The organism is Corynebacterium sp. 20-84 (assembly GCF_053479455.1).
In genome coordinates, this window is the sequence record NZ_JBRBCB010000005.1 from 1 (window position 1) to 115343 (window position 115343).

General features: G+C 62.5%; 103 protein-coding genes, 2 tRNA genes and 4 pseudogenes (1 of these 109 running past the window's edge). 71 read left to right on the plus strand and 38 right to left on the minus strand.

Annotated features, from left to right (window positions below; genetic code table 11):
* The 3 genes and pseudogenes from ACUY2Y_RS04740 to ACUY2Y_RS04750 form a co-directional block, all read right to left on the minus strand.
* A pseudogene (locus tag ACUY2Y_RS04740) lies at window positions 1–94 on the minus strand (terminase gpP N-terminus-related DNA-binding protein); the annotation flags it as partial.
* 42 nt (window positions 95–136) lie between these two features.
* A pseudogene (locus ACUY2Y_RS04745) lies at window positions 137–325 on the minus strand (IS1249 family transposase); the annotation flags it as partial.
* Window positions 326–448: 123 nt separating this feature from the next.
* Window positions 449–760, minus strand: coding sequence for a transposase family protein (locus ACUY2Y_RS04750; protein WP_007000757.1), 312 nt, complete (start codon window positions 758–760; stop codon window positions 449–451).
* A 232-nt stretch (window positions 761–992) separates the two neighbouring features.
* On the opposite strand from ACUY2Y_RS04750, the gene ACUY2Y_RS04755 reads away from it, so the two are divergent.
* The 9 genes from ACUY2Y_RS04755 (at window position 993) to ACUY2Y_RS04795 (ending at window position 8202) form a co-directional block, all read left to right on the plus strand.
* Window positions 993–1391: an SHOCT domain-containing protein gene (locus tag ACUY2Y_RS04755; protein WP_448325028.1), complete on the plus strand. Its 399-nt coding sequence runs from the start codon at window positions 993–995 to the stop codon at window positions 1389–1391.
* A 127-nt stretch (window positions 1392–1518) separates the two neighbouring features.
* Window positions 1519–2052, plus strand: a complete 534-nt coding sequence (locus tag ACUY2Y_RS04760) for an LURP-one-related/scramblase family protein (RefSeq protein WP_448325167.1) — start codon at window positions 1519–1521, stop codon at window positions 2050–2052.
* 89 nt (window positions 2053–2141) lie between these two features.
* Entirely contained in the window at window positions 2142–3200 is a 1059-nt protein-coding gene (locus tag ACUY2Y_RS04765; RefSeq protein WP_448325029.1) for an ABC transporter substrate-binding protein, read from the plus strand.
* A gap of 162 nt (window positions 3201–3362) precedes the next feature.
* A complete protein-coding gene (locus ACUY2Y_RS04770) occupies window positions 3363–4886 on the plus strand; it encodes an ABC transporter permease (protein ID WP_448325168.1) in 1524 nt (507 codons plus the stop codon).
* Entirely contained in the window at window positions 4886–5941 is a 1056-nt protein-coding gene (locus tag ACUY2Y_RS04775) for an ABC transporter ATP-binding protein (RefSeq protein ID WP_448325169.1), read from the plus strand. The genes ACUY2Y_RS04770 and ACUY2Y_RS04775 overlap by 1 nt, the downstream gene beginning before the upstream one ends.
* Before the next feature lie 74 nt (window positions 5942–6015).
* Window positions 6016–6088: transfer RNA gene (locus ACUY2Y_RS04780), tRNA-Glu, on the plus strand.
* Window positions 6089–6267: 179 nt separating this feature from the next.
* On the plus strand, window positions 6268–6837 hold the full coding sequence (locus ACUY2Y_RS04785) for a DUF6230 family protein (protein WP_448325030.1): 570 nt from the start codon (window positions 6268–6270) through the stop codon (window positions 6835–6837).
* On the plus strand, window positions 6827–7387 hold the full coding sequence (locus ACUY2Y_RS04790; RefSeq protein WP_448325031.1) for a DUF6114 domain-containing protein: 561 nt from the start codon (window positions 6827–6829) through the stop codon (window positions 7385–7387). Before ACUY2Y_RS04785 ends, ACUY2Y_RS04790 begins: the two co-directional genes overlap by 11 nt.
* 179 nt (window positions 7388–7566) lie before the next feature.
* The gene (locus ACUY2Y_RS04795; protein WP_448325032.1) at window positions 7567–8202 is read left to right on the plus strand and encodes a hypothetical protein; all 636 of its coding nucleotides are present in this window, start codon (window positions 7567–7569) and stop codon (window positions 8200–8202) included.
* Here the strand turns inward: ACUY2Y_RS04795 and ACUY2Y_RS04800 are convergent.
* Both ACUY2Y_RS04800 and ACUY2Y_RS04805 read right to left on the minus strand, forming a co-directional pair.
* A complete protein-coding gene (locus ACUY2Y_RS04800) occupies window positions 8192–8533 on the minus strand; it encodes a carboxymuconolactone decarboxylase family protein (protein ID WP_246874864.1) in 342 nt (113 codons plus the stop codon). The two genes, ACUY2Y_RS04795 and ACUY2Y_RS04800, sit on opposite strands and share 11 nt — an antisense overlap.
* Window positions 8523–9116 (minus strand): hypothetical protein, encoded by a 594-nt coding sequence (locus ACUY2Y_RS04805; RefSeq protein ID WP_448325033.1) that lies wholly within the window; start codon window positions 9114–9116, stop codon window positions 8523–8525. Before ACUY2Y_RS04805 ends, ACUY2Y_RS04800 begins: the two co-directional genes overlap by 11 nt.
* Window positions 9117–9235: 119 nt before the next feature.
* On the opposite strand from ACUY2Y_RS04805, the gene ACUY2Y_RS04810 reads away from it, so the two are divergent.
* Window positions 9236–10213, plus strand: coding sequence for a pyridoxal-phosphate dependent enzyme (locus ACUY2Y_RS04810; RefSeq protein WP_448325034.1), 978 nt, complete (start codon window positions 9236–9238; stop codon window positions 10211–10213).
* Window positions 10210–12981, plus strand: coding sequence for an FAD/NAD(P)-binding protein (locus ACUY2Y_RS04815; RefSeq protein ID WP_448325035.1), 2772 nt, complete (start codon window positions 10210–10212; stop codon window positions 12979–12981). Before ACUY2Y_RS04810 ends, ACUY2Y_RS04815 begins: the two co-directional genes overlap by 4 nt.
* A gap of 55 nt (window positions 12982–13036) precedes the next feature.
* Here ACUY2Y_RS04815 and ACUY2Y_RS04820 read toward each other — a convergent pair whose 3' ends face one another.
* Complete coding sequence (locus tag ACUY2Y_RS04820) at window positions 13037–13762, minus strand: IclR family transcriptional regulator (protein ID WP_448325036.1); 726 nt, start codon at window positions 13760–13762, stop codon at window positions 13037–13039.
* A gap of 146 nt (window positions 13763–13908) precedes the next feature.
* On the opposite strand from ACUY2Y_RS04820, the gene leuC reads away from it, so the two are divergent.
* From leuC to ACUY2Y_RS04835, 3 genes are all read left to right on the plus strand, one after another.
* Window positions 13909–15336, plus strand: coding sequence for a 3-isopropylmalate dehydratase large subunit (gene leuC, locus ACUY2Y_RS04825; RefSeq protein WP_448325037.1), 1428 nt, complete (start codon window positions 13909–13911; stop codon window positions 15334–15336).
* Between the two features lie 9 nt (window positions 15337–15345).
* Window positions 15346–15939, plus strand: a complete 594-nt coding sequence (leuD, locus tag ACUY2Y_RS04830) for a 3-isopropylmalate dehydratase small subunit (protein WP_448325038.1) — start codon at window positions 15346–15348, stop codon at window positions 15937–15939.
* An 87-nt stretch (window positions 15940–16026) separates the two neighbouring features.
* The gene (locus ACUY2Y_RS04835) at window positions 16027–16977 is read left to right on the plus strand and encodes a DUF418 domain-containing protein (RefSeq protein ID WP_448325039.1); all 951 of its coding nucleotides are present in this window, start codon (window positions 16027–16029) and stop codon (window positions 16975–16977) included.
* Between the two features lie 3 nt (window positions 16978–16980).
* On the opposite strand, the pseudogene ACUY2Y_RS04840 reads toward ACUY2Y_RS04835, so the two are convergent.
* A pseudogene (locus tag ACUY2Y_RS04840) lies at window positions 16981–17693 on the minus strand (histidine phosphatase family protein); the annotation flags it as partial.
* A 2-nt stretch (window positions 17694–17695) separates the two neighbouring features.
* Here ACUY2Y_RS04840 and ACUY2Y_RS04845 point away from each other — a divergent pair.
* Window positions 17696–17803 (plus strand): annotated as a pseudogene (locus tag ACUY2Y_RS04845) (3-isopropylmalate dehydratase small subunit); the annotation flags it as partial.
* Between the two features lies 1 nt (window position 17804).
* Here ACUY2Y_RS04845 and ACUY2Y_RS04850 read toward each other — a convergent pair.
* On the minus strand, window positions 17805–18812 hold the full coding sequence (locus tag ACUY2Y_RS04850; protein WP_448325040.1) for an NUDIX hydrolase: 1008 nt from the start codon (window positions 18810–18812) through the stop codon (window positions 17805–17807).
* Between the two features lie 160 nt (window positions 18813–18972).
* On the opposite strand from ACUY2Y_RS04850, the gene ACUY2Y_RS04855 reads away from it, so the two are divergent.
* On the plus strand, window positions 18973–19971 hold the full coding sequence (locus ACUY2Y_RS04855) for an NAD(P)H-dependent glycerol-3-phosphate dehydrogenase (RefSeq protein ID WP_448325041.1): 999 nt from the start codon (window positions 18973–18975) through the stop codon (window positions 19969–19971).
* Between the two features lie 20 nt (window positions 19972–19991).
* Window positions 19992–21056 carry a D-alanine--D-alanine ligase family protein gene (locus tag ACUY2Y_RS04860; RefSeq protein WP_448325042.1) on the plus strand — a complete coding sequence of 355 codons (1065 nt, stop codon included), beginning with the start codon at window positions 19992–19994 and terminating at the stop codon, window positions 21054–21056.
* On the opposite strand, the gene ACUY2Y_RS04865 is transcribed toward ACUY2Y_RS04860, so the two are convergent.
* Complete coding sequence (locus tag ACUY2Y_RS04865; protein WP_448325043.1) at window positions 21028–22014, minus strand: DUF3515 domain-containing protein; 987 nt, start codon at window positions 22012–22014, stop codon at window positions 21028–21030. The genes ACUY2Y_RS04860 and ACUY2Y_RS04865 overlap by 29 nt on opposite strands.
* A 78-nt stretch (window positions 22015–22092) precedes the next feature.
* Between ACUY2Y_RS04865 and ACUY2Y_RS04870 the strand changes: the two genes are divergently transcribed.
* From ACUY2Y_RS04870 to ACUY2Y_RS04900, 7 genes are read left to right on the plus strand one after another with little or no spacing between them, the layout of a single operon-like run.
* Entirely contained in the window at window positions 22093–23073 is a 981-nt protein-coding gene (locus ACUY2Y_RS04870) for a thiamine-phosphate kinase (protein ID WP_448325044.1), read from the plus strand.
* Entirely contained in the window at window positions 23070–23714 is a 645-nt protein-coding gene (locus ACUY2Y_RS04875) for a uracil-DNA glycosylase (protein WP_448325045.1), read from the plus strand. The genes ACUY2Y_RS04870 and ACUY2Y_RS04875 overlap by 4 nt, the downstream gene beginning before the upstream one ends.
* A gap of 11 nt (window positions 23715–23725) precedes the next feature.
* Window positions 23726–25330: a DAK2 domain-containing protein gene (locus ACUY2Y_RS04880; RefSeq protein ID WP_448325046.1), complete on the plus strand. Its 1605-nt coding sequence runs from the start codon at window positions 23726–23728 to the stop codon at window positions 25328–25330.
* Between the two features lie 3 nt (window positions 25331–25333).
* Complete coding sequence (locus ACUY2Y_RS04885) at window positions 25334–27463, plus strand: ATP-dependent DNA helicase RecG (RefSeq protein ID WP_448325047.1); 2130 nt, start codon at window positions 25334–25336, stop codon at window positions 27461–27463.
* Between the two features lie 26 nt (window positions 27464–27489).
* Window positions 27490–28071 (plus strand): RsmD family RNA methyltransferase, encoded by a 582-nt coding sequence (locus tag ACUY2Y_RS04890; protein WP_448325048.1) that lies wholly within the window; start codon window positions 27490–27492, stop codon window positions 28069–28071.
* A 27-nt stretch (window positions 28072–28098) separates the two neighbouring features.
* Window positions 28099–28578 carry a pantetheine-phosphate adenylyltransferase gene (coaD, locus tag ACUY2Y_RS04895; RefSeq protein ID WP_210572142.1) on the plus strand — a complete coding sequence of 160 codons (480 nt, stop codon included), beginning with the start codon at window positions 28099–28101 and terminating at the stop codon, window positions 28576–28578.
* Window positions 28575–29330, plus strand: coding sequence for a TSUP family transporter (locus ACUY2Y_RS04900; protein WP_448325049.1), 756 nt, complete (start codon window positions 28575–28577; stop codon window positions 29328–29330). Before coaD ends, ACUY2Y_RS04900 begins: the two co-directional genes overlap by 4 nt.
* A 32-nt stretch (window positions 29331–29362) precedes the next feature.
* On the opposite strand, the gene ACUY2Y_RS04905 is transcribed toward ACUY2Y_RS04900, so the two are convergent.
* The 4 genes from ACUY2Y_RS04905 to ACUY2Y_RS04920 form a co-directional block, all read right to left on the minus strand.
* Window positions 29363–30115, minus strand: coding sequence for an amino acid ABC transporter ATP-binding protein (locus tag ACUY2Y_RS04905; RefSeq protein WP_448325170.1), 753 nt, complete (start codon window positions 30113–30115; stop codon window positions 29363–29365).
* Window positions 30116–30156: 41 nt separating this feature from the next.
* The gene (locus ACUY2Y_RS04910; protein ID WP_448325050.1) at window positions 30157–31095 is read right to left on the minus strand and encodes an amino acid ABC transporter permease; all 939 of its coding nucleotides are present in this window, start codon (window positions 31093–31095) and stop codon (window positions 30157–30159) included.
* 2 nt (window positions 31096–31097) lie between these two features.
* A complete protein-coding gene (locus tag ACUY2Y_RS04915; protein ID WP_448325051.1) occupies window positions 31098–31997 on the minus strand; it encodes an ABC transporter substrate-binding protein in 900 nt (299 codons plus the stop codon).
* Window positions 31998–32099: 102 nt separating this feature from the next.
* A complete protein-coding gene (locus tag ACUY2Y_RS04920) occupies window positions 32100–32489 on the minus strand; it encodes a hypothetical protein (RefSeq protein WP_448325052.1) in 390 nt (129 codons plus the stop codon).
* A 235-nt stretch (window positions 32490–32724) separates the two neighbouring features.
* Between ACUY2Y_RS04920 and ACUY2Y_RS04925 the strand changes: the two genes are divergently transcribed.
* Window positions 32725–33678: a cutinase family protein gene (locus tag ACUY2Y_RS04925; RefSeq protein WP_448325053.1), complete on the plus strand. Its 954-nt coding sequence runs from the start codon at window positions 32725–32727 to the stop codon at window positions 33676–33678.
* Between the two features lie 14 nt (window positions 33679–33692).
* Here ACUY2Y_RS04925 and crtI read toward each other — a convergent pair whose 3' ends face one another.
* Both crtI and ACUY2Y_RS04935 read right to left on the minus strand, forming a co-directional pair.
* On the minus strand, window positions 33693–35270 hold the full coding sequence (crtI, locus tag ACUY2Y_RS04930; RefSeq protein WP_448325054.1) for a phytoene desaturase family protein: 1578 nt from the start codon (window positions 35268–35270) through the stop codon (window positions 33693–33695).
* A complete protein-coding gene (locus tag ACUY2Y_RS04935) occupies window positions 35267–36100 on the minus strand; it encodes a phytoene/squalene synthase family protein (RefSeq protein ID WP_448325171.1) in 834 nt (277 codons plus the stop codon). Before ACUY2Y_RS04935 ends, crtI begins: the two co-directional genes overlap by 4 nt.
* Window positions 36101–36330: 230 nt before the next feature.
* On the opposite strand from ACUY2Y_RS04935, the gene ACUY2Y_RS04940 reads away from it, so the two are divergent.
* Window positions 36331–37887, plus strand: a complete 1557-nt coding sequence (locus ACUY2Y_RS04940) for an alanine/glycine:cation symporter family protein (RefSeq protein WP_448325055.1) — start codon at window positions 36331–36333, stop codon at window positions 37885–37887.
* A gap of 96 nt (window positions 37888–37983) precedes the next feature.
* Here the strand turns inward: ACUY2Y_RS04940 and ACUY2Y_RS04945 are convergent, their stop codons facing one another.
* The 4 genes from ACUY2Y_RS04945 to ACUY2Y_RS04960 form a co-directional block, all read right to left on the minus strand.
* The gene (locus tag ACUY2Y_RS04945; protein ID WP_448325056.1) at window positions 37984–38487 is read right to left on the minus strand and encodes a hypothetical protein; all 504 of its coding nucleotides are present in this window, start codon (window positions 38485–38487) and stop codon (window positions 37984–37986) included.
* Entirely contained in the window at window positions 38487–38684 is a 198-nt protein-coding gene (locus ACUY2Y_RS04950) for a helix-turn-helix transcriptional regulator (protein WP_448325057.1), read from the minus strand. The genes ACUY2Y_RS04945 and ACUY2Y_RS04950 overlap by 1 nt, the downstream gene beginning before the upstream one ends.
* A 215-nt stretch (window positions 38685–38899) precedes the next feature.
* Window positions 38900–40096, minus strand: coding sequence for an MFS transporter (locus ACUY2Y_RS04955; protein ID WP_448325058.1), 1197 nt, complete (start codon window positions 40094–40096; stop codon window positions 38900–38902).
* On the minus strand, window positions 40089–40559 hold the full coding sequence (locus tag ACUY2Y_RS04960; protein WP_448325059.1) for a MarR family winged helix-turn-helix transcriptional regulator: 471 nt from the start codon (window positions 40557–40559) through the stop codon (window positions 40089–40091). Before ACUY2Y_RS04960 ends, ACUY2Y_RS04955 begins: the two co-directional genes overlap by 8 nt.
* A gap of 123 nt (window positions 40560–40682) precedes the next feature.
* On the opposite strand from ACUY2Y_RS04960, the gene kdpF reads away from it, so the two are divergent.
* The 6 genes from kdpF to ACUY2Y_RS04990 are packed head-to-tail and all read left to right on the plus strand — an operon-like array spanning window position 40683 to window position 48275.
* Window positions 40683–40769 carry a K(+)-transporting ATPase subunit F gene (kdpF, locus tag ACUY2Y_RS04965; protein ID WP_367117271.1) on the plus strand — a complete coding sequence of 29 codons (87 nt, stop codon included), beginning with the start codon at window positions 40683–40685 and terminating at the stop codon, window positions 40767–40769.
* A gap of 7 nt (window positions 40770–40776) precedes the next feature.
* Window positions 40777–42414, plus strand: coding sequence for a potassium-transporting ATPase subunit KdpA (gene kdpA / locus ACUY2Y_RS04970; protein WP_448325060.1), 1638 nt, complete (start codon window positions 40777–40779; stop codon window positions 42412–42414).
* On the plus strand, window positions 42411–44507 hold the full coding sequence (gene kdpB, locus ACUY2Y_RS04975) for a potassium-transporting ATPase subunit KdpB (protein ID WP_296147497.1): 2097 nt from the start codon (window positions 42411–42413) through the stop codon (window positions 44505–44507). Before kdpA ends, kdpB begins: the two co-directional genes overlap by 4 nt.
* A gap of 5 nt (window positions 44508–44512) precedes the next feature.
* Window positions 44513–45076 (plus strand): potassium-transporting ATPase subunit KdpC, encoded by a 564-nt coding sequence (gene kdpC, locus ACUY2Y_RS04980; RefSeq protein ID WP_448325061.1) that lies wholly within the window; start codon window positions 44513–44515, stop codon window positions 45074–45076.
* Between the two features lie 4 nt (window positions 45077–45080).
* On the plus strand, window positions 45081–47588 hold the full coding sequence (locus ACUY2Y_RS04985; protein WP_448325062.1) for an ATP-binding protein: 2508 nt from the start codon (window positions 45081–45083) through the stop codon (window positions 47586–47588).
* A gap of 9 nt (window positions 47589–47597) precedes the next feature.
* Window positions 47598–48275 carry a response regulator gene (locus ACUY2Y_RS04990; RefSeq protein WP_448325063.1) on the plus strand — a complete coding sequence of 226 codons (678 nt, stop codon included), beginning with the start codon at window positions 47598–47600 and terminating at the stop codon, window positions 48273–48275.
* A 68-nt stretch (window positions 48276–48343) separates the two neighbouring features.
* Here the strand turns inward: ACUY2Y_RS04990 and ACUY2Y_RS04995 are convergent.
* Window positions 48344–48417, minus strand: a tRNA-Leu gene (locus tag ACUY2Y_RS04995).
* 146 nt (window positions 48418–48563) lie between these two features.
* Here ACUY2Y_RS04995 and polA point away from each other — a divergent pair.
* Window positions 48564–51182 (plus strand): DNA polymerase I, encoded by a 2619-nt coding sequence (gene polA, locus ACUY2Y_RS05000; protein ID WP_448325172.1) that lies wholly within the window; start codon window positions 48564–48566, stop codon window positions 51180–51182.
* 62 nt (window positions 51183–51244) lie between these two features.
* On the opposite strand, the gene ACUY2Y_RS05005 is transcribed toward polA, so the two are convergent.
* Entirely contained in the window at window positions 51245–52528 is a 1284-nt protein-coding gene (locus ACUY2Y_RS05005; RefSeq protein WP_448325064.1) for a YkvI family membrane protein, read from the minus strand.
* A gap of 359 nt (window positions 52529–52887) precedes the next feature.
* Here ACUY2Y_RS05005 and rpsA point away from each other — a divergent pair, with 359 nt between their 5' ends.
* Complete coding sequence (rpsA, locus tag ACUY2Y_RS05010) at window positions 52888–54360, plus strand: 30S ribosomal protein S1 (protein ID WP_448325065.1); 1473 nt, start codon at window positions 52888–52890, stop codon at window positions 54358–54360.
* A gap of 134 nt (window positions 54361–54494) precedes the next feature.
* The gene (locus ACUY2Y_RS05015) at window positions 54495–55562 is read left to right on the plus strand and encodes an HNH endonuclease signature motif containing protein (RefSeq protein ID WP_448325066.1); all 1068 of its coding nucleotides are present in this window, start codon (window positions 54495–54497) and stop codon (window positions 55560–55562) included.
* Between the two features lie 46 nt (window positions 55563–55608).
* On the opposite strand, the gene ACUY2Y_RS05020 is transcribed toward ACUY2Y_RS05015, so the two are convergent.
* The 4 genes from ACUY2Y_RS05020 to ACUY2Y_RS05035 form a co-directional block, all read right to left on the minus strand.
* A complete protein-coding gene (locus ACUY2Y_RS05020; protein WP_448325067.1) occupies window positions 55609–56733 on the minus strand; it encodes a trimeric intracellular cation channel family protein in 1125 nt (374 codons plus the stop codon).
* Between the two features lie 59 nt (window positions 56734–56792).
* Window positions 56793–57146 (minus strand): DUF4259 domain-containing protein, encoded by a 354-nt coding sequence (locus ACUY2Y_RS05025; RefSeq protein WP_210572279.1) that lies wholly within the window; start codon window positions 57144–57146, stop codon window positions 56793–56795.
* Window positions 57147–57222: 76 nt separating this feature from the next.
* Window positions 57223–57816: a dephospho-CoA kinase gene (gene coaE / locus ACUY2Y_RS05030; RefSeq protein WP_259900126.1), complete on the minus strand. Its 594-nt coding sequence runs from the start codon at window positions 57814–57816 to the stop codon at window positions 57223–57225.
* Window positions 57817–57818: 2 nt separating this feature from the next.
* Window positions 57819–59555: a choline/carnitine O-acyltransferase gene (locus tag ACUY2Y_RS05035; RefSeq protein ID WP_448325068.1), complete on the minus strand. Its 1737-nt coding sequence runs from the start codon at window positions 59553–59555 to the stop codon at window positions 57819–57821.
* Window positions 59556–59795: 240 nt separating this feature from the next.
* On the opposite strand from ACUY2Y_RS05035, the gene ACUY2Y_RS05040 reads away from it, so the two are divergent.
* Window positions 59796–60302, plus strand: a complete 507-nt coding sequence (locus ACUY2Y_RS05040; protein WP_448325069.1) for a DUF6301 family protein — start codon at window positions 59796–59798, stop codon at window positions 60300–60302.
* Window positions 60303–60463: 161 nt separating this feature from the next.
* Here the strand turns inward: ACUY2Y_RS05040 and ACUY2Y_RS05045 are convergent, their stop codons facing one another.
* From ACUY2Y_RS05045 to ACUY2Y_RS05065, 5 genes are read right to left on the minus strand one after another with little or no spacing between them, the layout of a single operon-like run.
* Window positions 60464–62191, minus strand: coding sequence for an ABC transporter ATP-binding protein (locus ACUY2Y_RS05045; RefSeq protein ID WP_448325070.1), 1728 nt, complete (start codon window positions 62189–62191; stop codon window positions 60464–60466).
* Window positions 62188–63273, minus strand: coding sequence for an ABC transporter permease (locus tag ACUY2Y_RS05050; RefSeq protein WP_448325071.1), 1086 nt, complete (start codon window positions 63271–63273; stop codon window positions 62188–62190). Before ACUY2Y_RS05050 ends, ACUY2Y_RS05045 begins: the two co-directional genes overlap by 4 nt.
* On the minus strand, window positions 63273–64220 hold the full coding sequence (locus tag ACUY2Y_RS05055) for an ABC transporter permease (RefSeq protein WP_448325072.1): 948 nt from the start codon (window positions 64218–64220) through the stop codon (window positions 63273–63275). The genes ACUY2Y_RS05050 and ACUY2Y_RS05055 overlap by 1 nt, the downstream gene beginning before the upstream one ends.
* A 3-nt stretch (window positions 64221–64223) precedes the next feature.
* The gene (locus ACUY2Y_RS05060; RefSeq protein WP_448325073.1) at window positions 64224–65780 is read right to left on the minus strand and encodes an ABC transporter substrate-binding protein; all 1557 of its coding nucleotides are present in this window, start codon (window positions 65778–65780) and stop codon (window positions 64224–64226) included.
* Window positions 65781–65782: 2 nt separating this feature from the next.
* Window positions 65783–66622 (minus strand): TetR family transcriptional regulator C-terminal domain-containing protein, encoded by an 840-nt coding sequence (locus ACUY2Y_RS05065; protein WP_448325074.1) that lies wholly within the window; start codon window positions 66620–66622, stop codon window positions 65783–65785.
* A 120-nt stretch (window positions 66623–66742) separates the two neighbouring features.
* Between ACUY2Y_RS05065 and uvrB the strand changes: the two genes are divergently transcribed.
* Together uvrB and ACUY2Y_RS05075 are read left to right on the plus strand one after the other, a co-directional pair.
* Window positions 66743–68839: an excinuclease ABC subunit UvrB gene (uvrB, locus tag ACUY2Y_RS05070; protein WP_448325075.1), complete on the plus strand. Its 2097-nt coding sequence runs from the start codon at window positions 66743–66745 to the stop codon at window positions 68837–68839.
* A gap of 82 nt (window positions 68840–68921) precedes the next feature.
* Window positions 68922–69365 (plus strand): universal stress protein, encoded by a 444-nt coding sequence (locus ACUY2Y_RS05075; protein ID WP_448325076.1) that lies wholly within the window; start codon window positions 68922–68924, stop codon window positions 69363–69365.
* A 56-nt stretch (window positions 69366–69421) separates the two neighbouring features.
* Here ACUY2Y_RS05075 and ACUY2Y_RS05080 read toward each other — a convergent pair whose 3' ends face one another.
* The 3 genes from ACUY2Y_RS05080 to ACUY2Y_RS05090 all read right to left on the minus strand — a co-directional run bounded on the left by ACUY2Y_RS05080 (window position 69422) and on the right by ACUY2Y_RS05090 (window position 73530).
* Window positions 69422–71614: a HelD family protein gene (locus ACUY2Y_RS05080; protein ID WP_448325077.1), complete on the minus strand. Its 2193-nt coding sequence runs from the start codon at window positions 71612–71614 to the stop codon at window positions 69422–69424.
* 120 nt (window positions 71615–71734) lie between these two features.
* Window positions 71735–72850, minus strand: coding sequence for a DoxX family protein (locus ACUY2Y_RS05085; protein WP_448325078.1), 1116 nt, complete (start codon window positions 72848–72850; stop codon window positions 71735–71737).
* A gap of 80 nt (window positions 72851–72930) precedes the next feature.
* A complete protein-coding gene (locus ACUY2Y_RS05090; RefSeq protein ID WP_246874840.1) occupies window positions 72931–73530 on the minus strand; it encodes an MBL fold metallo-hydrolase in 600 nt (199 codons plus the stop codon).
* Window positions 73531–73598: 68 nt separating this feature from the next.
* Here ACUY2Y_RS05090 and uvrA point away from each other — a divergent pair, with 68 nt between their 5' ends.
* Entirely contained in the window at window positions 73599–76457 is a 2859-nt protein-coding gene (gene uvrA, locus ACUY2Y_RS05095) for an excinuclease ABC subunit UvrA (protein ID WP_448325079.1), read from the plus strand.
* A gap of 24 nt (window positions 76458–76481) precedes the next feature.
* On the opposite strand, the gene ACUY2Y_RS05100 is transcribed toward uvrA, so the two are convergent.
* A complete protein-coding gene (locus tag ACUY2Y_RS05100; protein WP_448325080.1) occupies window positions 76482–78527 on the minus strand; it encodes a DUF2339 domain-containing protein in 2046 nt (681 codons plus the stop codon).
* Between the two features lie 1322 nt (window positions 78528–79849).
* Between ACUY2Y_RS05100 and infC the strand changes: the two genes are divergently transcribed.
* The 6 genes from infC to ACUY2Y_RS05130 all read left to right on the plus strand — a co-directional run bounded on the left by infC (window position 79850) and on the right by ACUY2Y_RS05130 (window position 83552).
* Complete coding sequence (infC, locus tag ACUY2Y_RS05105) at window positions 79850–80428, plus strand: translation initiation factor IF-3 (protein ID WP_210572271.1); 579 nt, start codon at window positions 79850–79852, stop codon at window positions 80426–80428.
* A 51-nt stretch (window positions 80429–80479) separates the two neighbouring features.
* The gene (rpmI, locus tag ACUY2Y_RS05110; RefSeq protein WP_259900108.1) at window positions 80480–80674 is read left to right on the plus strand and encodes a 50S ribosomal protein L35; all 195 of its coding nucleotides are present in this window, start codon (window positions 80480–80482) and stop codon (window positions 80672–80674) included.
* Between the two features lie 59 nt (window positions 80675–80733).
* Entirely contained in the window at window positions 80734–81117 is a 384-nt protein-coding gene (gene rplT, locus ACUY2Y_RS05115) for a 50S ribosomal protein L20 (protein WP_087117856.1), read from the plus strand.
* Between the two features lie 152 nt (window positions 81118–81269).
* Window positions 81270–81890 carry a DJ-1/PfpI family protein gene (locus ACUY2Y_RS05120; protein ID WP_448325173.1) on the plus strand — a complete coding sequence of 207 codons (621 nt, stop codon included), beginning with the start codon at window positions 81270–81272 and terminating at the stop codon, window positions 81888–81890.
* Window positions 81871–82320, plus strand: a complete 450-nt coding sequence (locus ACUY2Y_RS05125) for a MarR family winged helix-turn-helix transcriptional regulator (protein WP_448325081.1) — start codon at window positions 81871–81873, stop codon at window positions 82318–82320. The genes ACUY2Y_RS05120 and ACUY2Y_RS05125 overlap by 20 nt, the downstream gene beginning before the upstream one ends.
* 152 nt (window positions 82321–82472) lie before the next feature.
* Complete coding sequence (locus ACUY2Y_RS05130; protein ID WP_448325082.1) at window positions 82473–83552, plus strand: hypothetical protein; 1080 nt, start codon at window positions 82473–82475, stop codon at window positions 83550–83552.
* 91 nt (window positions 83553–83643) lie between these two features.
* Here ACUY2Y_RS05130 and ACUY2Y_RS05135 read toward each other — a convergent pair whose 3' ends face one another.
* The 4 genes from ACUY2Y_RS05135 to ACUY2Y_RS05150 form a co-directional block, all read right to left on the minus strand.
* Window positions 83644–85143 (minus strand): hypothetical protein, encoded by a 1500-nt coding sequence (locus ACUY2Y_RS05135; RefSeq protein WP_448325083.1) that lies wholly within the window; start codon window positions 85141–85143, stop codon window positions 83644–83646.
* A gap of 255 nt (window positions 85144–85398) precedes the next feature.
* Window positions 85399–86067: a response regulator gene (locus ACUY2Y_RS05140; protein ID WP_448325084.1), complete on the minus strand. Its 669-nt coding sequence runs from the start codon at window positions 86065–86067 to the stop codon at window positions 85399–85401.
* Between the two features lie 41 nt (window positions 86068–86108).
* Window positions 86109–86339 (minus strand): hypothetical protein, encoded by a 231-nt coding sequence (locus ACUY2Y_RS05145; RefSeq protein WP_210572056.1) that lies wholly within the window; start codon window positions 86337–86339, stop codon window positions 86109–86111.
* A gap of 147 nt (window positions 86340–86486) precedes the next feature.
* The gene (locus tag ACUY2Y_RS05150) at window positions 86487–87653 is read right to left on the minus strand and encodes a sensor histidine kinase (protein ID WP_448325085.1); all 1167 of its coding nucleotides are present in this window, start codon (window positions 87651–87653) and stop codon (window positions 86487–86489) included.
* 50 nt (window positions 87654–87703) lie between these two features.
* Here ACUY2Y_RS05150 and ACUY2Y_RS05155 point away from each other — a divergent pair, with 50 nt between their 5' ends.
* The 26 genes from ACUY2Y_RS05155 to ACUY2Y_RS05280 form a co-directional block, all read left to right on the plus strand.
* Entirely contained in the window at window positions 87704–88525 is an 822-nt protein-coding gene (locus tag ACUY2Y_RS05155) for a TrmH family RNA methyltransferase (protein WP_448325086.1), read from the plus strand.
* 312 nt (window positions 88526–88837) lie between these two features.
* Complete coding sequence (pheS, locus tag ACUY2Y_RS05160; RefSeq protein WP_448325087.1) at window positions 88838–89902, plus strand: phenylalanine--tRNA ligase subunit alpha; 1065 nt, start codon at window positions 88838–88840, stop codon at window positions 89900–89902.
* Between the two features lie 27 nt (window positions 89903–89929).
* Window positions 89930–92464 (plus strand): phenylalanine--tRNA ligase subunit beta, encoded by a 2535-nt coding sequence (pheT, locus tag ACUY2Y_RS05165; RefSeq protein WP_448325088.1) that lies wholly within the window; start codon window positions 89930–89932, stop codon window positions 92462–92464.
* A gap of 55 nt (window positions 92465–92519) precedes the next feature.
* Window positions 92520–93563, plus strand: a complete 1044-nt coding sequence (gene argC / locus ACUY2Y_RS05170; protein ID WP_448325089.1) for an N-acetyl-gamma-glutamyl-phosphate reductase — start codon at window positions 92520–92522, stop codon at window positions 93561–93563.
* 52 nt (window positions 93564–93615) lie between these two features.
* Entirely contained in the window at window positions 93616–94776 is a 1161-nt protein-coding gene (gene argJ, locus ACUY2Y_RS05175; protein WP_448325090.1) for a bifunctional glutamate N-acetyltransferase/amino-acid acetyltransferase ArgJ, read from the plus strand.
* A gap of 16 nt (window positions 94777–94792) precedes the next feature.
* The gene (gene argB, locus ACUY2Y_RS05180) at window positions 94793–95725 is read left to right on the plus strand and encodes an acetylglutamate kinase (protein WP_259900096.1); all 933 of its coding nucleotides are present in this window, start codon (window positions 94793–94795) and stop codon (window positions 95723–95725) included.
* Window positions 95722–96918, plus strand: coding sequence for an acetylornithine transaminase (locus tag ACUY2Y_RS05185; RefSeq protein ID WP_448325091.1), 1197 nt, complete (start codon window positions 95722–95724; stop codon window positions 96916–96918). Before argB ends, ACUY2Y_RS05185 begins: the two co-directional genes overlap by 4 nt.
* The gene (locus tag ACUY2Y_RS05190) at window positions 96915–97421 is read left to right on the plus strand and encodes an arginine repressor (protein WP_210572034.1); all 507 of its coding nucleotides are present in this window, start codon (window positions 96915–96917) and stop codon (window positions 97419–97421) included. Before ACUY2Y_RS05185 ends, ACUY2Y_RS05190 begins: the two co-directional genes overlap by 4 nt.
* A 76-nt stretch (window positions 97422–97497) precedes the next feature.
* A complete protein-coding gene (locus ACUY2Y_RS05195) occupies window positions 97498–98718 on the plus strand; it encodes an argininosuccinate synthase (protein WP_448325092.1) in 1221 nt (406 codons plus the stop codon).
* Window positions 98719–98720: 2 nt separating this feature from the next.
* Window positions 98721–100157 (plus strand): argininosuccinate lyase, encoded by a 1437-nt coding sequence (gene argH, locus ACUY2Y_RS05200; RefSeq protein WP_448325093.1) that lies wholly within the window; start codon window positions 98721–98723, stop codon window positions 100155–100157.
* A gap of 50 nt (window positions 100158–100207) precedes the next feature.
* On the plus strand, window positions 100208–101392 hold the full coding sequence (locus ACUY2Y_RS05205) for a hypothetical protein (protein WP_448325094.1): 1185 nt from the start codon (window positions 100208–100210) through the stop codon (window positions 101390–101392).
* Complete coding sequence (locus ACUY2Y_RS05210) at window positions 101389–102981, plus strand: VWA domain-containing protein (RefSeq protein ID WP_448325095.1); 1593 nt, start codon at window positions 101389–101391, stop codon at window positions 102979–102981. Before ACUY2Y_RS05205 ends, ACUY2Y_RS05210 begins: the two co-directional genes overlap by 4 nt.
* A gap of 76 nt (window positions 102982–103057) precedes the next feature.
* Window positions 103058–103612 carry a hypothetical protein gene (locus ACUY2Y_RS05215; protein ID WP_448325096.1) on the plus strand — a complete coding sequence of 185 codons (555 nt, stop codon included), beginning with the start codon at window positions 103058–103060 and terminating at the stop codon, window positions 103610–103612.
* Window positions 103613–103632: 20 nt separating this feature from the next.
* Complete coding sequence (locus ACUY2Y_RS05220) at window positions 103633–103824, plus strand: Trm112 family protein (RefSeq protein WP_448325097.1); 192 nt, start codon at window positions 103633–103635, stop codon at window positions 103822–103824.
* A 72-nt stretch (window positions 103825–103896) separates the two neighbouring features.
* The gene (tyrS, locus tag ACUY2Y_RS05225) at window positions 103897–105171 is read left to right on the plus strand and encodes a tyrosine--tRNA ligase (protein WP_448325098.1); all 1275 of its coding nucleotides are present in this window, start codon (window positions 103897–103899) and stop codon (window positions 105169–105171) included.
* Window positions 105172–105207: 36 nt separating this feature from the next.
* Complete coding sequence (locus ACUY2Y_RS05230) at window positions 105208–106089, plus strand: tetratricopeptide repeat protein (protein ID WP_448325099.1); 882 nt, start codon at window positions 105208–105210, stop codon at window positions 106087–106089.
* A 25-nt stretch (window positions 106090–106114) separates the two neighbouring features.
* Window positions 106115–107119 (plus strand): HAD-IIA family hydrolase, encoded by a 1005-nt coding sequence (locus tag ACUY2Y_RS05235; protein WP_448325100.1) that lies wholly within the window; start codon window positions 106115–106117, stop codon window positions 107117–107119.
* Window positions 107116–107346, plus strand: coding sequence for a hypothetical protein (locus ACUY2Y_RS05240; RefSeq protein WP_448325101.1), 231 nt, complete (start codon window positions 107116–107118; stop codon window positions 107344–107346). The genes ACUY2Y_RS05235 and ACUY2Y_RS05240 overlap by 4 nt, the downstream gene beginning before the upstream one ends.
* A gap of 3 nt (window positions 107347–107349) precedes the next feature.
* The gene (locus ACUY2Y_RS05245; protein WP_448325102.1) at window positions 107350–108177 is read left to right on the plus strand and encodes a TlyA family RNA methyltransferase; all 828 of its coding nucleotides are present in this window, start codon (window positions 107350–107352) and stop codon (window positions 108175–108177) included.
* The gene (locus ACUY2Y_RS05250) at window positions 108177–109190 is read left to right on the plus strand and encodes an NAD kinase (protein ID WP_448325103.1); all 1014 of its coding nucleotides are present in this window, start codon (window positions 108177–108179) and stop codon (window positions 109188–109190) included. Before ACUY2Y_RS05245 ends, ACUY2Y_RS05250 begins: the two co-directional genes overlap by 1 nt.
* A gap of 35 nt (window positions 109191–109225) precedes the next feature.
* Complete coding sequence (recN, locus tag ACUY2Y_RS05255; protein ID WP_448325104.1) at window positions 109226–110953, plus strand: DNA repair protein RecN; 1728 nt, start codon at window positions 109226–109228, stop codon at window positions 110951–110953.
* 91 nt (window positions 110954–111044) lie between these two features.
* A complete protein-coding gene (gene steA, locus ACUY2Y_RS05260) occupies window positions 111045–112373 on the plus strand; it encodes a putative cytokinetic ring protein SteA (RefSeq protein ID WP_448325105.1) in 1329 nt (442 codons plus the stop codon).
* Between the two features lie 21 nt (window positions 112374–112394).
* On the plus strand, window positions 112395–113396 hold the full coding sequence (locus ACUY2Y_RS05265) for a copper transporter (protein WP_448325106.1): 1002 nt from the start codon (window positions 112395–112397) through the stop codon (window positions 113394–113396).
* A 22-nt stretch (window positions 113397–113418) separates the two neighbouring features.
* A complete protein-coding gene (locus tag ACUY2Y_RS05270) occupies window positions 113419–114099 on the plus strand; it encodes an NUDIX domain-containing protein (RefSeq protein WP_448325107.1) in 681 nt (226 codons plus the stop codon).
* A gap of 12 nt (window positions 114100–114111) precedes the next feature.
* Window positions 114112–115017, plus strand: a complete 906-nt coding sequence (gene xerD / locus ACUY2Y_RS05275; RefSeq protein WP_448325108.1) for a site-specific tyrosine recombinase XerD — start codon at window positions 114112–114114, stop codon at window positions 115015–115017.
* A 108-nt stretch (window positions 115018–115125) separates the two neighbouring features.
* Window positions 115126–115343: the beginning of a ParA family protein gene (locus ACUY2Y_RS05280; protein ID WP_210571991.1), read on the plus strand. 652 nt of this gene lie beyond the right edge of the window; only the first 218 of its 870 coding nucleotides appear in the window; its start codon is at window positions 115126–115128; the stop codon falls past the right edge of the window.

Below are 115343 nucleotides of genomic sequence, written 5' to 3' on the forward strand. Positions count from 1 at the left end.
AACCAAGTTCACGGACGGTCTTGGTCACAGATTGAGTGCGTTTGTAAACCTGGAGAGCTCTGCGTCGCTGCTCCTTGGTGTATGAGCGGTTCATAATGGAATCCTCCAAGATTCCGTCCGCATCCCCCTTTGCTTGCTATTTCATGGGGCCTTTTCTGATTCCTATCGAGTGGTTGTATTCGGTTGGGATAGCGTTGTCGTAGAAGGCTGGTCGTCCTGTTTCTTGGTCGGCTTTGTTGTGGTCTTCTTCGACAAGGTCGTTGACTTTGGCGAGTTGGTCTTGTCCGAAATTGCACTGCCTGGCGATCGTGAGTGGATCGTCAGGTCCGTCTAAGAGTCTCACGCGGGTGCAACGGTGAGGGGTGTAGAGAACGCACGGTGGGCGGTTGCGAATAAGTGACCACGCTGGCAGCCGAGAGGTACGAGCGATGAAAGATCAGCTCGAGCATTAGCGAACGTACTGACGTCGCTTTATTAGGTGTACTGACCGGGTACGTTGCGGGCACGCCGGTTCGGCGCACCGCCACAGCCGCTTGCGCCACACCAGCAGCACCGGCCGCCCCGCCGAGGGGATGTCACGCACCAGATGCTCACGCCGGCCGCGGGCCACCGCGACCACCCCGCACCGCGGGCACCCGGTCACCGACTCGGAGGTCTCCACCAACAGCTCCAGCTCACCGCCGTACTCACCGGCGGCAAGCACCACCAACCCCGAGATGCCGAGCATCGCAGCGGGCAGGACGGTAGCCTCAACACTCACCTGGGACTCCTCTCGATCCGTTGCTTGGTCGCTACGAATCGTGGAGTCCCAGGTCCGTCTTCACCAGCCCAACCCGGTCAGCGCGTCGCAACCCGGCTACCACGCTTGGTGAGGAAGATCTGCTAACGTGGTTCGGCGACGGCCCGGGCACGTCCTTGTTCCTAACCGTCGTGCGCTGGGGTCCGCGTGGACCGCTCGGCCAGCGTCCATCCAGTCAGGAGGCAGTCAGCAGATGTTCGACGACAACGGCTCATTCCTACTCGCCATGTTCGAGTTCTTCATCTTCTTCGCATGGTTCATGTCCCTGTGGTGGATCTTCGGAGATCTCTTCCGTAGCAAGGACCTCGGCGGCTTCGCGAAGGCGCTGTGGGTGGTGTTCATCGTCGCGCTGCCGTTCATCGGAATGCTCGCGTACCTGCTTGTTCGAGGTCGGGGGATGACCGACCGCGCGGTCGAGGCGCGCCAGGAGCTCCAGCAGCGGCAGGAGGAGTACATCAAGTCCGTCGCCGGCGGCTCCGCCGGATCGAGCCCGACCGATGAGATCGCCTCGGCGAAGGCCCTTCTCGACTCGGGAGCGATTACCCAGCAGGAGTTCGACCAGATCAAGGCAAGGGCGCTCTCCTCGGTCTGACCCTGGTCCGCTCACTCGCCAGCCGCAGCGTCGCGGTCCGAGGGCGAAGAAGTACCGTTCTAATGACAACACCCCGCAGGGAAACCTGCGGGGTTATTTTTGACCCTTAACCCCGAACGAACTTGTTATCTCTCAGTCCAAGGCGATCGGCCGCGACGAATTCACCATTTCCGACTCACGGGGCACACAACTCGGCCTCGCGCGACAGACACTGAAACTCAGTGATTTCTTCAAAGCATCCCGCGGGGTCGAAGTATTCGATCCGGCAGGTGCACCAGTGTTGGCGATCGAGGATCCGGTGAATTTCATCCGCGACCAGTACAGCGTGCACCGCGTCGACCCCCAGACCGGAGGCGACGCTGTACTCGCGCACATCACCAAGCGCTTCTCCTGGATCGGTGCGAAATACGACGTGGATATCGCGGGCTACCCGCAGGTGGAAATCAAAGGAGAGCCCTTCCAACTCAACTACGCGCTGACGAGCGAGGGGCGCACAATCGCTCGCGTGGACGCGGAATTCTCCGGCATGGGCAGGGCGCTGATGGGCAAGACCACATACCGCGTCGTATTCGAACCGGGGCTCGACGAGAACGTCCACGCTGCCGTCATCGGCATCGCTATCGCGCTGGATATGCGCAGAGAGAAGATGCGCGACAGCTAGGTGCGAGATACGTCACTTGGCAAGCGGGGTGGGGCGGTCAGTGCTACGGTGAGCGCCGTCTGAGAACTATCTGAGAGGACGACACTGTCATGCGCATTTCCCGTAAGCCCCTGTCCCTGATCGCCGTGTGCGGCGCCGCAGCAATCGCTCTGGCTGGCTGCTCCGAGCCGAGCACCGATGATGCTGCCGCTGGCGGCAACGGCGACAGCACCGCAGAGAAGTCCGGCGAGAAGACCGTCATCACCGTCTACACCTCCGAGCCGGAGGAGAAGGTCGATGAGATCAACCAGGCGTTCACGAAGGCGAATCCGGATGTCGAGGTCGAGGTCTACCGCGCGGGCACTGGCGATCTGAAGGCGCGTATCGACGCGGAGAAGTCCTCCGGCAAGGTCGAGGGCGACATCATCTGGGCTGCTGATGCACCGACCTTCGAAGGCTTCAAGTCCGAGGACCTGCTGGCCAAATTCGACGATGTGAAGACGGACGGCGTGCTCGAGGAGGTCGTCGACACTGACGGCTTTTATGTGGGCACCCGCCTCATCCCGACGGTCATCGCGTACAACACCGATGTCATCGACCAGGCTGACGCACCGGCCTCCTGGGCGGACCTGACGGACGAGAAATTCATGGACAAGATCGTCATGCCGGACCCGGCTGTCTCCGGCGCCGCGGCATTCAACGCGACCGTGTGGATGAACAACGAGAAGCTCGGCGAGACCTGGGTGAGCGACCTGGGCAAGAATAAGCCGATGATCGCGGCCTCCAACGGCCCGACCTCCCAGGAGATCGCCGGCGGCGGCCACCCGGTCGGCGTCGTCGTGGACTACCTGGTACGCGACCTGGCGGCCAAGGGTTCTCCGATCAAGGAGGTCTACGCCACCGAGGGCTCCCCGTACATCACCGAGCCGATCGCCGTGTTCAAGGACTCGGAGAAGAAGGAAGCAGCCCAGCGCTACATCAACTTCATCCTGTCGGAGGAAGCGCAGAAGATCGCTGTCGAGCAGAACTACCTGCCGGTAATCGACTCCGTGGGCACCCCGGGCGACGCACCGAAGCTCGAGGAGATCGAGCTCATGACTGTCGATGATGAGACTCTGTCGAACGAGCGCGAGCGTTCCGTCGAGTTCTTCCAGAACGCAGTCAAGTAAATCAGCGGGAAGACCATCCCAGGCCTTCCCGTAACCCTGTCACGGTCACTCAAACGGACGAGTCGAAACATAGTGGGCACACGTTTTTCTTCCGGCGGCGTCGCTTTCGCACGGCTGGGCATCTGGCTGCTGGCGGCAGCGATCTTCATCGCGCCGCTGGCAATGGTCATCTCACTCGCGCTCGGTGGCAACCAGTTTCCGGTCTTGGTGGAGCAGGGCCTAGCCACGGCGACGTGGAATTCGGTGTATACGACATTGGCGTCGTCGATAAGCGCTGTGCTTGTTGGAACTGCTGTCGCGGTCCTGCTGGAACGAACCGATATTGCGGGCGCGGGCACGCTGCGGCTGTTTCTGCTTTCGCCGCTGCTCGTGCCGCCGTTCGTCGGCGCGATCTCGTGGCTGCAGCTCTTCGGGCGTAATCAAGGGCTCAACGCGGTGTTCGGGCGCCCGCTGTGGGACATGTACGGCGCCGACGGCATCATTTTCCTGATGATGCTGCACTCGTACCCGCTGGTGTACGTGATCGTGGCGGCGGCGCTGCGGTCGATTCCTTCCGATCTGGAGCTCGCCGCGCGCGTCGGCGGCGCCGGCACGTGGACGGTGCTGCGCACGGTGACGATTCCTCTGTTGGGCCCGGCGCTGTTGAGTTCGTTCACGCTGACGGCGGTGGCGAACCTTGCAGATTTCGGTATTCCGTCGATTATCGGTTCGCCCGTGCGCTTCGAGACGCTGGCCACGATGGTCTACCGTTTCATGGAATCCGGCACGGTGAGCAATCCGCTGCAGGTGGTGTCCACCGTGGGTGCCGTGCTCATGCTGCTGGGCATCGGCGCCGTCGTGGCCGACTACCTGGTGTCCAGGCGAGCGTCGTCGACGGTGAGCGGCGGCGGGACGATGAAGCTCTCGCTCGGCAACGCGAAGTGGCCGGTGACTGTGGTGACGTGGATCATCGCCTTGGCGATCACCCTGGGGCCCGTGCTGGGGTTGGCGCGTCGCGCGTTCCTGCCTGCCCCGGGCGTGCCGCTGACGTGGGAGACGATCTCCCTGGACAATTTCTCGCGCACGCTGGCGAATCCGCGCGTGCAGGAAGGCTTCATCAACTCGGTGACCCTGGCCGCCGGAGCAGCGCTGCTGTGCGCGCTCTTCGGCTGGGCGATCGGGCTGTTGGTCACCCGCACCCAGGCGCGGTCGAATACGGCGCTGAGCTTGGTCACCCTGTTGCCGTCGGCGCTGCCCGGATTGATTATCGGCGTCGGCTGGGTGATCGTGTCGCGCTACACGGACATGTACAACACCCGCTGGGTGATTCTCTTCGCCTATGTCTGCGCGTTCACTTCCATGGTGCTCCAAGCCGTGCGCGCGCCGTTGCGGAAGGTTCCAGCGGCGGTGGAGGAGGCCGCGCAGGTCTCCGGTGCGGGCCGGCTCCGTGCGATATGGGACACCTCCGGCCGGATGGCGTTGCCCGCGGTCGCCTCCGGCGCTGTGCTTGTCGCAGTGACAGCCGTGCGCGAGCTGACCATCTCGATCCTGCTCGTCGCCCCCGGCACGACCACGATCGGCGTGCAGCTGTTCAATCTGCAGCAGTCCGGCAATTACAACCAAGCGTCCGCACTCGCGCTCATGTTCGTGGCGATCGGCATCGCCGCCCTCGCGCTGACTGTGCGCAATCCCGCTAAGGAGTCATGATGAGCGACATCGGTATCGATCACCTCGGCGTCACATTCCCGGACGGCACGCGCGGCCTCGACGACATCACGCTGCACATTCCCAGCGGTGAATTCGTCGCGCTCGTCGGGCCGTCCGGCTCGGGAAAGACGACGCTTCTGCGCACCATCGCGGGCTTCATCGACCCGTCCGAGGGCACCATCGCGTTAGGCGGTGAGGACGTCTCGGTAACACCGCCGGAGAAGCGTCACATGGGCATGGTCTTTCAGCAGCACGCTGTCTGGCCGCACATGAGCGTCGCGGACAACGTCGCGTACCCGCTGCGCCGCGCGGGTGTGAAGCGTAGCGAGGTCGCCAGCCGCGTGGAGCGCACACTCGAGACCGTCGGCCTCGCGGGGTACGGAAAGCGCAAGCCGTCGACGTTGTCGGGCGGCCAACGCCAGCGCGTGGCGCTCGCCCGCGCGATTGTCGCGGAACCGCGCGTTTTGCTTCTCGACGAAGCCCTCTCCGCTCTCGACGAACCCCTGCGCGATGCGCTGCGCCGCGAGATCGTCTCGCTGACCCGCAACAATGAGCTGACCACGGTGCACGTCACGCACGACCGGAAAGAAGCCATCGCGATCGCCGACCGCATCGCGGTGCTGCGCGACGGAACACTCGAGCAATTCGACACCCCGCACGCCGTGGTCACCCAGCCCGCAAGCGCATGGGTGGCATCGTTCATCTCCGACGCCACGCTTCTCGACGGCACGGTGCGCGGGGGAGAGGTGGTCGTCGATAAGCCGGCTCTGACGTGGAAGCGTGGCGAGGTGGGCGCCATGAGCGATGCAGGAATGCTTGACGACGGCGCGGCGGTCACCGTCGCTGTCCTTCCCGATGCAGTCAACGTCGTGTCCGCCGCTGAAGGCGATGTGGAGGCGACCGTGACATCCGTGCTGTTCGAGGTGAGCAGCTATTCGGTGAATCTCGAGGCTGGTGGCGTGGAGTTTCGCGCCCGCATGGCGGCTGATCCGAAGCCGGAGGTCGGCGATACCGTTGGCCTGCGCATCACCACTCCGTTGGTGTACCAGAAATAGATGTTTTGACCAGCCGATTTGGTTCTTTTCCGACTGTCCTTTACATTTATCAAGTCGCAATCAACAGCGGACGCGCCCCGTTCGTCTAGCGGCCTAGGACGTCGCCCTCTCACGGCGGTAACACGGGTTCAAATCCCGTACGGGGTACAAAGAAATACTGAAATAGTCCGGCACCACGCAGTCTTCACTGCTCAGTGGTGCCGGACTTTTTGGGTTTTCGGTCGGAAATCGGGAAACACCGAAGAATAGTGAGACGGATCACGTTTAGAAGAGTAGTTTGTGAGTCCTAAGGAACTATTTCGTCGATGTGACCGAGAGGTGCTCCAGTGGGCCACACCAAAAAACTCCGATTCGCCGCCATCGCGGGCGTAGGGCTCTTAGTCTTAGCCGGGGAGGGCGTCGCCATGGCGCAAAGCGGTGTCACAGCCGGTTTGGCGTTGTCGAATGTGATCTTCACCCAGCAAGTCGGTGGCATTGAAGCGGAAGATTTCAGCCTCTTCGTCGACCGTGAGTCGATGGAGGACGGCGACTTGGCCGTCTCACGTCTAAAGCTCAAGGAAGCGACGATCACGGACCTGTGTATGTCGGCCCCGATCAAGTTGCCGGGGTTGGGCGACCGCCGCTTCCAGATGACGGTGGATGGGCCGAACACGAAGGCGACGAACCTTCTTATCGGTGCGAAAGACCTGAGCGGCACCATGACGATGACCAACCCCCAGATCGGTGTCGACGCGCGGCAACTGTCGGATGATGCTGAACCGGGTGCATTCGGCATCTCGATGTCGAACTTGGACGCGACTGATCAACTGATTCACGCGACGTCTATTTCGGCTGATTCGCTGACCGCGGCCAATGGCAAGATCGGCGTGGTCAAGGAAGGTGAAAATGCCTGCTAACGAGCGAGAAACGCGAAAGTCTTTCGGACAGTGGCGGAAGGAACGTCCCTTCGGTGCCGGTCTACTGATGATTCTCGGCGGCATCGTCATTCTCACTCCGGCCTACCTGTCGTTCGAGGTTTCCAATATTCAGATTCAGGTCAGCACCATCTCCGGTGTCTCGACGCTGCTGATCGGCGTCCTCCTGATCACCTGCGGCGTGATGACGTGGTCGAAGGGCGACTCACGGATTCTCACCGGCATTACCGCGATGATTCTCGCGTTGGTGGCATTGCCGACGTCGAATCTCGGAGGCTTTCTTCTCGGCACACTGCTCGCTCTGTTCGGCGGGGCGTGGGTTCTGTCGTGGGCGCCCGACGCGCAGCCTGCGAAGGAATCCCTGAATGATGAGCCGGAAGGGGAGTCTTTCGAATCTGCTCGCTCCGACGACGACGAGGAATTCGGCGTTTACGAAGACCTCGACCAGGAGCCGCAGGCGGAGTCGGAATCGGTGGACGTTGTAGAAACGGGGCCGGGGTCGATGAAGGAGGGGGCATGGGATCGCGGCTGACACATAAGCTGGGCGCGATTTTTCTTACCACAGCTCTTGCAGCCGGTGTCTCAGTCGCCGCACCGTGGATAGCTGCAGCGCAATTCCCGCCGCTGCCTGAGGTGCCCGGCGTGCCGGGCCTCCCGGCACCGCCCCAGCTGCCCCCGCCGGAGATACCCGGGGTGCCTGGGCTGCCTCCTGTGCCTGGTGGACATGAACCGGGACACGGGGCAGGTGCCAAGCCGCCGGAGATTCCCGCCGGGCTTGAACTTCCTCCGCAGTTGCAGGGCAAAGACGTCGTGCCAAGGAAAATCGGCGGTTTCGATTTCGAACGGCCCGGTCCGATTCCAGGGATGCGCACGCCCACGGGAGAGACGTTCACGGTGCAGTCGGATTCCACGCGGCTCTTGGGGAACGTGAAGATGTCGTATGTCCAGATCGACACGGCGCAAGGGACTAAGCCTGCGATCCGGATCGATGCGGACCGGGTTGAGCTCGATAACCTCCGCGTGCGGTTCCCAGGTTCCGCCGCCGGGGTGGAAGACATCTGGCAGCGCACCGGGCCGGGCAAGATCACGACGTTGAATGGGAACTTCCACATCATCGTGGCGAAGATGACCATCACCTCGGAAATCGCCGGAGTCAGGCTCCCCATTCCGATTACGATCGATGCCTCGTGGGCTCCAGAAGATGTGCGCGAGCAGCTTGCCGCGGCCGGTGCCGGATTGCCCGATGAGCTGTCGGACAAGATGGCGGTCGTCGATGGGACGATGGAGACCTATTTCATCTCCGCCAACGACCTGGTTGCTCAAGATGGGATGAGCATCAAGCCTTAGGCCCGAGTTCGTCTTCGAGCACCTGCTGCGCCACCTTCATCGCGGACAGGGCAGCGGGGGCGCCGCAGTAGCCGGAGGAGTGGATGATCGCCTCCGTGATCTCTTCGCGGGTGAGCCCGTTGGCCAGTGCTCCGCGGATGTGTCCGCGCAATTCCTCCGTGGCGCGCAAAGCGACCAGCATGCCGATATTGAGCAAGCTGCGGTCCCGGCGGCTCAGCCCGTCACGTGTCCATACCGAGCCCCACACGGTCGCTGTGATGTGCTCCTGGAGCTCCTCGCCGTCGGTCCCGGCGGAACGGTTTAGTGCCGCGTCGACGAAGTCATCGCCCATGACCTCGCGGCGGATCTGGATGCCGGCGTCGTAGCGGCCATCGGCCGGGGCATTGCGGTTGTCCGAGGTCGTGGCGGTTTGCTTCTCGTTCCTCCATGTCGAGATACTGCGCGTACTTGTGGGGCCTCTCCAACCGGAAGCGTTCTGCTTCGGTGCTGTCGACGGAGAGGTACCGAAGGTGTGATTCCTCCACGAGTACCGATGTTCCGGACGGCAGGAGCCAGCGTGCCGCAAACTTTCCCGTGTCGAGCTTGATGGGGTCCGGCGCTGTCCCCAAGGTGTCCTGAACGAGGCTGATGACGTGTCGGATACGTGCTGCTCCTGCTCCTTGGGATGTGTCGACATCCAAGGCCCAGCGTGTGTGCATTGCGTTGATAGTCAAGGTCCATGCTTCACCGCCCACGACTGAAGCTGGCATGTCCCCGTACTTCATCGACAGGTCATCGACGATGATCCATCCCAGAGACGCCAAGTGGCGTTGGGTGGCGTCTGAACCCTGCGCCCAGTCCAGGTCGGCTCCGATGGAGCAGAACTCTTGAATCAGTGCATCAGGCAACAGCTTGCGCATGACATCTCGGCTCATGATCCAGGTTCTCCTTATGTATACCCAACGAATGGTGTTCTGGTGATGGACCCGCTTCTGGGTGTTGCTTCTGTCATGCCGGCAAGCCTAGCCCCCACTATTCGCATAAGATCTGCTTTATGGCTAAGACAGGGTGCGGCATACTCGATGCGATCGGCACGACCCCGCTAGTTCGGCTGGGAAGCTTCGGTGAAACTCACAGTGGCGATGCACGGGCACGCGTGTGGGGGAAACTTGAGTCGTTCAATCCAGGCGGTAGCGCGAAAGACCGTACTGCGCATGCTCTCGTGCGTGCGGCCGAGCAGAAAGGTCTTCTCAAGCCCGGCATGAGAGTCGTGGAGTCGAGCTCCGGAAACCTGGGGGTCGCGCTCGCGCGCGAGGCTGCCGTCGGCGGGTGGGAATTCCACTGTGTGGTCGATCAGCGCACGAATTCCTCCACGCTGGCGATGATCACCGCGCTCGGGGGCATCCTTCACCCAGTCGTCGAGCCTGACCCTGAGACGGGGGACTGGCTCGTGGCCCGACGGAAACGTGTTGCTGAACTCAAAGACGAGCTCGGGGCGCTGAATCTGGACCAATACTCCAACACGGCCGCATTCGATGCTCACGATGGAGGGACGATGGCGGAAATCGTCGATAAGCTCGGGCGGGCTCCCGATGTGCTCGTCGCAGCGGTGAGCACAACGGGAACGATCGGCGGTTGTATGCGGCATATCCGCACACACGGGTATGACACATCAGTGGTGGCGGTCGACGCTGAAGGATCGGTGCTTTTCGGCGGTGAACGCGGGCCCCGATTGCTTCCCGGATACGGGGCCGGGGTGACACCAGATCTTTCGCGGGACGTCCATCCCGACCGTGTGATCCGCGTGCGAGCTTCAGAAGCCGTGCGGGCAGCCCGCAAACTAGCAGGCTCGTCCGGATTCGTTCCAGGAGCATCCGGGGGAGCTGTCGCCCACGCAGTCGAAAAACTTGTGGGGGAGGGCGTATCAGGCGATGTCGTGGCGATCTTTCACGACGATGGCCGCGCTTACCTCGATACGGTGTACAACGACGAGTGGGTGGCAGAAAACCTAGGAAGCGAGGCGCTGCAGTGAAGGTAGCGATCATCGGTGCAGGCCCCCGGGGCCTGTGGGCGGCTGAGTCACTGATGGAGCGTGCACGGCAACGCGGCGGTGCGATCGATCTGACTGTTTACAGCGACGTGCCCTTGTCCCACGCTTCTGCTCCTGGCGCATTTGCTCAAGATCTTCCCGCGCAGTGGATACTCAACGCGCCGAAAGGCATCGTTGAGACGCAGCTTGGAGCGGTCGATCCTCTCGACGACTATGCAGGGGATTTCCCGCCAAGGCGCATTGTCGGCACGCTCCTCGAAGACTCCTGGAACGCATTGGCCGAGCACGCGCCACGGCGCAGCACCGTGAGCTTTCGTCTCGAGCGAGTCGAATCGGTGCGCCCGGACGGGGACGGTGTCGAGGTGCAAGGGCATTTCTATGACGAGGTGCTCATCGCGACCGGCCATGCGCACGATTGGCCAGGTTCGCTTACGCACGAGGAGATAGGAGACCTTCGCGTCATCGCGCCGGCCTACCCGGCCACCAATCTCGATCAGGTTGGGGAGGAAGATGTCGCACTCGTGCGCGGTGCAGCACTGACCTTCATTGACATTGTCCGCTACGCCAAGGCGGCAACGTTCTACCCGGTGACGCGCTCGGGCCGGTTCATGGAAGTGAAGGCGTATCTCGATTCACAGAAAGAGCGTGAGGCGCGCCCATATATCGAGAGCGCAGCCGAGGCGATCGCTCACTGTACTGACCTTGACGAATTGAAACAGATACTCGCGGAGTGCTCGGCGCAGCTCGCACGGATCGCCGGTGGTGACGCGGCTATGGCGGATATTCACGCGGTGCTGGATGGCACCGATTTCACGGGAGATCCCGTCGCAGAACTGCGTGAGTCACTGGCCGCGGCGAAGGGCGATCGGCCGTGGACGGCGGCCCTGGCTGTCGCGCTCGCGTTCAGGGACACATACGACAGCTTGATTGAGCGCGCTTCATTCGGCGGCCGCGAGTCTCTCGGCGGAGCCGAGTTCCACGCATTCACCCGGACGATGGAGCGGGTGGCTTTCGGCCCGCCGGTGAGCTCGGCGCAGGAGGTGCTCTCGCTCATTGACAGCGGCAGGATCCGGTGCGACGCGATGTCGCGGGGCAGCGAGGATCTTCGGACCGTGGCTGCTGATGTCGGTGCCACAGTCGTCATCGATGCAGTGCTTGCCCCGCCCGGGGTCGTGGAGGGAACGTTGGTCGGCAATCTCGTCGAGCAGGGCATCGGGCACCGCTACGCCGGCACGAATGCACTGCATGTCGGCCGCGACGGAACGCTTGACGGCCAGCGGCATATTGCTGCCGCGGGACGAATGAACGAGGGGTTGATTCTCGGGCACGACACGCTGCGGCGCAGTGAGCACGACGTGGTGGAGAAGTGGGCCGACCGTGTCAGTGCGGTAGCGCTGGATAATGCCGGTCGAGTGCACGGCATGCCCCCGTTGGAGGCGACCACATTCGAGTGGTCGGAGAAGCTGCTTAGCGACGAAGACGCGTGCGCGAGTCTGCTGGACCGTTTCGGCAGTCCCGTCAACGTGCTGAATGCGGGGCCGATGAGGTCGAATATCGATGAGCTCGTGGGAGCAGGCGCAGCCGCGGGGGTGGAGACGAAGGTGTTCTATGCGCGGAAGGCCAATAAGGCGCTTCTTTTCGCTGACACCGTCCGCGACACTGGAAACGGCGTTGATGTAGCCAGCGAGAACGAGCTGCGGCAGGTTCTCGAACGCGGTATGCCCGGTGACCGCATCATCTTGTCCGCCGCCATCAAACCCGACCGGTTGCTGCAATTAGCCGTCGACAACGGAGTCGTCATTTCCGTTGATAACCGCGATGAGTACGACCGCGTTGAGCAGCTAGCTTGCGCGGCGGGTTCTGTTGCACGGGTAGCACCCCGACTCGCACCTGATCCGGACGCAATGCCGCCGACTCGTTTCGGCGAAAGGCTTAAAGCGTGGGCATCGTATCTCAAACACAAATCAGTGCATGTGGATGTCGTCGGTGTGCATGCGCACCTGCACGGATACGCGGCGGCAGACAGGCAGGCAGCGCTGCGGGAATGCATGACACTGTGCGACCGTCTACGGGAGTCCGGTCACTTGCCGGAATTCATCGACATTGGCGGCGGCGTGCCAATGAGCTATCTCGCTCATGAGGAGCAGTGGCACGACTACCAGCACGCGATCGAGCAGCAGCGCGATGGCTACGCGACGCCGTTTGCATGGAAGTCTGATCCGTTACGAAACACCTATCCGTACTGGCAGAACCCGACGCGAGGGGAGTGGTTGACGGAGGTGCTCTCCGACGGGATTGCGCAGGGCCTGCGTGAGCGTGGGCTGCGGCTTCATTTGGAACCGGGGCGTTCGCTTCTCGACGGATGCGGTGTCATTCTCACCCGCGTGGCTTTCACCAAGACCCGCTCTGACGGCCTGCCGCTCGTGGGTGTGGAGATGAACCGAACCCAGTGCCGGACCACCTCCGATGATTTCCTCATTGATCCAGTGCTGGTGAAGCGGAACAAGGGAAAAGACGATGGACGCGAGCCAGTGGAGGCCTTTCTTGTCGGCGCTTACTGCATCGAGGACGAAGTGATTCTCCGGCGGAAAATCCGTTTTCCGGAAGGCGTCGCGCCGGGTGACATCATCGCCATTCCGAATACAGCCGGGTACTTCATGCACATCCTGGAGAGTGCGTCCCACCAGATTCCGCTTGCTAAGAATGTGGTGTGGCCTGAAGCGGAACTCGACGCGATTGACGCAAATTAGTCCCCACTGAGGTGGATAAGTGGGGGTGCATGTGCTCTGGACAGACCTAGATCACCTAGATCGCTTTCATGAGCTTCTTGGCGGCGGCGAGGAGTTCCTTGCCCCACTTGTCGGCGGGGGAGGGTTTGAGGCGCTCGACGGGGCCGGAGACGGAGAGGACAGCGAGGACAGCTCCGTTTTTACCGAGGATGGGGGTGGACACACTGGCCAGGCCTACTTCGCGCTCGGCGACGGATTCAGCGAGCCCGGTGGATCGCACAGTGACCATTTCTTCGTCGGGGAAGGGGGCGTCGACAAGCTTGTGCGCGGCGAAGATCTTCGCGGCGGATCCGCGGTCGAGGGGGAGCTGGGAGCCGACGGGCACGGTGTGCGTCAGGCCGCTCGGCGGTTCGATTGCTGCGACGCAGGTGCGGGACGATCCGGTGAGTTCATAGAGCTGCACGGATTCGTTGGTGGCATGTACAAGGTCGGCCATGACCGGTTTGGCGGCATCGATGATCTGCGACGGGGCAGAGGCCGCGTAGCGGGCGAGCGCTGGGCCGATTGTCCACGCGCCGGAGTCGGTGCGGACGAGAACTTGGTGAATTTCCAGGGCCGTGGCGAGGCGGTGCGTCGTCGCGCGGGGCAGGCCGGTGTCGGCGCTGAGTTGGGAGAGGGTCTTCTCGCCGGCCGCGATCGCGTCGATAATCGCGATTGAGCGGTCGAGAACCTTGATTCCCGAGCTGTTTTCCGTTGAATTCTCCACTGAATCTCCCTCAATAATTCCCACGGCGTGGATCATAACATCTCACTATATGGTCCCTGGGGTGTTTGAGAACTTCGCGAGGTTGCGTGCGGGAGGGAGCTGCCGTGTATTAGAGTGTCTCATTAAATGGAAACGTCTATCCCGCAATATGGAATGTTGCTGGGTGTCTGAGAGGAGAGACTATGGCGGAACAGTCACAGCCGTTGACGCTGGCGGAGAAAGTTTGGCGCGACCATGTGATCACGAAGGGTGAGAACGGCGACCCGGACCTGATCTACATTGACTTCCAGCTCCTCCACGAGGTGACCTCCCCGCAGGCATTCGACGGGCTGCGTATGGCGGGCCGCACCATCCGCCGCCCGCAGCAGCACCTGGCCACCGAAGATCACAATGTCCCCACCGTGGGCATCAAGTCGGGCAACCTGCTCGAGATCGAGGAGCTGACGTCCCGCACCCAGGTGTCCACTCTGCGCAAGAACTGCGAGGAATTCGGTGTGCGCCTGCACTCCATGGGCGATGTGAAGCAGGGCATCGTGCACACCGTCGGTCCGCAGCTGGGCATTACGCAGCCGGGCATGACCATCGTGTGCGGCGATTCGCACACCTCCACCCACGGCGCATTCGGCTCCATTGGCATGGGCATCGGCACCTCCGAGGTCGAGCACGTCATGGCCACCCAGACGCTGCCGCTCAAGCCGTTCAAGACCATGGCCGTGGAAGTTTCCGGCGAGCTGCAGCCGGGCGTGACGGCCAAGGACCTGATCCTCGCGATTATCGCCAAGATCGGCACCAACGGCGGCGCCGGCCACATCATCGAATACCGCGGTGAGGCCATCGAGAAGCTCTCCATGGAAGCGCGCATGACCATCTGCAATATGTCCATCGAAGGCGGCGCGCGCGCCGGTATGGTCGCGCCCGACGAGAAGACCTTCGAGTACGTCAAAGGCCGTGAATTCGCGCCGAAGGGCAAAGACTGGGACGACGCTGTCGCGTACTGGAAGACCTTGCCGACGGACGAGGGGGCGGAATTCGACACCGTCGTCGAGATCGACGGCTCCGCGCTGACGCCGTTTGTTACTTGGGGCACGAATCCCGGCCAGGGCCTGCCGCTGGCGGAGTCCGTGCCGGACCCGGAATCCTTCGGCGACGACACGCTCAAGGCGGCAGCGGAAAAGGCACTGACATACATGGATCTCAAGCCGGGCACGCTTCTGCGCGACATCAAGATCGACACTGTCTTCCTGGGGTCGTGCACCAACGCCCGCATCGAGGATCTGCGCGCGGCAGCCGATGTGGTCAAGGGCAAGACCATTCACCCGGAGACCCGCATGATGGTCGTTCCCTCCTCCGCCATGGTGAAGCAGCAGGCTGAGGAAGAGGGCCTGGACCAGATCTTCCGTGACTTCGGTGCGGACTGGCGCACCGCCGGCTGCTCCATGTGCTTGGGCATGAACCCGGACCAGCTGAAGCCGGGGGAGCGCAGTGCATCGACGTCGAACCGCAATTTTGAGGGCCGCCAGGGCCCCGGCGGTCGCACCCACCTTGTCTCCCCGCTTGTCGCAGCGGCAACCGCAATCACCGGCCACCTGTCGTCCCCGGCAGACCTCTAAGGAGCAATCATGGAAAACTTCACTACCCACACCGGCGTTGGTGTTCCGCTGACCCGCTCCAACGTGGACACCGACCAGATTATCCCGGCCGTGTACTTGAAACGCGTGTCCCGCACCGGTTTCGAGGACGGCTTGTTTTCCAACTGGCGCACCAACGAACCGGATTTTGTGCTGAACCAGGAGGCGTATAAGGATGGCTCAGTGCTCTTCGCCGGACCGGACTTCGGCACCGGCTCCTCGCGCGAGCACGCCGTGTGGGCGCTGATGGACTACGGCTTCAAGGCCGTGTTCAGCCCGCGCTTCGCCGACATCTTCCGCGGTAACACCTCCAAAGCAGGCCTTCTCGCCGGCCAAATGACTGAATCCGACATCGAGCTGATCTGGAAGCAGCTCGAGCAAAACCCCGGTACGGTGGTCACGGTGTCCCTCGAGGACCGGACCGTGACGGTGGGGGAGAACACCTTCACCTTCGAAATCGACGACTACATCCGCTGGCGTCTCATGGAAGGCCTCGACGACATCGGCCTGACCCTGCGTGATGAGGGCGCGATCGAGGACTTCGAAGCAAAGCGGCCCGCGTACAAGCCAGCTATCGACGTCTAGAAAGGCCAGAGAATGAACGAAACGCCAAGCGCGAGAATGCTCTCGCTCGATGTTATTCGCGGTATCGCACTGTGCGGGATTGCTTTCGTGAACTTTCAACAACAATGGCTCCTCTATCCAGGGCCGGACGGGGATAAAGGGGCGTTCTGGGCGCTAGAGCTCCTTGCTCACCAGCGCTTCTTCTCAGCGTTCACATTTCTCTTCGGGATTGGATTCGCACTGATCGTCGATGGGGCTCGCCGACGCGGGATGATGGCGCAGTCCGTCATGTGGCGGCGGCTGCTGCCTCTTTTTCTGCTCGGAATCGTGCACCAGATCCTCCACCCCGGGGAGGCGCTGCTGTACTACTCAGCCTTCGGCTTTGTGTTCTTGTACCCGCTCACTTTCGTCTCCGATTTGAAACTCAGACGCACATTGGCCACCGTCGGAGGGATTGCGCTGACTTTGCTCGGGGCGCCGTTCGGAGGAATCGCACTCATTCCCGGTTTGCTCTTGCTCGGATTCGCATTCGCTATGTGGGGGCTACCGCAGGCCTTGGACGAGAACCCGAAACCGGCGGCGATGGCACTGCTGGTTCTGGTTCCGCTGACGCTGGGAATGAGCTACCTCCAGTACCGGAGTCTTGGAACGGTCGCATATAGCCACGTTGCTGCAGCGACTGGCCTGATCTGCACAGCCATGTGGATGGCACTGGTGTATGTCCTGCTGCGCACGCCCCTGCGGTCCGCGCTCGGAGCGATGTTCGCGTCGCTGGGCCGGACGGCTCTGACGAACTACATTCTGGCGACGTTGGTGATCATCGGAAGCGGCCTGCTGTTGGGATATCCACGCGAAGATGCGGAAGCAACGAACGAAGACTTTTACACAGCTTTCGCGGTCGCCGCAGTGATGCTCGTCATCCAAGCTGTGCTCAGCTGGCTGTGGCTGCGTCGCTTCGGCCAGGGGCCGTTGGAGAAAGGCTGGCGCTACCTCACCTGGGAAGCGTTCGGCGGGCCGAAGAAACTGCAGCAAGCCGAGGCAGCGCACCCAGACGCTTAATTTCTACCGCACCGGCAGGGCTGTCGGCATGTAGTCGGCGCCGGTCAGCTCGCCGTTGTTGAAGGACAGCACCCACACGCAGCCCTTCTTGCAGTTGATCTCACCGTCGATCGGCAGGCGGCCGTTCTCTGAGAGCCACTGGATCATGTTGGGCATCACGTCGCCCTGGGCTACGACGACGCTCGTGCCGCCTTGATCGATGACTTCCTGGAAGGCCTGCTTGGCACCGGCCGGGTCTGACTGCCACGCGTTATCACCGAAACGCAGGTCGACGTCGACAGGCATGTTCAACTCGTCGGCAAGCGGCGCGATGGTCTGCTGGCAGTGGTCCGGAAGCGAACTGTAAGTGCGCTCCGGGTGGAAGGCAGCGAGCATTGGAACGAGCATCTCCGACTGGCGGCGGCCCTTCTTGTCCAGGGGGGGCGTTTGTTGTCGTCGCCTGACCACTTCTCGCGGTCGTGCGCCTTCGCCTGGCGCACATAAAGGATGCGGCTCGTCGCCGGGAGGCTGAAGCGCTTCTCCGCTTTCGTCAGAACCTGGCGGTCGAGGTCGTAGGACATGATTTCTTTGGCATCGTCGAAGGTGAGCCAGCGGATCTCGTCGACCTCGTCGTTCGGCTCGAACTCGCCGCCGAGAACCCGAGCGATCCAGTAGTAGACCACCTTCGTGCTGTCCATGACGGGGTACACCGTCATGGACAGCAGCTTGCCCAGGCGTCCGCCGGCGTCTCATGGAAGGCCTCGACGATATTGGGCTGACAATGCGCGACGAGAGAGCTATCGAGCGCTACGAGGATGCACGGCCGGCGTTCAAGCCGGCGGTGTGATCTAGCGGACCGGCAGCGCCGAGGGCAGATAGTCGGCGCCGGTGAGCCGGCCCTCGTTGAAGGACAAGACCCAGACGGAGCCCTTCTTCGCCTTGATGTCGCCGTCGATGGGCAGACGGCCGGTGGCAGACAGCCACGCGACCATATTGGGGATGATGTCGCCCTGGGCGCACACGACGCTCACGCCGCCCTGATCGATGATGTCGGTGATCGCCTTTTGCGCACCGACCATATCGGACAACCACGCCTCATCGCCGAAACACTCATCCACCTCGACGGGCAGATTCAGTTCGTCGGCAAGCGGGGCGACCGTGGCCTGGCAGCGATCCGGAACCGCGGAATAAATGCGGTCTGGGTGGAACGGCGCGAGCATGGGCACGAGCATCTCCGACTGGCGGCGGCCCTTCTTATCCAACGGCCGGAGGTTATCGTCGCCGGACCATTTCTCGCGCTCATGCGCCCGGGCATGGCGCACGTACAGAATGCGGGCGGTGGCGGGCACACCGAAGCGCTTCTCCGCCTTTGCCAAGACCTGGCGGTCGAGGTCATAGGACATGAGATCCTTGGCCTCTGCCATCGACAGCCACCGGATCTCGTCGACCTCTTCATTGGCCTCGAACTCGCCGCCGGTGACCTCGCCTGTCCAGTAATAAACGACCTTGGTGGTGTCTTTGACCGGGTAGATGGTCTTGCCGAGCAGTTTGCCCAAGCGAATGTCGTAGCCGGTCTCTTCCTTGATTTCCCGGACGGCGGTGGTCACTAGGGACTCGCCCGGGTCGGCCTTGCCTTTGGCGAGCGACCAGTCGTCATAACGCGGGCGGTGAATGCACGCGACCTCGATCGTGCTGGGATCGTCGAGCTTTCCGCGCCACAGGACCGCACCTGCGGCGAGTGTGGTGCGCTTGAATTCCTCGTCCGGTTTAGCCGGAATCCCCTGGTGGCGGCCAGTGAGGAACATCTCTCCCTTGAGGTCTTTATCCTCTTCGTGCATATGTGACTTCTTGCCCATGGTGGCCATTGTCCCGCATCTGGTGCGGGTGCGCATAACCCTGAATTCGGTTTCGTGGTGCTTTACACTGTGACGAGCACAAATCCGTTCGGGCCCGAAACACGTGCCGGGGCCGTGCGGACGACTAACGAGAGTAAGTGAAAAGAAAGGCGGCGCGCGCATGGTCAAGGTCGCAGTCTTGGGTGCAGGTTCGTGGGGCACGTCGTTGGCGAAAGTCTTCGCTGACGCCGGCAATTCCGTGAGCCTGTGGGCACGCCGTACGGAATTGGCTAACGCGATCCAGGAGACGCGGATCAACGCAGACTACCTGGACGGGATCGTGCTGCCGGAGGCCATCGAAGCGACCGACGACGCCGCAGCCGCCATCGAGAACGCGCAGATCGTCGTGCCCGCGGTGCCGAGCCAGACGATGCGCGAGAACCTTGCTAACTGGGCGCCGCACATTCCGAGCGAATCGACTGTGGTGTCCATCTCCAAAGGCATCGAAGCGGGCACCTATAAGCGCATGAGTGAGGTCATCGCGGAAGTGACCGGCATCGATCCGTCCCGCATCGCGGTGCTGACCGGACCTAATCTCGCCCGTGAAGTCGCCGACGAGCAGCCCGCCGCCACCGTCATTGCCTGCTCGGACCTGAACCGGGCAAAGCTCGTCCAGGCCGCCTGCGCCACGACTTATGTGCGCCCGTACACCAACACCGATGTGGTCGGCTGCGAGATCGGTGGCGCGTGCAAGAACGTGATCGCTCTTGCGTGCGGAATGGCCGCCGGCAAGGAAATGGGGGAGAACACCCAAGCCACCTTGATCACCCGTGGGCTTGCGGAGATCACCCGTCTCGGCATCCAGCTCGGCGCGGACCAGCGCACATTCGCCGGTTTGGCAGGTCTGGGCGACCTGGTTGCTACCTGCGGTTCGAAGCTGTCGCGCAACCGCACCTTCGGTGAGCGTCTCGGCCGCGGCATGACCCTGGATGAGGCGCGCAAGGCCACCAACGGCCAGGTCGCGGAGGGCGTGACCAGCTCGCAGAGTATCTACGAGCTTGCCCTTGACAATGGCGTGGACATGCCGCTGACGGAAGCGGTGTTCTCGGTCTGCCACAAGGATCTGCGCGTCGACGACATGATTGCCGCGCTGATGGGCCGTTCCAAGAAATCCGAATAACGGCTTGTAGTGTGGTCACCATGATCACACTCGCCGTCATTTACGGTGGAATGTCCTCCGAACATTCCATTTCCTGCATTTCCGCCGGCGCCATCATGGCGGAACTTCCCCGTGAGAAGTACGAGATCTTCCCGGTGGGGATCACCAAAGACGGCACGTGGGTAGCAGGCTCAACCGACCCGGTCGGGGATTCGACACTGCCCACCGTCGACGGCGGACGCGAGGTCGCCCTATCTGTGAACCCCACGCGCCGCGGCGAGTTCTACGACCCCAATACCGGTGAAGTTCTGGCCACCGTTGATGCGGTCTTCCCGGTGCTGCACGGCACCTACGGCGAGGACGGAACGATCCAGGGATTGCTCGACCTCGCTGGCGTGCCGTATGTCGGCCCGGGCGTGTTGTCGTCGGCGTGCTCCATGGACAAGGAGTTCACCAAGACCATCGCGCGTTCTGCCGGGGTGCCGGTCACGCGGGAATTCATTCTTCATGACGGCGTTGACACCGCAGCAGTCGATGACGGGGTGCGCGAGTACCTCGGCCTGCCGGTCTTTGTGAAGCCGGCGCGAGGAGGCTCCTCGATCGGCATCACCAAAGTCACGGCCTGGGAGGACCTCGATCGCGCGGTGAATGCTGCGCGCGAGTACGACACCAAAGTCATCATCGAAGCCGAGCTGATCGGCGACGAGGTGGAGGTGGGCGTGCTGGAGCGCCCCGACGGCGAGCTCGTCGCCTCCCCGCCGGCGAAGCTCAACGGCACGGCCGACTCGGACGAGGGCTTCTACGGCTTCGAGACCAAATACCTCGACAACGTTGTCACCGCGACCATTCCCGCGGGCTACGACGAGGAGCTCAACGAACAGCTCGCCGACCTTGCGCTCACCACATTCCGCGCACTGAGCTGTCAGGGCCTCGCCCGCGTCGACTTCTTCGTCACCGAATCTGGGCCGATGCTCAACGAGGTCAACACCATGCCGGGCTTCACGTCGATCTCGATGTACCCGCAGGTCTTCCTCGCCGCCGGCATGACGTACGGCGATCTGTTGGAAACGCTGATCGCTACTGCGCTGGAACGGTCTGCGAAATAGCGTCCGAGAGGTTCGTCAGCGCGCCATCACCCGCACCCACAGGGACGGACACGGCGATCTCAGCAGCGCGCCCCAGCGCGTACAGCACAGTCGCCTGCGAGGCGGCATTGCTGCTGGTCTCTTCGAACCACGGCACATCGTTGACCTGCGTCAACTGTGCGCCAGCTTCGTAGCTCGGCGGCGGGGCGACACCGCACTTCAGCACCACAGGCTCCAGCCCGTCAGCGCCCCACGCGGCAGCATTTTCCCCGAGCCCGTCCACGCCAGAGACATCGAGACGCGTATAGCCGCCAGCGAGATCAGCGGGTAACGCGGCCACCAACTCACGGCAGACATCGCCAGAGCCATCGCTTATCGACGCCTCCAGCTCCGCCAACGGCGCCTTCCCCGGCGCGGGATCTGCCTGAGGCAGGGCACTGAGATCTATATCCTCCACCGGCGAGCCTGATTCAGCGGGGTTATCGGCAGTGACCGCAACAACGGGGGAGCGGTCCACGGTGAACCACGTGGTCAGATTCGACTCTGGTGTCGGATCACTGACCTTCATCCATTCCACGCCCTGGATCTGTTCGGTGGAGGTGAGTTCAGTGAACTGCACGGGGGCATCGATGCCGCAACGCAGTGTCACGCGGTCGGTCGAAGACGTCTGCCATGCTGCCGCGCCGGCTGGAACGGGGTCAGCCAATGTCGCCCGCCGGTGGCCGGCGACTTCGTCTGGAAGAGATTCGATCAGGGCGGCGCACTCGGGTGAGTCAGCGTCGGGCGACGGTAACTCCGTCAAGGCCACCGGCTGGTTGTTAAGCTGCTTGAGGTACAGCTTGGAGCCGATCAGCACACCGGCGACGAGTAGCAGAGCAAGCCCGAGGCTGAGAAGGATGAGCGGGCGCCGCATGACTGTGTCGGTGTCCTGGTCGCTGTGGTCGGCGGGGAGTTCCGTGGTCGTCCTGCTGGTGGTCATAGCGGCTCATTGTATTAGGGCGTTCCGCGGCTGGAACGTCGCATCGCAGCACCAACGAAGGAAAGGCGCTCATCGACCGTGATTCAGACTGGTTTTCCATCGGGCGGACCTACGCTCGGGGATGTCGGGGAGCGTGCCGTGATTCAGTCCATCGTGGACGTGACACCGTCGTCGATCAACGGTGACGATGCGGCGGTGCTGCACAGATCCTCGCCTAACTCGCGGGTTGTGGCCACCACCGACATGCTCGTGGAGGGGCGTCACTTTCGGTGGGATGTGACCACGCCACGGCAGGTCGGCCGTAAGGCGATTGTGCAGAATTTCGCGGACATCGAGGCGATGGGCGCACGACCGCTCGCGGCGCTGTTGTCCCTTTCAGCCCCGAAGGATTTGCCCGTCGCAGTGGTGACCGATCTCGCCCGTGGGATTGGCGATGAGGTGGGCAAATACGCTGCGGAGCTCGTCGGCGGCGATGTCACCTCGGGCGACAGCTTGGTCCTGTCCGTCACCGCGATCGGTTCGCTGGGCGGCAACCGCTGGGCCCTGACCTTGGACGGCGCGCGTGCAGGCCAAAAACTCGTTTCCCACGGAAAGATCGGCTACTCAGCAGCCGGTTTGGCGCTGCTCGAGTCCGGCCGCGACATCCCAGAGGAATTCGCCCCGCTCGTTGAGGCATATCAGGCCCCAGAGATCGCGCCCGGCAGCGGGGTGATTGCCCGCTCCGCTGGCGCGACGAGCATGACTGATAATTCCGACGGTCTGCTTCATGACCTAAAGCTTCTGGCGGCGCGGTCCGGCGTGAATATAGATATCGATTCCTCCACGATCGCCCCGGACGAGCTGTTGGTCAACGCCGGCGAATTCCTTGACTGCGACCCGTGGAAGTGGGTCTACGAGGGCGGGGAGGACCACACCTTGCTGGGAACGATCAGCGGTGATGCCCCAGTCGGCTTCCGCACCATCGGCACCACGTCGAAGCCCGGCTCTGATGATGAGGTCGCAGTGACAGTTGACGGCGAGACCCCGGAGTACGGCGGGGGTTGGGAGAGCTTCGCATGAGTCTGCCGGTCCATCCGTCGTGGGCGGAGCCGCTCGCCCCAGTCGAAGACGATATCCACCAGCTGGGCGACTTCCTCCGCGCCCAGCCCGCGTACCTGCCAGCGGGCAACGATATTCTCCGCGCTTTCCAGGACCCGTTCGATGACGTGCGCGTGCTCATCGTCGGCCAGGACCCGTACCCGACACCGGGTCACCCGATGGGTTTGAGCTTTTCGACGCAACCAGGCGTCGCCCCGCCCCGCTCGCTCGTGAATATATACGCTGAATTGAAGGATGATCTGGGCATCCCGCCGCGCTCCGATGGCGATTTGTCGTCGTGGGCCGGCCAGGGCATCTTGCTGTTGAACCGCGTGCTCACCGTCGCACCCGGTCAGCCCGGTTCCCACCGCGGCAAAGGGTGGGAAAAGGTCACTGAGACGGCGATCCGCGCTCTCGCCGAACGCGATGCACCGCTGGTGGCCATTTTGTGGGGCCGTGACGCGCAGACAGCGAAGCGTTTCTTGGGCGAGACTCCCTGCATCGAATCCGCACACCCGTCGCCGTTGTCGGCACGCCGGGGTTTCTTCGGCTCCCGCCCGTTCTCCCGCGCTAATGAAGCGCTGCGGGCGCAGGGCGCGGACGGTGTGGACTGGGCACTGTAAAGTTAGGCCCCATGACTAATCCTGCGGTGATCGATGGTGCCCAACTGCTGTCGTGGGCGCGCCGTACCGTGCAGGTATTGAAAGTCCACCGCGAGGAAATCAACAGGCTCAATGTCTTTCCGGTGCCGGATTCGGACACTGGCTCGAATATGGCACACACGATGTCGGCGGCCCTCGAGAACGCCGAAACAGTGGGGTCCCCGGCGAGTTGCGCCGATATCGCATCGGCCTTGGCAGTAGGAAGCATCAAGGGGGCACGCGGCAATTCCGGAGTCGTGCTCTCCCAGGTTCTGCGCGGCGTTGCCCAGGCAGCAGCTGAGGGCGACTTAGACGCCGCGAGCGTGGCCGACGCGTTGAGCAACGCCGTTGTTTACGTCGAGCGTGCCATCACTGATCCGGTAGAAGGCACCATCGTGACTGTGCTGCGCAAGGCAGCTACCGCCGCACAGGAAGCGTTGAGCGGGGCGGCCGGCGAGTCTCCGCTGGATGCGGTCACTTCCGCCGCCGTCACCGCGGCAGAGGAAGCATTGGAGCAGACTCCGTCGCAGCTCGCTGAACTGCGGGACGCGGGTGTCGTTGACGCTGGCGGCCGCGGGTTGGTTTTGTTGCTCACCGCCTTGCGCGATGAAGTCGCAGGGCGCGCTGCCTATATACCGGCTTCTTCCAGCCTCGCATCGGTGACGGCCTCTGCAGCGTCCTCTGCGATGGATTCTGGGACGGACTCTGCGGCGGAGGGCGAAAATGAATCGGGCGAATCGCACGGGCACGCCGGCTGGCTTGAGGTCATGTTCTTCTTCACCGGCCCCGTCGACGAGCTGGAAAACGCTCTGGCGGGCATGGGAACGAGCCTCGTCATCGCCCGCGCTACTGACACCGAGGCACAGATCCACATTCATTCGCTCAATGCCGGGGCGGTCATCGAGCGTGCTTACGAACTCGGCGCGGTGTCGGATCTGCGCTTAGAAGTTTTGCCGGATGCGCTTCCTGCCAGTGATTCCCCGGCCTCCGCGCGCATCATCGTCGCCATGACTCCGGAGGGGTCCATTGCGGAACTCTATCGCCAGGCAGGGGCCGTCCCCGTCACATCTGAAGGCGGCTTGAGCGAGGCGATCACAGAGGCGATTGCGGCTGCTGATGCTCGCGAGCTCGTCGTGCTGCCCAATGGTCATGCAGGGCCAGACGAGCTAAAGCAGATCGCGGAGGCTGTGAAATCAGAGGGTGCGCAGGCCGCTATTTTGTCCACCATGAGCCTCGTCGGCGGGATCGCGGCGCTGGCTGTCCACGATCCGCGCCTACCGCTTGAAGCAGCAGCCGCACAGATGGATGAAGCGGCAGCGGACATGCGCGCCGCTGACATCGTGCGTACCGCTGGCGGGAACATCACGGTGGTCGCACCAGTCGACGAGGTGCTGGCGGAGGAAGAAACGGTACAACGCGCCGTCGATAAGGCATGCCGCGCAATGCTCGACGCAGGCGGGGAGCTGGTCACGCTGCTGCTCGATTCTGATGCTGCTGAGGAGCTGGACCCCGACGCGCTTGCGGAGGCCCTCGATGCGGAAGTGCTCGTGTACCCGGCGGATGGTTTGGGCACCATCGGCCAAATCGGGGTGGAATAAGAAGTGCTGGGGATCAACTACACCACGCCGCTGAACCTGATCATCCCAACGCGTCCCGCCCGCGCGATCGCGAAAGCTTTCGGCATTGAGACAGCCGAAGGGCTCCTCGAGCACTACCCGCGCAAATATCTGCGCTACGGCAATGGCAGCGCGCTCGAGGGCGCTCTTCCTGATGACCGCATCACATTCATCGGCACGGTCATGTCCACGCGCACTATTCGCGGTAAGAAACCGATCTTCAAAGTGGAGATCTCCGACGGGTACGACACCATTTCCGCAACATTCTTCAGCGCGCGCTACGCACCGCGTGCGTTGTATGGCGGTGTCCGCGCGATGTTCACCGGCAAGCTGAGCTATTTCAACGGGCAGCCGCAGCTGCAGCACCCGGACTTCCTCATTCTCGACGCACCTAAATTCAAGGGAGGAAGCAGGGAGCGGCCGCAACCAAAAGGCGGGGCGACGGGCTCGATGAAGCAGCTTTCTGTCTTCGGCGACCCGGACGAGATTCTCTCCGGCCGCGAATGGCTGCCCGTGTACAAAGCCACGAAGAACCTCTCCACGTGGACGATCATGGGCGCGGTCAACGCAGTGCTCGACACATTGCCGCCCGTGGAGGAACCACTCGGCTTCACACCGGACGGGTTCATTTCTCTGGACGACGCGATCCGCCAGATCCACAACCCGACGTCCGACGGGCCGGACGCAGCCCGCGAACGGCTCAAATACAACGAGGCATTGCGCGTTGCGCTCATCATGGCGCTGCGCCGCGTGGATGCCAGTCACCGCACGGCGACGGCACTGCCGCGCGTGGACGGGGCGTCGCAAAGCCAAATGCTCTCTAACCTCCCGTTCGCGTTCACCGACGGCCAAGAGCGCGTCTTCAGCGAGATCTCTGCCGATATGGACAGCACCACGCCCATGAGCCGCCTGCTGCAGGGCGAGGTCGGCTCCGGCAAGACCATCGTGGCGCTCGCCGCCATGCTCCAAGCCGTGGACAACGGCATGCAGTGCGCGCTGCTCGCGCCGACAGAAGTGCTCACGCTCCAGCACGAGAAATCACTGCGCAAAACTCTCATGCGCACGGGCGTCCACGCTCGCGTAGTGGCGCTGACCGGCTCGATGTCGACCGTTCAAAAACAGGAAGCACTGCTCGCCATCATGAACGGCGACGCTGACATCGTCGTCGGAACTCACGCGATCATTCAGGACAGCGTGGACTTCTTCAAGCTCGGTTTCGTCGTCGTCGACGAGCAACACCGCTTCGGCGTCGAGCAGCGCGACCGACTGCGCGACAAAGCGGGGGAGAGCACACCGCACCTGCTGGTCATGACGGCGACGCCGATTCCGCGCACCATCGCCATCACCGTCTTCGGCGACCTTGCTGTGTCCACGCTGCGCGAGTTGCCCGGCGGCCGCAAGCCGATTCAGTCGTCGATCGTGCCCGAGTTCATGGACACGTGGATCGAGCGTGCGTGGCAGAAAATCAAGGAGGAGGTCGCCGCCGGGCACCAGGCGTACATCGTGTGTCCGCGTATCGACGGCCCCGGCGGTGTCCTCGAAATCGCCCATCTGCTTGGGCGGACACACTTCAGAGGCTTGAATATCGGCGTTCTCCACGGACGGATGAAAGGCGAGGACAAAGACGATGTCATGTCGGCCTTCGCCGCTGGCGAGATCGACGTGCTGGTCTCCACCACAGTCATCGAGGTCGGCGTCGATGTGCCGAATGCGACCGTGATGATGGTGCGCGAATCGGAGCACTTCGGCGTATCGCAGTTGCACCAGCTCCGTGGTCGCGTGGGCCGTGGCGGGCACCAGTCGTTGTGTCTGTTCCACACCTTTGCCGAGGCAGAGACTCCGCAATTCGAGCGCGTCCGGCAGATCGCAGCGATCTCCGACGGCTTCCAGCTCGCCGAACTCGACCTGCAAAACCGCCAGGAAGGCGATGTCCTGGGCACACATCAGTCCGGCAACGAACGTCAGTTGAAATTGCTCAACCTCGTTGAGGATTACGAGATCATTCAGCGCGCCTACGATGACGCGGAAGCCGTCGTCGCCAGCGATCCGGAGCTGGCCCGCGCTGTCGCCGACAACGAAATCCTCGAAGAATTCGAGTACCTGGAGAAGAGCTAAGGGGCCTGCGCGTTAAAGTTGAGCCCATGAGCCGAATCATTTCGGGCGAGGCCCGCGGACGCACAATCAAAGTTCCCCCGGAGGGAACGCGGCCCACATCTGACCGCGCACGGGAAGGACTGTTCTCTTCGCTACAGGTCCGTTTCGGTTTCGCGGGGCAGCGGGTGCTCGATTTATTCGCCGGTTCCGGTGCGCTCGGGCTCGAGGCCGCATCCCGCGGTGCCGACGAGGTCGTGCTCGTGGAATCCAACCCGAATGCAGTCGACATCATCCGCCACAACATGAATGTCGTGGGGCACCCGCATGTGACGGTCGAGCAGGCGAAGGTCTCCGACTACGTTCCGCGTGCCCCGCGGGAGCACTTCAGCATGGTGCTCGCAGACCCGCCGTACGACTTGCCGGACGGCGCGGTCGCCGAAATGCTGGACGCCCTGATCCCTCTTCTCGCCGATGAAGCAGCAGTGGTGATTGAACGCCACCGTGAAAGCCCGGAGACGAACTGGCCCCGTGGCTTCACCCCGACTGGCCAGAAGCTGAAGAAACGACTGTACGGTATAGCTCGTATGGACATGGCGACGTTCAGCCGTGCAGAACTAGACGATAACTAGACACGTACTCAACGAGAAAGAACAACGATGACGAAAGCGGTCTGCCCCGGTTCCTTCGACCCGGTGACCAACGGCCACCTAGACATTTTCACTCGCGCCGCGCGCAGCTTCGACGAGGTGATCGTGCTCGTCACCGCGAATCCGAATAAGCAGACTGGATTGTTCTCCATCGAGGAACGCATGAATTTCATCCGCGAAGTCACCGCAGATTTCCCCAATGTCTCGGTGGACACCTGGGGCGGTCTGCTCGTTGACTACACCACCGCGCATAAGGTCGGTGCGCTGGTCAAAGGTCTGCGATCCTCACTGGATTATGACTACGAGCTGCCCATGGCACAGATGAACCGCCACCTGTCTGGCGTGGACACGTTCTTCCTCATGACCGATGAGAAATACGGCTACATCTCGTCGTCGCTGTGCAAGGAAGTCGCCAAATACGGCGGCGATGTTTCCGGTCTCGTTCCCGACTGCGTGGTCGAGGCCATGAACGCCAAGTACAAAGGATGAGCGCGGGACTGACTGTCCTCGCTGTTTTCCTGTCCGTCGGAATCGGTGCGTGCTTCCAGCGCATCGCCGGTATGGGTGTCGGGCTCCTCGCCGGCCCGGTGCTTTCCCTGATTCTCGGACCCGTCGAGGGCATTCTCGTGGTCAACGTTCTCGCAGCCACGAATGCGTTGATCACGAGCGTGAACATGCGCGCCGACATTGACTGGCGCAAATTCTGGCTGATCGCCCCGGCACTGATTTTCGGTGCGGTTCCCGGAGCGCTTCTGATCCGCGCTGTGGAACCTGATGTGGTGCTCGTGCTGGTCGGCGCGCTGCTTCTTTTGGCTCTTGCACTCGTGACTTTCGGCAGGCGGTTCGTCCCTGAGCCACACGGTCCCGTACCGGCGGTGATCTCGGGTGTGATCGGCGGATTCATGAACACTCTCGCTGGCATCGCCGGACCAGCGATCACGGTCTATGCGCAGGCGGCGCGGTGGGAGCAGCGGGTCTATGCTGCAACGCTGCAGCCGATTTTCTTCGTGAGCGGGATCATCTCGTTCACCATCAAAGAATTTTCCGGCGCTGCCGACCTCGCTGGAGTGAATGCCTGGATCTGGGGCGCCGGCGCACTTGGCATGGTGCTCGGCATCGTCACCGGAGTGAAGCTGGTTCCCCGGATCTCCCGAAGTGCCGCCCATCGCATCGCACTGCTGCTCGCAGCCCTTGGCGGCGCGACCGCGCTGGTGCGCGGCACCGCTGGTCTGCTCGGGTAGGACGACGTCGCTGCTTGGCTTTCCTGTGCGATCTAGAAGATCGAGGACAGGAATTCTTTGGTGCGCTCGTGCTGCGGGTTATCCAGCACCTGCTGCGGCGATCCCTTTTCCACGATCGTGCCTTCCGACATGAACGCCACAGTATCGGCGACCTCGTGGGCGAACGCCATCTCATGGGTGACCACGATCATGGTCATGCCACTGGCAGCGAGATCCTTCATCACACGGAGCACCTCACCGACAAGTTCGGGGTCGAGGGCGGAGGTGGGTTCGTCGAAAAGCATGAGCTTTGGATCCATCGCGACCGCGCGCGCAATAGCGACGCGCTGCTGCTGGCCGCCGGAAAGCTGCACGGGAAAGGCATCTGCCTTGTGCGCGAGGCCGACCTGCTCGAGGAGCTCCATGGCCTTCTTCTTCGCGTCCTCAGGTTTTTCGCCCTTGACGTGGATCGGTGCCTCAATGATGTTCTCTACAACGGTCCGGTGCCCGAAGAGATTGAAGGACTGGAAGACCATTCCGATCTCGCGGCGCTGCAGGGCGGCATCTTTCTCGGAAATCTCGTGCAGCACGCCGTCTTTTTCGCGGTAGCCGATCAAATCGCCGTCGACGTAGAGACGGCCGGCAGTGACTTTTTCTAAGTGGTTCACGCAGCGCAAAAACGTGGACTTGCCGGAGCCGGACGGGCCGATCAGGCACGTGACTTCACCGGGCTGGACCTCGAGATCGATGCCTTTGAGCACGTCCAAGGAGCCGAAAGACTTCCACACGTCGACCGCCTGGACCATCGGGGTGCCGGAAGTGGGGGAGCTAGCAGTAGCAGCCATGGTTAACGGTTCCTTTCCACGACGGTGACGTTGTTCGGGGCCTTGCCTTCGGCATCAGTCAGTGCAGCCAGTTGGCGGGCGGTCAGTTCGCGGGTGACGCCGCGATCGAAGTAGCGCTCCAAGTAGAACTGGGCGACCATCAGAATCGACGTGATCACCAAGTACCAAGTGGCCGCGACAAGCAGCATCGGAACCGGCTCGAACAGTGCGGCGGCGATGTCCTGCGAACGGCCGTAGAGCTCCAAGGAGTAGGGGATAGCGACGACGAGGGAGGACGTCTTCAGCAGGGAGATGAACTCGTTGCCCGTCGGCGGAATGATGATGCGCATTGCCTGCGGCAGCACGGTGCGGCGCATGGTCAGGCTCCAACCCATGCCCAGGGCCTTGGACGCCTCGATCTGGCCTTCCGGCACAGAGTTGATGCCGGAGCGGACGATCTCCGCCATGTAGCCCGCCTCGTTCAACCCCAGCCCGATGACGGCGAGCGCGAATGCCGAGGAAGTCAGGGCTTCGAGGGACACTTCCGTGAAACCGAGGTTGACCGACTGGTAGATCGCGCCGAGCAAGCCCCAGAAGACCAACTGCACATAAATCGGGGTGCCGCGGAAGACCCACAGGTACAGCCACGCGATGGACTTGAATACCGGGTTCGGTGACATGCGCATCACGGCGAGGATCACACCGAGCACGACACCGATGATCATGGACAGCACGGTGATGGCCAGGGTGTGGCCGGCGGCGATCAGAATCCGGGTGTCGAAGAGGTACGTCCAGTACGTGCTCCAGCCGTAGGCTTCACGACGTGCCGCGTCGAAAACGAACAGCGCGAACAGCACGAGTAGGACCGCGGCGGCGACCCAGCGGCCTGGGTGGCGCAGGGGCTTTGCTTCGATCCGCTCGGGTTTCCGTCGCGATGACCGCTTCGTTATCGGGGTGCTCATTCTCACTGCCCTCCTACAGGCTGTTCGTTGATCTGCGCCTGCTCCAGCGAGCCTGTCTCCACGCCCCACTGGGCGAGAATGCGTTGGTATTCGCCAGTGTCGATGAGGTGCTGCATGGCAGCGGCCATCGCCGGTCCCAAGGGGGAATTCTTCGGCACGGCGAAGCCGTACGGCGCTGCGTCGAACATGTCGCCGACCAATTCCATCTTGCCGTCCGAACGGTTCACAGCCCACGCCGTGACAGGGGAATCGGCGCTCAAAGCATCAGCGCGGCCGACGAGAGCGGCAAGCGCCGCGTTGTCCGACGTGTCATACGACAGGATCGTCATCGGATTGCCTTCTTCTTCGCACTTTTCCGCCTTAGGGCGGACATCGTCTGTCTCGGAGACAGTCGTGCGCTGGACCGCGACGGTCAGGCCGCACGGATGTGCAGGATCCACATCCGCTCCAGGCTGCGCCGCCCACTGAATGCCGGCGTAGAGGAAATTGACGAAGTCGAAGTTCTCCCGACGTTCCTCCGAATCAGTGAAGCCCGACATTCCCGCATCCAGCGTTCCAGCCTGAACAGCGGGAAGAATCATGGCAAAGTCTTGCTCCTGCGGGGCGAATTCGAGCCCCATGACGCTTGCGACGGCGCGACCGAGATCCATTTCCATTCCGATGAGGTTGCCCTGGGAGTCTTTGAACTCAAACGGCGCGAATGGGGGATTGGCGCCGGCGGTGAGACGACCGGAAGCCTGAATATCTTCCGGCACCATCGCCGCGATCTCGGGAACCGCGGCGGGGGTGATCTCCTCCCATCCTTCGGGGTTCCCGCCCTCGGCATTGGTCACGCAGCCAGCGAGCATAGCCACGGGGAGGAGGCTGGCGCACACGGCAGCGGTCTTGGCACGGGTGAACATAGCGGAAAGCATACTATGCTCAGTAGTGAAAAATTAAAAAAGGCCGTGCGGATGTGCGCGGCCCTTCACGGCGATGAGCCGTCGGTATCTTCCAAGCGTTGGTTATCGCGGCATATTCGCCATGACCATCTGGATGGCCTGGCCGATGACGGTCACGCCCGCGGCGATGATGACGTAGTTGATGATCGTGCGGGTCACGCCCTGGGAGCTGGTCTCCAGGTTGCTGTTGAACATCTGCTTGTAGGGCTCGAAGATCATCTTCATGAACCCCTTGAAGCCGGAACCTTCCGGAATGGAGGAGGACTCGTTCGGGTCAAAGGCCTTTTCGATGCCGCGGCCAACGGCGCCGGTATCGGCCTTCGCGCGGTCACCAGCGGCGCCGGCTGTAGCAGCGAAGTTGGTCTGTGCGGTAGCGGTAGCCGGAGCAATGGCCGGGACAGCCGCGATGGTGAGGGAAGCAGCGATGATGGAGGAAGCAATCTTTTTACGCATGGCGGTGAGTGTACCTGGGTTTACTGTTGTGTGGAATTCGCGTGAACGGCGCCTTATCAGCGGATAAGACCACCTGAGAGCCCCCAGCCCCGCGCGCGTCTGTGCGCTGCGGTATGTCAGGGTGTAGTTAGTGTAGGGATTCAAAATGTCTTAAGATAAGCGACGCTTACACAGGAAAATTTACGAGCGCTCTTATTCGCTCTTTCCGTCTTTTCAATTCAAGGAGCTGTCCTCCATGTGGAAGAAATTCGTCGCCGCGGCTGCCGCGGCTGCCGCGGCTGTCGGTCTCGTTGCTGCGTGCGCGACGCCTGCCCAGGCGCAGGACCTGCGTTCCTTGATTGAGTCTCCGAATGTGAATAAGTGTTCCGACGAGTTCTTGATCACTATTCCGGGCGGCGGCAACACTGCGTCGTTCCTGCCGGAGAAGGCGCCGATCGGGCCGAAGGTGACGGAGGTGGCCACCCGCGTTCACGGTGCGACCCGCGGCAAGATCCAGCCCGTCTGGATCACTTATGCGGCCAGCCCTTTCACGCTGTACAGCTACAACGATTCGTCGAATAAGGGCTACTGGGAGGCCTCCGGAACGATGCGCCGTCTCGCGCGCATGTGCCCGAAGGCGACATTCAGCATCACCGGCTATTCCGAGGGCGCAGATATCGGTGCCAAGCTGATCAACAATATCGGCCACGGCCGCGGTCCGGTGCCGGCGAAGAAGGTCAACTCCGCCGTGTTGATCTCCAACCCGCACCTCGCCGACAACGGCGGCGCCTTTGCAGCAGGAGCGACGCGCGATGACCGCGGTGCGCTCGAAGAGCTGAAGGGCGGCTATGGCGAGCTCGGCTCGCGCGTGCTCGATGTGTGCCGGAAGGACGATCCGATCTGCTCGCTTCCGGCTGAGTGGCGCAACCACGTCAATCCGTTCCTGCGCATGGCGGCGTTGCGCGGCCAGGTGCCGATGACGGAGTTCGCTGCCATCGTGGCCAAGCGGTCGCCGACGACGCTCCCGCTGCTGTTCAGCGTATACAACCACACCCAGTACGGCGGCCGGATGCTCGAAGACGGCGCGCAGTGGATCACTTCGCGCAGGGCACCGATCCGCGAGGACCGTCCGCAGCCGCGTGCTGAGCATCCGGCGCAGGAGCAGGCTCCGGCCCCCGCGCCGGCACCAGCCCCGCGTCCGGGACGCTAAGACAACCCCCGCGCCTAGATATCTTCGGGCAGCGGGCCCGAGGACATGTCACCGCGGAGCCGCTTGATCACGTTCTCCGCCGAGATGAGGCACATCGGAACGCCAACGCCGGGCAGCGTTGTCGCGCCGGCATACAGCAGGTTGTCGACTTTCCGCGAGGCGTTGCGCCCGCGCAGAAACGCTGACTGCTTCAAGGTGTGAGCGGGGCCGATCGCACCGCCTGACCAGGAGTGGTAGCGCTCCGCGAAATCTGCCGGGCCGAGAGTCCGGCGTACGCAGATGCGCGCTTCGAGATCGGGGATTGCGCACCATTCGGCAATTTGCGCGATGGCCGCGTCCGCGATGGCGTCGACGCGCGGGCTGGCTTTTTCGCGGTACGCATCGCCGTGCCCGAGGTCGGGCGCCGAAGGCGTCGGGATGAGTACGAAGAGGTTCTCGGACCCCGCGGGCGCGGTCGAGGGATCGGTAGCGGAGGGCTTGGACACGTAGATCGACTGCGAGGCATCGAGCGGACGCGCGGCATGCGGCCCGTCGAAGACCGCGTCGAAATCGACGTTCCAATTCTTGCTGAACAGCAGGTTGTGGTGCGCGAGTTCGGGCAGTTCGCCGTCGACGCCGCACATCAGCAATACACAGCTCAAACCTGGGTTCCGGGCCGCGAAATAACGTTCGTCATACGTGCGCTGGCTGCGCGGAAGCAAACGAGTCTCGGTAAATTTCAGGTCGGCGGTAGACACAACGAGATCAGCGGCGAGCTCCTCGGCAGTGCCGTCGGACCGTCGTACGCTCACGCCAGTTGCGCGTCGCCCGTCGACATGAATCGCTGTCGCTTCCGTGGAGAGCTGGATATCGGCTCCGTATTCGCAGGCCAGAGACTCGAGCGCGCGCATCACCGCAGCGAAGCCGCCCAGCGGGTATTTCACGCCCTGCACCAAATCGGTGTGGCTGAGCAGGTGGTACAGCGCCGGTGTGCGCGCGGGATGCGACGACAAGAACACAGCCGGGTACGCGAGCATCTGCCGCAAACGCACATCAGCAAATTGCTTATCGACGAACCCTTCCAGCCCTTCCCCCAACAGCCTCACCAGCTTCCTGTAGTTGCTGCGGATTTCCGGCGCCACGAATCCGCCCGGGTGAGAAAACGTGGTGTAGAGGAAGTATTTGAGGGCGAGCTGATACGTCTCACCGGCGCTGGCGAGGTAGTCCCGGAGCTTCTCGCCAGCACCGGGCTCGATGGACTCGAACAGGGAGATGGTGTCGGCGGGGGAGGACGGGACGTCGATAAGCTCCTGCTTTTCTGGAAACAGGCGGTAGGCAGGGGAGAGATCTACGAGCTCGAGCATGTCGCTCGTGCGTTTGCCGAATAACGCGAAGAAATGGTCGAACGCGTCCGGCATGAGGTACCACGACGGGCCGGTGTCGAAGCGGAATCCGTCGACGGTGAGTTCGCCGGAGCGCCCGCCGATCTCGTCGATGCGGTCGATGACCGTCACATCGATTCCCTCGCGGCCGAGCAGCGCGGCAGTTGCGAGTCCCGCTGCTCCCGCCCCGATCACGAGCGCGGTTCGCGGATTAGCTGGTGTCGTGCTCATCGCCACTTTCTTCCCACCGCTTGTGCGGCAGCTTGAACAGTGAGCAGAGCCTTGCGGTGCGCAGGCACGCTCACGCGGGTCGTGGTCAGCTCGCGGGCCGGCATCGCGTCGAGCATGTCGGTGAGCTCAGCGAAGAGATTCGCAGCTGCGAGCACCGCGGCGCGTACCGCGACGGGCAGCATGCCGATCGCATCTGATGCTGCAGCCAGGTCCGAGCGGATCTCGGCGACGATGGCTGCCTTTGCCGCGTCGTCGATGCGGCCGAAAGACTGGAAATAGGACCGGCCCAAATCGTGCGTGTCCTCAGCGAGATCACGCAGGAAATTGACCTTTTGGAACGCGGCGCCGAGCCGTCGCGCACCGTCTTCCATCTTCGCGCGCTGGTCGGGCGTGACTTGCCGGTCCGCGAGAAAGACATCCAGGCACAACAAACCGATGACCTCCGCCGAGCCGTACACATAACTGTCCAATTCCGCTTGCGAGTAGCGGGTCGTGTCCAGATCGCGCCTCATGGAAGCAAAGAATGCTTCGATGTGCTCGTCGTTAAAGCCGCAGCGTCGTGCGGTGAGCGCATAAGCGTGCAGGATCGGGTCGGTGTGGAAGCATTCGCGCGGCGCGGCCAGGACCTGCTTTTCGTACTCGTTGAGCATGACCCGCACGTTGTCAACGCCTGCTTGCCGTGCCGTTCCGTCGACGATCTCGTCGGCGATGCGCACGACCGCGTATAGGTTGCGGATATCGCGGCGCTCCCGCGCAGGCAGCAAACGGCTGGCCAGACTGAAACTCGTGGAGTATTCGCCGATGACTTCTCCGGCGGCGGCATGACTCATCTCGTCGTACCGCCGCAGCCAGCTCGTTGTCCGCGGTGCCACGGTATTCAACCCTAGCCCGCGCATCATCAGAGCCCGTCACGAGGGGAGCGGTGGGCGTCAGCAGAGGCCCGAACGCTTTGCATAGATTTCATGTAACTGCAAAGAAAAATTCTCAAAACGGAAAAGTTGGAGTCCTCCCAGGGATATATTCAAAAGATCAAATTCGCCTGAGCACGGAGGCCCATGCCATGGAAGAGATCATTAACAGCGTCAACACCGCGATCTGGTCGAACTGGCTCGTGTTCTTGTGCCTCGGCGCCGGAGTGTACTTCTCGTGCGTAACGCTTTTCCTCCAGGTGCGGTGTTTCCCGGACATGATCCGGCAGCTGAAGTCGGGTGAGGATTCTGCGGCCGGCATTTCGTCGTTCCAGTCGCTGATGATCTCGCTGGCGGGACGCGTCGGCGTCGGCAATATCGGCGGCGTGGCCACTGCGATCGCGTTCGGCGGCCCGGGCGCAGTCTTCTGGATGTGGATCGTGGCCTTCTTAGGCTCGGCGACCTCCTATGTCGAGTGCTGCCTGGCCCAGATCTATAAGGAGAAAGACCAGGACACTGGCGAATACCGCGGTGGCCCGGCATATTACATCGAGAAGGCGTACCGCCATACTGCCGCACGCCCGTTCGCGTTGGTCTACGCCATCGTCTTCGCTGTGTCGATGATTCTGGCTACCTCGTACTTCTTGCCCGGAGTGCAGGCCAACGGTCTGGCCACCTCCGTCGAGCACGCCTGGTCCGTTCCCACCTGGGTGACCGCCGTGGCCATGGTGGTTCTGCTGGGCATTATCATCATCGGCGGCGTCAAGCGCATCGCCTGGTTCGCGTCCATGGTTGTGCCGTTCATGGCGGTCATCTACATCTTCGTCGCCATCGTCGTTCTGTTCGCCAACGGGTCGCAGATCCCGGAGGTCTTCGGCCTGATCATCCGGTCGGCCTTCGATAAGGAAGCGGCGTTTTCCGGCATGCTCGGCGTCGCGATCATGTGGGGCGTCAAACGCGGCATCTACTCCAACGAAGCAGGGCAGGGAACCGGCCCGCAGTCCGCGGCCGCGGCGGAGGTCTCCCACCCGGCGAAGCAGGGCTTCGTGCAGGCCTTCGCGGTGTACGTCGATACACTTCTGGTCTGTTCCGCGACGGCGTTCATCATTATCTCCACCGATATGTTCCGTGTGCACAGCGGCGGTGACGAAGATAGCCCGGTCATCTACAACGGCTCGATCGACGGCGATGTCGAGGTGGGCCCCGGATTCGTCCAGTCGGCGCTGGATTTCTATTCGCCGGGACTCGGTGGCAGCTTCATCGGATTCGCTGTCCTGTTCTTCGCGTTCACCACGATCGTCGCCTACTACTACATGGCCGAGGTGAACTTCACGTACCTCAACCGTTGGATCAAGAGCGAGAAGGCCCGTACCGCGGTCATCTGGTTCCTGCGCGTGCTCATTCTCGTCTCCGTCTGGATCGGCGCCACCACCACGCCGGGCACCGCTTGGGCACTCGGCGATATCGGTGTGGGCACCACCGCGTGGCTGAATATCCTCGCGATCCTCGTGATCCAGGTCCCCGCGCTGAAATGCCTGTGGGATTACCGCCGCCAGAAGAAGGCCGGGCACGAACCGCAGTTCGATCCGGAGGCCCTGGGCATCCGCAACGCCGATTTCTGGGTGGAACGCAAGGCTTCCATGGTCGCCGCGGGCACATGGGAGCAAGCCAAGCTTATCGACGGCACCTCTGCCCCCGAACACCACTAAAGACTCCGCGCCAGGGGCGCATACGAGAAGTCTCGAGACTGAACCGGAAAGGTGTCTCGAGACTTCACTTACTTTGGGGGAGGACCCGGCGTGGCGTTAGTCTTCCGCCTCGGCGTTGAGCCGCGCCTGGTCGCGCTGGCGGCGCTTAGTGCTGATGCGGCCGAAGATCGCTCCTGCGAACAGCGCACCGACCACCGCACCGACCACCGCGCCGATGGCGCCGGCGTTGTCAAAGCCTCCTGAGGGGTCGAAGCCCCCGGTGGCGATGAGACCTGCAAGCCACACGGCGCACAGAGCGAAGTAGGCGATCAGCAAGCTGCGTGGGGTGTCGTGAAAGCGGACCACCGGCGACGCGACGTACCTGCGCATCCACTGGGCACCAGCCACACTGCCGATAATCGGGATAACCAGCACGATGCCCGACCACAGCGCCTCCCTGCCCGGCAGCACCCAAGCGAGAACCGCGCCGGCAAGTGCCATGCCGATAAGCGAGGTGTAGAACCCCACCGAGTTTGCCTTGTGGTACGTCGCTGCCTCGAACTCGTCGGTGGCAGTGTCGTCTACGTAATTGACTATGGAGTCTCCGAACTTTTTGAACATTATTTCTCCTCTTCCTGGCCAAAAATCTCTTCGACTGATTTCTCGAACTCACGGCAGATGTCGAGCGCTAAGTAGACGGAAGGTGAGTAGTTGCCCCGCTCGATATTGGCGATGGTCTGCCGGGAGACGCCGACGCGGTCAGCGAGCTCCTGCTGTGACAACTCGTTCCAGCGCCGCCATTTTCGGACTGTGTTCATGTGGCCTCCCTTCATTTACAAAGTGTAAAGCCTAAGCTTCAGAATGACAAGGAGACTTTACATTGTGTTAATTGTCTGCGACAAGAACTTCCGGGTTTAGAAACGAAAAATCCCGGGTCACCGTGTGATTCGGTGACCCGGGATGGTTTAGGATGCCGGCGAGTACCGCGGTGGCCCGGCGTTTTTATATCGAGAAGGGATACCGTCAGGAACCCCTAGAGAAGCCTCTTCAGTGCGCCCCGGCCAGCGACGAGGATGATCAGGGACACCGCTAGTGCCGCGGCGCCGGCCCAGTAGGGAACGCCGGAACCGAAAGCCACTGCCACCGGCCCGGAGATCGCCGGGGCGATGGCGCCGCCCAGAAAGCGCAGCCCCGAATAGGTCGACGAGGCCACATTGCGCGGCAAGTCAGTAGCTTCCATGACTGCCTCGGTGAGCACGGTGTTGAAGATGCCGCTGAAAAAGCCTGCGAGAATGACCAGCACGATCAGTGTGCTCAGATGATCCACCGCGAAGCCGAGTGCGGCAAGCAGAATCGCGAATCCGATGAGCACCGTGCAGATCACCGGCATCAGTCCGAAGCTCTGCGTCAAACGCGGCGCGACGAACACCGACGACACTGCCAGTGCCAAGCCCCAACCGAAGAAGACCCAGCCAAGCTCGGTTGCTCCGAATTCGCTTCCTGACGCAGCCGCCGCCTCGTCGATCGGGTACGGCGAGTAGGCGAGCAGGGTGAAAAAGCCGTAGTTGTAGAAGAATGCCACCGCACCCAGCGTGAGCAGTGCCGGTTCGCGCAGGGCCTTCAATCCTGCGGTAAACGTTACGGGTGCGGGCTTATTCGCGGGTTTGCGCAGCAGCGTCGCGATGGCGATGAAACCGATCGCCATCAGTCCTGTCGTGCCGTAGAACGGCCCGCGCCAGCTGATCTCACCGAGCAGCCCGCCGAGCAGAGGTCCCACAGCCATGCCGATGCCGATGGCTGCTTCGTAGAGAATCACCGCTTGGCTCGCACCGCCTGATGCTGCACCGACGATCGCCGCCAGCGCCGTCGAAATGAACAGTGCATTGCCCAGGCCCCAACCCGCGCGGAAACCGATGATCGCATCCACCGAACCAGCTGCTCCCGATAGGAACGCGAAAACGACGATCAGGGCGAGCCCTGTCAGCAACGTCTTCTTAACCCCGATGCGGGAAGAAATGAAAGCACTGAAGAACATCGCCAGCGCCGTAATCAGCAGGTAGCTGGTGAACAGCAGCATCGTCTGCGTCGGCGAGGCATCGAGCTCCCGGCTGATCGCCGGCAGAATCGGATCGACGAGGCCGATGCCCATGAACGACACCGCACAAGCGAAAGCGATCGCCCACACAGCGATCGGTTGTTTGAAGATATTTTCCGGGTTGGTCTTACTCATTCACGTCCTTTCGTGGAAGTTCCGTGGTTGTGCGGAGGCGTTGCGACAGGCTGGGAAGAATCTCCGCAGCCTGGATCAATGCGTCAACTTGGTCAGGGGAGAGGTCCCGAAAAACAGGCACCAGCTCGCGTGTCGACGCTTCCCGGAATTCCCTTACCGCCGTACTCCCGGCATTGGTGATGGTCAGGTCGTAAGCGCGGGCGTCGATAGGCGATGGCTCCCGCGCAACGAGCCCTTCGGCGACGAGCCTTTTCATAACCTGGCTCATGGACGGCTGCGCAATTCCCTCTCGCCGCGCGAGTTCGCCGATGCGCAACCCCGGCTCACGCTCCAGCGCCGCCAGCACGCGCAACGCGACGTACGACAGCTTGCTTCCCGACGCCTGGAACGTCGCCCGTGTGAAATGGCTGCCAGCCGCCACAAGGTCAATGGCGAGACGGGAAAGTGTTTCATCCGAATGCATAGGGGCACTATATAACTCGACGCAATATTCAGTCACATCGGGGGCATTAAAACTTCGTTAAGACGCCTTAGGAATGAATTATGCGGCGAAAATGGAGCCGAAAGCGGTGGTTATTTAGTCCCTATGACTCAAGACATCATCGGAGCCATCCTCAGTGCCGGAGTACTCGGCTACCTCGTGTACGCCCTGATCAACCCCGAAAAGTTCTGAGGTTGCCATGCCGTTAATCATCCAGACAATCTGCGCGCTGCTGCTGGTCATCCTCCTTCTCGCAGCCCTCCGCGTGCCCGTTGGCACGTTCATGTACAAAACGTTCACTGATAAGAAGCACAACCCCGTCGAAAAGGTCATTTACAAACTCATCGGCGTCAATCCCGACAACGAAATGCGGTGGACTTCTTACGCGATTGCGTCCATTGCTTTCGGCGTCTTCTCCGTCCTCGTCCTGTGGGTGATCATCATGGCGCAGGGCATGCTGCCGTGGGCATTCGGTCGCTCCCAGGACTGGCACACAGCCCTGAACACGGCAGTGTCCTTCACCACCAACACGAACTGGCAAAGCTACTCCGGTGAAACCGGCGCAAGCTACGTGGTCGGCATGGCCGGCTTGACGGTGCAGAATTTCGTGTCCGCGGCCACCGGTATTGCCGTCGCTATCGCGTTGTTCCGCGGACTGGCGCGCACCGGTTCCGGGACTGTCGGCAACTTCTGGGTCGATCTGGTCCGCGCATCCATCCGCATCCTGCTTCCCATTTCGATTGTGGGTGCGTTCCTGCTCATGGTCGGCGGTGTCGTCCAAAACCTCGCCGATCCGATACACGCCACCACGATCACGGGTAGCGACCAGACGATCCTGACGGGCCCGGTCGCCTCCGAAGAAGCGATCAAAATGCTTGGCACAAACGGAGGTGGCATCTTCAACGCCAACTCGGCCCATCCTTTCGAGAACCCGAACGCATTCACCAACCTGCTCGAGATTCTGCTCGTCTTGCTCATCCCGTTCTCCCTCCCCGTGACCTACGGCCTGTTCGTGAAGGACCGCCGTCAGGGCCGCGCGTTGACGGCTGCGATGCTCATCCTGTGGGCAGTTTCTGCTGCTTTGCTCGTCTGGGCTGAGAGCGCTCGCCCGCTGACAGCTCTCGAGGGCAAGGAAACTCGCTTCGGTGTCTTGTGGTCGGCGATCTTCGCCACGACGACCACCGGAACTTCGACAGGTGCCGTCAACTCGATGCACGATTCATACAGCCCGCTCGGCGGCGGACTCGTGATGTTCAACATGATGCTCGGCGAAGTCTCACCGGGCGGTGTGGGCACGGGCATGTACAACATGCTGACCTTCGTCGTGCTGTCAGTCTTCATCGCCGGCCTGATGATCGGCCGTACCCCCGAGGTGCTGGGTAAAACCATCGGCAGGCGCGAAATCACGCTCGCAGCGCTCTCCGCGATCGTGATGCCGGCCCTCGTGCTCCTGCTCACGGGCATCGCTGTACTGATCCCGGGTGTGCGCGAGTCCATGAACAACACCGGCCCGCACGGCCTGAGTGAGGTTCTCTACGCCTACACATCCGGTGCCAACAACAACGGTTCGGCCTTCGCCGGACTCAGCGCAGGCACTCCGTACTTGAACCTCACCATTGCATTCGCAATGTTCGTCGGACGTTTCGCGCCGATCGCCCTCATGGTTGCGCTCGCCGGTGCGTTTGCTTCGCAGAGAAGGCGTGAGGACAACTCCGGAGCCATGCCCACCCACAACGTCACCTTCACCGTTCTCCTGCTCTGCGTGATTCTCATCGTCGCCGGGCTCACCTTCCTGCCGTCGCTCGCGCTCGGCCCAATCGCGGAGGCACTCTCATGACAACAGCAACTCAAACACCCGCTCCCGCCGCTTCCACCAGCACCACGAAGCGGTCGCTGGGCAGCCAGCTCGGCGATAATTTCGTCGACGCGCTGAAGAAGCTCAATCCGGCGAACCTGGTGCGGCAACCCGTCATCTTTGTGGTGTGGATCGGCGCTGTACTGACCACCGTGTTGGCAGTGCTCGACCCAACTTTGTTCTCGATCAGCGTGACGGTCTGGTTGTGGGCGACCATTTTGTTCGCCAACCTGGCCGAAGCTGTCGCCGAAGGCCGCGGCAAGGCGCAAGCGTCCGCGCTCCGGCAGACGCGTACCGACGCTAAGGCGCGCCTTCTTAACCCTGATGGCTCCGAGACGGAAGTAGCTGGCTCCGAGCTGACCATCGGCGACCTGGTCGTTGTGGAAGCAGGCCAGCAGATCCCCGGTGACGGCGATGTCATCGAGGGTGTGGCTACCGTCGACGAATCTGCGATCACCGGCGAATCTGCGCCGGTCATCCGCGAGTCGGGCGGCGACCGCAGTGCTGTCACAGGTGGCACGACTGTGCTGTCCGACCGCATCGTCGTCAAGATCACCTCGAAGCCCGGTGAGACATTCATCGACCGGATGATCTCCCTCGTCGAAGGCGCGGAACGCAAAAAGACCCCGAACGAAATCGCGCTCAATATCCTCCTGATCACGCTGAGCATCCTCTTCGTCCTCGCGGTGACGGCGATCCAGCCGATGGCCATCTACTCCGGCCACAAACTGTCCCTCATCGCGCTGGTCGCACTTCTCGTGTGCCTCATTCCGACGACGATCGGCGCTCTCCTTAGCGCCATCGGCATCGCGGGCATGGATCGCCTAGTCCAGCACAATGTGCTCGCCATGTCGGGCCGCGCAGTCGAGGCAGCCGGCGATGTCTCGACGTTGCTGCTGGATAAGACCGGTACGATCACGTACGGCAACCGCCGCGCGTCAGATCTCATTGCAGTGGAGGGTGCGCAACGTGCGGAGATGGTCGAAGCGGCATGGCTGAGCTCGCTTGCCGACGAAACCCCAGAAGGCCGCTCCATCATCGACTACATCAACGAACTCAGCGACCGCGATGGACTCGAGAATCTCTCCGGGACCGATGCCACTGCTCTGACCCGAGAGGGCGCCGAGTTCGTCCCGTTCTCGGCCAACACGCGCATGTCCGGTGTCGATTTTCCGGACGGCACCCAGGTACGTAAGGGCGCCAGCTCGGCGGTTCAAGCGTGGGTCACGGCTGAAGGAGGCCGAGTCGCCGCTGACGTCGACGAGATCGTCGAATCGGTGTCAGCATCTGGCGGCACCCCGCTCGTCGTCGCGAAGAAGCCCGCGGGCCAGACCCCTCGTGTCCTCGGCGTGCTGCACCTGAAGGACGTGGTCAAGCCGGGCCTTACTGAACGTTTCGGGCAATTGCGCGAAATGGGCATCAAGACCGTGATGATCACAGGCGATAACGCCGTCACTGCCGCTGCCATCGCGAAAGAAGCTGGTGTCGATGACTTCCTGGCTGAAGCCACACCGGAAGACAAGATGCGTCTGATCAAAAAAGAGCAGGCGGGCGGCAACCTCGTGGCGATGACCGGTGACGGAACGAACGATGCTCCGGCTCTCGCGCAGGCTGATGTCGGCGTGGCCATGAATACCGGTACGTCCGCGGCTAAGGAAGCGGGCAACATGGTTGATCTCGATTCGGATCCGACGAAGCTGATCGACATCGTGGCCATCGGTAAACAGCTGTTGATCACCCGCGGCGCGTTGACAACGTTCTCTATCGCCAACGACCTGGCCAAGTACTTCGCCATTATCCCGGCGATGTTCGTGAGCATCTTCCCGGGCTTGGATGCCCTCAACATCATGCGTCTGCACTCGTCAGAATCGGCGATGCTCAGTGCCGTCATCTTCAACGCTCTGGTCATCGTCGCATTGATTCCGCTTTCGCTAAAAGGCGTGAAATACCGGGCGCTGTCGGCAGGAGCCCTGCTTAACCGCAACTTGCTTATCTACGGCCTCGGCGGAATCGTCGCCCCGTTCATCGGGATCAAGGCCATCGACCTCATTATCCAACTTCTTCCAGGGATGTGACAGAAATGAATACACTCCGTCAGTCAGGCGCTGCATTCCGCGCCGTTGTCGTACTCACCATTATCCTCGGCGTCGTGTATCCGCTGTTCATGGTGGCTGTTGGTTTGGCCATGCCGGCGAAAGCCAATGGATCTCTACAAAAAGCCGGTGACGAGGTTGTCGGCTCGAAGCTCATCGCTCAACCAGCCGGTGGCCCTGAATTCTTCCAGCCCCGTCCGTCCGCCGCGGATTGGGACGGCGAGTCGTCGGGCGGTAGCAATCTGTCGCCCGAGTCGGAGGACCTCAAGGACCTCATGGAGGAACGCAGGCAGGATCTTGAGGCAGCGAACCCCGGTGCCGGACCCGTCCCGCCGGAGGCGCTGACTGCTTCCTCGAGCGGCCTCGACCCGCACATTTCTCCGGAATACGCGCTGTGGCAGGTGCCCCGTGTTGCTCAGGCCCGGGAGATGAGCGAGCAGGATGTGGAACAGCTCGTTGAAGATCACACTGACAAAGCCCTGTTCGGATTCTTCGGGCAGGATAGCGTCAACGTCAACGAACTGAACTACTCCCTGTCCTACGAAAGCTAACACCATGACGAGAGGTCGACTACGCGTCTTTCTTGGCGGCGCGCCCGGCGTGGGCAAGACTGTCGCCATGCTCACTGAAGGGCACCGGCTCGCGGAAGCGGGGGAGGACGTGGTGGTCGGCCTCGTCGAAACACACGGTCGAGCATTCACCTTGAAACAGGTGGAGGGGCTCGAAGTCGTGCCTCGAACAGAGGTCGAGTACAAAGGCACGATGATTCCGGAGATGGATCTCGACGCCATTCTCAGACGGAATCCGGATGTCGCGCTCGTCGATGAAATGGCGCACACCAATCCCCACGGAATGCGCAACGCGAAGCGGTGGGAGGACATTGAGGAGCTTCTCGACGCCGGGATCGACGTCATCTCCACCGTCAATGTCCAACACATTGAATCGCTCAACGATGTCGTTGAGACGATCACTGGAGTCGTCCAAAACGAGACGATCCCTGACGGCGCGCTTCGCGCAGCGGACCAAATCGATCTCGTCGATCTGTCTCCTGAGGCATTGCGGCAGCGCATGGCCCACGGCGATATCTATAAACCGGAGAAGATCGACGCCGCGTTGACGAACTACTTCCGGGAAGGCAACCTCTCTGCGCTCCGCGAGCTCGCGCTGCTGTGGCTTGCAGACCGAGTTGACGAGGCTCTAGCGCGGTACCGCAACGACAACAGTATCGAGAAATCGTGGCCGACCCGTGAACGCGTCGTCGTCGCTCTGTCAGGGGGCCGGGGCAGCGAGGTGCTCTTGCGGCGCGGCGCCCGCATCGCGAAAAGGGGAGTAGGCGGCGAGCTCCTTGCGGTTTTCGCTACCCGGTCCGACGGATTGTCGGGAGCCACGCTGCCGGATATCGCCCGGTTGCGTCAACTCACCGAAGAGCTCGGCGGGACCTTCCACACAGTCACCGGAGAAAACCCGGCCCAATCCGTCCTAGAGTTCGCACGCGGTTGCAATGCCAGCCAGATCATCATCGGAACAAGCCGACGTCCTACGTGGCAGCGACTCTTCTCGCGCGGTTTCAGTGAAGCCATTATCGAGAGTTCCAAGGAGATCGACACGCACGTAGTCGCGCTTGCCGACGGCGGTTCGCAGGTCGGCCGCAATCGCACGCGGGCGCTGCCTGGGCAGCGTGTGAAACAAGGATTCGCTCTGGCATTCATCCTTCCTGTCCTAGTGACAGCCATCTCCCTCGCATTCCAGGTTCACCCGAATCTCGCGTTGGTGTCCCCGCTGTTCTTGTTGATTGCGGTCGTAGTCGCCCTCGTCGGCGGACTTTGGCCGTCAATCACAGCCGCCGTTTTAGGGTCCCTGCTCGCGGATTGGTTCTTCGCGCCCCCGTACGGCACGTTGACTATTCAGCACCCAGCGAACACCGTTGCTCTGCTCATTTCGGTCAGCGTCGCCATCATCGTGGCATCCTTGGTGAACCGCTACGCGCTTCGCCTACATGAGGCGCGTGTTGCCCAAACAGAGGCGACAGCGATGGCGGACATGACCAACGTCCTGCTGGGCTCGACCGACCAGCTCCGCATTCTGCTCGACCAGATCGTGGAGATGTGCGGGCTGGAGGGCGCTGCCGTCGTCGAAAAGCTCTCTCAGCGGGGCCACATCGATATCGTGCAAAGCACGGCCGGCTTTGACCTGAAGAAGATCGGCGAAAGTGAACACGACGCGATTGATGACACGCACGAACTGATTCTTCAACCAGCAGATATATCGGCTGAGAACCGGCGCCTCATCAGCGCCTGTGCCGTGTACGCACGGGCTCTTCTACAAAAGGACGCGCTGGAGAAGTCGGCTTCAACTGCCCATGATCTCGAGCAGGACAATAAGGCTCGCACAGCGCTTCTGTCCGCTGTCTCGCATGATTTGCGGACACCGCTAGCAGGCATCATGGCCTCAATTGAGAGCCTGCGCAGCACCGCCGTGACCTTCACGGCTGAAGAGCGCGAGGAGCTCATGGAATCGATCGAATTCAGCGCCAATAAGCTGGACAAACTCATCACAAATCTGCTCGGCATGTCCCGTCTGCAGGTAGGTGCACTCGTGGCCAAGCCGGATGTCTACGATCTTCGGGAGCTTCTGCCCGAGTACATCTCCCAAGTCAGCGAACCAGACCGGGTTGCGTACCTGCCTTCAGACGAAGCGGCGCTGGCGTATGTCGATGCGGGACTGCTGGAACGCGTTGTCACGAACCTGTTGGAGAACTCGCTGCGTTATCAGCGCTCTGGCTCCATTCGTGTTGGTACTGGGCCTGCCGAAACAGGTGCTTCCATCAAGATTGTCGATTCAGGGCCGGGCGTGAAACGCAAAGATAGGGAAGCGATCTTCCAGCCGTTCCAGAGAAAAGGGGATACGTCGACAAGCGATGGCGTCGGACTTGGACTCGCTGTCGCACGCGGACTCGCCGAAGCGATGCACGGTGCGGTTACCCCATCTGAAACCCCCGGTGGTGGCCTGACGATGACGATCACCATGCCTGCACCCCCAGCTGCGCAAGCGGAGACAATCTAAGGAGCACCAATGACCAAGATTCTCGTCGTCGATGATGACGCCACCTTGCTGCGCACACTGCGCATCAACCTCCGCGCCCGTGGGTACGAATCCGTATGTGTCAGCTGCGGCGCGGACGCGCTCGACGAAATGTCCGCCGACCCGGCGCAGCTTGTGATCCTCGACCTCGGGCTGCCCGATATCGATGGCACAGAGGTCCTGCGCCGCGTGCGGGAGACCTCGGCCGTGCCGATCATCGTCCTCTCGGCCCGCGACCAGGCGGAAGATATCGTCGAAGCGCTTGACGACGGTGCCAATGACTTCGTCACCAAGCCCTTCGGCGTGGAGGAACTGATGGCGCGTGTGCGAGCTTCCCTCCGTACGAGCGGGATCTCCGCAGCGTCTATTCCGGCATTCGTGGCGGGGGACCTTGTGCTCGACTTCACCGAATCACGCGCTACAAAAGCTGGACGGGAACTTCACTTCACACCTACCGAATGGCGAATGCTCATCGCGCTGGCGAAGGCCAACGGCTCGCTCGTGCGGCACGACGATCTGCTCGGCTCGATCTGGGGTCCCGGCTACGGACGCGAACTGAACTACCTGCGCGTCTACGCCCACCAGATCCGCGGCAAAATCGAAGACGATCCGACCGCCCCGCGCCACCTGCTCACCGAGCCCGGCGTCGGCTATCGCCTCGTCAGGTGACATCCAGCCGAGCCAACCAGCGAGAAACCCGAGACATGGCCAAAGCGGTGTCCCGGGTCATCGTGTTGTGCCCCAGGTGAGACTCGAACTCACACTGGACGGGTTTTGAATCCGTTGCCTCTGCCAATTGGGCTACTGGGGCGTGCTGACTAACAATAGCGCAGGAGTTCTTAAACGAAGAAATGCCCAGCAGTTAAGGCGCACTTGCCGTAGGTAGAGTAGGACGGCGTGAGTACCGCTGATAGTTCTTCTGCACAGAAACGCCTCCTGCTCATCGACGGCCACTCGATGGCTTTTCGAGCTTTCTACGCCCTGCCGGCGGAGAATTTCTCCACCTCCGGCGGGCAGCACACGAATGCGGTGTACGGCTTCTTGTCGATGTTCTCGAATATTTTGGCCGACGAGCAGCCCACGCACGTCGCCGTGGCGTTCGATATCGGACGCCAGACTTTCCGCACGGAGCGTTTCCCGGAGTACAAGGCGCAGCGCGCGGCAGCACCGGAGGAATTCAAGGGGCAGGTGCCACTCATCCAGGATGTGCTGGGGGACTTGAGCATCGTCACGCTCACCAAGGAGAACTACGAGGCAGACGACATCCTGGCCACGCTCACCACGCAGGCGCAGGATGACTATGAGGTGGTCATCGTCACCGGCGACCGCGATTACTTGCAGCTTGTCAACGACAAGGTCACGGTGCTGTACCCGACGCGCGGAGTGTCCACGTTGACGCGCTTCACGCCGGAGGAAGTGGAAAAGAAATACGGCCTCACGCCCGCGCAGTACCCGGATTTCGCGGCGCTGCGTGGCGACCCGTCGGACAACCTGCCGAATATTCCGGGCGTGGGGGAGAAGACCGCCACCAAGTGGATCGTCCAGTACGGAGACTTGAATAGCCTCATCGAGCACGCCGAGGAGATCAAGGGTAAGGCCGGCAACAATTTCCGCGAGCGGATCGAGCAAGTTCAGCTCAACCGAGAGCTCACCCAGATGGTGCGCGACCTCGAGCTGCCCGTCGGTCCGGACGAACTCGAACTCAAGCCCGCCGACGTCACTGCCGTGGCAACGGCATTCGACGACCTCGAATTCGGCGTCAACCTCCGCGAACGCGTGCTCGCTGCGGTGCCCACCGATGGCGCCGCAGCCGAAACACAGGCAGAGGAATTGCCGGAGCTCACCGTCGACGACGAGGCGCTCGACTCATGGCTTGCAGCCCGCGAGGGTCAAGGCCTCGCCCTTTTCGTCCAGGGCGATGCCACGCCGGCGGGCGGGGACGCGTGGGCGCTGGGGATCGTCGATAAGCAGCGGCACGGCGTTTCCAAGCGCTTGAGCGACCTCACGCCCGAGGAAGACGCCGCGCTCAAGGCGTGGCTCGAATCCGACGCGCCGAAATACCTCCACAGCGCCAAGGCCGCATGGCACATGCTGCGCGGGCGCGGGATCACGCTGCGCGGCATCGCGCACGACACCGCCATCGCCGCGTACCTGCTACGCCCTGGCCAGCGCACGTACGATCTCGCCGATGTTTACCAGCGCCACCTGCAGCGACAACTTACGGCATCCAGCGACCAACTGAGCCTGCTTGATGACGACACCGCCGACCTCGATTCCGCCCTCGCCATCCTCGAGCTCGCCGCGCATTTGAGCGAGGAGCTCCGCGCCATCGACTCCTACGAGCTCTACGCCGATCTCGAATTGCCACTCGTGACCATCCTCGCCGGGATGGAAGAGACCGGCATCGCCGTCGACACCGACGTCCTGGAAGCCCAGCTGAAAGAGATCGCGCAGAAAGTCGCCGACGCCGAGGAGACAGCACGCACGCTTGTCGACGAACCCGATCTCAACCTCTCGTCCCCCAAGCAGCTCTCCGTCGTCCTCTTCGATAAGCTTGAGCTGCCCAAGACGAAGAAGACCAAGACCGGCTATTCCACCGCCGCCAAGGAGATCGAGGCGCTCGCGGCGAAGAACCCGCACCCGTTCTTGGACCAGTTGCTCGCGCACCGCGAATGGCAGAAGCTCAAGTCCACCATTGAAGGCCTGATCAAGACCGTTCACGACGACGGCCGCATCCACACGACCTTCAACCAGACCGTCGCGTCCACCGGGCGACTGAGCTCCACTGAGCCGAACCTGCAAAATATCCCCGTGCGCACCGAAGCCGGCCGCCGTATTCGTTCCGCATTCACCGTCGGCGATGGCTACGAGTGCCTGCTCACCGCTGACTACTCCCAGATCGAAATGCGCGTCATGGCGCACCTCTCCGAGGACCCCGGCCTCATCGAGGCGTACAAGAAGGGGGAGGACCTGCACAACTTCGTCGGCTCTCGCGTCTTCGACGTGCCGATCGACGACGTCACCCCCGAACTCCGCCGCCGCGTCAAGGCTATGAGCTACGGCCTCGTCTACGGCTTGAGCGCATACGGCCTGTCCAACCAGCTCGGCATCCCCGCCGGGGAGGCGAAGAAGATCATGGAGTCCTACTTCGAGCGCTTCGGCGGCGTGAAGCGCTACCTCGACGACGTCGTTGAACAGGCCCGCCGCGACGGCTACACCTCCACGGTCTTCGGCCGACGCCGCTACCTTCCCGAGCTCACCTCCGATAACCGCGTCGCCCGCGAGAACGCCGAACGCGCAGCGCTCAACGCTCCCATTCAGGGCACCGCGGCCGACATCATCAAGGTCGCGATGATCCGCGTCGACGCCGCGCTTAACGACGCCTCCCGCGCCGAACCCCTGCAATCCCGCGTCCTCCTCCAAGTCCACGACGAACTCGTCGTCGAAATCGCCCCCGGCGAGCTCGAGCAGGTCCAAGCGATCGTCGAGGAAGAAATGGACCGCGCCATCACCCTGCGCGTCCCACTGGAAGTCTCCGCAGGAACCGGCACCAACTGGGACGAAGCAGCACATTAGCCCGGGAGCCAGCGCTTGTGCAGCGCGGCACCCCGGGCTAATAGAAAGGGAGGGGAGACCTCCTAGATCTTCGTGGAACCTGAAGATTCAGTATCGCCAGCGGTCTCTGCGCTGACGTCTTCGTCCTCGACCTCGGCTTCGAGGGCTTCGTGGAACTCGTCGTCGTCAAGCATCGATTCCTCAGCCAGCTCGTCGAGCGACATGTCCGCGAACTCGCTGTCCGGATCGAGGTTCTCCTCGTCGGTGACCAGGTCGACAGCCGCTGTGCGCAGCTCGCCCTCGCGGTCCAGACGATCGCGGTAGCGGAAGTACTGGTAGACCAGCACCGCGATCACAAACAGGCCCAGATAGCCCAGGATCGGGTACAGGTTGGCCACGAGCGGCTTGAAGCCAATGAAGGACAGCACGAAGCCGACGAGACACGCGCCGACGTAGACCTTGTAGAAATTGTCCGGGTTCTTACGCGTCAAGCGCTTCGCAAGCGCGTAGATCATGCCCAGGCACGTGTTGAACACCATGAGGAAGATGACCCACGTCATCACCTGGCCCAGTGCCGGGTTGATATTGAAAAGCACGGTCAGCAGCGGCAGGTCGTCGCCGTTGACCTTGTCGGCCTCCATGAACAGCGTGACTACGAGCAGCGCCAGCATCGCCGCGTACAGGAAACCCGCGACCAGGCCGCCGATGCGCACCGACTTGTTGTCGAAATTGTCGCCGCCGATCACAATCGCCATCGACACAGTGCACAGTGCGTTCAGGCCGGTGTGGTTCAACGCGCCGAGCCACCAGTTCGGAGCGCCCGTCGCGCCTTGGACATTCTGCTGGGCCCAATCGCTTTGCGACGCAAAGTCCACGCTCGTGTGCGTGAACGTCCAAATCGAAGCAATCAGGACGAAAATGATAAGCAGTGGCGTGACCAGCCCCAGAACCACTGAGATCTTATCCACATCCAGGCGGCCCACCAGCAGCATGATGATCAGCATGGCCACACCGCCGACATAGATCGGCCAGCCGTATGCTTGCTCGAGGTTCGAGCCGGCACCCGCGAACATCACGAAGCCCACGCTGAACATGCAGGCGATTGCCGACCAGTCCATGATCTTCGAGGACAAACCATCCGAAACTTCGCCGAACACACGCGTGTGCTCATTCGCCTGGAAATAGGAACCGAAGGCAAGGAAAGCTACCGCCGCGAAAGCCATGACCACACCGGCGAGAACAATGCCCCACATGCCCATGTCGCCGTATGAGACGAAGTACTGGAACGCCTCCATGCCGGAAGCGAAACCGGCGCCCACAACGACACCGATGAAAGCGAAGCCGATACCGATACCGCGCTTCAACATAAAAACACCACCTACGTGCCCAGTGGGCACTATCAAATTTTGTTGACTGTATAAGAATAAAGATATTGGTGGGAAAATGGTGAATACGCGCCACGCGTCCTATGCAGGAACGCTTGAAAATCCCCCGCGCGACGCACCAGATCAAAGTTTGCCCAAGCTGGGGAAATCAACTAATCTCGCAAAGGCGTATCTACGCTGCCCACGTGGCCCCGGTCGTAATAGGAGGGCCGCCCACGGCGGGGGCGAGATCGAAATCCCAGCTAGTAAGGCCTCTTTTGGGGCGTCGATAAGCTGCTTTTTTCGAGAGATGCGCTCATGTCCAACCGCTATCTCCTATCCATTTCGGAGCAACATAACCTATGCCCACTTCTACTACCCCGCAGGTTGCCATCAACGACATTGGCAGCACTGAGGATTTTCTCGCCGCAGTTGACGCGACCATCAAGTACTTCAACGATGGGGATATCGTCACCGGCACCGTCGTCAAGGTCGACCACGACGAGGTCCTCCTCGACATCGGCTACAAGACCGAAGGCGTCATTCCGACCCGCGAGCTCTCCATCAAGCACGATGTCGACCCGGACGAGGTCGTCGAAATCGGCGATGAGATCGACGCACTTGTCCTGACCAAGGAGGACAAGGAAGGTCGCCTGCTTCTGTCCAAGAAGCGTGCGCAGTACGAGCGTGCCTGGGGCACCATCGAAGAGCTGCAGAAGAACGACCAGCCGGTCACCGGTACGGTCATCGAGGTCGTCAAGGGCGGCCTCATCCTCGACATCGGCCTGCGCGGCTTCCTGCCGGCATCCCTCGTCGAAATGCGTCGCGTCCGCGACCTGGACCCGTACATCGGCCAGGAGCTCGAAGCCAAGATCATCGAGCTGGACAAGCACCGCAACAACGTCGTGCTGTCCCGCCGCGCATACCTCGAAGAGACCCAGTCCGCAGTCCGCTCCGACTTCCTCCACCAGCTGGAGAAGGGGCAGGTCCGCAAGGGTGTCGTTTCCTCCATCGTCAACTTCGGCGCATTCGTCGACCTTGGCGGCGTTGACGGCCTGGTCCACGTGTCCGAGCTGTCCTGGAAGCACATCGACCACCCGTCCGAGGTTGTCACCGTCGGCGACGAGGTCACCGTCGAGGTTCTCGACGTCGATCTCGACCGCGAGCGCGTCTCCCTTTCGCTGAAGGCCACCCAGGAAGATCCGTGGCGCGTCTTCGCCCGCACCCACGCTGTGGGCCAGATCGTCCCGGGCAAGGTCACCAAGCTTGTTCCGTTCGGCGCATTCGTCCGCGTCGAGGAGGGCATCGAGGGCCTCGTCCACATCTCCGAGCTGGCTCAGCGCCACGTCGAGGTGCCTGACCAGGTTGTCAACGTCGGCGAAGAGGTCATGGTCAAGGTCATCGACATCGACCTCGAGCGTCGTCGCATCTCCCTGTCCCTCAAGCAGGCTGACGAGGACTACTCCGAGGAGTTCGATCCGTCCCGCTACGGCATGGCCGACTCCTATGACGAGCAGGGCAACTACATCTTCCCGGAGGGCTTCGACCCGGAGACCAACGAGTGGATGGAAGGCTACGACGAGGCTCGTCAGGAGTGGGAGGCTCGCTACGCCGAGGCTGCCCGCCTGCACGAGGCACACACCGCTCAGATCGAGCGTCACCGCGCTGCCGCCGCAGAGGCAGAGGCAGCCGGCGAGGGCGAGACCAACTACAGCTCCACCTCCGGCGAGGCTGCAGCTCCGGCAGCTCCGTCCGCTGGTGAGGCTGAGCAGGGTGGCTCCCTCGCGTCCGACGAGCAGCTCGCAGCTCTGCGCGAGAAGCTCGCAGGCAACTAACGCCTAGCTACAAAGGCCCGCACTTCGGTGCGGGTCTTTTTGCATGCTTATCGACGCCTCGCGCCCCGTGATTGTCTACTGAAGTAGACATCGTTTCGTAGACGATGGGTTGCACGCGGTTTAACGTTTGTGTCATGAACCAATTCGCGGCGCATGTGGGCGCGGGCAATGCTATCGACCTGCTGGGGAGTTTCGACGCCCAGCAGCTTGTCGATGCCGGTGCCAACCCCACCCGCGTTGCCGATTGGAAAGGCGTCTACGAGGTCTACTACGGAAAGACCCGGTTTTCCCGCCAGCAGGCTAATGCCGTTCGTATTGCCCGCCAGACTGCGAAGTCACTGGATCAATTGGTGCTCATCGAGCAACGAGTCCGCAAGTTGGGCACCGAAAAAGAAAAGTGGAAGATCCGCCTGGCGTTGTTGTCTGTGCGCGGGAACTACGAGACGTTGAAACGCCGCGCCAAAGACATCGTCCCCGAGGCGGATACACCAGCTCCGGAGTCGTCGGTGCGGTTCGGTAAGGAACGGAAAGGCAAGCGCACTTTTAGTGCTACTGGTGATGCGAGTGATATCGCTGCTCTTGAGTACGCCCTGCGTCAAAAACTCGACGCCAACCGTCCTGAGGGTCCGCAGATGTACGAGGCATTCCATGACCTGCTGCACAACGACGGTGCTGTCGCTGATGCTGTTCCACGCCCGCTGGTCCAGATCCCGCTGGCGGATTACATCAAGGTCCTCGGCGGCCAAGGCGATGACACCATCCTGGGCCTATCTGATGGCACGACGATGACTGGTGCGGAGTACCTGACTCGGTTCCACGGGTCCGACTTGGAAGTCGCACTCTTCCACCCACAGGCAGGTCCGGTGAACCTATACAACACGAAACGGTTCGCCAATAAGAAACAACGCGACCTTGCCCGGGCAACACTGACCACCTGCCCTGTGCCGGACTGCCGGCATGCCGCTGATAACTGCGAGGTCCACCACATCGAACCGTGGGCCCGGGGTGGGCCGACGAATATGAGCAACCTGTCGGTGTTGTGCAGGTATCACAACCGCACCAACGACGATGACCCCGGCAGACACAACAGGGGTCGAATACAGGTGCGCGATGGGACACCAACATGGATCTCACCGCGCGGAACACCAGTACCGAACAGCACACACCAATACGGTGCGATGCACCTGTTGTTCGGAACATAGCCGAGGGGCCACCACACCCCACGGCCACTTCCGCACGCCTCAAGGTCTATGTGTCTTTTCGCTTGTAGCGCTCCACGAGGCGTTCGATGAGTTCATCGGTGAGCGATGGATCGGAGAGGATGATATCCAGCATGTCTGCATGCATTGCCTCGATCTCGGCTGGGTCAGGCTCGGTGTTGTCGGCATCGTAGGAGTCACCCTCGATGTCGACGCCGATGCCTTCGAAGATGTTCTCTTCCTCGGCCGGGATTTCCACGCCGGCCTCGGCGAGAGTCTCAGAATCGATGACAGGGAACTGGGTAGTGAACTCGGTGAGAAACTCGTCTGCATCGTTCCGAGCCTCCGCCGGCCGCTTGCCTTTGCGGATCTCAGCTTCAATGCGGCGTTGGAGGGCTTTCTCCATCTGGCGGTGTCGCCAGGCTCGTAAGCCTTTCGGTTCTAGTTCTCTAGCCACCGCGCGGGAGCGGTTCTCGGCCTTTCGAGCAAGAGAGACGACCTGAGTAGCGGTCGCGTTGACAGTGGCGTTCACAGGTGCGAAGTCCGGGTCCTGGCTGACTCGCCAGTTTCCGTAATAGCCGAAGAGGAACAGCGCGAAGCTAGTAACCGGACCCAGCACCATGGACAGGGCGAGGTGCCCAGTCGAGTTGCCAACCAGGACGGTCACTGCGCATGCGACCGCCGGAAGCACGGTCGGCTGGTTGCCGCCGAATACGCTGGGCTCTCGGCCCGTCACGACGTCGCGGATCATGCTGCCGCCGGTGGCAGTGAACACGCCCATCATGATGGTGGGCAGTACGGGCAAGCCGTAATGGATCGCCTTGTATGCTCCGGTGGCCGCCCACAGGGCAGAAACGATGGCGTCGCCGTGAGACTGGAGAAACTCCCATGCTTTGCCCTTGAAATAGACGAAGCGGGCGATCAGCGCGCCAGTGAACGCCAGGATCAGGTACTCGGGCTGGCTCATGGCGGCGACGGTGCCTTGATTGATGAGGACATCGCGGATCATGCCCCCTCCAAGCGCCGAGAGCATGGCGATGAACAAGAACCCGACGATGTCGTAGCCGCGCTGACGTGCGAGTGTGCCGCCGATGATGCCCATCAGCAGCACACCGGAGACATCCATCCATTCGTAGATCGAGCTGATGAGCGGGTCGACTTGGTCCACTGGCATAAGTGGCAAGTCTAAAGGTGTCCTGGGAAGAAAGCAGGTTGGCGCTCAGCGGGCGCGGTTCAGGCGACGTATTTCTTGGTTTCGGCCAGCCAATTGTCGAGTTCGCCGGCGTCTTCCCACAGGTCGTAGAGCTCGGAATTGCCGGGGCGGAGGGCCTGGTTGGCGCGGCGGCGGATCCAGCGGCGGTCGTCGAGGGTGAACGGGAAACGAAGCGCGGGCGCAAGTGCTTCGGAGGGGACGTGCCCGTTCAGAACGGCTGCTAAAGCGATGACGGATTCGGCTTCATCGGTGCCCAGGGGGCCGCGGCCGCAGTCGAAGCGGAACTGGTCCATGCTGAAGGAGCCGTCGGCAAGCGCTGCGACGGCGTCCACTGCGGGGTCGTTGTCAAACGGCCCGATGTCCCACGTTCCCATGCCGTGCGACATTAGGACGAGGAGATGAATGGGACGTAGCGTGGCTCTGAACGTTATCCGACTAATGGGCGAAACTTCAGGCCTTAAGGCGCGCTATCAGCTCATCGACCTGCGGTCTGAGCGCGTCGATAGCCCCGTTATTGTCGATGATGACATCGGCTGCGGCCTTGCGCGTGGCATCATCGATTTGCTGCGCGATGCGCGCGCGGGCATCAGCTTCGTCGAGGCCGCGCGAGCTTACGAGACGGCGGACGCGCTCGTCGGCGTCGACGTCCACGACGACGGTGAGGTCCATGTCGCGGTGCATGCCGATGTCGACGAGCAGCGGCATGTCGTACACGACCGCAGGTTCGCCTGCAGCTTCCGCGTCGGCGAATCGACGCTCGGACTCCGCGCGGATCGCCGGGTGGGTGATCGAGTTCAGCTTTTCAGTAGCACGCTTATCGACGAACGCCCTTCCCGCCAATTTCCCCCTATCCAACGTTCCGTCTTCCCGGATCACATCGGCCCCGAACGCATCAGCCACGTCGTCGAGGACGGGTGAGCCCGGCTCCATGATCTCCCGGGCGATCTGGTCGGCGTCGACGACTTTGAAACCGGCTTCCGCCAGTAGCTTCGCCACCGTCGATTTGCCGCTGCCGATCCCGCCGGTGAGTCCTATCTTCTTCATTGTCAGCTCAACTCCTCGCAGAACTCCCAGAACAGAGCAGCTGCTTTGCCGAGATTCGCGCGGAATTTCTCGGGTTGCTCAGCGCTGGTGGTGTTCCAGGAAATGCAGAACTCGGTGTCTTTGGGAAGTGGGGTGTAGGAGATGCCGAAGCCTTCCGGAAGCGTCGGCGCGAAGCAGTAGCGCACGATTTGGTTCGCGCCTCCGATGGAGGTGGTGGACAGGAAATCCCGGCGTGCGGCGGTCGCCGCGCGGTCCGCGAAGAACGGATCAGAAGAGCCAGAGTCGTCGATGGTGGCCATCATCTGGATATGCCGGTCGACACCGTTGCCGGACTTGCAGCGCTTCACCCAAGCGCGGTGGGCGTCGAGGGCGGTGCGGAGGTCGTTGGGGGAGGCGGTGCCGTCGATAAGCTTTTCTGCGAAAGCGACCGCTTCGGGCGTGGCGGCGCGCAGGCACTCGGTGCGCCCGGCGCGGTACTCGCGCATATCGACGGCTTCGTACACCGCGCGGACGTGCCCGTAGGTGAGCTGTTGCGCGATGGTCATGGTGAGCTGGGCTGACGCGTCGCGGCTGAGCTTGAACGGCAGGTCCTCCGGAATGTCGTGCGGAACGGTGACGATGTCCGTGCGGAGGGTGCCGGCCTGCGCCTTGAAGGTCTCCAGGTGGGTCGTGATCTGCTGCGTCGTCGTGTCGTCGAGCTCCCAGGTCAGCTCCTCAGGCTCTGCCTCGACGGACGCTCCTGCGGGAAGTTCGGCGTCTTGCATGCGCGTGACAGCGGTGACCAGTGTCGCGCCGTCCTGGCATGAGTGCTCGACATGGACGGTGACCCAATCGCTGTCGAGGTCGACGAGATAGCTCAGCGGCTTGTACACCCACGCGCCGCGCGGGGCGAACGTGGCTTCGCGGATGCGCTCGGCGTCGCTCGACGTTGCGGGTCCGTTCGACTGCAGTTCGACCGTGAAAAGCATGTCGGTGAGGCGCTGGTAGGTCGCGCGGTTATCGCCCTGTTTGAGAATCGCCGGCAACAGGTCCGCGAGGACACCGGAACCGAGCAGGGACGGTGCGTTGAAGTCGAGGGCTGCAGCTTCCTGAGAGCGGACTTTTTCGAGGCCAGCGCGAAGAGCAGCAGCGGAGACCACGACGCCGTCGGCGTCGCTGACGGGCAGGGCGAACAGACGTCCGTCGACAAACACGCCGATCTCGCGGTTCGCAGCGCCCAATTGCGTAGCGACGACCGCGTCTTCCCCCTTATCCGGCTGCCTGATTCCGCCCGCGTAGACGAACCACTGGTTCATGGTGATGCGGTTGCCGCGGCCGTCGACATCCTCGGGAGTGTCGCCCGACGCAGCTGCGAGGTGCACGGTCGCGGCGCGGCGAATGATATCGACGGCGCGGTCAAGACCGCTCATGCCATCCGCGCCCGGGAAGGCCAGTTGGAAACCGACATTCGACGCCAGAGTGAGGGGGGAGCGGGTGGTGAGGTAGGAGGAATACCATTCGTCGTTAAGCCAATTGGTGCCCGCTGCTTCGCGCTCGGAGGCGCGCTCGCGCAGCTGCGCGTCGAGGTGCGGACCGGCGCCTGTGCGGAACGACTCCACAACCGCGCGGGCGTGCTCGAGCTCGCTGCCGTGGAGTACCGCTTTAAGCGCGTGGCTGTACGCGTCGAGGGTCTCGTCGAGCGGCGGAACCGGCAACGGTTTGAGATCAGTCGTTGCGGGGTGGGGGATGGGGTGTGCCACGGCGTTGTCCTCCTGTATTCGCCTGCGGATATACACACCCCACAGTACCCACGGGCCCGGCAGCTAGAGCGACGGGATATTCGCGAGCAAGCTTCGCGTGTACTCGTGCGTCCTTGCGGTGTTCGAGGCGCGGTCGCGGCTCGAATGCGCGATCTTGCCTGAGCGGACTGGTCCTGGACAGGGTACTTTCGATCAAACCTACAAATCGATGTCCCAGGCTGATTGAGGTAAGGAAGAGCAATGACAAGTCTCAACACGGTTGCCAAAGAACAACTTTGCCCTTTGGTCACGCTCTTGCGGGACGCGCCAAAGCCGATTCCATTCGAGGAATTCCCGGCCCTGTACGAGCAACTCAACTGGGAGAAGAATCGTAGGCGCGGTGGGATCACCAACTACGACATCAATTTGCCACTAGCGGCCGTGAACGAGATGCGCGGTGAGCTTTCGCGCTTCAATGCGCGTGTCTCAGACACGATCAAAGAGCGAGGTGCCGCGACCCAGGCTGCGGTACGCGCGGCCTTTCCCGAAGTAAAACAGAGCATTACCGAATGCATCGGCTTTGCACCGACGGGAACTCCGCTGTACGAGGAGGGCACCGATTGGGACCTGGATGATGGCAGCGTTATCCGGCTGGCGGTGGGAGAAAATGTGCTCGAGTTCATGTTCATGTCGAAAATGATTGCCGATCTGGAACGCTACGAGCGCCGTACCGGGGATCGACCTCGACGGTCCGATGGACGAGATTGATGGGTAGACCAGGCCGCCGCGGTCGTTGAACTCGCGCTGGAGCTCCTTGATCTCCTCTTGCTGCGCTCGCGGGCTGCTTCGACGCGCTGCGGGGTGTGTGCCACGGCGTTGTCCTCCGCCTGCGGATATACACACCCCGCATCACCCACGGGGCCCGGCAGCTAGAGCGACGGGATATTCGCGAGCAAGCTGCGCGTGTACTCGTGCTGCGGGTTGTCGAGGACGTCGTCTACTGGCCCGTCGTCCACGATAACGCCCTTGTTGAGCACAGCCACACGCGTCGCGATATGGCGCGCGAGCGCGATATTGTGCGTGACGAACAATAGCGACAGACCGCGCTCGTAGCGGAGCTCTGCCAACAACCGCAGGATCGATGCCTGCACCGACACGTCGAGTGCTGAGGTGATCTCGTCGCACACCAGGACCGACGGCGCGTTGACGAGGGCGCGGCCGATCGCGGCGCGCTGGCGTTCGCCGCCCGACAAATCGCCCGGGCGCCGGTCGTAGAAACTGCGGTCCAGCTGTACAGCCTCGAGCGTTTCCTCGACGATGTCGCGCTGCTCATCGCGGGTGAGCTCGCCCGCCATGACGAGCGGGACGCTCATCGATTCGCCGATCGTGCGCCGCGGATTCAGCGACGAGAACGGCGACTGGAAGATGTACTGCACGTCCTTGCGGTGCTCGAGTGTGCGGTCGCGGCTCGAATGCGCGAGTTCTTTGCCGCGCAGCAGCACGTCGCCGGTGTAACCGGGATTGAGGCCGGCGATCGAGCGCGCGAGAGTGGTCTTGCCGGAGCCGGACTCGCCGAGGAGCAGCGTGGATTCGCCGGCCTTGATGGCGAGGTCGATGCCGTGCAGCACCTTGTTGTCGCCGTACGCCATTTCAAGATCGCGGACCTGAAGAAGCGGGGTTTCAGCGGATGCCGCAGGGTCGCCGTGGACCTCGGCCCAGGAGTTGTCCCAACGGTCGTTGCCCGCGATGTCCTTGTCGCCTTCCAAGTCGGGGATCGCGCCGAGCAGTTTGCGGGTGTAGGCGTGTTTCGGGTTGTAGAGGACCGCGTTGTAGGGGCCTTCCTCGACGATATCGCCGCGGAGCATCACGATGACGCGGTCGACGAGCTCGCCGACGACAGCCAGGTCGTGGGTGATGTAGAGCGAGGCGACGTCGTTCTTCATCGTCATGGTGCGGATGGTTGTCAGGACATGGTTCTGGGTGGTCGCGTCGAGGCCGGTGGTCGGTTCGTCGAGAATCAACACATCGGGGTACATGGCGAATGCCATGGCGATGCCCACGCGCTGCTGCTGCCCGCCGGAGAGTTGGTGCGGCCAGCGCGCCAGGTACTCGTCGGTGTCGGGCAGATCGACATCGCGCATGACTTCGCGGACGCGTTCGGCGCGCTCAGACGAGCTGGAACCGAAGTTGTGGATGTCGAGAACTTCGCGGATCTGGTCGCCGACGCGCATCGCCGGGTTGAGGCTGAGCGCCGGGTCCTGCGGGATGTATGCGACGCGGGAGCCACGTATGTCGCGGACCTCGTCCTCACTTAGGGAGAGGACGTCGGTGGTCTCCCCGTCGCGGGAATGCAGCGTGACGGTGCCGTCGGTGATCCTCAGACCGGTGCGGACGTGGCCCAAAGCAGCGAGGCCCGCGGTGGTCTTGCCGGAGCCGGATTCGCCGACCAGGCCGACGATTTCGCCTCGGTACAGGTCGATGTCGACGCCGTGGAGGATCTCGGTGCCGTTGTACGTCGCCAGGCGGAGATCGCGGATGCGCAGAACGAGGGTGTCGTCGTTACGCACGGGAGGCGCGTACTCGCCTTGGCCGCCTGTCGATGCCCATAGCGACTCCTTCTTCGGCCCCTTGCCGTCCGCATTAATCGAGGTGGTCATGCGTTCTCCTTCGGGGCAGCCTTGGTGGTGCGGCTGCGGGTGTCTTCGTTGATGATGGGCTGAACCTTGTCGTGGCGCTCGCTCGGGGTCGTTTCGCCGGTGCGCTTGACGGGGGTGGCGGTGGAGGCGGTGGCGCGGGCGGTGGCGTCGGCAAGCATGTTCGTGCCGATGGTCAAGATCGCGATGGCGATCACCGGCAGGACCACGCCCCACGGCTGGATGGACAGGGCGATGCGGTTCTCATTGATCATGAGGCCCCAGTCCGCGGCGGGCGGCTGAATGCCGAGACCCAGGAAGGACAGGGAGGCAATCGAACCGATGGAGTACGTCAGGCGCAGACCTGCCTCGACGGACAGCGGGCCGGTGATATTCGGCAGGATTTCCTGGGTGAGGATCTTCCAGTGCGGCACCGAGTACATCTGGGCGGCGCGGATGTAGTCCTCGTGGGTGACCGACTGCGTTGCCGAGCGAGCCACGCGGGCGATACGCGGCGCGTGGGTCAACCCGATCACGAGCACCAAGACAGTGGCGGACGGCCCGAAGATCACGATCGCCAGCATGGCGAAGATCAGTTGCGGGAATGCCAGCAAGACGTCGTTGATGCGCATGATCACGGCATCGGTCGCGCCGCCTGCGTAGCCGGCGATCATGCCGAGGACCGTGCCCACGACCATGCCCAGCACCGTCGCCAGGAAAGCCGTGATGAGCAGGATCAGGCCGCCGCCGACAAAGCGCGAAGCGACGGAACGCCCGAGGTTATCGGTGCCGAAGACCCCGTCAGACACAAAGGGCAGGCCCAAGAACTCGGTGGTGGAGTAGCCGGTGAGCTGTTCGGCGAAGAAGTAGCCGACGAGCGCGACGAGGAGCACCGCGCCGGTAAGCACCATGCCGACCTTGCCCTCCGATTGCGCCCAGATGCGCTTGAGCAGCGGGTCAGGTTTAGACAGGGAGGCTTTGAGCTCGTCGCCTGTGCGAACGTCGGTGGCAGCGGGTTCGGTCGCCGCTGCCTTATCAGCGTGCAGCGTTTCCGTTGGCTCGAGCGACTCTACGGACTCGGAGCCAGGGTTGTGTGGCTGGGTCATTAGTTGCTCCTTAGCTTCGGGTTGGCCATGATGCCGATGACGTCGGCAAGCAGGTTGACCACGACGTAGACGGCGGCGATGAGGAGGGTGACTGCCTGGACAACTTGGACGTCGCGGTAGTTGACGGCGTCGATCATGGCGACGCCGAGGCCCGGGTAGCGGAACAGGTACTCGACGACGACGATGCCGCCGGCAAGCCATGCGAGCTGGATCGCGACGACCTGTGCGATGGGGCCAATGGCGTGGGGGAGTGCGTGGCGGAAAATGACGCGCCGCTCAGGCACACCTTTGAGGCGGGCCATTTCGACGTAGCCGGAGTCGAGCGTCTCGATCATCGTGGCGCGGGTCATGCGCGCAATGTATGGACTGACGACGAGCGCCAGCGTCAGCGTCGGCAAAACGAGCTGCGACGGATACGACCACACAGACGCGCCCGGTTGCGACATCGTCACAGCTGGCAGGACCTGGAAGACCGAGGTCGCGAACACGGTGACGAGCAAGATACCGATGACGAACTCCGGCATCGCAGCCAGGATCAGCGTGACCCACGTGATCGCGCGGTCGCGGCGGAATCCGCGCCACCAGGCGGCGTAGATGCCCACGAGAATGCCGAGCGGGATCGCGACGAGGGCAGCCAGCGCCATTAGCACTAAGGAGTTGACCAGGGGCTCACCGAGGAGTTCGGAGACTGGTCCGCCAGTGGTGGTGGATGTGCCGAAGTTGCCGGTCAGTACACCGCCGAGCCACAGGAAGTAGCGTTCGACGGGGTTTTTGTCCAGGTTCATTTCGGCTTCCAGCGCGGCGATGCGCTCCGGTGTGGCCTGCTGGCCCAGGATGGCGCGGGCGGGGTCGCCTGGCAGAAGCAGCGTGGCGCAGAAAATGATCACCGACACTGCGAGAAGGATGAAGATGCTCAAGCCGAGTCGGCGAGCGATGAGTTTGCTCATTGTCTATGCCTCCGCAATCCACATGTCGTAGAACAACGCCTGGGACAACGCCACGCCACTTGTATGGGGTCGCGCTCCGACCACGTAGTTGTGGTACGCATCCACCTGGTTGGGAAAGCCCCAGATGATGTAGCCGCCGCGGTCGTAGAACTCGCGCTGGAGCTCCTTGATCTCTTTGCCGCGCTCGCGGTCGTCGACAATGCCGCGGGCGGCTTCAACGCGGGCAGTGAACTCGTCGTCGACCCAGTGCGTTTCGTTGAACGGCGCTTCCTCGGTCGCGCAGCGGTTGACCTGCTCGAGGAAGTTGCGTGTGTAGTAGAAGGTCTGGGAGAAGGGGTAGGACAGGTAGTTGCCGTCGGCCCAGAAGGTGGTGGAGTCGACCTGGTCGATCTTCACGCGGATGCCAGCCTCGCGGACCTGCTCCGTGAATACCTGCGCGGCGCGGACAGCACCAGAGGCGATCTCAGAGGTGGCGAGGGTGACGTCGATGCCGTCGGGGTAGCCGGCGTCGGCAAGCAATTTCTTTGCTTCTTCGATGTTTTGCTCGCGCTGGGGGAATTCGTGCGGGTACGCGGGGTCGTAGAGCGCGAACATGTCGTTGCCGACCTGACCTTCGCCGGAGAAGACTTGGTCGACCAAGCCCGGACGCGCGCATGCGAGGCGCATGGCCTGGCGGACGCGTTCGTCGTCGAAAGGCTCGTGGTCAACGCGCATGGTGAAGGGGAGCCACATGCCTGATTCGGAACTGACGACGTGCATGCGCGGGTCCGCTTCGATGACGCGGACAAGCGCGTGATTGAGTGCGCCGATGCCGTCGACCTGCGATGACAGTAGCGCGTTGAGCATCGCGTCTTCCTGGTAGAAGTCGACGACCTCGACGCGATCCAGGTTGGCGGGGCCGAGGTAGTAGTGCTCGTTGCGCTCCATGATGGTCTCGCGGCCAGCGGAGAAATTGACCAGCTTGAAGGGACCGGCACCGATCGGGTTCTCCGGGTCGTAGTCTTCAGGGACGATGCCCATTTGGTACTCGGCGAGCGCCTCCGTCAAGGTCGCATCGGGTCGCGACAGGGAGATCGTCAGCGTGCGGTCGTCGACGACGTTCATCGCCTCGATGTGCGCGATGGAGCCGGCACCGTTCTTCGGGTCGTCTGGGTCGGCGACGCGTTCGTAGGTGGCAATCACATCCTCAGGGCGCACCGGTCGGCCGTCGGAGAATTTCACGCCCTCACGCAGCCGGATGGTCCACTTGGTCGCGTCTTCATTCGGCTCGAGGCTCTCGGCGAGGCGGTTTTCCAGCTCGTATTCGTAGCCGCGGCGAACGAGGGGCTCGTACAGATTGACCACACGTGCGGCGTCGCTGGCACTGGCGGGAATGTGCGCGTCTACGGTGTCGGCGGTGGAGCCGCCCACGAGTCCGACGCGCAGCGTGCCGCCTTTGCGCGGCGGGCCCGACGTGTCGATGTTTTCAGCCGGCATCGTTGGCGAGCACGCCGCGAACGCGGTCGCTGATCCTGCCACCGCCGCGGCGCCGAGCAACTGCCGGCGCGAAAGTTCAACCATGTCTATGCGTTCTCCTTCACAGAGACAGCAGGCGCTGTCATCCACGTATTCAGATAGTCCGTCACTGCGGCTGCGGCGTCGCTGGCGGACAAGGCGCCGGTGAGCATGCGCACACCGAGTCCGTCGATCATCGCCGTGACTGCGCCCAACATCTCGTCGGGCTCGTCGACGGCGAATTGGCCGGACGCCATGCCCTCGAGCACGATGGCGCGCAATTGCTCGTCCCAGCGGCTGTACGCCAGTGCGGTCGCTTTTTTCGCGTCCTCGAACATCGGTGACGATGCCCAAAATTGCGCCCACGTCGTCCATTCGCGGGTGGCTTCCGCCGAACCGTCGAGCTGGATTTGCGCGAAGCGCACGAGACGCTGGGCAGGATCGCTTATCGACGCCACCCCTGCCCTCCTTTCCGCCGCCTGCTCCGAGCAAAGATCGAGAGTGGCGAGGAAGACATCATTCTTGGAGCGGAAGTAGTAATGCACAGCGGAGCTGGACACTCCTGCCTCCCGCGCAATGTCAGCGACCTTGACCGCCTGGTAGCCGTTCGCGGTGAACAGCGGCCATGCGGCTGCGGCAATCGCGCGGCGACGGGCAGCCCACTCGGCCTCACGCGGGTGAGCATCCGAGTCGTGATCGGTGTGAGCCAGCGGCTTCAGACTGTCCACAGTGACACCGGTGATCTCCGCCAAGCGTTCCAGTTCGACGGCGTTGAAGCGCCGCACCCCTGAGAGCGACTTGGAGAGCTTGCTGGCGTCGATCCCCAAATAAGAAGCCACATCCGCATGCCGTAGTCCCGCCGCCGTGATGGCGGCGCGAGCTGCGGTGTGCGAATGTCGGAGGACCATACACACAACCTTAAGTGCAGCTGAAAGTAAGTCGCAACATTTTGACTGGGGAACGAAGGGTATCGCAACTGGCGCGGGGCGTCGATAAGCGAAAAGCGAAACTGACCTAGACTGGCGTGCATGGCTTTTGCTGCTGAGCACCCCGTTTTGTCGCACTCTGAATTCCGCCCGGTGGGGGAGGTGGAGCGCACCGAGAAACTCTTCAAGGTCGAGTCCGAATTTGAGCCGTCGGGCGACCAGCCGAAAGCGATCGCCGAGCTGGATAAGCGTCTGCGCGCGGGGGAGCCCGATGTCGTGCTCATGGGTGCGACCGGTACGGGTAAATCGGCGACCGCGGCGTGGCTGATCGAGCAGCAGCAGCGCCCGACGCTGGTCATGGCGCCGAATAAGACGCTCGCGGCGCAGCTGGCTACCGAGCTGCGCGAACTGCTGCCGAATAACGCCGTCGAGTATTTCGTCTCGTACTACGACTACTACCAACCTGAGGCGTATATCGCGCAGACGGACACCTATATCGAGAAGGACTCGTCGATCAACGACGATGTCGAGCGTCTCCGCCACTCTGCGACGTCCGCGTTGCTCAGCCGACGCGACGTGGTCGTTGTTTCTTCCGTGTCGTGCATCTACGGCCTTGGCACGCCGCAGTCCTACCTCGATCGTTCGCTGCTGTTGCGCGTCGGCGAGGAGATCGAGCGCGACCGCTTCCTGCGCCTGCTTGTCGACGTCCAATACGAGCGCAACGACGTCGACTTCAAGCGCGGCACCTTCCGTGTGAAAGGCGACACCGTGGATATCATCCCGGCCTACGAGGAAGTCGCTGTGCGCGTGGAATTCTTCGGCGATGAAGTCGACTCGCTGTACTACATACACCCGCTCACCGGCGACGTCCTGCAGCAGCGCGACGAACTGCGTATCTTCCCGGCGACGCACTATGTGGCCACTGAGGAGCGCATGGAAAAAGCGATCGAGGCGATCAAGCTCGAGCTCGCCGACCGCCTCGAGGACCTGGAGAACCGCGGGAAGCTGCTCGAGGCGCAGCGGTTGCGTATGCGCACCGAATACGACCTCGAGATGATTCAGCAGGTGGGGTTCTGCTCCGGCATCGAGAACTACTCGCGTCACATCGACGGCCGCGAGGCGGGGTCTGCGCCGGCGACGCTGATCGACTATTTCCCGGAAGATTTCCTCACTATCATCGACGAGTCCCACGTCACCGTCCCGCAGATCGGCGGCATGTACGAAGGCGACATGTCCCGCAAGCGTAACCTCGTCGAATTCGGGTTCCGCTTGCCGTCTGCGGTGGACAACCGCCCGCTGACCTTCGACGAATTCGAGGATCGCGTCGGCCAGACCGTCTACATGTCGGCAACACCGGGCGACTACGAGCTCGAAGCCGCCGGCGGCGAATTCGTCGAGCAGGTCATTCGCCCGACCGGCTTGGTCGACCCGAAGGTGTCCGTCCGCCCGACGAAGGGCCAGATCGACGACCTCATCCACGAGATCCGCGAGCGTACTGAGAAGGACGAGCGCGTCCTGGTCACCACCTTGACCAAGCGCATGGCTGAGGACCTCACCGACTACTTCCTCGACAACGGAATCAAGGTGCGGTACCTGCACTCGGACATCGACACGCTGCAGCGCGTGGAGCTGCTGCGCCAGCTGCGTCTCGGCGAATTCGACGTGCTCGTGGGCATCAACCTCCTTCGCGAGGGTCTCGACCTGCCCGAAGTCTCCCTCGTGGCCATCCTCGACGCCGACAAAGAAGGCTTCCTCCGCTCCACGAAATCGCTCATCCAGACCATCGGTCGCGCTGCCCGCAACGTCTCCGGCGAGGTCATCATGTACGGCGACGACATCACCGAATCCATGCAGGCCGCCATCGATGAGACCGAACGCCGTCGCGCCAAGCAGATCGCCTACAACGAAGAGCACGGCATCGATCCGCAGCCACTGCGCAAGAAGATCGCCGATATCCTCGACGAGGTCTACGAGCGCAGCGACGACGAAGAAGCGTCCAGCTCCAGCGAGACATCCATGCTCGAAGGCCGCGACACATCGTCCATGGCGCAAGACGAGATTCAACAGCTTATCGCCGACCTCACCACCCAGATGACCAGCGCCGCCCGCGAGCTGAAATTCGAGCTGGCCGGGCGACTGCGCGACGAGATCGCCGATCTACGCAAGGAGCTCCGCGGTGTGAAAGAAGCCGGTATATAGTGGCCTGGAGTATCGCCTTCGGCAACACGGCGCTGCCGGGCCACGAAAGGCGAGGACAACGTGTCAATCCGGAAGGTGCACCATGGCTATGAACTACAACACCGTCGTTGTCGGTACGGACGGATCTGCGTCCTCCCTGCTCGCCGTCGAGCGCGCGGCTGAGCTCGCTGGAGCATTCGGTGCCAAGCTCGTCATCGGCTGCGCCTACTACGAGTCCGAAGAAGAGGTCTCTTCCGCTCTGCGCCAGGATTCCAACACCATCCTCGGCGACGACACTGCACGCGAGAACCTGTCTTCCGCAGTTGAGCGCGCGAAGGAGACTGGCCTGGACAACGTCGAGACCGCAGTGCGCCCCGGCACTCCCGTTGAAGCTTTGATGAGCATCGTCACCGATTACGACGCCGAGCTGCTCGTCGTGGGCAACCGAGGCATCAACTCCCTGACCGGTCGTCTGCTCGGCTCCGTGCCTGCCGACGTCGCCCGCCAGTCGGATTGCGACGTGATGATCGTTCACACTGTCGCCTAGCTAGCCCCGCGCGTTTCGCCGGCTGCAGCCGAGCCGAACTGGGAAAAAGATGCGCGCTAACCGATGAGCGTCAGGGTCTGCGTGGCGCGCGTGACTGCGACGTAGAGGTCCTGCCACCCCTGTGGCGAGGCGTTGATGATGGTGTCGGGATCCACCACGACGACGTGGTCGTATTCGAGTCCTTTGACGGCGCCGACGTTATCGACGGTCACAACAGCGGTCAGCCCGCCCCGCGACTCGAGTTCGGAGCGGACAGCTCCTGGATCGGTTCCTGCGGGCAGCAGGCGCACGGGTTCGCCGGTGGAGCGGACTGTCACGGCAGGAGCGGCACCGGGGTCGATTTCGGCGAGGATATCGTGGGCGTATTCCATGATCTCGGCGGGAGTACGGTAGTTGACGGTGAGCTCATGGAAGCGGAACCGGTCGCCGATGAAGGGGGAGAGGGCTTCGGCCCAGGTCTCCACACCCGCGGGCGAGGACGTTTGCGCGGGATCGCCCACCAGAGTCATCCACCGGGACGGGCAGCGCCGGAACACCATGCGCCATTCCATGGGGGTGAGTTCTTGGGCTTCATCGACAATGACGTGGCCGTACGCCCAGCTCAGATCGGCTCGCGCGCGCTCAGCGGTGGAGCGGACGTCGGTTTCGCGTTGGCGGCTGGCGAGGGTCTCGGCGTCGATGATGTCGTGGGCGGAGAGCACTTCGGCTTCGAATTCGTCGTCGGTATCGGTGTTGGCGGAAGAGGCGAGGATGTCCAGAGCGTCTTCGGCGTCCGCGACGAGTTCCCGCCACTTTTTGTAGGCTTTTTCGGCTTCGTCGGAGGGGGTGGGAAGGCCGGTGAGGGTGAAGAGTTCGTCGATAAGCGCTGTGTCTGCGGGCGTGAAAGCCCACCCGTCGGTGCGGAACAACGCGTCGCGCGTGAGGTCGTCGTAGTCGTGCGCGGCTGCCGCGATCGCGTCGCGGGAGCCCAGGAGACCAGCGAGAACGGCAGGAGCGTCGAGTTCAGGAAAATGCTTATCGACGATCCCTGCAACCTGCCCTTCCTCCGCGAGATCGTCGTGCAACTGGTCGACGTCTGCCTCTGAAAGCAGGTTGGTCCCGCCCAGGGGATCCGCACCGATCTTCTCTGCGAGCGCCTCCGCGATGAGCTGGGTGAGGTGATCCGCGAAATACGCGCGTGCCTCGTTGTGCGGCTTGCGCGAGCGGCGCGCACGAGTGCGTGCGGCGGTGATCATGGCGGGCGTGACGGCGATGTCAATGCCGTCGATGCGCAGGTCAATATTGTTCTCGGGGACCGTCTGGAGGTTCTGCACGGCGCGTTTGAGGATGATCGCCATGTCTTCTGTTCCCTTGACTTCACGTGCGACGAGCGAGTCCGAGCCAGTCGGCGTGATGCCAGGGACGAGGTCGGCGACGGTGCTGAGCACCACGCCCGTCTCGCCGAGTTCCGGCAGGACGCGTGAGATGTAGTCCAGGAATGTCCGGTTCGGGCCGACAACGAGCACGCCCGTGCGGGCCAACTGGTCGCGCCACGTGTACAGCAAGTACGCCACGCGGTGCAGCGCCACAGCTGTCTTGCCGGTGCCGGGACCGCCGCCCACGACGAGGACGCCGCGCGTCGGGTCGCGGATGATCTCGTCTTGCTCGCGCTGGATGGTCTCCACGATCGACTGCATGTGGCCTGTGCGGGGCGAATTCATCGCGCGCAACAGAGCTGCTTCGCTGCCGACGTCGGTGGTGCGGGTTGCTGTGTCGGCGTGGTCGCCGGAGAGGATTTCATCGTCGACAGCTTCGACCGTGCGGCCGCGCATGCGGATATTGCGGCGCTTTTCGACGCCTTCCGGATGCGCCGTCGTCGCCAAGTAATATGGGCGAGCCATGGGTGCGCGCCAGTCGAGCAGGAGAGTGCGGTAGTTGTCCGCGCGGTCATCGATGCCCATGCGTCCGATATAGCGACGGTCCAGGTCGCCTCGGCTGGGAACGGGATTTTCGGGGTCGTCGTCGGCAATGTCGATGCGCCCGAAGACGAGGCCGGTTTCCGCGACATTGAGATCGTCGAGCTTCGCGTTGAGCGCGTGGTACTCGGTCTCGCGGCGCACGAGAGCGTCCGCGTCCGGGTTATCGGGGTCGACAGCGCCCTGGACTTCCTCCAGCCGAGCGCTGGCCGCGGCGACTTCACGGTCCAAATGCGCGAAGAGCGTGTTCACGTGGCGTTGCTCTTCGGCACGTGTGTCCGGCGCTGATCCCATCTGCGGCAACCTGAATCTCCTTTCACCGCGGGTTGTGCGTTCCCAAATAACGAACGGCCCCGGGACAGGGAGTATTCCCTGCCGCGGGGCCCGAACGCTGAAGGTCAGTGAACGCCAGGCTTAGCTGAGCTTCTTCTCTGCCTTCTTCACGAACTTGTTGGCCTTCTTCTCTGCCTTCTTAGCCTTCTTCTTCCACTTGCGCTTCTGCCACCAGGACGGGGAAGCGTCGAGCTTCTCGAAGGCCTCCTGCAGGACGTCGATGGCGTTTTGAGCCTTGTCCTGTGCCTTGTCGGCAGCCTTATTCACCTTGCGCTTGCCCTTGAACTTCTCCCACTCGGAGGGGCCCAGATCGTCGAGGTTGTTCTGCAGATCGCTGACAACGCTGTTGACCTTGCGCTTCGCCTTGAACTTCTCGATCTTGGAGGGGAGCAGGTCGTCGAGGCCGCCCTCGACATTGTCCTGCAGGTCGCCCACGAGGCCCTTGACCTTGCGCTTGGTCTTGAACTTCTCGATCTTGGAGGGCTTGGCGTCCTTGTAGGTGTCCTCGGCCCAGTTGGTGGCTTCGTCTGCGAGAGAGGATGCGCGGTCAGCTGCCTTGTCGGCGAACTTGGTGGCGGTCTTCTTCCAGTCGTCCTTGTTGTCGTCGACGTAGTCGGTGACCTGGTCGGCGACTTCCTGAGCACGCTCGGAGACGGTCTCAGCGGTGTCCTGGAACCACTCGGAAGCCTTCTTCTTGGCCTTGTCGGTCTCAGACTGGGTCGGCAGTGCCTGCTGGATATTCTTCTTGCCGCGCTTCGCAGCATCCTGCGCGCGCCATGCCAGGCCCGGCTTGCCCTCGGTGTCCGCGCTCGCGAGCAGTACACCGCCGAGGAGAGCGACGTTGGTCATCGCGCCGTTGCGACGACGCTGCTTGTCGTCCTCGTTCTTGGCCTCCCAGAAAGCGTTGCGGCCCAGCAGGGTGCCCACGGTGGAGGCCGCGAGCAGACCAGCGGACAGGCGCGGAGCCTTGCCCAGGGCGAAGGTGCTGCCGGCGCCGATCTTCAGGCCACCGTTGATCTTGGCTACGGTCTCCGGGTCAGACGGGATGTACTGCGCGTACTGGCTGGGCAGCACGGACTTAATGGTGTCGACGACACGCTCAGCGTCGCTTGCGTACTCGGACGCATTCGTCACCGTCTTCACGCCGTCTGCGATGTACACAGAGGCGAGCATCGGACGAGCAAGTTTGCGGATCATACTCACTTTTTCCTTACTTCATTCAGCGGATGTTCCCCCTCCACTGTAGACATTGTGGAGAGTCAGTGGTGCTGGAATTTTCACCAGCGGCGTGACCACCAGGCATCCAGGTTGGGGCGTTCGGTGCCGAGAGTGGTGGGATCGCCGTGGCCGGGCCTGACGATGGCGGAATCGGGGTAGACGTCGAAAAGCCGTTCCTTGACGTCGTTGAACAGGCGCACGAAATCACCTTCGCTGTGAGTCTTGCCGACGCCACCGGGGAAGAGGGAGTCGCCGACGAACAGATTGATTTCACCGTCGATCTCCGCGACGACTGCGGCGCCGCCGGGGGTGTGCCCGCGGAGGATGTGGACGGGAAGTTTGTGGCCGGCAAACGAAAGCTCGTCGCCTTCGTTGAGCTCCTCATCCGGCGGAACAGGCAGGGCAGGGGCGTCGAGGTGGGAGGCCCAGTGCGTCGCCCCAGTCTTGGCGAGCACCTCTTCCAGGGCGCCGACGTGGTCCCAGTGACGGTGCGTCGTCAGCACGTCGGTGATCTGCACCCCGGCGGATTCGGCCATGGAAAGGAGGGTGGAGGGCTCGGCGGCGGCGTCGATAAGCAAGCCCTGGTCACCTGAGCTGATGAGGTAGCAATTGTTGTCCATGCTGGACACGGAAACGTGGTGGAGCTTGAGGGAATTCATGGCACCCAAGAGTAGTTGGAATGGTGTTGGTAGGTTTGTTCGAAGAGACGCCGTGGGAAGGACTGAACGTGGCTGAGAAATTGACGGTGCGCGGTGCGCGCGAGCACAACCTCAAAGGTGTCGACGTGGAACTGCCACGCGACAAAATGGTGGTGTTCACGGGGCTGTCGGGTTCCGGCAAGTCGTCGCTGGCGTTCGACACGATCTTCGCGGAAGGGCAGCGGCGGTATGTCGAGTCGCTGAGCTCGTACGCGCGCATGTTCTTAGGGCAGATGGACAAGCCGGATGTCGAGTACATAGACGGGCTCAGTCCAGCCGTGTCCATTGATCAGAAGTCGACGAACCGCAACCCTCGCTCCACGGTGGGCACAATCACGGAGATTTACGACTACCTGCGTCTGCTGTACTCACGCGCCGGAACGCCGCACTGCCCGGTGTGCGACGCGGTGATTCAGCGCCAGACACCGCAGCAGATCGTCGACCGGGTGATGGAGCAGCCGGAGCGCACGAAATTCCAGGTGCTCGCGCCGATAGTGCGCAAACGTAAGGGCGAATTCGTCGACCTGTTCGCGGACCTGTCGGCGCAGGGCTACGCGCGCGTCACCGTCGACGGCGAGACGCATCAGCTGTCTGATCCGCCGAAGCTGGAGAAACAGGTCAAGCACAATATCGACGTGGTGGTCGACCGCCTGACCGTCAAAGAGAGCCAGAAGCAGCGCCTCACTGATTCGGTGGAGACTGCGCTGAAGCTCGCCGACGGGCTCGTCGCCTTCGACTGGGTCGAGCGCGAGCAGGACGACCCGGCGCGCGTCGAGGTCTTCTCCGAGAAAACTGCCTGCCCGAACGGCCACAAGCTGTCGGTGGAGGAGTACGAGCCGCGCGCATTTTCGTTCAACTCGCCGTTCGGCGCGTGCCCGGCCTGCGACGGTCTCGGCACGCGTTCCGAGATCGACGAGGACCTCGTGATTCCCGACCCGGATGCACCTGCGGTCGATGCGTTCCAGCCGTGGAATTCCTCGCCGAATAAGGGGTATTTCGAAAAGCTCGTCGTCGCGCTGGCGAAGGCGGAAGGATTCGATCCGCACGATCCGTTGTCATCTTTGTCCGCGAAGCACCGCAAGGCGCTTATCGACGGCACGTCAACCAAAGTCTCCGTCCGCTACAAGAACCGCTACGGCCGGCAGCGTTCTTTCACCTCCGCCTTTGAAGGCGTGAAGGGGTATTTGCAGCGCAAGATCGAGCAGTCTGAATCCGAGCACGCCAAGGAGCGTTACCTCGCGTACACCCGTGAAGTCGCGTGCCCGACGTGCAATGGCACGCGTCTGAAACCGGAGATTCTCGCGGTGCGCTTGGATTCCACCACTCACGGCGAGAAGTCCATCGCAGGGTTGACTGAGCTGTCCATCGAGGACGCTTCGGAGTACCTGGACAACCTGGTCCTGGGCTACCGCGAGGAGATGATTGCCGGTGCCGTGCTGCGTGAGATTCAAGCGCGTCTGCACTTCCTGCTCGACGTCGGCCTGAATTACCTGACCCTGTCGCGTTCCGCGGGAACCCTGTCCGGTGGCGAAGCGCAGCGCATCCGCTTGGCCACCCAGATCGGATCTGGCCTTGCGGGTGTTCTCTACGTGCTGGATGAGCCGTCGATCGGCCTGCACCAGCGCGATAACCAGCGCCTGATTGCGACGCTGCAGAAGTTGCGGGACATCGGCAACACTCTCGTCGTCGTCGAGCACGACGAGGACACCATCCGCGCCTCCGACTGGCTCGTCGACGTCGGGCCCCTCGCCGGCGAATACGGCGGCGAGATCGTTTACCAGGGCGAGCCGAAAGGCATCGAGAAAGCCAAGAACTCGCTCACCGGCGATTACCTGTCGGGCCGCAAGGAGATTGAGGTGCCGGGGGAAAGGCGCGGCGTCGATAAGCAACGAATGCTGAAGATCGTCGGTGCGCGCGAGAACAACCTCGATAATGTCTCCGTGAATGTGCCGCTCGGCGTGCTGACTGCCGTGACTGGCGTGTCTGGCTCCGGCAAGTCGACGCTGGTGAATCAGATTCTGGCGAAGACTCTCCAGAACCGCCTCAACGGTGCCCGCCAGGTTCCAGGACGCGTGAAGAAGGTCGACGGGCTCGAGCACCTAGACAAGCTCGTGCAGGTCGACCAGTCGCCGATTGGCCGTACCCCGCGCTCGAATCCAGCGACGTACACGGGCGTTTTCGACAAGATCCGCACCCTGTTCGCTGAGACGCAGGAGGCGAAAGTCCGCGGCTACAAGGCCGGGCGCTTCTCCTTCAACGTCAAGGGCGGTCGCTGCGAGGCGTGCCGCGGCGACGGCACCATCAAGATTGAGATGAACTTCCTGCCGGACGTGTACGTTCCGTGCGAAGTGTGCGGCGGCGCGCGCTACAACCGTGAAACGCTCGAGGTGCAGTACAAGGGGAAGAACATCGCTGAGGTGCTCGACATGCCGATCAGCGAGGCCACCGAATTCTTCGAGCCCATCACTTCGATTCACCGCTATCTGCAAACGCTTTGCGACGTCGGCCTGGGCTATGTCCGCCTCGGCCAGTCCGCCACGACTCTGTCTGGCGGCGAAGCTCAGCGCGTGAAGCTGGCCGCCGAACTGCAGAAGCGCTCCAACGGTCGCACCATCTACATCCTTGATGAGCCGACGACCGGCCTCCACTTCGAGGACATCCGCAAACTGATGCACGTCCTCAACGGCCTGGTCGACAAGGGCAACTCAGTGCTGGTGATCGAGCACAACCTCGATGTGATCAAGTGCGCTGACTGGATCATCGACATGGGTCCCGAGGGTGGCTCCGGCGGCGGAACCGTCGTTGCCCAGGGCACCCCGGAGGACGTCGCGAAGGTCGACGGTTCTTTCACCGGCCAGTTCCTCGCCGACGTCCTTCCGGGGAAGTAGCCGCCGCCTGAGCCCGAGCCTTGGTTAGCTCGGGCTCGACTCCGGGTCGGCGGCGTCACGGCCGCTAGCGTCGCGGCCATTCGCGTCGCGCCCGTCGGACGCGCCTCTGTCCGCGCTCCGGTCGCTGTCGGCGGCTGGCTCGGTCTTCTCGCTGGCTGTATCGCTGCGCTCGGGCAGGGGACCTTGGGGCTGTTCCTGTTCCGGTGCGTGTTCTGGTCCGCGACTCACGCCCACGCTGATCTGACTCGCCTGGCTCTCGGTACCCGGATTTCTGTCCTGTGGTGGCTGCGGAGCTTCCGCAAAAGCGGGCTGGGGTTCACCATTCGGCACGGGTCCGACACGTCCGTGCGGTGCTGTCGCAGCGTACGGACTGGGTACCGCATTTTCGTTGGCCCAGAAGCCGTCTAACGCTGACTCGCTTCTGCCGGTGCTACCGCCATTGCGCTGTGCTCCGAGCACAGCGACCGCGATGAGCAGCAGTCCGCAGACAACGAAAGTAATCACACGCGGGATACCGCTGAGCGAGGCCATGTCGAATAGGACGAGCTTCGCCGTCGCGCAGACCGCGATGACCAGGCCGGCGACTCGGGCAGCCTTCGGATCGGTGCCCGGCTTCGGCCGCTTGACGAGCAGCCATGCCGCCAACGCCATCCAGGAGATGGAGACGATCATGTGGCCGACGAAGAATCCGACCTGGAAGCCTTGCGGGAAAGCGTATTCTTCGCTCAGGATGACCCCGCGTTTTGTCGCCGTCAGGCCGAAGACGTTCGGAGAGATGAGCTCACCGATTGCCGTCGAGGCAGTGACGATGCCCACTACGGAGAACAACAAGCCTCCGGCCGCGAAGAGATTCCTTTCGACCGGTTTGAGTGAACGCCACAGCCAGAACTGACTAGCCGCGAATCCGAGGAAGGCGATGAGGGCTAGCCCCACGGCGAGGTCATAGGCGGGTAAGAAGCGCGCCAAACTGCTAGAGAGCGTGCCCGGGATCCATTCGTGAACGACCAAGAAAAGTGCCACCGACCAGGCGGTGAGCAACGGAACCCTGTGCGCCGCACGGTAACGCACGAGCACCAGAACGGCTGTGAAAACAACAAAGAAGACAATGACGGCGATACTCTCAGAGATCATCTTCCGCTCCACATCTGCACCGGTGTCAAAAACCACTGGCACAAAAGTGAAGGGGAGCATTCCGAGCCAGCCGGTGAGGCTACGATTTGCGTGCTCAGCCTCCTCTGGGCCGCGCGAACGGAACCACAGGACACCGACGAGGATCGTGGCGGCGAGGGCGACCACCACCGGCACCCACAGGGAGACCCTCCAGATCACGGTGTAAGACATCAGGATCACTGCTGCGGGCGCGTAAATGGATGTCCAGTTGCGAGTGGTTGGCGACAACTGCCGAATGGGGAAATAGCGGTCGCCGAGGATCAGGAGGAAGATTCCGACGAAGTTGAAGACGGCTACTGATTCCAAACTGTCCTCGAAGTTGGTGATGCTCGCCAGCAAGACGAGCTGGTGAATCAGCATCTCTGCAGTCATTAGCCGGGTGGTAAACGCCAGGTTCGGTGTTTTGACGGATGGTATCGCCCACGAACTGAGGAGTGCGAGCAACGGGTAGGACATTGTCAGCAAGGCGGAGGCAGCGTTGGGCCCGAAGACTGGGCCGCCGAAGAACAGAGTGGAGATGCACATGCACAGGACGAGCCACAAGTTCTTCCGCCAGATAGCGAGCCCGAGGAACGCTATCCACAAGGCAAGTGACGTGATACTCAGGCCGGTGGGTGAGAGCCATTCCTGGGGCTGCGTCATGTAGATGAGGTCAGCCTGGATCACCAGGAAAGATGTCATGTACAGCGCCGTCACGCCAGGCTGCGCGCCCCGGCGGATGTCGATCCGCACGCCCACACCGAGAAGAATCAGCGCGAAGAGGAATGCGCCGACTGCGCGCCCGACAGGGCCGAGCAGCCCCGATTGGATCGCAAGCGCCACACCGAAGCATGCACCGATGAACGTGATGATCGACCCGAGCACAGCGGCCGCCCGAACGACCTTTTGCTCAGTCGTCATCGGTTGCTTCACCGGCCCGGTTGGCTCCTGAGGCACGAATGTGGGCGGCTGCCTACGCGGCTGTTCCGGCGTTGGTCCTGGTGTCGGGTCCTGCGTCGTCAACTGTGGCGGTTGTTCAGCAGAGTCTTGCTGCGGTTCCGGGTGTGGAGCGTGCTGTGGCTCACGACGCGGTTCTTGCACGGGCTCACGACGCGGTTCTTGCACGGGCTCGCGCCGCGGTTCTTGCACGGGCTCGTGACGCGCGTCTTGCAGGAGCTCAGGGCGCGGTTCTTGCGCCGGCTCGCGCCGCGGTTCTTGCAAGGGCTCAGGGCGGGGTTCTTGCAGGGGCGCCTGCTTCTCCGGCCGTGGCTCCAGAGGCGGGTTCTGGTACGGACTCTGTAGCGTGCTGGGCTGCGGAGGCGGTGGCGGGGTTTGTTTCACCGGTTCCGGTTCTGGCGTCTGGCCCTGTTGCGGCAAGGGCTGCTGCGGTGGCTGCAGCTCTTGGTTGACCGGCGGAGGCGGGGGTCCTTGGGGCACAGGCGATTGCAGAGGAGGATCCTGCTGCGGCCTGGGGCGCGGTGGCGGAGGAGGACCCTGCTGTGGCCTGGGGCGCGGAGGCGGAGGAGGGCCCTGCTGTGGCCTGGGGCGCGGAGGCGGAGGAGGACCCTGTTGCGGCCTCGGCCGTGGTGGCGGAGGAGGGCCCTGCCGCACCGGCTGCGGTTGTGGCGGCGGCCCCTGCATCGGACGCGGACCGGGGCGCGGAGGCTGCCGGTTGGGCGGCACCGGTGGGACAGGCGGTCGGGGATACGGCATAGGGCGCGGCCGAGGACCCGGGGCAGGAGCCATTCCTGGCCCGCCGGCGCGGGGAACACGGCGGTGGTCGGTCGGCTCAGGAGGGCCGGGGGAACGGAGGTGGTCGAGGGTGAGGGAGAGGTCGTCGATAAGCTGCTGCGTGTGGTCGGTGGTGGACCGCAACTCGGCTAGTGTCTTTTGGATGTGCGTGATGCGCTGGTCGTTGATATTCATGATCCTCCTCGCAGTTAAATATGTATCTGTTAGACGGTGCGAGTGGGGCAAAAGGTTCCCGGCTCACCGAGAAATTTACGAAGATTTTGATCAGCGACACAAGAGTGCTATCGTCTAACGCACTACCGCCTGACGCGCCCCAAAGCGCGCGGGTTGCAAGTGGAGTTTCTCCCACCTGATGCCGCCAGTGATGGAAGGCTAAGGGTCAAAACAACGGTACGAAACGCACGAGATGTGCGCTGACTGCCGTGTTGAGGATAAACTCCCACGTCCCACAGCAAAGCTGATGGAACGTGGGTTTTTGTTGTGAGGGAGCGCTGCACAAGCGATTCGGTAGCGAACAGCACACGTCTTTCTCACCCCTAGGAGTTCTCATCAGCGCTGAAGCTCGGATCAACGAACGCATCCGCGTTCCGGAAGTTCGTCTTGTCGGCCCGTCCGGCGAGCAGGTTGGAATTGTCCGTACCGATGATGCACGCAAGCTCGCGTACGAAGCCGACCTCGATCTGGTCGAGGTCGCGCCGAACGCGAAGCCGCCGGTGTGCAAGATCATGGACTACGGCAAGTACAAGTACGAGCAGGCCCAGAAGGCCCGTGAGTCCCGTAAGAACCAGCAGCAGACGGTGGTCAAGGAACAGAAGTTCCGTCCGAAGATCGATGAGCACGACTACCAGACGAAGAAGAGCAATGTTGAGCGCTTCTTGGAGAAGGGCAACAAGGTCAAGGTGACCATCATGTTCCGCGGCCGCGAGCAGTCGCGTCCGGAGCTGGGCTACCGCCTGCTGGAGCGCCTCGCCGAGGACATCCAGGAGGTCGGCCAGGTCGAGTCCCGTCCGAAGCAGGACGGCCGCAACATGACCATGGTTCTTGGGCCCGTTCGCAAGGGTAAGAAGTAGAGTTCCGCTGGCCCCGCCGGCGTAACGAGTAAAGCTAAAGGATTTACCACTATGAAGCAGAAGACCCACAAGGGCACCGCAAAGCGCATCAAGGTCACCGGTTCCGGCAAGCTGCGCCGCGAGCAGGCTGGTAAGCGCCACCTGAACGAGAAGCTGTCGGCGAAGCGTCGTCGTAAGCTCTCCGGCACCACTGACGTCGCTAAGAGCGATGTCAAGCGCACCAAGCGTCTCCTCGGCAAGGCTTAATAGAGCGCCTGCCTTCAGAAATAAACACCTACATCTCTCACAAGTAAGGAAGTATCACTGTGGCACGTGTTAAGCGCTCAGTTAACGCCAAGAAGAAGCGTCGCGCCATCCTCAAGTCCGCTAAGGGCTACCGCGGCCAGCGTTCCCGCCTGTACCGCAAGGCGAAGGAGCAGTGGCTGCACTCCCAGACCTACGCGTACCGCGATCGTCGCGCCCGCAAGTCTGAGTTCCGCAAGCTGTGGATCCAGCGCATCAATGCTGCTGCCCGCATGAACGACATCACCTACAACCGTCTCATCCACGGCCTGAAGCTGGCCGAGGTCGAGGTGGACCGCAAGATCCTCGCTGACCTGGCTGTGAACGACTTCGCTGCGTTCTCCGCTATCTGCGAGGTCGCGAAGAACGCTCTGCCGGAGGACGTCAACGCTCCGAAGGCCGCCTAAGAGCTTTTCGCTTATCGACGCCCCGTTGCTCCAGCTTTTCGCCTGGTGCACGGGGCGTTTGGCGTTTCCATGTCATCGGTGAAAATAGGCAGTAGATCGGCCCCCAGTTCACATTGCCGCACATACAAGGTGACAGTATGCTGTCAATTATGATGAAACTTATCGCGGTGTACGCGACGGACACTATGGCCGACTGGGAATATGCCTACTTAACGACCCTCGTAGCGCGGGCGCGGCAGGTGAAACCCGAGAGTTGCGAACTTCGGTTCGTCGGGGATGGAAAGGCAGCTGTTCGAACACTCGGTGAAATGCTCGTGGAACCCGATGAGGATCTGCAGAACCTCGAGACGAACGATCTGAGTCTCCTGGTCATTCCCGGGGGCGACACCTACGAAACAGGCCACGACGCTCTCGTGGAAACCGTGCGCGAATGTGAAGCCAACGGAACCCCCGTCGCGGCGATCTGCGGTGGAACGCTTGTGCTCGCGCGGGCGGGTGTCTTGGACCACCGTCAGCACACCTCCAATGCCCCTGAGTTTCTTGCTGCCACAGGTTACGAAGGCGGAGACCTTTACCGCCATGACCCCGTGGTGAGCGACGCCGGAGTGATCACCGCTTCCGGTCTCTATCCGGTGCAGTTCACGGCTGCGGTCCTGCGGGAGATCGAACTGTTCCCAGATGCTGTAACGAGCGCATGGGAACACCTCTACCTTGGCAACCCCGAGGCGTTTCCGGCATTCATTGAGGCGCTCGATGTCAAGCAGAACTCCTGAAGGCGACGCGCTCACTGACCTAGTAATGCCGGTCTTTGAGCTGGCAGGCGCGTTAGACAAGTCCGCAGCTTCAATTACTGAAGATTCCCAGATCACGCCTGCCTCGTGGCAGGTGCTCGGTATGCTCATCGAAGAACCGCTGCCGGTAGCGGAGATCGCCAGGCGTCTCGGCCACGCGAGACAGAGTGTCCAACGCCTAGCCAACGTCGCCGTCGAGAACGGTGCAGTCCAGTGGCGCGAGAACCCAGAACACAAGCGCTCCCAATTGCTGGCACTTACTGAAAGTGGCTACGAGCAACTCGCCGCACTAGCTCCTCGCCAGTATCTATGGGCCAACGCTGTCGCCGCGAAGGTCGGCGAGGACGACCTTCTGCGCCTCCATGAGCTCGTGCGTGAGCTCACGTCGGCCATTCGAGATGTAATTGACTGAGTGTGCGGTCGCTTATCGACGCCCCGTTGCTCCCGGTTTCACCCCGGGACAGCGGGGCGTTGTGCTGTAATTGTCTGTGCTCGGCTCAGCGTGCTGCCGTGGGACGGGCCAATTAGCGATTTTTTCAGCGGCGGCGGGAAGACTGGGCACTCATGGCGTTGCGCGTAGGGAAACCGCCGTCGTCTGGTGCATGGTTTTTCTTTGAGCGTGCGGTCCAGGCCTCCTCGCGTGATCCAGAGAGATTCGATCCGGCGGATCCTGCCGAGAAGTGGCAGCGCACTCAAACCGCACAAGCGTCTCTGCGCTTCAACATCAAATTCAATCTCGTCGTTTTAGGGGTGTGGGCTTCTTTCGCGCTGATAGTCAATGTCATTGCCGTGATCGTCGATGCCGGGTGGGGGCACTGGCTTTCTCGTGGATTCATGGCTGTGGTCACGATTGTCGCCCTCGGCTTCATTCTGCGGTTTCAATTCTGGTGGGTGAAAAAGCGCGCACGGAATGCACAAAGCGTCGAAAAATTGAGTCCGCTGGTGAAGCAAGCTCGGCGCGGAACATTCAACGGGCTTGATGCTCACCCGCACATGAAGACGTACGCTGAGGCGTTCTACCGCCGGCAGCAGGTCGGGTTGGATCTGGAGAATGCGCTCCCATTCGAGGTGCAGATCGCCCACGATGTCTATATCCGCCCGGGGAAAAGCTCTTCGTTGACACGGGTGCGGGAAAATGAATTGCGGGCGGTCAAACCGGTCATCTTCTCCGGTTTAGATTTTTCCACTCTGCAGGCGCGGGAAAGGAACCGTTTTCTGGGCTCTCTGATCGAGCAAGCCGAGAAGGAGAAATCCCTTCAGGTGGGCGAGATTATCTCCACCCGTGGCGGAGTCGTCGTCGCGGACATTAAATATTGGAACGGCACTTTGAGTGTGACGCAGCAGGGCACGTTTGTGGATCACAACCTCGGTCTGAAGGAGCTGTCCCGCCACCGTTCGATCAATGCTCTGGCGGAAGCGGCGCGGTTCGTCAACGATGGGGACATCGCTTTTGTGCTCGTGATTGTCGCCGGAGGAAATGTCGACGGAGGCCTGATTGAAACGACGATGAAGGGCCACCGGGTCGTAGTTGCGGAATGGACAGAAGCCATGGGCGAGCTCATCCACTTAGACGCGAAAAAGACAGTCGTGCCCGCTACGGCCATCGCCGAGATTTTGGACCGGACTCCCGTAGCGGACGACTAGCCATCAATAACGCGAAAACCTGCCCACACGCAGTGCGTGCGGACAGGTTGAAGCAATCTTCGCGGGGTGGAGCTCCCCTTAGACCAGCGCCTTAGAACAGGCCGTTGTGCGGCTTGCCGAAGTCGTTGACGGTGGCCTTGCGGGAGTCAACGTTCTGGTCGTTGCCGGTGGAGTTGTCGCCGGCGAGACGACCGGTCTGGGTGACCGTCATGTAGTTGGACAGGCGGCCTTCCTTGGTGTTGCCGTCGCCGAAGGAGAAGGCGCCGAGCAGGACGTCGTCACCAGCGTTGACCGGGTTGGACAGGGTGACCTCGAAGGTGCGCACGCCCTTGTCGTGGTTGTAGCCCATGTCGCGGATGTGAGCGCCGTTAGCCTTGGTGGTGGTGATCAGGCGGTCGACGCCCTTCGGGCCGTCCTCGGTGCGGACCTCGACACGGAAGGTGATCGCCGGGAACTCACCCCAGTAGCGGTCGGTGCCGACGTTCTTAGCGCGCAGAGCGACGGAGCCTGCGAAGCCCTCAGCCTTGGAGCTGGAGGTGGTGAAGTACGGCTCGATGTCGAGCTTCTGGGCATCAGCTGCCGGCTTGTTGGAGTCCTCGACCTTCTTGGTCTCAGCGTCGGCGACAGCCTCGACGGTAGTGTCCTTGTCCGCCTTGGCGTTCTTGTTCTCCTTGTCAGCCTTAGCGTCCTTGTCAGCCTTAGCGTCCTTGTCAGCCTTAGCGTCCTTGTCAGCCTCCGGCTTCGGAGCGTTCACGTCGATCTTCTTGTTGGTGACGTCCTCGGAGTCGTTGTCCTTGACCTTGTTGACGTCGTCGAGCGTCTCGCCCTCGTTCATCTTCTCCACGTCGGAGTGGTATGCCGGGTTCGGGTTGTCGACAGGCTTGGTGACCTGTGCGCCCTTGTTCGGTGCCCAGGAGTCAGCCGGGGTGTCGTAGTTCTTGACGCGGACCTCGTTCTTGACCGGCATGTTGGCAACCCAAGCGGTCGGGGTAGCCCAGGTGCCGTTCGGCTTGCAACGCTGCTGGGTGCCGGTCATGGTGACGGTGCGGAAACCGTAGGAAGCCTCACCGGTGTTGCCAGCCGGGACGTCGTACGGGCCGATCTGCTGGCCGACGGTCCAGCTCAGGGAGCCGGAGACATCCCAGCCGAGGGACTTAGCCAGGGAGTAGCCGATGCTGCCCTGCATACCCTTCTTGGAAGCCTGGCCGCCGAGCTCGAGGGTCTCGGTCTTGGAGCCGTTGATGCTTGCGGAGATGTTCTGGGTGCGGGACAGCTCCTGCTGCAGCGGGATGGACTTGTCGGACAGGTTGGTGGTGGAGATGGTGCCAACCGGCAGGAAGTTGTCGGTCACCTTGTAGACGACGGTGCGGTAGTCCTCGGTGGAATTGCACACCGGGCGCGGGTTGAGGACGTTTGCCTTGAGGTGGTCGCTGCCACGGTAGGTGTGGATGATCGGCAGCTTGGCGTTGGTTGCCGGGGTCTCCGGAGCGGACTCTTCGAGGGTTGCAGCGGTTGCGGGGTTTGCAGCGGCGGTTGCGGTCATCAGTGCTGCGAGTGCGGCAGCAGCTGCACGGCGGGTGTAGCGGGCCATGACAGGTTCTTCCTTTCTCGTGTTGAATACTTCGGCAGCGCGTTCCGGGGAAGTTCCCCGGCTGTGATCGTTGGCAGTGATCGATTGGACGCTGATGACGTTCAACTTAAGTCGTGCACAGAGCACAAACAAGGAAAAACAAGCCTCTTGGTACCTAAGTTTGCAGGTCAGAGACTTTCGTTCCGTGCAGCTGCGGAGCGACCTGCGGAAAGGAACGAAAGTGTAAGTAGAAGCCGGCCCGCGAATGCGGGTGAGCTATTTGCCGCCGAGAACGTGCACGACGAGATCGAGACGCGAGGACACCCCGTAGAGAGTGAGCAAATGCGAAACGTGCTTTTTCACCGTCGACTCGGAGTAGCTGAGACGACGTGCGATATCGGAATTGCTCAACCCTTCGCAGAGGAGCTCCAGGACATCGATTTCACCGTCGGTGATGCCGTCGGGGTAGGTCCGCTGTTGCGGTGCGGATTCGACAGGCGTGTCTTCGGGAGAGATATAGCGCACGAGTTTCGTCATCGCGGCAGGGGACACGACTGTTCCGCCGCTGACGGCTTGGCGCACAGAAAGAACGATCTCTTCCGGCGGCTGGCTCTTCAGAATGTATCCGCGCCCGCCCTGGGCCAGAACATCGAGCATCTTCCGGTCGTTCTCCAGCGAGGTGATCGCGAGAAAGGCCGGCGTCTTCGGAAGTTGATTGAGGCGACCGAGCAGGCTCGGCCCGTCCATCTCGGGCATGTAGACGTCCGAGAGAACGAGGTCGATCTCCTCTGGGTCGATGAGCTCGAGGGCCTCCGGGCCACTCGATGCTGTACCGACGACATCAATGCCGTCAGCAGAAGTGAGGTAGCGGTTCAGGACATCGCGCACGAGCGGGTCGTCGTCGACGAGGAAGACTCGGATGTGCTTGTCGATACCGCTGCTCATGAAAACCTAAAGAAAAATCAAAGATGAAGATCTACTTCGAACTACTTCTTGCACCACAGTCGACCGATGTAGCCACCGCAATTCAGCATGTCGCCCATTGCGCCGGTGTAGAAGGAGAGAGCCGGGGCATCGGACTCGCCTTCGACGGCGGCGTTATCTGCCTGAATCTGCTCCGACGTGATAGGCGCGGTCTCTTCCGCATGTGCGGACGGCGCAAGGATGAGAGCAGCGGTGGCGAGGACAGACGCAGTAAGCGCGGAGATCTTCTTCATGATGTTTCCTTTCGGAGAAATGACAGAGGTAGAAAAAGTACTTCTAGTAGCTCCAACGATTATGAATCCGTAAGAAGCTGAGAACAAGCTTTTAGGCGATGATTCGAAAAGACGGTACGAAAGTACACTAGTGCGACCTGGTGAAATCTACTTTCGTTCCTTGCTGTTGCCGCGTTTTGCGAGAGGGAACGTGAGCTCGCTTCTCCAGGTGGAGTCGACCTTGGAGAAGGACAAGGTTCCGCCGTCCCGCTTTACCAGTTTAACTGCTTCAGTGAGACCGATCTCTGTTGTCATGGCCACATCTGGTGCATAATCGGCGACGGTGTTCTGGATCGCAATGGTCACGACTTCTTCGTCGCGAACAGCAGCAACGATGATTGGTTTGGTTTGGTCAGCATACTTCAGGATGTTCGTCTGCAACTCTCTGAATACGGCGTAACCATTTTGGATCTGAATTCCTGATAGGACAGCCTCGTTGATTCCGGACTCGATGACGGAGAATCCGTGGCTGCGAATCTTGCCGACGATAATCAAAAGGTGATTGAGCAGGTCCGACGAGCCTTGATAATCATCCGATGCGAATTCAGATTCGTCGTTGGTTCGCATGAAACGGATCAGTTCTCGGACTTCGCGCATGGCTCGGCGCGCGTCTTCGGCGATAAGGAGAGAATCCTGCCGGGAGTTTTCCGGTGCGTTCATTGCCATTGACTCGCTGCGAAGAACCACGGAGGTGAGCGACGCAGCGACGGATCCGTGGAGTGCTTTAACTGCACGGTCGCGCTCGTCCTCAATCTGCTGCTGAAATTTCTCCGAGTCTCTTCTTTTGTTGATCAAGGTTTCGCGGATGACTAGTCCGCCAGTCCACACCACGATGATGAAAGCACCAAGGATCGCACTGGGTTCAACATCATCGGGGATAAATTCCCCAGCGCTCACTCGTGTGAGCGCGAGATACCAAAGGGCAACTGCGCATAGTCCGCTGGCCGCAGGACTCAAACAGAGAGAAAGGTTCGTTGCCACGGCGAGTGTGCCGAAAAAGACTACTGGGCTTTGCAACTCTGTATTTGTTGCCGCAACCTGCAATAAAACAGCAAACGCAATGGTAGAAGGAAGTGGGCTAATTAGTGTGCACACCGCAATGACGAGAACTCCTACCCGGAGAGCTGTGGCGCTGGCTTCTACAGGGGCACCGGCCAGGAGGAGTCCCAAAACTGCGAGAACAGCGCACACGACAAGGGCGCTCCCCGCGATAAACCACCGGCGTGGTGCCGGCGACTCGGGGAACGCCTTGATCCACTGGCGCAACGATGTCACACGGATAGCGTAATAGCGCTTGCGTGATGCTGCTTATACGCTGGGTCAGCATGAGCCTCGATTTCTCTCAGCCTTTCACTGAACGCACTCCGCGCGTGGTCAACGCGGGGAAGTTGAACCGTGCGGCGGGGCGTCGTAAAGCGAAAGCTTTTTTGGCGGAGGGGGAGAACTCCGTTGAGGCGGCTGTGGCGACGGGCGCGGCGACTGATCTGTTCGTGACGGAGGCGGCGGCCGACCGGTTCGCGGATGTGGTGACGGCGGCGGGCTACATGGACGTGTTCACGCACGCGATTACGGACAAGGCCGCGCAGACGCTGACCGACACGGTGCACACGACAGGCCTTTTCGCGGTGTGCAAGCCGGTGACATGGACGCTCGGATCGATCCTGAAGGGGCGGCCGAAACTCGTCGCGGTGTGCGTGGAGACGAACGACCCGGGCAACGCGGGCACGATCATTCGGCTCGTGGACGCGCTCGGCGCCGACGCCGTGGTGTTCGCTGGCGACACGGTCGACCCGGAATCGCCGAAGGTCGTGCGCTCGTCCGCGGGCTCGCTGTTCCACGTGCCCGTCGCCCGCGAGCGCGACATCAAGGGAGTGCTCGGCCAACTGCGGGCAGCAGGCTTATCGACGTTCGCCACCACCATGCACGGCGACGTCAACCTCGCCGATTCCGGTGGTGTGCTCGACCAGCCGACCGCGTGGCTGTTCGGCAACGAAGCCCACGGGCTGCCCGGGGATGTCCTCGAGTCCGCCGATTACACCGTTTCCATTCCCATTCAGGGTTCCGCCGAGTCGCTGAACCTGTCCACAGCGGCGTCGATCTGCTTGTGGGAGTCGGCGAAGGCATTGAGCGACACTCCAGAAAAGTGAGGCGCCTACTGCCGAAAAGTTCAAGGCAAGTTCACATCGCGATTCTCAACAGATCGGTCTGGCAAGGGGAAGTCGACCCACGCATCGGCTTCCTTAACCAATTCGTGTAGCTGCTCGAGCGGATTGACTGGTGGGACAGTACGGGAACGAATCTCGGGTGTTTCTTCTTCCATTGACCGCCCTTTCAGTCGAGCTCTTCCGCCTTTGACCTCCTTCAAACTAATGCACGGACGACAGGTATGCTTGTCAGCGTTTTTGAAGCAGACACACCGCGCGCGTTTTAGGCGGTGGAAAGGCACAGGGTGACCACACGTGGCAGATAACGGCGGGAACGCTCCAGCCCCGGGAATCGAACTGACCGAGGAGAACCTGAACGCGGCGGCTGACGCAGCGATTGCGGCCTTTGAAGCGGCGCCGGACCTGGCATCGTTGGAGGAGGTCAAGCGCGAGCACCTCGGCGAGCAGTCGCCGATCATGCAGGCTCGTAAGTCGCTCGGTTCGATCCCGAAGGACCAGCGCAAGGACGCCGGGCGTTTCGTGAACATGGCGCGCGGTCGCGCGGAGAAGCGCTACAGTCAACTGCACGCCGAGCGCGAGGCGGAGCACCGCGAGCAGCAGCTGCGCGAGGAGAAGGTCGACGTCACGCTGCCGACGTCGCGTGCGCAGGCTGGTGCGATGCACCCGATCACGACGTTGAGCGAGCAGATCGCCGACATCTTCGTCGGCATGGGCTGGGAAGTCGCCGAAGGCCCGGAGGTCGAGGCGGAGTACTTCAACTTCGACGCGCTCAACTTCATCCCGGACCACCCGGCACGCACCCTGCAGGACACGTTCTACGTTGGCGAGGAAGGCTCCCGCCAGGTCATGCGTACCCACACCTCACCGGTGCAGGTGCGCACGATGCTGGAGCGCGATCTGCCGATCTACATCGCGTGCCCGGGACGAGTGTTCCGCACTGACGAGCTCGACGCCACGCACACACCGGTTTTTCACCAGGTCGAGGGTCTCGCCGTGGACAAGGGGCTGACGATGGCGCACCTGCGCGGCACGCTCGACCACCTGGCGAAGGTGCTGTTCGGCCCGGAGACCAAGACGCGCATCCGCACCAACTACTTCCCGTTCACCGAGCCGTCCGCGGAGGTGGACGTGTGGTTCCCGAATAAGAAGGGCGGCGCTGGCTGGATCGAGTGGGGCGGCTGCGGCATGGTCAATCCGAATGTCCTCCGTGCTGTTGGCATCGACCCGGAGGAATACTCGGGCTTCGCATTCGGCATGGGCATTGAGCGCACGCTGCAGTTCCGCAACGGGCTGACGGACATGCGCGACATGGTCGAAGGTGATGTCCGCTTCACGCTGCCATTCGGTGTTCAGGCGTAACAGGGAAAGGTCTAAGGAGAGTAGAAAATGCTGATTTCTCAGAAATGGTTGACGTCCCTGCTGAACAACGCCGGTAACCCCGGTTGGTCCGTGAGCTCCGAGGAGCTCGATGCCGGCTTCGTCCGTGTCGGCTTTGAAACCGAGGGCTACGAGCCACTGCCGGAGACGACGGGTCCGCTCGTTGTCGGCCGTGTCGAGGAGATCGAGGAGCTCACCGACTTCAAGAAGCCGATCCGCTACTGCCAGGTCAACGCCGGCGACGCCAACGGCACCGGCGAGCTGCAGGGCATCATCTGCGGTGCGCGTAATTTCAAGCTCAATGACCTCGTGGTCGTGTCCCTGCCAGGCGCTGTGCTGCCGGGCGGATTCGAGATCTCCGCGCGCAAGACCTACGACCACATCTCCAACGGCATGATGGCATCCGAGGCGGAGCTGGGCTTCACCTCAAAGAGCGACGGCATCATCGTTCTTCCGGAAGGCGCCGGCGAGCCGGGCCAGGATGCCCGCGAGGTGCTCGGCGGCTTCGACGACACGATCTTCGAGGTCAACGTCACCCCGGACCGCGGCTACGCTCTCTCGGCGCGCGGTTTGGGCAGAGAAGTGGCGTCCGCCTTCGGGCTGGAGTACAAGGACGTGGCAGTGGAGCCGCAGATCAGCGGTATTGATCTGTCTGCCGTGCCGGAGCCCACAGGCGAAGCTCTGCCGATCACCGTCGAGGAATCGACGAAGGCGCTGCGTTTCGGTGTTCGCAAGGTCGAAGGCATCGACCCGGCTGCGCAGGCGCCATTCTGGATGAAGCGTGCGCTCATGCTCGCTGGCATCCGTTCTGTCTACGCCGCGACCGACGTGACCAACTACATCATGCTGCTGCTCGGCCAGCCGATGCACGCCTTTGACGCGGATAAGATCGCTGGCGGTCTGCGGGTGCACAATGCCTCTGGTGGCGAAGAATTCGAGACCCTCGACCACGTCAAGCGCACGCTCACCCCGGGTGATGTGGTCATTTCCGATGACAATGGCATCCAGTCGCTCGCCGCGATCATGGGCGGCACGACCTCCGAGATCGGCGACGACACCACCGACGTCTTCTTCGAGGCCGCGACGTGGGATCCGCTGACCGTCGCGCGTTCCGCACGCCACCACAAGTTGAGCTCGGAAGCTTCTCGACGCTTCGAGCGTGGCGTCGACCCCGCCCTTGTCGAGGTAGCCCTGGATCTGGCATGCGCGTTGCTCGTTTCGATTGCGGGCGGAACTGTCACCGACAAGCGCACGATCGTCGGCGATGCACCGAAGCCCGACGCGATCCGTCTGCGCGCGACGCAGCCGTCGGAGCTGATCGGCGTGGACTACTCGGTTGAGACGGTGGTCAAGCGCCTGGAAGAGGTCGGCTGCTCCGTCGAACAGGCGGAGGACAATGGCGAGACCGTTCTTTCCGTCACCCCGCCGACGTGGCGCACCGACCTAAACGAGCCGGTGGAATTGATCGAAGAGATCGTCCGACTTGAGGGCCTCGACGAAATTCCGCTCGAGCTGCCGACACCGCGCGGAGGCCGTGGCCTCTCACCGCTGCAACGCCGTCGCCGCGCTGTCACGCACGCGCTGGCCTACTCCGGCTACGCGGAGGTCATCCCGACACCGTTCATGTCCAATACGGTGCTGGACACCTGGGGTCTGGAGGCCGACGACGACCGTCGCCGCGTGGTCACGGTGCAGAACCCGCTCGACGCTGACTATGGAGTATTGGCGACGACGCTTCTGCCGGCAATGCTCGAGGCAGTCGGCCGCAATGTCGCGCGCGGACGCAACGACCTTTCGTTGTTCTCCGTCGCACAGGTCGCTTACAAGTCGGCTGCTTCTTCGCCGATGCCGAGCGTCGCTCAGCGTCCGGCTGACGCCGAGATCGAAGAGCTCATCGCTTCGCTGCCGCTGCAGCACCTTCACGCCGCGACTGTGGCGACGGGCAATACGGAGCTCGAAGGTCCGTGGGGTGACGGGCGCGCCTACACATGGTCGGATGCCGTCGAGTCCGCACAGGTCGTCGCGCGGGCCGCGGGAGTGGACCTCCAGATCTCTTCCGCCGAGGAATTGCCGTGGCACCCCGGCCGTTGTGCCGCACTGTCTGTGTCGGTCGACGGCGGCGACCTCGTGGTCGGCCACGCCGGTGAGCTTCACCCGCAGGTGCTTGAGACACTGGGCCTTCCCGCACGCACGTGCGCGATGGAGATCGACCTGACCGCACTGCCGTTGGCCGAGAAGCTTCCCGCGCCGGTGCTGTCGTCCTTCCCGGCGCTGCATCAGGATGTCGCGCTGGTCGTGGACGAGGAGATCCCGGCTGAGTCTGTGCGCCGCACGCTGGAAAACAATGCCGGCGAGCTGATCGAGGGCGTTACGCTTTTCGATGTCTACCGCTCCGAGTCCCTGGGCGAAGGAAAGAAGTCGCTCGCATTCGGGCTCGTGTTCCGCGCACCGGATCGCACCCTCACCGAGGACGAAGCATCTGAAGGCCGACTTGCCGCAGCAGAGGCAGCGAAGAAGGAATTCGGCGCAGAGATGCGCGCATAAAATTATTTGCGCTGAATTATTTGCAAAGCGCGTGGGTGCTGTGTAGCCTGACGCTATGACCATCAAAGTCGCAGTAGCAGGCGCCACCGGCTACGCGGGCGGGGAGATCCTCCGCCTGCTCGTCGGGCACCCGCGCTTTCTCGATGGAACCTTTGAAATCGGCTCACTGACCGGAAACTCGAATGCCGGTCAATTAGCTGCTGACGTGCTTCCGCACGTTCCGCAACTGGCGGACCGTGTGATCGAGGAGACCACAGTCGAGGTGCTGGGCGGACACGATGTCGTCTTCCTCGGACTGCCTCACGGGTTCTCTGCTGAAATCGGCGCTGCATTGCCCGAGTCCACGCTGGTGCTGGACTGCGCCGCGGATTTCCGGCTCCGTAACGCGGAAGACTGGACTGCATATTACGGATCCGATCACGCCGGTTTTTGGCCCTACGGAATTCCGGAAATGCCGGGCCACCGCGAAGAGATTGCGAGTGCCAAACGGATCGCCATTCCCGGGTGTTTTCCTACCGGTGCGACACTCGCGGCGTTGCCGGCGGCTGCCCGCGGATTGGTGGAGCCGAAGTTCAATGTCGCCTCGGTGACCGGTGTGTCCGGCGCGGGAAAGAAGGCCAACGTGGACCTGCTTGGCGCTGAGACGATGGGATCGGTGAAGGCGTACAACACCGCAGGCAAGCACCGCCACACCCCGGAGATGGTGCAAAACCTGTCTGAGGTGACCGACGAGAAGGTGTCGGTGAGTTTCACACCGGTGTTGGCGCCGATGACGCGCGGCATTCTCTCTACCATCACGGCACCGTTGAAGCCGGGCGTGACTGAGGAGAATGCGCGTGCTGCCTACGAGGAGTTCTACGCGGGCGAACCATTCGTGCGACTGCTGCCGCAGGGGCGCCAGCCGCAGACCCAGCACATCGTGGGAACGAATATGTGCCTGATGCAGGTCGAAGTCGATGAATCGGCTGGTGTTCTGCTGGTCACGTCGGTGATCGACAACCTCACCAAGGGGACCGGTGGGGCAGCGGTGCAGTGCATGAACCTCGCCCTCGGTTTCAAAGAGACGGACGGTCTTCCCTTGGCGGCGGTAGCGCCATAGACGGGTCGACGCCTTTCATCGCGCGGCTGATTTTGAAGTAAAGGAATGTGACATGGCTACGACAGGTGTGACAGCCCCCGCCGGGTTCTCGGCGGCTGGAGTCACGGCAGGAATCAAGCAATCCGGCAAGCCGGATATGGCGTTGGTGGTCAATAATGGCCCGCGCTTTGACGCGGCTGCGGTGACCACCCGAAACAAGGTCGTTGCGGCCCCCGTCAAGGTCACTCGCAACGCACTGAATAACGGCACGCTTTCCGCCGTGGTTTATAACTCCGGCAATGCGAATGCCTGCAACGGCACACAGGGCGACCGGGACGCAGTGGAGATGCAAGAGGCCACGGCGCGCAAGCTCGGTGTGAAACCGTCTGAGGTCGGGGTGTGTTCCACGGGCCTGATCGGCGATCTGCTCCCGATGGACACGATCCGATCCGGCATTTCGAAGCTGGGGGAGAACCTGGGCGATCACGGTCATCTCGCGGCGGAGGCGATCCTGACGACGGACCTGGTGTCTAAGGAAGCCATCGTCACACGCGATGGATGGAGTGTCGGCGGCATGGCGAAGGGCGTGGGCATGATGGCGCCGTCGCTGGCGACCATGCTCGCATGCATCACCACCGACGCCGTGGTCAGTTCGGCTGTGCTGGATTCGGCTCTGCGTGAAGCAGCCGGCGAAACCTTCAACACGCTCGATATTGACGGTGCGACCTCCACCAACGACACAGTCATCGCGATGTCGTCGGGCGCATCGGGTGTGCAGCCGACCTCCCAGGAGTTCACTGAGGCGGTCATCGAGCTGTGCGAGGAACTCTCCCGTCAGTTGCAAGCTGATGCGGAGGGCGTGACCAAGCGCGTCGTCATCACGGTGGAAGGCACCGCCGATAACACGCAGGCTCTCAATGCAGCGCGCACCATCGGGCGCGACAATTTGGTCAAATGCGCCATGTTCGGTTCCGACCCGAACTGGGGGCGCGTGCTCGCCGCCGTCGGCATGGCGGATGCGGAGATGGTTCCGGAGAAGATCACTGTCTCCTTCAACGGCACCCCGGTGTGCGTCGACAGCACCGGCGCACCCGGCGCGCGGGACGTGGATTTGAGCGGGGCAGATGTCGAGGTGCTCGTGGATCTGGGCACCGGCGGCCCGGGCAGAGCCAGTGTGCGCACCACGGACCTGTCGTACTCGTACGTGGAAATCAACTCGGAATACTCGACGTAGGAGCGGAGGTTCACTGTTGAATTTGAGCAATCAGGACCGCGCGCACGTCCTCGCTGAGGCGCTGCCGTGGCTGCAGCACTACCGCGACAAGATCGTCGTGGTGAAATACGGCGGCAACGCCATGATCGACGATGACTTGAAGTCTGCTTTCGCCGCGGACATGGTCTTTTTGCGCACGGTTGGCGCGAAGCCGGTCGTCGTGCACGGTGGAGGCCCGCAGATCACCGCGATGCTGGGGCAGTTGGGACTCGATGGCGGCGAGTTCATCGGTGGCTTCCGCGTGACCACGCCAGAGATCCTCGATGTCGTGCGCATGGTGCTCTTCGGCCAGGTCGGCCGCGACCTGTTGGGGCGCATCAACTCGCATGGTCCGTATGCAGTAGGCACCTCCGGCGAAGACGCCGGTCTGTTCACGGCGCAGAAGCGCTACGTCGAGGTCGACGGTGAGAAGAAGGACATCGGTCTGGTCGGTGAGATCGTCGATGTGAACCCGTCTGCCGTCATGGACATCATCGAAGCTGGGCGCATTCCTGTGGTGTCCAGCATCGCCCCGGGCAATGACGGCAATGTGTACAACGTCAACGCAGACTCGGCGGCGGGTGCGCTCGCCGCGGCGCTCAAAGCAGAACGTCTCGTCGTGCTCACCAACGTGGAGGGCCTCTACACCGACTGGCCGAATAAGGATTCGCTGCTGTCCAAGATCACGTTCAGCCAGCTCGCGCGCATGGTGCCGGATCTGGATTCGGGCATGATCCCGAAGATGGAGGCCTGCATGACTGCGGTGGAAGGCGGAGTCAACGCAGCGCATGTCATTGACGGGCGGATACCGCACTCGGTGCTCCTTGAGCTGCTCACCATGGGCGGCGTGGGCACAATGGTGCTGCCGGACGATTATGAGAAAGAGAACTATCCGGACGGAACTGTGTTCAGGAAGGATGATCCGCAGTGACGGCGACAGGCAACCAGGACGCGCTGAACAAGTGGACCGACGTGTTCATGAATACGTACGGCACACCGCAGCTCCACCTCGTCAAGGGAAACGGCGCGACGGTGACAGACGCTGACGGCAACGACTACGTCGACATGCTGGCCGACATTGCGGTCAACTCGCTGGGCCACGGACATCCAGCGCTTATCGACGCAGTGTCGACGCAGGTGAGCCAGCTCGGACACATCTCGAATTGCTTCGGGTCGGATGCGGCTTTGAATGCGGCGGCGCGGCTGCGCGAGAAGTTCGGTGACCCGGAGGCTAAAGTCTTCTTCTGCAATTCCGGCGGTGAAGCCAATGAGGCGGCATTCAAGCTCTCCCGCTTGACCGGACGGACGACAGTGCTAGCGGCCGAGAACGGCTTCCACGGCCGGACGATGGGCGCGCTCTCGCTCACAGGCCAGCCCGGGAAAAGGGAGCCTTTCGCGCCGTTAGTGCCGGGAGTCGAGTATTACGCTTACGGCGATATCGGACATGTGCGCGAACTCGTCGACAAGCATGCGGGCGATGTCGCGGCGATCTTTATGGAACCGATCCAGGGCGAAGTGGGAGTGATTCCGGCGCCGGAAGGCTTCCTTAACGATGTCCGCGCATTGTGCGACGAGCACGGGATTCTCATGGTCGTCGATGAGGTGCAGACCGGCGTCGGCCGCACCGGAGATTTCTTCGCGTTCACGCAGTCGGGTGTCCAGCCGGACATCGTCACCATGGCAAAGGGCCTGGCTGGCGGCATGCCGATCGGCGCGGTGGTCGCCAACGCGAAAACAGCAGCGCTGTTCACCCCCGGCGCGCATGGCACGACATTCGGCGGTAACCCCATCGCCTGCGCGGCAGCCAATGCGGTGCTGGATATCGTCGACGACGCATTCTGTGTGGCGGTGAAAGAGAAGGGCGAGGGGCTGGCAGGAGCCGTCGATAAGCTTGCTGGCGTCGACCATGTGCGCGGCCGCGGGTTGATGCTGGGCGTCGTCTTGTCGGCGCCGGTGGCGAAAGACGCGGTGCGCGTCGGCCTGAAGCACGGCGTGATTCTGAATGCGCCGACGGATCATGTGCTGCGCCTGACCCCGCCGCTGACGATCACGGACGAGGAGCTTGACCGCGCTGTCGCCGCACTTGAGGCGACACTGAACGAGTGTGTGGAGGAGACACGATGACAACACCGAATTCACGCGCCGTGCGCCAGGCGAAGATCCTGGCCATTCTCGACCACACGCGTGTGTCGTCGCAGGTGCAGCTGTCGGAGCTCCTGCTGGACGAGGGCATCGACATCACCCAGGCGACGTTGTCGCGCGACCTCGACGAACTCGGGGCGCGCAAGGTGCGCCCCACGGGTGGCGGGCGCTCGTACTACGCGGTGGGGGAGGAAGCCCAGTCTTTCCAGGCTTCCCCGAAGGGCCCGCGCGACAAGCTGCGCCGCATGCTCGCGGAGCTCGTCGTGTCCATCGACCACACTGGCAATATCGCCGTGCTGCGCACCCCTGCGGGCGCGGCACAGTACCTGGCAAGCTACATTGACCGAGTGGCACTAGAAAAGGTCGTGGGCACAATCGCGGGCGACGACACGGTGTTCGTTCTCGCGCGCGAACCGCTCACGGGCGCCGACCTCGCCGCTGAGTTCATGGGCGAGGTGCAAAACGAGCCCAGCGATGACGACTAGCTGGAAACCCCACGCTAGATAACTGAATTTTTAGACCTGGAATTTCACACTGCTGAAGTAAGGAGCATTGACTGTCATGACCAACCGCGTTGTTCTCGCGTATTCCGGCGGCCTGGACACCTCCGTGGCCATCCCGTACCTGGCTGAAATGACCGGCGGCGAGGTCGTCGCTGTCTCCCTCGACTTGGGACAGGGCGGCGAGGACCTGGAGTCCGTGCGCCAGCGCGCGCTGGATTGCGGCGCTGTCGAGTCGATCGTCGTGGATGCCCGCGACGAGTTCGCCGAGGAATACTGCCTGCCGACCATCAAGGCGAACGGCATGTACATGAAGCAGTACCCGCTGGTTTCCGCGATCTCCCGCCCGCTGATCGTCAAGCACCTCGTCGACGCAGCCAAGGAGCACGGCGGCACGCACGTCGCGCACGGTTGCACCGGCAAGGGCAACGACCAGGTCCGCTTCGAAGTCGGCTTCGTCAACCAGGACCCGGATCTGGAGATCATCGCTCCGGCCCGCGATTACGCGTGGACCCGCGACAAGGCTATCGAGTACGCTGAGGGCAAGGATCTGCCGATTGAGCAGTCCGCCGCATCGCCGTTCTCTATCGACCAGAATGTGTGGGGCCGCGCCGTCGAAACCGGCTTCCTCGAGGACCTGTGGAACCCGCCGACAAAGGACCTCTACGCCTACACGGAGGACCCGGCGCTGGGCAACGCTCCGGACGAGGTCATCATTTCCTTTGAGGGCGGCAAGCCCGTCGCGATCGACGGCCGCAAGGTCACTGTCCTCGAGGCTATCGAAGAGATGAACCGTCGCGCCGGCGCCCACGGCATCGGTCGCTTGGACATGGTCGAGGACCGTCTGGTGGGCATCAAGTCCCGCGAGGTCTACGAGGCACCGGGCGCAGTCGCACTCATCACCGCGCACGAGGCGCTCGAGGATGTCACGGTTGAGCGCGAGCTCGCCCGTTACAAGAGGCTTATCGACGCCCGCTGGTCCGAGGAGGTCTACGACGGCCTCTGGTTCGCCCCGCTGAAGCGCTCCCTGGATGCCTTCATCGAGTCCACCCAGGAGCACGTCACCGGTGATATCCGCATGGTGCTGCACGCCGGCTCCATCACCGTCAACGGCCGTCGTTCCAACCACTCGCTGTACGACTTCAACCTGGCCACCTACGACACCGGCGACACCTTCGATCAGACTCACGCCAAGGGCTTTGTCAAGCTTCACGGCCTGTCCTCCCAGATCGCCAACAAGCGCGACAGGGCAGCAGCTAACGCAGCTGCCCAGGAGAAGTAAAGATGGAGCAGCACGGCACGAACGAAGGCGCCCTGTGGGGTGGACGTTTCTCCGGCGGTCCGTCGGAGGCGATGTTCGCCCTGTCGGTGTCCACGCACTTCGACTGGATTCTGGCCCCGTATGACGTGCTGGCCTCCAAGGCGCACGCCAAGGTGCTCAACCGCGCGGGCCTTCTGACCGATTCCGATCTTGAAGCGATGCTCGATGGGCTGGACCAGCTCGGCCGCGATGTCGCCGACGGCTCCTTCGGCCCGCTTCCGACCGACGAGGATGTGCACGGCGCGATGGAGCGCGGCCTGATCGACCGCGTCGGTCCGGAGCTTGGCGGCCGGCTGCGCGCGGGTCGTTCCCGCAACGACCAGGTCGCCGCGATGTTCCGCATGTGGGTGCGCGATGCATTCCGCGACGTGGCGGCTGACGTGACTGATCTGGTTGAAGCTCTCTCGAACCAGGCGGCGGCGCACCCGGATGCCATCATGCCGGGCAAGACCCACTTCCAGGCGGCGCAGCCGATCCTTCTCGCGCACTCATTGCTGGCGCACGCCCAGCCGTTGTTGCGCGACCTGGAGCGCATCCGCGACCTGGACAAGCGCGTTGCTGTCTCGCCGTACGGTTCCGGTGCGCTCGCGGGCTCGTCGCTGCAGCTCGACCCCGAGGCGATCGCGGAGGAACTCGGTTTCGACTCTGCCACCGATAACTCCCTCGATGGCACGTCCTCGCGCGATTTCGTCTCCGAGGGCGCGTTCGTGCTCGCCCAGATCGCCGTGGACATCTCCCGCCTGGCCGAGGAGATCATCGCCTGGTCCACGCCGGAATTCGGCTACGTCACGCTTGACGATGCCTGGTCCACCGGCTCGTCAATCATGCCCCAGAAGAAGAATCCAGATGTCCCAGAGCTCGCACGCGGCAAGACAGGCCGTCTCATCGGCAACCTGACCGGCCTGCTATCCACGTTCAAGGCCCTGCCGCTGGCGTACAACCGCGATCTGCAGGAGGACAAGGAGCCGATCGTCGATTCGGTCAACCAGCTCCGCATCCTTCTTCCGGCGATGACGGGCCTGGTGTCCACGCTGACATTCCACGAAGACCGCATGCGTGAACTCGCGCCAGCGGGCTTCACCTTGGCGACGGACCTGGCCGAGTGGATGGTCCGCCAGGGCGTGCCGTTCCGTGAGGCGCACGAAGCATCCGGCGCATGCGTCCGCATCGCGGAGGCACGCGGGGTGGACTTGGTGGATCTGACGGATGAGGAGCTCGCCGGCGTCGATAAGCGTCTCACCCCTGATGTGCGTGAGGTACTCACGATCGATGGTGCCGTGGCATCCCGTTCCACGCGTGGCGGAACCGCTGCTGTTCGCGTCGCGGAGCAGCGCAAGCGTGTCGACGATGCCAATGCCGCGGCGCGCGAGTGGGCACAGACTCCCGTGCGCGGCGCCTAGCTACCGTCTGTTTCACTGCGCGGGGCTGAACGGCACCTTAAACTGTGCCCATGACCACACAACAGGCCACTGGAAGCTCCAACAGCAGTGGGCGCGGATGCTCCGTCATCGTCGGCATAATTTTGGCGATCGTCGCTATTGCCGCGGTCCTCATGGGACGGGGAGTGATCCCCGGATTCGGCGGCGGTGACGGCGGCGCTGAGGGAGGCCTCGGTGCCCAAGGCACAAAAGAAATCCACGGGGTAATCGGTTCCGAGAAACGCGAGTACTTCGAGGACCCGGAAGTTGTGGAGCGTCTGGCGGAGCTCGGCTTCACTGTGAATGTCAGTACCGCAGGTTCGCGCCGAATCGCCACTGAGGTGAAGCTGGAAGACCAGGACTTCGTCTTCCCGTCGTCGAGCCCGGCGACGCAGAAAGTCACCGACCAAGGCTCCGGCTATTCCACCGACTACCCGTTCTTCTCGCCGATGGCGGTAGCGACATTTCAGCCGATTGCGGAACTGCTCGAAGGCGCAGGTGTGGTGCGCCGCGAGGGCGACAGCTACATTCTGGACGTCAACGCCTATATCGACCTGACCAAGGAAGGGAAGCGCTGGCGCGATCTCGGCGACACCTTCCCCTCGCCGCGCAATGTGCAGATTTCCACGACGGATATCCGCACTTCCAACTCGGCGGCAATGTTCCTGTCCATCCTCGCGTGGCAATTCGGTGAGCGGGAACCGGACAAAGCCAACGACGTGAAATGGCTGACTGAACAGATCTCGCCATATTTCACCGGCCAGGGCTACACCCAGTCGTCTTCTGCTGGGCCATTCAACGACTACCTGAGTCAAGGGATGGGATCAGCGCCCATGGTCTTGGTCTATGAGGCGCAATTCCTCGGCGAAAAAATGAAGTCGAATTCGCGCATCAAAGACGACATGGTGCTGCTGCAGCTGGATCCGACGGTGTTGGCCAACCACGGGCTCGTCGGCATCAGCGCAGAAGGCAAAGAGCTCGGCCGACTGCTGTCCACCGATGATCAGCTGCAGAAACTCGCTGCCATGCACGGCTTCCGTCCGTCCAGTAACGATTACCTGACCAGGGCATTGGAAGAGAAACAACTGCCGCCGCCGTCCAATTACGTCTCGTCGGTGGATCCGCCCAATTACGACCGACTTGAATCACTCATCGAAGGCGTGGGCATGCGCTACGGCACCGTGCCGCCCCGCAACCAGGAGGAGCAGGAGAAATGAGAAAACTACTAGCGCTGCTGTTGACACTTCTGACTGGAGCTGCGCTCACTGCTTGCGGGCTGACCGGCAGCGGCGACGGTGGTGGCGGCTTCGGTGGCGGTAAAGGTAGTGGCAGCGGGGAAGAACTGAGCATCCTCGCGGCTACTGAGCTAAAGGATCTCGAGCCGCTTGTTCAGCAGGCGTCGGAGGAGCTCGGCTTCCCGATCACTCTCGAGTTCCCGGCCGGTACCTTGCAGAATTCGCAGGACCTCAAACACGGCAAATACGACAACGCTATCGACGCGACGTGGCTGGCCACGAACCGCTACATGGATCTGATCGGCGCACGTGGTGCACTCGCCGACGAGACCAAAATCGCGACGAGCCCCGTCGCCTTCGGTGTGCAGGAGTCGAAAGCGAAAGAACTCGGCTGGGACAAAAAGCAGCCGACGTGGGGAGAATTCGCTGATGCCGCGCGCGAGGGCAAATTCACCTTCGGTATGACGGACCCGTCGGCATCGAATTCCGGCTTCTCGGCGCTGGTGTCTGTGGCCACCGCGATGGCCGATACGGGCTCGGCGCTCTCGGACGAAGACATCGCGAAGGTCGGCCCACGTCTGCACGAGCTCTTCCAGGCGCAGTCGATGGTCTCCGGTTCCTCCGGTTGGCTCGCTGAGTCTTTCCAAGAGGACCCCGACAAGGCCGACGCGATCGTGAACTACGAGTCGACCCTGCACCAGATGCGCAAAAACGGTGCGGCGATCGAGGTGATCGTGCCCGCTGACGGTGTCGTCTCCGCTGATTACCCGCTGTCCACGCTGACTCATCCAAAGCACGAAGGCGCGAAGGACCAGGTCAAGGCGTTGGCTGACTGGTTGTTGGATCACCAGCAGGAGATCGCCGATTCCTTCCGACGTCCGGTGGGAGATGTCGACAATCTGCCGGCGGAGCTCGGCGAACAGACCGTGATTGAGCTGCCGTTCCCGGCGAGCCAGGAGACAGTCGCCGCGCTGGTGCAGCGGTACAACAACGAATACCGTCGCCGTGGCACGACCTCGTTCGTTCTGGATACCTCCGGCTCGATGGAGGGCGAGCGCCTGGATTCGCTGAAGCAAATCATGACGTCCTTCATCGACGGTTCTGCGTCGACGGACACCGGCAACGTCGCGCTGCGCGACGGGGAGCAGGTCACGTTCCAGTCCTTCTCCGACACTCCGCATGAGCCGGTCACCGGAACCTTCAGCACCACTGATACTGCGGCGAAGCAGAAATTCCAGACCTATGTCGACGACCTGAATGCAGCTGGCAAGACCAATATTTACGACACTCTCATGGAGGTCACCGAAAAGACCGACCCAGCTTCCGGCATCAGCTCGTTTGTTCTACTAAGCGACGGCGCGATGACTGCGGGGCGCTCCTTCGACCAATTCAAGAAGGACTACGCCGCGGCCACGAATGGCAAGGGAAGCATCCCAGTCTTCGTCATCCTCTACGGTGAGGCGCAGACAGACCAAATGCAAGAACTGGCCGACGTCACCGGCGGCGCCGTCTTCGACGCGATCAACGGCGATTTGAGCGACGCATTCAAGGAGATTCGTGGTTACCAGTAACCCTTATACTTCCCCTTCGGACAGCGGTCAGGGAGGTGGCGGGAGCTTTTTCACCTCCCGCAAGAACCTGGTCGGAATGACCCTTGCGGTCCTCGTGATTGTGCTGCACCTTGCCATCGGGCTCGGCTTCCTGTGGCCAGTCGCGGCAGCGGCGGCGTGGGGAGCAGGAGTCGCGTTGACGCCGTCGCCCGAGCGAAAGCAACTCGGGGCGAGCAGCACGCCAATGCTGCCGGCGCCGGTGGAATTGGATGGAAAGCTCACCGAGGCTTTGAAACCGCTGTACGACGTGCGCCCGCCGAAACCTGTCGGCCCGCAGGCGCGGGAGCTGGAGAAAAACCTGCGCTTCATCTTGAAACACTGGGACGATCTCATCTCGGCCCCGCAGCACCAGCAGAATATCTGGGACATCATCAATATTTATCTGCCGGAAGTGGTCACGACCTACCTCGATGCACCGCAGTACCGCAGCCCGGAGGCGGTGAAGGTCATGTCCGGATCGCTGGGCACGCTGACGTCGGCGGCGGACAAAGTCAGGCAGGGCATTCTCGACCAGAATCTGCGAGCGATGGATTCGCAGGCTCGCACGCTGCGGGAGGCCTTCGGCGACCTACCGGGCCTAGAGGACACCTAAGCAGGGTACGATGAACGACCATGACGGCCGACACTCCGACGCTTGACCCGCAGCTTCTCGATATCCTTGCCTGCCCGCAGGACAAGGGACCTTTGGAATATCTTTCCGAGGAGCAATTGCTGGTCAATCGCCGGCTCGGTGTCGCGTACCGCATCGACGATGGCATCCCGGTGCTGCTTATCGACGAAGCACAGCCGTACCCCACCGCCTAGCTTGCTTGCGGCACACCAATCCGAATAGTGAATACCCACCCCTTAGTGAACGAGGCTTGAAGGAACTGCTTTATGGCTGACAGCGCAACGATCATCGATGAACTGCAGTGGCGCGGACTGATCAATCAGTCCACTGATTTGGACGCACTCAACGAGGCGACGAAGCAGCCGATCACGCTGTACGCCGGCTTCGACCCGACGGGGCCGTCACTGCACGCCGGGCACCTTGTTCCGCTGCTGATGCTGCGTCGATTCCAGGAGGCGGGCCACCGCCCGATCGTGCTCGCCGGCGGTGCCACCGGCATGATCGGTGACCCGCGCGACGTTGGTGAGCGCACGATGAATACCGCGGATACGGTGAGCGACTGGGCCGACCGGATCTCCGGGCAGCTCAAGCGATTCGTCAATTTCGACGGCGATAACGCCGCAATCATGGTCAATAACGCCGAGTGGACGAACGATATGACGGTCGTCGACTTCCTACGCGATGTGGGCAAGCACTTCTCGTTGGCGACGATGCTCTCGCGTGACACTGTCAAGCGCCGTCTGGACAACGACGGCATTTCCTACACCGAATTCTCGTACATGCTGCTGCAGGCAAACGATTACGTGCAGCTGCGCCGCCGCCTCGACTGCACCCTGCAGGTCGGCGGTTCGGATCAGTGGGGCAACCTCGTCGCGGGCGTGGACTTGAACCGCCGCATGGACGGCGAAGCTGTTCACGCTCTCACGGTGCCACTCGTGACGGATTCCGAGGGCAAGAAATTCGGCAAGTCCACCGGCGGCGGCTCGCTGTGGCTCGACCCGGAGATGACCAGCCCGTACCGGTGGTACCAGTACTTCGTCAACACCGCCGATGCCGATGTTATCCGCTACCTGCGCTGGTTCACGTTCCTGACCAAGGAGGAGCTGGACGAGCTCGAGACCGAGGTCGCAGAGCGCCCATTCAAGCGCGAAGCTCAGAAGCGCCTGGCACGCGAGATGACCGACCTCGTCCACGGCCCAGAGGCGACCAAGGCAGTGGAGCTCGCCTCCCAGGCGCTCTTCGGCCGCGCTGAGCTTTCCGAGCTTGACGAGCCGACACTTGCTGCCGCAGTTTCTGAGACTGACGTCTTCACTGTTGAGCCGGGTGCTCCTCGCACGATCGTCGATCTCATGGTCGGCACCGGCCTGGTCGATTCGAAGGGCGCAGCCCGCCGCGCTATCAAGGAGGGTGGCGCATACGCCAATAACGCCCGCATCGAGTCCGAGGACTGGGAGCCGGGTGAAGACGATTTGCTGCACGGCCAGTGGCTCGTGTTGCGCCGCGGTAAGAAGAATTTCGCCGGCGTGAAGATCGCTAATTAATCAACCGGTCAGGCATTGAGGGAGGACGTGGAACACATGAGCTACGACAACCGTGATAACGACCGCCGTGGAAATGGCGGCGGCTACGGCCGTGACCGTGACCGTGACCGCGGCCGAGGCCGGGATCGGGACGACCGCCGCGACCGCCGCCATGGTGGCGATAAGCGAGATAACCGCCGCGGCGGCAACAAGGTGCGCCACGACCGCTCCAACCCGTACCGCCAGGGCTTCCGCGAGGACCGCATGGCTCAGAAAGAGAACGAGCCCGCGATCCCGGACGATATCGATGTCGCGGATCTGGACCCGTCGGTGCTGCAGGATCTGCGCGTTTTGTCGAAGGACAATGCCGACCGCGTGGCCAAGCACATGATCATGGCTGCGACTTGGATGGCGGACGATCCGAAGCTGGCGCTCAACCACGCCCGCGCGGCGAAGAACCGGGCCGGCCGCGTCGGTGTCGTGCGTGAAGCAGCGGGCATCGCCGCGTACCACGCAGGGGAGTGGAAAGAAGCGCTCTCCGAGCTGCGCGCTGCACGCCGCATGAGTGGCGGCCCGGGTCTGCTCGCCGTCATGGCGGATGCGGAGCGTGGTCTCGGCCGCCCCGAAAAGGCCCTCGAGATCGGTCGCAGCCCAGAGGCGCGCGAGCTTGACGAGGATTCGCGGATCGAGCTCGCCATCGTCATGGCTGGCGCGCGCCACGATATGGGCCAGCATGAGTCGGCGTTGGCGACGCTGCAGCAGCTCAATCCGACGATGAAGGGCGACAGCTTCGAGCACATCCGCCTGTCCTATGCGTACGCTGACGCGCTCGCGCAGGTTGGCCGCACCGACGAGGCCAAGCAGTGGTTCGAGCACGTGGCTAAGGTCGATTCCGACAAGCTGACCGACGCAGCCGACCGCCTGAAGGAATTCAAGTAGCGCTGACGAAGGGGAGAGACCTGCTGTGAGAATCACGCAGCTTTACGACGCATTATTGCTCGACCTGGACGGCACCGTCTGGGCCGGCGACAATGCGATCCCAAATGCAGTGCAGGCCGTCACTGCGGCCAAAGGTGCCGGTCTATCTGCCGCCTACATCACCAACAACGCGTCCCGGCCGCCGTCGGAAGTCGCTGCAAAGCTGACTGCGATGGGGCTGGCTAGCGAATCGAAAGACGTGCTGACCTCGGCGCAGGCCGCTGTGCAGTTGGCTACGAAACACGCCCAACCCGGCGAGAAGATTCTCGTGATCGGTGCGCCCTCGTTCGCGGAACTGGTGCAGGACGCCGGCTTTGTTCCGGTGGATTCTGCAGATGAGTACCCCAAGGTCGTTGTGCACGGCCATTCGCCGGACAACGGTTGGCGCCAACTCTCCGAAGCAGCTCTCGCCATTGCACAGGGTGCGAAATATATCGCGAGCAACCTCGACACGACGCTGCCGATGGACCGCGGACTCATGGTCGGCAACGGCTCGATGGTCGCGGCTGTGACGAGCGCTACCGGCGTGACTCCGCAGGCGGCGGGCAAACCAGAGCCCGCGATGTTCGAGCTCGCGAAGGCGAATCTCTCTTCATCCCGACCGCTGGCCGTCGGAGACCGTTTGGATACCGATATCGCAGGCGGTGTCTCCGCGAAGATGGATACGCTCCACGTGCTCACCGGCGTGTCTGGTCCGCTGGCGCTCATCGCTGCACCGCCAGCTCAGCGGCCGAGGTTCATCGCCGAAGACCTGAGCGTGCTCAGTGACGACGTGGACGTGGACGAACTCCGCCCAGCACCGCAGGGCGGATTCACCGCGACGCGCAACGGCGACGAGGTCACACTCGACGGCGGCACTGAGTCCTCGAATCCGCTTCAGGCCCTGCGCACAGTTCTCTCTGTCGTGTGGGCGCACGGGGGAGACAACGGTTCAGTCGTCGTCAAGCCTGCTTCCGATGCTGCGCGTGCCGCTACGCAGGCGTGGTGGTGAGCGATTTGAAACCCTCCGCACCGAAGCCGCACGATCCGCGCACGCCGTCCGTTACCGTCGATGATGTGCGCGAACAATACGCGGCAGCGCTCACCGATGATCCCCACCTCGTGGAGCGAGATGAAAACGGCGAAGAGGTCGTCATCACCGACGAACTAGCGGTGGAATTGGCGCGCTACGAAGCAGCGTACGGCGTGCTCGCATCGGCCCTACAGGACGGGGAGTAGCGCATGCCGCCAGCAAGAAGAAGACTTGACGCCGAGCTCGTCCGCCGAAAAATCGCCCGGTCCCGCGAGCAGGCCGTGGAGTGGATCAAAGCGGGACGCGTTGAAGTCGGCGGCTTCGTGGCCAAAAAACCCGCCACGATCGTCGAGCCGGATGTGTCCATCAAAGTCGCGAAAGACGACAACGATGATTGGGCATCGCGCGGCGCGCATAAATTGCTTGGCGCGTTGGAAGCGTTCGAGCCGCAAGGTCTCAAGGTGAGCGGCAAACGGGCGTTGGATGCCGGGGCGTCGACGGGCGGTTTCACTGATGTGCTGCTACGTCGCGACGCGCGCGAGGTCGTTGCCGTGGATGTCGGCTACGGGCAGCTCGTGTGGCGTTTGCAGAACGACGAGCGGGTGAAAGTGCTCGACCGCACGAATATCCGGCACCTCACCCCGGAGCTGATGGACGGGCCCGCTGATCTGATGGTCGGCGACCTGTCGTTCATCTCGCTCGAACTCGTGCTGCCCGCGATCGCGGAGTGCATGACCGGTGGTGCGGACCTTCTGCCCATGGTCAAACCGCAATTCGAGGTGGGCAAAGACCGGCTCGGAAGCGGCGGTGTGGTGCGGTCGCCGGAATTGCGCGAGGAGGTCACGCTCGATGTCGCGAGGAAGGCGCTCGAGCTGGGACTTAGCTGCAGAGCAGCGACCGCATCCCCGCTTCCCGGGCCGAGCGGGAACGTAGAATACTTCCTATGGCTCGTCCGCGACGGTGGCGCAAGCGCCCCGAGCGACGCTGAACTAGCCCGGATCATTCACCGGGCAGTAGAGGAAGGACCGGAAAACTAATGGCCGCAGAAGTCGTTCACGACGCTGGCGGCGCCGAGGAAGCAGGCGCCGCCAACAACAGCGACCGCATTGTCCTTCTCGTTCCGCACACCCGCCGCGAAGGCAATATCGCGTCAGCGAACCGCGCGACCGAGCTCCTGCTGGAAGCAGGGCTGACGGTGCGCTTGCTCGGCGACCGCGATGTCCCGTTCACCGATAACTACCCGGCCCTGGCGGGGCTGGACACCGTCGACCCGGGGCCAGATGCCGCGAAAGACTGCGAGCTGGTGCTCGTCCTCGGCGGTGACGGCACTTTCCTCGGCGCCGCAGGCATGGCGCGCGAACAAGACGTGCCGGTGCTGGGCATCAACCTGGGCCACATCGGCTTCCTCGCCGAATGGGAGGAAGACAGCCTGGAGACAGCTATCCGGCGGGTCATCGACCGCAATTATCGCGTCGTCGACCGCATGACCATCGATCTCACCGTCCACGATTCCAATAATGACCTCGTGGGGGAAAGCTGGGCGCTCAACGAGGCCAGCCTGGAAAATATCGACCGCAGTGGCGTTCTCGACGCGATCTTGGAGGTCGACTTCCGCCCGGTGAGCTCGTTCGGCTGCGACGGCGTGCTCATCTCCACTCCGACAGGCTCGACAGCCTACGCATTCTCCGCCGGCGGCCCGATCCTGTGGCCGGAGCTCGACGCCATTTTGGTCGTGCCCAATAATGCGCACGCGCTGTTCACCACGCCACTCGTGGTCTCGCCGCAGTCGACAGTCGCGGTCGAATCTCTGATCACCACCACGCACGCGAAGGTCGTCGCCGACGGAATCCGCCAGGTGGACATGCCGCCGGGCTCCCGCCTGGAGGTCGTCCACGGCCACCGCCCGGTGCGCCTCGTGCGTCTCGACGACAGCCCGTTCACCGACCGTCTCGTGCGCAAGCTGCACTTGCCGGTCAACGGCTGGCGCGGCCCCGTGGTCAAGGACGATAACTCGTATTCTGATTCTGTCACCCGGCGCGAAGCGCACTGACACGCTGTTCACGCCCGACAAGCTCAAAGGTCTGCATGCTCGTAGAAATCTCGATCGACAACCTCGGCGTCATCCCGCATTCCCATGTCGAATTCGCCCGCGGCCTCAACGTGCTCACCGGCGAGACCGGTGCGGGCAAAACCATGGTGGTCACCGGTTTGCGTCTGCTCACCGGCGGGCGCGCCGATGCGTCGAAAGTGCGCACCGGGGCACAGCAGGCGGGAGTTGAGGGGGCATTCAACGCCGACGCCCTGGACGAAAAGTCCCGCGAAAGAATCGCAACGCTTATCGACGACACCGGTGCCGCCGCCGACGAGAACGGCGAATACTTGGCTGCGCGCACAGTGAAAGCCACTGGCCGTTCTCGCGCGCACCTCGGCGGACGTACGGTGCCGGCGGCGACATTGAGCGAATTCACCGGCGAACTGTTGACGATTCACGGCCAGAACGACCAGTTGCGCTTGCTCTCACCAGCAGAGCAGCTTGCTGCACTGGACTCCTACGACCCGAAGATCGGCCCGCTCAAGGAGAGCTACCGCGAATCGTTCACCGCGTGGCGGAAGGCATCGAAAGATCTCGAGGAGCGGGTGACAAAGCGCCGGGAGCTCGCCCAAGAAGTCGACCGGCTCACCTTCGCTGTGGGCGAGATCGACGAGGTCGCCCCGGAGGTCGGCGAGGACACTGAATTGGTCGCATCGGTCAACCGCCTTCAGGACGTCGACGCTTTACGTGAGGCAGCGCAGGAAGCGATCGTCGCGATTGACGGCGCAGACGCCGTCAGCGAATTCAGCGCCGACGAGGACACCGCATCCGATCTCGTCGGCCGGGCTGCAGCGGCATTGACCCGATCGAGTGACGAGCAATTGCGCGCGCTGGGGGAGCAGCTCAGCGACGTCGCCTCGGTCCTCTCCTCCGTGTCCGGTGAATTGGGCATGTACCTGTCCGAATTGCCCAGTGATCCAGAGGAGCTCGAGCGTCTCCTGCAGCGCCAGCAGGAACTCAAAGGCTTGACCCGGAAGTATGCGCCGGATATCGCCGGTGTACTGAAGTGGCGCGACAAGGCGCAGGCCCGACTTGAATCGATCGACACCTCCGCCGAAGCCCTTGACCAACTGAAAACGAAGGTCGCCGAGCACAACAAAGCCATGGTGTCGCGGGCGAAGAAACTGACCAAGGCGCGCACGGCGGCGGCAGAAAAGCTCAGCACAGCCGTGACCGAGGAGTTGCGCGGTCTCGCTATGCCGAAAGCGCGGATCACCGTCAGCGTCGATAAGCAGGACTACGACCGCAATGGCGCTGATGCAGTTGAGTTGCGCCTCGCCCCTAATGATTCTCTCGAACCGCAGCCGCTCGCGTCGAGTGCGTCCGGCGGCGAGCTTTCGCGCGTCATGCTGGCGCTCGAGGTGATTCTCTCCGCGCAACGTGGTGGCGCGACCTTGGTCTTCGACGAAGTCGACGCCGGAGTCGGTGGACGAGCGGCAGTGGAGATTGGCCGGCGTCTTGCCCGCCTCGCCCTGAACAATCAGGTGATTGTGGTGACGCACCTCCCGCAGGTCGCGGCCTACGCCGACAACCACCTGCACGTGGCCAAGAACGTGGGTGACGAGACGGTGACGTCCGGCGTGAAAGAGCTGCACGGCGACGAACGTGTCGATGAACTCGCTCGGATGCTCGCCGGCATGGATGGCTCCGCATCGGGCCGTGCCCACGCAGCTGAGCTTCTGGAGAAAGCTCGCGCCGATGTGGAGGCGTTCCGCGCCTAGTTTCCGGCGGAGTGTCAGGTGCTGTGAATTCTGTCGCCTGTTCCGCGCGCCTTCACCGAATATCCTGCTCCGACGGGCAGAATCATGACCCATGAGCTCAACTTCCCGTACTCCCTCCGCCGAGAAGAACGGCACGAAGGCGTCCACTTCCGGAAGCACGTCCATCAGCACGAAGGTGACCGCCTCCAAGGCAGACGCACCGGAAAAGCAGCTGGAAAAGCAGCCGGTCAAGAAGGTCGCCGATAAAACGGCGATCACCGAGACCATTACCGGCTCTTTGCGCGATTGCACTCCGCAGGGCAAAGGCATGCGCAAATTCAACGACGGCGATATCGCGATCGTCGACGCGCCTGACATGAGCCGTCGCGAAGCTCAGGCGCTGGTGGAAAAGCGTCCTGGCGCGGTGGTGAATATCGCGAAGTTCTCCTCCGGAAATATTCCCAATTATGGTCCACAGCTGCTTCTTGACGCAGGAATTCCGCTGCTGGAAAACGCCGGCGCTTCCACGCGCGGTTCTTTCCGCGACGGCAAGAAGGGCTCCGTGACCGCGGACGGCGAGGTGCGCGCGGGCAAGAAAGCGATCGCGCAGGCTGACGCGCTTGACCGCGCAACGGTCGACAGCGCTTTCGACGAATCGCAGCAGCACCTGGTCGACCACATGGAAGCCTATTTCGGCAACTCCATCGAGTTCATTCATTCTGAATCGCCGTTGCTTGTCGACGGCGTCGGCGTCCCCGAGCTCGGCGATGCCATCGCGGGACGCAAGGTCCTCATCGTCAGCCCGACTGGTGATACCCGGGAGCGCATCGAGACCATGCGCAATTTCATCCGCGAGTTCCAGCCGGTCATCATCGGTGTTGGCGCAGCCGCCGACACCTTGCTGGATGCAGGCTACTCTTGCGATTTCATCGTGGGCGATCCGGCAGATATCTCCAACGACAATTTGCGCGGTGATGCCCGCGTGATTCTTCCGGCAGACCCGGACGGTCACGCCGCAGGCTTGGAGCGGATCCAGGACTTGGGCGTCGGTGCCGTGACGTTCCCGGCGGCGACGGATTCACCCACGGATCTCGCCATTTTGCTCGCGGTCTTCCATGATGCGGAGACCATCGTCACCGCGGGCGACAACCTGGATCTGGACCGCATCTTCGCCGGTAACGAAGACGCTACGCCCGCGGCGATGCTCACCCGTTTGAAGGCGGGCAATCGCATCGTGGATTCGCGAGTGATCGAGAATCTCTACGAAAAGTCCTCCTCCGGCAGGGGCATCGCTTGGGCGTGGGCGATCCTCGGATTGCTGGTCGCCGTCGCCACGGTGATCCTCATTGTCGGTCTGATGGGCAACGGTTCCTTCGTGGACAACCTCATCGACACCTGGAATAACTTCGCACTGACCGTCCAGAACTTGTTCTCGCGCTAAAAGGGGAGGAATCGCTTCAACATGCCGAAGAAGAAGACCGGAGCACCGGGTTTGGTGGCAAGCGGCCTCGCGTGGGGCATCGCGGCCGGTATCGCTTTGGGCGCGCTCGTCGTCGCCCCGTCGATGGCACCGATCGCTGACAACAGCTTCAACCACATCACGGGAAGTTCGTCTGGCGACGGCGCGAAGAAGACTGCCGCCGCCGACGAGAATTCTCAGCGTCAGGTGGATGCGGCGAACGCTCTGCTCGGGAACACGTCGACGAAGATCGTTGAAGGTGCGCTCGATCAGCGCCCATTCATATTGATCCGTACCCCGGACGCCAACGCTGACGATGTCGAAGTGACCAGTTGGTTGGCGAAGCAGGCGGGCGGCGTCGCGTCGGGCCAGATCACACTCACGGATAAATTCTTGTCCCCCGAAGGTGCAGATGAACTGCGCTCCATTATCGCCACGACGTTGCCGGCGGGCGCGCAGCTGTCCGTCGACAACCAGGAGCCGGGTGTGCACGCCGGTGAGTCGCTCGGCGCGGCGTTGATGTTCGACCCCAAGGGCGATCAGCCGCTCGCCACCGTCGATGACCGTGCCGTGGTGCTGCAGGCGCTGCGCGATGCCGGATTCATCGAGTACGCCGACGGGACGATCACGCCGGTCCAGGGCATCATCCTGGTCACCGGCGGAACGCTCAACGAGGAAGAAGCGGAGGGCAATAAGGACGAGAGCAGCGTCTACTCCGCGACCGTGATGGCTGATTTCGCGCGCGCTCTCGATTCGAAGGGCGATTCTGTTGTGCTTGCCGGCCGCCGTGGCGCCGCCGCCGAGAAGGGGTCGCTGGCGCAGCTGCGTTCGGACGATAAGTCCAAGGTTTCTACCGTTGACTCTCTCGAGTCCGAGACCGGCCGGATCTCGACTGTGCTCGCGCTCGCCGAGCAGATCAACGGCGGCTCCGGTGCGTACGGTTCTGCGTCGAATGCGAATGCGGATATGCCCGCTCCGAAGCCGGAGTCGCGTCCCGGGAACTGACCTCGTCGCTATCGTGGGCACCATGTCTGATTCCACACCAATGTCCGATTCGCAGCGGCACCGTTTTGAGGTGACGGACTCGGAGCTGCTTATCGACGCCCCGATTCTCGCCCTACGCCGCGACACCGTCACGATGCCAGGCGGGTCAACCGCGACCCGCGAGGTGGTGGAACACTTCGGTGCTGTCGCTGTGGTCGCCGTCGACGCCAACGATCGCATCGCGATGGTGGAGCAATACCGCCACACCGTCGGCCGCCGACTCTGGGAGTTGCCCGCAGGCCTGCTCGACTTCGACGGTGAAAACGCGCTCGTCACCGCTCAGCGTGAACTCGTCGAGGAGGCGGGCCTGAAGGCGGGGAAGTGGTCGGTGCTCGTCGACTTGGTCACCTCGCCCGGGTTCGCGGAAGAAGCAGTGCGCGTTTTCTTGGCCACAGATCTCACCGAGACCGACCGCCCGGAGGCAGAAGAGGAAGAGGCCGACATGGGTTTTGCGTGGGTGCCGCTCGATGAGGCACGCGCCGACGTCATGAATGGCCGTATCGCGAACTCGATCGCCATCGCGGGCATCTTGTCCGCCTCCGAGGTGCTCGCAGGTAGGGCAGAAGCACGCAGCACGTTGACGCCTTTCGAATTGCGTCCCACGCATATGCCGACGCGTCGCCGCGCGGAAGGGATCACGCCCGACATGAAGAAGATCAAATAGAAAGTCTCTGGTGTGGACGCACGAACAGTCAGCCAGCTGTGGCTCGACCACCTCGCTGTTGAGCGGGGCGTGTCCGCCAATACGCTGAGCAATTACCGCCGCGATGTCGAGAGGTATCTCGATTGGCTCGCGGACACCGGCAAAACAGACCTTGGCGAGGTCGCATCGACGGATCTTGAAGACTATGTCGCAGATCTGCGGCGCGGGGGAGACGGGAAAAAGGGGCTGGCGGCGTCGTCGGCAAGCCGCGCCCTCGTTGTTGCGCGCGGCCTGCACAAATTCGCGGTGAGCGAGGGAGTGGTGGCAGCCGATGTCGCCGCGAGCGTGTCCCCGCCGAAGCTCGGAGAGAAGCTTCCGGACACGCTCAGCATCGAAGAAGTGGGCATGCTTCTCGACGCCTGCCCCGACGAGACCCCCACCCAACTGCGCGACAAGGCACTGCTTGAAATCCTCTACGCGACCGGTGCCCGGATCTCTGAGGTGCTCGCCTTAGTCGTGGACGATATTGCTGAGACCCGCGACTTCATCAAGGTCACTGGCAAAGGCGACAAACAGCGTGTGGTTCCGGTAGGCGGCGCCGCGCAGCGTGCTCTCGAGGCGTATCTCGTCCGTGGGCGCCCGGCGTTATCGGCAGGAAAGTCCCACGCCGTGTTCCTGAACAAGCGCGGCGGTGCGCTGTCGCGGCAGAGTGCGTGGACGATCATCAAGGACGCTGCGTCACGAGCAGGCCTCGACAAAGAGATCTCCCCGCACACGATGCGCCACTCCTTTGCCACGCATTTGTTGGAGGGGGGTGCCGACGTGCGCACAGTCCAAGAGTTGCTCGGTCACGCCTCTGTGACGACGACTCAGATATACACCCACGTCACACCAGAAAACTTGCGTGAAGTGTGGACCTCCTCGCATCCGCGTTCGTGACTGCGGGCGAATGACAGCCGTGTAAGATGACCATCAACAGCAAGGCACATCGTTCGCGTTGACAGCGTTGCGGACGCAGGGTGACGCAGGAAACGAAGGAGTGGCTCGGTGACAGAAGACGGACTTTTCAGCGCTTCGGAGCCGGAGGTCGGGCTGACGGGTCGGCCATTGCGTGAGTTCCCGCAGCCCAAACCTCTGGACAAGCACGGCCCCGCGACCATCATCTCGATGGTCAACCAAAAAGGCGGCGTGGGCAAGACAACGTCGTCGATCAACCTCGGTGCGTGCTTGGCGGAGCAGGGCCGCAAGGTCCTCTTGGTCGATCT

Coding starts and splice junctions, on each gene's coding strand:
- ACUY2Y_RS05205 (WP_448325094.1), top strand. CDS start 100,208: ATGACCACACAACAGGCCACTGGAAGCTCCAACAGCAGTGGGCGCGGA.
- leuC (WP_448325037.1), top strand. CDS start 13,909: ATGGCGGAACAGTCACAGCCGTTGACGCTGGCGGAGAAAGTTTGGCGC.
- ACUY2Y_RS05195 (WP_448325092.1), top strand. CDS start 97,498: ATGACCAACCGCGTTGTTCTCGCGTATTCCGGCGGCCTGGACACCTCC.
- ACUY2Y_RS04910 (WP_448325050.1), bottom strand. CDS start 31,095: ATGAGCACCCCGATAACGAAGCGGTCATCGCGACGGAAACCCGAGCGG.
- ACUY2Y_RS05075 (WP_448325076.1), top strand. CDS start 68,922: ATGGCTATGAACTACAACACCGTCGTTGTCGGTACGGACGGATCTGCG.
- ACUY2Y_RS04925 (WP_448325053.1), top strand. CDS start 32,725: ATGTGGAAGAAATTCGTCGCCGCGGCTGCCGCGGCTGCCGCGGCTGTC.
- argC (WP_448325089.1), top strand. CDS start 92,520: ATGACCATCAAAGTCGCAGTAGCAGGCGCCACCGGCTACGCGGGCGGG.
- ACUY2Y_RS05270 (WP_448325107.1), top strand. CDS start 113,419: ATGTCTGATTCCACACCAATGTCCGATTCGCAGCGGCACCGTTTTGAG.
- ACUY2Y_RS04875 (WP_448325045.1), top strand. CDS start 23,070: ATGAGTCTGCCGGTCCATCCGTCGTGGGCGGAGCCGCTCGCCCCAGTC.
- ACUY2Y_RS05140 (WP_448325084.1), bottom strand. CDS start 86,067: ATGAGCAGCGGTATCGACAAGCACATCCGAGTCTTCCTCGTCGACGAC.
- ACUY2Y_RS04915 (WP_448325051.1), bottom strand. CDS start 31,997: ATGTTCACCCGTGCCAAGACCGCTGCCGTGTGCGCCAGCCTCCTCCCC.
- ACUY2Y_RS04790 (WP_448325031.1), top strand. CDS start 6,827: ATGCCTGCTAACGAGCGAGAAACGCGAAAGTCTTTCGGACAGTGGCGG.
- ACUY2Y_RS05245 (WP_448325102.1), top strand. CDS start 107,350: ATGCCGCCAGCAAGAAGAAGACTTGACGCCGAGCTCGTCCGCCGAAAA.
- ACUY2Y_RS05055 (WP_448325072.1), bottom strand. CDS start 64,220: ATGAGCAAACTCATCGCTCGCCGACTCGGCTTGAGCATCTTCATCCTT.
- ACUY2Y_RS04765 (WP_448325029.1), top strand. CDS start 2,142: ATGCGCATTTCCCGTAAGCCCCTGTCCCTGATCGCCGTGTGCGGCGCC.
- steA (WP_448325105.1), top strand. CDS start 111,045: ATGAGCTCAACTTCCCGTACTCCCTCCGCCGAGAAGAACGGCACGAAG.
- kdpA (WP_448325060.1), top strand. CDS start 40,777: ATGCCGTTAATCATCCAGACAATCTGCGCGCTGCTGCTGGTCATCCTC.
- ACUY2Y_RS04820 (WP_448325036.1), bottom strand. CDS start 13,762: ATGATCCACGCCGTGGGAATTATTGAGGGAGATTCAGTGGAGAATTCA.
- ACUY2Y_RS05210 (WP_448325095.1), top strand. CDS start 101,389: ATGAGAAAACTACTAGCGCTGCTGTTGACACTTCTGACTGGAGCTGCG.
- uvrB (WP_448325075.1), top strand. CDS start 66,743: ATGGCTTTTGCTGCTGAGCACCCCGTTTTGTCGCACTCTGAATTCCGC.
- coaE (WP_259900126.1), bottom strand. CDS start 57,816: ATGAAGAAGATAGGACTCACCGGCGGGATCGGCAGCGGCAAATCGACG.
- ACUY2Y_RS05190 (WP_210572034.1), top strand. CDS start 96,915: ATGACAACACCGAATTCACGCGCCGTGCGCCAGGCGAAGATCCTGGCC.
- argH (WP_448325093.1), top strand. CDS start 98,721: ATGGAGCAGCACGGCACGAACGAAGGCGCCCTGTGGGGTGGACGTTTC.
- ACUY2Y_RS04920 (WP_448325052.1), bottom strand. CDS start 32,489: ATGCGTAAAAAGATTGCTTCCTCCATCATCGCTGCTTCCCTCACCATC.
- ACUY2Y_RS05025 (WP_210572279.1), bottom strand. CDS start 57,146: ATGGGAACGTGGGACATCGGGCCGTTTGACAACGACCCCGCAGTGGAC.
- ACUY2Y_RS05020 (WP_448325067.1), bottom strand. CDS start 56,733: ATGCCAGTGGACCAAGTCGACCCGCTCATCAGCTCGATCTACGAATGG.
- ACUY2Y_RS05060 (WP_448325073.1), bottom strand. CDS start 65,780: ATGGTTGAACTTTCGCGCCGGCAGTTGCTCGGCGCCGCGGCGGTGGCA.
- ACUY2Y_RS04960 (WP_448325059.1), bottom strand. CDS start 40,559: ATGCATTCGGATGAAACACTTTCCCGTCTCGCCATTGACCTTGTGGCG.
- pheT (WP_448325088.1), top strand. CDS start 89,930: ATGCTGATTTCTCAGAAATGGTTGACGTCCCTGCTGAACAACGCCGGT.
- ACUY2Y_RS04775 (WP_448325169.1), top strand. CDS start 4,886: ATGAGCGACATCGGTATCGATCACCTCGGCGTCACATTCCCGGACGGC.
- ACUY2Y_RS04800 (WP_246874864.1), bottom strand. CDS start 8,533: ATGGGCGATGACTTCGTCGACGCGGCACTAAACCGTTCCGCCGGGACC.
- ACUY2Y_RS05265 (WP_448325106.1), top strand. CDS start 112,395: ATGCCGAAGAAGAAGACCGGAGCACCGGGTTTGGTGGCAAGCGGCCTC.
- ACUY2Y_RS05155 (WP_448325086.1), top strand. CDS start 87,704: ATGAGCCTCGATTTCTCTCAGCCTTTCACTGAACGCACTCCGCGCGTG.
- ACUY2Y_RS05220 (WP_448325097.1), top strand. CDS start 103,633: ATGACGGCCGACACTCCGACGCTTGACCCGCAGCTTCTCGATATCCTT.
- ACUY2Y_RS05090 (WP_246874840.1), bottom strand. CDS start 73,530: ATGAATTCCCTCAAGCTCCACCACGTTTCCGTGTCCAGCATGGACAAC.
- ACUY2Y_RS04865 (WP_448325043.1), bottom strand. CDS start 22,014: ATGACCACCAGCAGGACGACCACGGAACTCCCCGCCGACCACAGCGAC.
- ACUY2Y_RS04900 (WP_448325049.1), top strand. CDS start 28,575: ATGAGCGCGGGACTGACTGTCCTCGCTGTTTTCCTGTCCGTCGGAATC.
- tyrS (WP_448325098.1), top strand. CDS start 103,897: ATGGCTGACAGCGCAACGATCATCGATGAACTGCAGTGGCGCGGACTG.
- ACUY2Y_RS04810 (WP_448325034.1), top strand. CDS start 9,236: ATGGCTAAGACAGGGTGCGGCATACTCGATGCGATCGGCACGACCCCG.
- ACUY2Y_RS05215 (WP_448325096.1), top strand. CDS start 103,058: ATGACCCTTGCGGTCCTCGTGATTGTGCTGCACCTTGCCATCGGGCTC.
- kdpB (WP_296147497.1), top strand. CDS start 42,411: ATGACAACAGCAACTCAAACACCCGCTCCCGCCGCTTCCACCAGCACC.
- ACUY2Y_RS04935 (WP_448325171.1), bottom strand. CDS start 36,100: ATGAGTCATGCCGCCGCCGGAGAAGTCATCGGCGAATACTCCACGAGT.
- ACUY2Y_RS05120 (WP_448325173.1), top strand. CDS start 81,270: ATGAAACTTATCGCGGTGTACGCGACGGACACTATGGCCGACTGGGAA.
- ACUY2Y_RS04860 (WP_448325042.1), top strand. CDS start 19,992: ATGATCACACTCGCCGTCATTTACGGTGGAATGTCCTCCGAACATTCC.
- ACUY2Y_RS04950 (WP_448325057.1), bottom strand. CDS start 38,684: ATGAACACAGTCCGAAAATGGCGGCGCTGGAACGAGTTGTCACAGCAG.
- ACUY2Y_RS04805 (WP_448325033.1), bottom strand. CDS start 9,116: ATGAGCCGAGATGTCATGCGCAAGCTGTTGCCTGATGCACTGATTCAA.
- ACUY2Y_RS05145 (WP_210572056.1), bottom strand. CDS start 86,339: ATGAAGAAGATCTCCGCGCTTACTGCGTCTGTCCTCGCCACCGCTGCT.
- ACUY2Y_RS04770 (WP_448325168.1), top strand. CDS start 3,363: ATGGTCATCTCACTCGCGCTCGGTGGCAACCAGTTTCCGGTCTTGGTG.
- ACUY2Y_RS05040 (WP_448325069.1), top strand. CDS start 59,796: ATGACAAGTCTCAACACGGTTGCCAAAGAACAACTTTGCCCTTTGGTC.
- crtI (WP_448325054.1), bottom strand. CDS start 35,270: ATGAGCACGACACCAGCTAATCCGCGAACCGCGCTCGTGATCGGGGCG.
- ACUY2Y_RS05065 (WP_448325074.1), bottom strand. CDS start 66,622: ATGGTCCTCCGACATTCGCACACCGCAGCTCGCGCCGCCATCACGGCG.
- kdpF (WP_367117271.1), top strand. CDS start 40,683: ATGACTCAAGACATCATCGGAGCCATCCTCAGTGCCGGAGTACTCGGC.
- ACUY2Y_RS05135 (WP_448325083.1), bottom strand. CDS start 85,143: ATGGCCCGCTACACCCGCCGTGCAGCTGCTGCCGCACTCGCAGCACTG.
- leuD (WP_448325038.1), top strand. CDS start 15,346: ATGGAAAACTTCACTACCCACACCGGCGTTGGTGTTCCGCTGACCCGC.
- ACUY2Y_RS05085 (WP_448325078.1), bottom strand. CDS start 72,850: ATGATCCGCAAACTTGCTCGTCCGATGCTCGCCTCTGTGTACATCGCA.
- ACUY2Y_RS05080 (WP_448325077.1), bottom strand. CDS start 71,614: ATGGGATCAGCGCCGGACACACGTGCCGAAGAGCAACGCCACGTGAAC.
- ACUY2Y_RS05230 (WP_448325099.1), top strand. CDS start 105,208: ATGAGCTACGACAACCGTGATAACGACCGCCGTGGAAATGGCGGCGGC.
- ACUY2Y_RS04850 (WP_448325040.1), bottom strand. CDS start 18,812: ATGGGCAAGAAGTCACATATGCACGAAGAGGATAAAGACCTCAAGGGA.
- ACUY2Y_RS04755 (WP_448325028.1), top strand. CDS start 993: ATGTTCGACGACAACGGCTCATTCCTACTCGCCATGTTCGAGTTCTTC.
- ACUY2Y_RS04945 (WP_448325056.1), bottom strand. CDS start 38,487: ATGTTCAAAAAGTTCGGAGACTCCATAGTCAATTACGTAGACGACACT.
- ACUY2Y_RS04890 (WP_448325048.1), top strand. CDS start 27,490: ATGAGCCGAATCATTTCGGGCGAGGCCCGCGGACGCACAATCAAAGTT.
- ACUY2Y_RS04985 (WP_448325062.1), top strand. CDS start 45,081: ATGACGAGAGGTCGACTACGCGTCTTTCTTGGCGGCGCGCCCGGCGTG.
- ACUY2Y_RS05100 (WP_448325080.1), bottom strand. CDS start 78,527: ATGACGACTGAGCAAAAGGTCGTTCGGGCGGCCGCTGTGCTCGGGTCG.
- ACUY2Y_RS04855 (WP_448325041.1), top strand. CDS start 18,973: ATGGTCAAGGTCGCAGTCTTGGGTGCAGGTTCGTGGGGCACGTCGTTG.
- coaD (WP_210572142.1), top strand. CDS start 28,099: ATGACGAAAGCGGTCTGCCCCGGTTCCTTCGACCCGGTGACCAACGGC.
- ACUY2Y_RS04955 (WP_448325058.1), bottom strand. CDS start 40,096: ATGAGTAAGACCAACCCGGAAAATATCTTCAAACAACCGATCGCTGTG.
- ACUY2Y_RS05130 (WP_448325082.1), top strand. CDS start 82,473: ATGGCGTTGCGCGTAGGGAAACCGCCGTCGTCTGGTGCATGGTTTTTC.
- argJ (WP_448325090.1), top strand. CDS start 93,616: ATGGCTACGACAGGTGTGACAGCCCCCGCCGGGTTCTCGGCGGCTGGA.
- ACUY2Y_RS05125 (WP_448325081.1), top strand. CDS start 81,871: ATGTCAAGCAGAACTCCTGAAGGCGACGCGCTCACTGACCTAGTAATG.
- ACUY2Y_RS05250 (WP_448325103.1), top strand. CDS start 108,177: ATGGCCGCAGAAGTCGTTCACGACGCTGGCGGCGCCGAGGAAGCAGGC.
- ACUY2Y_RS04905 (WP_448325170.1), bottom strand. CDS start 30,115: ATGGTCCAGGCGGTCGACGTGTGGAAGTCTTTCGGCTCCTTGGACGTG.
- ACUY2Y_RS05005 (WP_448325064.1), bottom strand. CDS start 52,528: ATGTTGAAGCGCGGTATCGGTATCGGCTTCGCTTTCATCGGTGTCGTT.
- ACUY2Y_RS04940 (WP_448325055.1), top strand. CDS start 36,331: ATGGAAGAGATCATTAACAGCGTCAACACCGCGATCTGGTCGAACTGG.
- polA (WP_448325172.1), top strand. CDS start 48,564: ATGGCTTTTCGAGCTTTCTACGCCCTGCCGGCGGAGAATTTCTCCACC.
- kdpC (WP_448325061.1), top strand. CDS start 44,513: ATGAATACACTCCGTCAGTCAGGCGCTGCATTCCGCGCCGTTGTCGTA.
- ACUY2Y_RS05045 (WP_448325070.1), bottom strand. CDS start 62,191: ATGACCACCTCGATTAATGCGGACGGCAAGGGGCCGAAGAAGGAGTCG.
- ACUY2Y_RS04880 (WP_448325046.1), top strand. CDS start 23,726: ATGACTAATCCTGCGGTGATCGATGGTGCCCAACTGCTGTCGTGGGCG.
- ACUY2Y_RS05015 (WP_448325066.1), top strand. CDS start 54,495: ATGAACCAATTCGCGGCGCATGTGGGCGCGGGCAATGCTATCGACCTG.
- ACUY2Y_RS04990 (WP_448325063.1), top strand. CDS start 47,598: ATGACCAAGATTCTCGTCGTCGATGATGACGCCACCTTGCTGCGCACA.
- recN (WP_448325104.1), top strand. CDS start 109,226: ATGCTCGTAGAAATCTCGATCGACAACCTCGGCGTCATCCCGCATTCC.
- rpsA (WP_448325065.1), top strand. CDS start 52,888: ATGCCCACTTCTACTACCCCGCAGGTTGCCATCAACGACATTGGCAGC.
- ACUY2Y_RS05050 (WP_448325071.1), bottom strand. CDS start 63,273: ATGACCCAGCCACACAACCCTGGCTCCGAGTCCGTAGAGTCGCTCGAG.
- rpmI (WP_259900108.1), top strand. CDS start 80,480: ATGAAGCAGAAGACCCACAAGGGCACCGCAAAGCGCATCAAGGTCACC.